The 115,343-nt window shown below is 35.5% G+C and carries 125 protein-coding genes, 1 tRNA gene, 2 pseudogenes and 2 other annotated features (2 of these 130 running past the window's edge); of the genes and pseudogenes, 41 read left to right on the top strand and 87 right to left on the bottom strand.

Going from position 1 to position 115,343, the window contains the following annotated elements:
• Both HNR27_RS06395 and HNR27_RS06390 read right to left on the bottom strand, forming a co-directional pair.
• Positions 1 to 1,535: the 5' portion of a MotA/TolQ/ExbB proton channel family protein gene (locus HNR27_RS06395; RefSeq protein ID WP_429339142.1), read on the bottom strand. The gene continues 295 nt to the left of window position 1, outside the view; only the first 1,535 of its 1,830 coding nucleotides appear in the window; it begins with the start codon at positions 1,533 to 1,535; its stop codon lies off the left edge, out of view.
• Positions 1,536 to 1,708: 173 nt separating this feature from the next.
• Positions 1,709 to 2,917, bottom strand: coding sequence for an alanyl-tRNA editing protein (locus tag HNR27_RS06390; RefSeq protein WP_212919377.1), 1,209 nt, complete (start codon positions 2,915 to 2,917; stop codon positions 1,709 to 1,711).
• 167 nt (positions 2,918 to 3,084) lie between these two features.
• Here HNR27_RS06390 and HNR27_RS06385 point away from each other — a divergent pair, with 167 nt between their 5' ends.
• On the top strand, positions 3,085 to 3,315 hold the full coding sequence (locus HNR27_RS06385) for a heavy-metal-associated domain-containing protein (RefSeq protein ID WP_429339141.1): 231 nt from the start codon (positions 3,085 to 3,087) through the stop codon (positions 3,313 to 3,315).
• A 55-nt stretch (positions 3,316 to 3,370) separates the two neighbouring features.
• Here the strand turns inward: HNR27_RS06385 and HNR27_RS06380 are convergent, their stop codons facing one another.
• A complete protein-coding gene (locus HNR27_RS06380) occupies positions 3,371 to 3,541 on the bottom strand; it encodes a hypothetical protein (protein WP_212919375.1) in 171 nt (56 codons plus the stop codon).
• 136 nt (positions 3,542 to 3,677) lie between these two features.
• On the opposite strand from HNR27_RS06380, the gene HNR27_RS06375 reads away from it, so the two are divergent.
• Entirely contained in the window at positions 3,678 to 4,595 is a 918-nt protein-coding gene (locus HNR27_RS06375; RefSeq protein WP_429339140.1) for an SDR family oxidoreductase, read from the top strand.
• Positions 4,596 to 4,646: 51 nt separating this feature from the next.
• Here HNR27_RS06375 and HNR27_RS06370 read toward each other — a convergent pair whose 3' ends face one another.
• Entirely contained in the window at positions 4,647 to 5,183 is a 537-nt protein-coding gene (locus HNR27_RS06370; RefSeq protein ID WP_429339139.1) for an STM3941 family protein, read from the bottom strand.
• Between the two features lie 250 nt (positions 5,184 to 5,433).
• Between HNR27_RS06370 and HNR27_RS06365 the strand changes: the two genes are divergently transcribed.
• The gene (locus HNR27_RS06365; protein ID WP_429339138.1) at positions 5,434 to 6,471 is read left to right on the top strand and encodes an ArsR/SmtB family transcription factor; all 1,038 of its coding nucleotides are present in this window, start codon (positions 5,434 to 5,436) and stop codon (positions 6,469 to 6,471) included.
• A gap of 10 nt (positions 6,472 to 6,481) precedes the next feature.
• Here HNR27_RS06365 and HNR27_RS06360 read toward each other — a convergent pair whose 3' ends face one another.
• Complete coding sequence (locus HNR27_RS06360; RefSeq protein WP_212919371.1) at positions 6,482 to 6,940, bottom strand: NUDIX hydrolase; 459 nt, start codon at positions 6,938 to 6,940, stop codon at positions 6,482 to 6,484.
• Between the two features lie 32 nt (positions 6,941 to 6,972).
• Positions 6,973 to 7,629, bottom strand: a complete 657-nt coding sequence (locus HNR27_RS06355; protein ID WP_429339137.1) for an RNA polymerase sigma factor — start codon at positions 7,627 to 7,629, stop codon at positions 6,973 to 6,975.
• A 103-nt stretch (positions 7,630 to 7,732) separates the two neighbouring features.
• On the opposite strand from HNR27_RS06355, the gene HNR27_RS06350 reads away from it, so the two are divergent.
• A complete protein-coding gene (locus HNR27_RS06350; RefSeq protein WP_429339136.1) occupies positions 7,733 to 8,140 on the top strand; it encodes a VOC family protein in 408 nt (135 codons plus the stop codon).
• 30 nt (positions 8,141 to 8,170) lie between these two features.
• Here the strand turns inward: HNR27_RS06350 and HNR27_RS06345 are convergent, their stop codons facing one another.
• Positions 8,171 to 8,941, bottom strand: a complete 771-nt coding sequence (locus HNR27_RS06345; protein WP_429339135.1) for a PepSY domain-containing protein — start codon at positions 8,939 to 8,941, stop codon at positions 8,171 to 8,173.
• Between the two features lie 577 nt (positions 8,942 to 9,518).
• On the bottom strand, positions 9,519 to 9,659 hold the full coding sequence (locus tag HNR27_RS06340) for a YpzI family protein (RefSeq protein ID WP_429339134.1): 141 nt from the start codon (positions 9,657 to 9,659) through the stop codon (positions 9,519 to 9,521).
• A 132-nt stretch (positions 9,660 to 9,791) separates the two neighbouring features.
• Here HNR27_RS06340 and HNR27_RS06335 point away from each other — a divergent pair, with 132 nt between their 5' ends.
• From HNR27_RS06335 to HNR27_RS06325, 3 genes are read left to right on the top strand one after another with little or no spacing between them, the layout of a single operon-like run.
• Positions 9,792 to 10,772 (top strand): ABC transporter ATP-binding protein, encoded by a 981-nt coding sequence (locus tag HNR27_RS06335; protein WP_429339133.1) that lies wholly within the window; start codon positions 9,792 to 9,794, stop codon positions 10,770 to 10,772.
• The gene (locus HNR27_RS06330; protein WP_212919366.1) at positions 10,769 to 11,545 is read left to right on the top strand and encodes an ABC transporter permease; all 777 of its coding nucleotides are present in this window, start codon (positions 10,769 to 10,771) and stop codon (positions 11,543 to 11,545) included. Before HNR27_RS06335 ends, HNR27_RS06330 begins: the two co-directional genes overlap by 4 nt.
• A complete protein-coding gene (locus HNR27_RS06325) occupies positions 11,545 to 12,333 on the top strand; it encodes an ABC transporter permease (protein ID WP_212919365.1) in 789 nt (262 codons plus the stop codon). The genes HNR27_RS06330 and HNR27_RS06325 overlap by 1 nt, the downstream gene beginning before the upstream one ends.
• 51 nt (positions 12,334 to 12,384) lie before the next feature.
• Here the strand turns inward: HNR27_RS06325 and HNR27_RS06320 are convergent, their stop codons facing one another.
• From HNR27_RS06320 to HNR27_RS06235, 18 genes are all read right to left on the bottom strand, one after another.
• Positions 12,385 to 13,149 (bottom strand): MerR family transcriptional regulator, encoded by a 765-nt coding sequence (locus HNR27_RS06320; RefSeq protein ID WP_429339132.1) that lies wholly within the window; start codon positions 13,147 to 13,149, stop codon positions 12,385 to 12,387.
• Positions 13,150 to 13,270: 121 nt separating this feature from the next.
• Complete coding sequence (locus tag HNR27_RS06315) at positions 13,271 to 14,506, bottom strand: MFS transporter (RefSeq protein WP_212920027.1); 1,236 nt, start codon at positions 14,504 to 14,506, stop codon at positions 13,271 to 13,273.
• A gap of 162 nt (positions 14,507 to 14,668) precedes the next feature.
• Complete coding sequence (locus HNR27_RS06310) at positions 14,669 to 15,154, bottom strand: RDD family protein (RefSeq protein WP_429339131.1); 486 nt, start codon at positions 15,152 to 15,154, stop codon at positions 14,669 to 14,671.
• Positions 15,155 to 15,314: 160 nt separating this feature from the next.
• On the bottom strand, positions 15,315 to 16,355 hold the full coding sequence (locus tag HNR27_RS06305; protein ID WP_429339130.1) for a hypothetical protein: 1,041 nt from the start codon (positions 16,353 to 16,355) through the stop codon (positions 15,315 to 15,317).
• Between the two features lie 66 nt (positions 16,356 to 16,421).
• A complete protein-coding gene (locus HNR27_RS06300; RefSeq protein ID WP_429339129.1) occupies positions 16,422 to 17,720 on the bottom strand; it encodes a Tle-like phospholipase domain-containing protein in 1,299 nt (432 codons plus the stop codon).
• 202 nt (positions 17,721 to 17,922) lie between these two features.
• Positions 17,923 to 18,639 carry a hypothetical protein gene (locus tag HNR27_RS06295; protein ID WP_244853294.1) on the bottom strand — a complete coding sequence of 239 codons (717 nt, stop codon included), beginning with the start codon at positions 18,637 to 18,639 and terminating at the stop codon, positions 17,923 to 17,925.
• Between the two features lie 32 nt (positions 18,640 to 18,671).
• Complete coding sequence (locus HNR27_RS06290) at positions 18,672 to 19,436, bottom strand: Tad domain-containing protein (protein ID WP_429339128.1); 765 nt, start codon at positions 19,434 to 19,436, stop codon at positions 18,672 to 18,674.
• Positions 19,433 to 19,834 carry a TadE/TadG family type IV pilus assembly protein gene (locus HNR27_RS06285; RefSeq protein ID WP_429339127.1) on the bottom strand — a complete coding sequence of 134 codons (402 nt, stop codon included), beginning with the start codon at positions 19,832 to 19,834 and terminating at the stop codon, positions 19,433 to 19,435. Before HNR27_RS06285 ends, HNR27_RS06290 begins: the two co-directional genes overlap by 4 nt.
• A 46-nt stretch (positions 19,835 to 19,880) precedes the next feature.
• Positions 19,881 to 20,378 carry a hypothetical protein gene (locus HNR27_RS06280; RefSeq protein ID WP_429339126.1) on the bottom strand — a complete coding sequence of 166 codons (498 nt, stop codon included), beginning with the start codon at positions 20,376 to 20,378 and terminating at the stop codon, positions 19,881 to 19,883.
• A 41-nt stretch (positions 20,379 to 20,419) separates the two neighbouring features.
• Positions 20,420 to 21,247 carry a hypothetical protein gene (locus HNR27_RS06275; protein ID WP_429339125.1) on the bottom strand — a complete coding sequence of 276 codons (828 nt, stop codon included), beginning with the start codon at positions 21,245 to 21,247 and terminating at the stop codon, positions 20,420 to 20,422.
• Between the two features lie 70 nt (positions 21,248 to 21,317).
• A complete protein-coding gene (locus HNR27_RS06270) occupies positions 21,318 to 22,805 on the bottom strand; it encodes a hypothetical protein (RefSeq protein WP_429339124.1) in 1,488 nt (495 codons plus the stop codon).
• A 41-nt stretch (positions 22,806 to 22,846) separates the two neighbouring features.
• On the bottom strand, positions 22,847 to 24,259 hold the full coding sequence (locus tag HNR27_RS06265) for a VWA domain-containing protein (protein ID WP_212919355.1): 1,413 nt from the start codon (positions 24,257 to 24,259) through the stop codon (positions 22,847 to 22,849).
• A gap of 65 nt (positions 24,260 to 24,324) precedes the next feature.
• Positions 24,325 to 24,543 carry a hypothetical protein gene (locus HNR27_RS06260; protein WP_212919354.1) on the bottom strand — a complete coding sequence of 73 codons (219 nt, stop codon included), beginning with the start codon at positions 24,541 to 24,543 and terminating at the stop codon, positions 24,325 to 24,327.
• An 18-nt stretch (positions 24,544 to 24,561) separates the two neighbouring features.
• Entirely contained in the window at positions 24,562 to 25,497 is a 936-nt protein-coding gene (locus tag HNR27_RS06255; protein ID WP_429339123.1) for a type II secretion system F family protein, read from the bottom strand.
• Between the two features lie 4 nt (positions 25,498 to 25,501).
• Complete coding sequence (locus tag HNR27_RS06250) at positions 25,502 to 26,431, bottom strand: type II secretion system F family protein (protein WP_212919352.1); 930 nt, start codon at positions 26,429 to 26,431, stop codon at positions 25,502 to 25,504.
• Positions 26,403 to 27,770, bottom strand: coding sequence for a TadA family conjugal transfer-associated ATPase (locus HNR27_RS06245; protein WP_212919351.1), 1,368 nt, complete (start codon positions 27,768 to 27,770; stop codon positions 26,403 to 26,405). The genes HNR27_RS06250 and HNR27_RS06245 overlap by 29 nt, the downstream gene beginning before the upstream one ends.
• Positions 27,771 to 27,819: 49 nt before the next feature.
• The gene (locus tag HNR27_RS06240) at positions 27,820 to 28,956 is read right to left on the bottom strand and encodes a CpaE/TadZ family protein (protein ID WP_429339122.1); all 1,137 of its coding nucleotides are present in this window, start codon (positions 28,954 to 28,956) and stop codon (positions 27,820 to 27,822) included.
• A gap of 43 nt (positions 28,957 to 28,999) precedes the next feature.
• Entirely contained in the window at positions 29,000 to 29,743 is a 744-nt protein-coding gene (locus tag HNR27_RS06235; protein ID WP_212919349.1) for a flagella basal body P-ring formation protein FlgA, read from the bottom strand.
• A gap of 367 nt (positions 29,744 to 30,110) precedes the next feature.
• On the opposite strand from HNR27_RS06235, the gene HNR27_RS06230 reads away from it, so the two are divergent.
• Positions 30,111 to 30,323, top strand: a complete 213-nt coding sequence (locus tag HNR27_RS06230; protein ID WP_212919348.1) for a YjzC family protein — start codon at positions 30,111 to 30,113, stop codon at positions 30,321 to 30,323.
• 219 nt (positions 30,324 to 30,542) lie between these two features.
• Here HNR27_RS06230 and HNR27_RS06225 read toward each other — a convergent pair whose 3' ends face one another.
• Entirely contained in the window at positions 30,543 to 31,016 is a 474-nt protein-coding gene (locus tag HNR27_RS06225) for a DinB family protein (protein WP_429339121.1), read from the bottom strand.
• A 107-nt stretch (positions 31,017 to 31,123) separates the two neighbouring features.
• Between HNR27_RS06225 and HNR27_RS06220 the strand changes: the two genes are divergently transcribed.
• The gene (locus HNR27_RS06220; protein WP_429339120.1) at positions 31,124 to 31,435 is read left to right on the top strand and encodes a hypothetical protein; all 312 of its coding nucleotides are present in this window, start codon (positions 31,124 to 31,126) and stop codon (positions 31,433 to 31,435) included.
• Between the two features lie 36 nt (positions 31,436 to 31,471).
• Here HNR27_RS06220 and HNR27_RS06215 read toward each other — a convergent pair whose 3' ends face one another.
• On the bottom strand, positions 31,472 to 32,320 hold the full coding sequence (locus HNR27_RS06215) for a DegV family protein (RefSeq protein ID WP_429339119.1): 849 nt from the start codon (positions 32,318 to 32,320) through the stop codon (positions 31,472 to 31,474).
• Between the two features lie 176 nt (positions 32,321 to 32,496).
• Between HNR27_RS06215 and HNR27_RS06210 the strand changes: the two genes are divergently transcribed.
• The gene (locus HNR27_RS06210; RefSeq protein WP_429339203.1) at positions 32,497 to 34,053 is read left to right on the top strand and encodes an ABC-F family ATP-binding cassette domain-containing protein; all 1,557 of its coding nucleotides are present in this window, start codon (positions 32,497 to 32,499) and stop codon (positions 34,051 to 34,053) included.
• A 335-nt stretch (positions 34,054 to 34,388) separates the two neighbouring features.
• On the opposite strand, the gene HNR27_RS06205 is transcribed toward HNR27_RS06210, so the two are convergent.
• The 6 genes from HNR27_RS06205 to argS form a co-directional block, all read right to left on the bottom strand.
• Positions 34,389 to 34,709: an MGMT family protein gene (locus HNR27_RS06205; RefSeq protein ID WP_212919344.1), complete on the bottom strand. Its 321-nt coding sequence runs from the start codon at positions 34,707 to 34,709 to the stop codon at positions 34,389 to 34,391.
• Positions 34,710 to 34,781: 72 nt separating this feature from the next.
• Positions 34,782 to 35,393 carry a class I SAM-dependent methyltransferase gene (locus HNR27_RS06200; protein ID WP_429339118.1) on the bottom strand — a complete coding sequence of 204 codons (612 nt, stop codon included), beginning with the start codon at positions 35,391 to 35,393 and terminating at the stop codon, positions 34,782 to 34,784.
• A gap of 214 nt (positions 35,394 to 35,607) precedes the next feature.
• Complete coding sequence (locus HNR27_RS06195; RefSeq protein ID WP_429339117.1) at positions 35,608 to 36,774, bottom strand: anti-sigma factor; 1,167 nt, start codon at positions 36,772 to 36,774, stop codon at positions 35,608 to 35,610.
• Positions 36,764 to 37,261, bottom strand: coding sequence for a sigma-70 family RNA polymerase sigma factor (locus HNR27_RS06190; protein ID WP_212919341.1), 498 nt, complete (start codon positions 37,259 to 37,261; stop codon positions 36,764 to 36,766). The genes HNR27_RS06195 and HNR27_RS06190 overlap by 11 nt, the downstream gene beginning before the upstream one ends.
• A gap of 99 nt (positions 37,262 to 37,360) precedes the next feature.
• Entirely contained in the window at positions 37,361 to 37,999 is a 639-nt protein-coding gene (trhA, locus tag HNR27_RS06185; protein WP_212919340.1) for a PAQR family membrane homeostasis protein TrhA, read from the bottom strand.
• Between the two features lie 99 nt (positions 38,000 to 38,098).
• Entirely contained in the window at positions 38,099 to 39,781 is a 1,683-nt protein-coding gene (argS, locus tag HNR27_RS06180) for an arginine--tRNA ligase (RefSeq protein ID WP_429339116.1), read from the bottom strand.
• Between the two features lie 43 nt (positions 39,782 to 39,824).
• Positions 39,825 to 40,047: a binding site (T-box leader), on the bottom strand.
• A gap of 168 nt (positions 40,048 to 40,215) precedes the next feature.
• On the opposite strand from argS, the gene HNR27_RS06175 reads away from it, so the two are divergent.
• Both HNR27_RS06175 and HNR27_RS06170 read left to right on the top strand, forming a co-directional pair.
• Positions 40,216 to 41,484: an ATP-binding protein gene (locus tag HNR27_RS06175; RefSeq protein ID WP_212919338.1), complete on the top strand. Its 1,269-nt coding sequence runs from the start codon at positions 40,216 to 40,218 to the stop codon at positions 41,482 to 41,484.
• A 92-nt stretch (positions 41,485 to 41,576) separates the two neighbouring features.
• Positions 41,577 to 41,789, top strand: coding sequence for a hypothetical protein (locus tag HNR27_RS06170; RefSeq protein ID WP_212919337.1), 213 nt, complete (start codon positions 41,577 to 41,579; stop codon positions 41,787 to 41,789).
• Here HNR27_RS06170 and HNR27_RS06165 read toward each other — a convergent pair.
• Positions 41,786 to 42,253: a hypothetical protein gene (locus HNR27_RS06165; protein ID WP_212919336.1), complete on the bottom strand. Its 468-nt coding sequence runs from the start codon at positions 42,251 to 42,253 to the stop codon at positions 41,786 to 41,788. The genes HNR27_RS06170 and HNR27_RS06165 overlap by 4 nt on opposite strands.
• A gap of 503 nt (positions 42,254 to 42,756) precedes the next feature.
• Here HNR27_RS06165 and HNR27_RS06160 point away from each other — a divergent pair.
• Positions 42,757 to 43,344, top strand: coding sequence for a cell wall hydrolase (locus HNR27_RS06160; protein WP_244853292.1), 588 nt, complete (start codon positions 42,757 to 42,759; stop codon positions 43,342 to 43,344).
• A gap of 151 nt (positions 43,345 to 43,495) precedes the next feature.
• Here the strand turns inward: HNR27_RS06160 and HNR27_RS06155 are convergent, their stop codons facing one another.
• From HNR27_RS06155 to HNR27_RS06140, 4 genes are all read right to left on the bottom strand, one after another.
• Positions 43,496 to 43,807 carry a DMT family transporter gene (locus tag HNR27_RS06155; RefSeq protein WP_212919335.1) on the bottom strand — a complete coding sequence of 104 codons (312 nt, stop codon included), beginning with the start codon at positions 43,805 to 43,807 and terminating at the stop codon, positions 43,496 to 43,498.
• Positions 43,808 to 43,810: 3 nt separating this feature from the next.
• Positions 43,811 to 44,152, bottom strand: coding sequence for a DMT family transporter (locus tag HNR27_RS06150; RefSeq protein ID WP_212919334.1), 342 nt, complete (start codon positions 44,150 to 44,152; stop codon positions 43,811 to 43,813).
• Positions 44,153 to 44,315: 163 nt separating this feature from the next.
• On the bottom strand, positions 44,316 to 44,897 hold the full coding sequence (locus HNR27_RS06145) for a TetR/AcrR family transcriptional regulator (RefSeq protein WP_212919333.1): 582 nt from the start codon (positions 44,895 to 44,897) through the stop codon (positions 44,316 to 44,318).
• A gap of 272 nt (positions 44,898 to 45,169) precedes the next feature.
• Complete coding sequence (locus tag HNR27_RS06140; RefSeq protein ID WP_212919332.1) at positions 45,170 to 45,595, bottom strand: OsmC family protein; 426 nt, start codon at positions 45,593 to 45,595, stop codon at positions 45,170 to 45,172.
• Between the two features lie 161 nt (positions 45,596 to 45,756).
• On the opposite strand from HNR27_RS06140, the gene HNR27_RS06135 reads away from it, so the two are divergent.
• Together HNR27_RS06135 and helD are read left to right on the top strand one after the other, a co-directional pair.
• Positions 45,757 to 46,140 carry an SLAP domain-containing protein gene (locus HNR27_RS06135; RefSeq protein WP_212919331.1) on the top strand — a complete coding sequence of 128 codons (384 nt, stop codon included), beginning with the start codon at positions 45,757 to 45,759 and terminating at the stop codon, positions 46,138 to 46,140.
• A gap of 189 nt (positions 46,141 to 46,329) precedes the next feature.
• Positions 46,330 to 48,609 (top strand): RNA polymerase recycling motor HelD, encoded by a 2,280-nt coding sequence (gene helD, locus HNR27_RS06130; RefSeq protein ID WP_212919330.1) that lies wholly within the window; start codon positions 46,330 to 46,332, stop codon positions 48,607 to 48,609.
• Positions 48,610 to 48,675: 66 nt separating this feature from the next.
• Here helD and HNR27_RS06125 read toward each other — a convergent pair whose 3' ends face one another.
• From HNR27_RS06125 to HNR27_RS06090, 8 genes are all read right to left on the bottom strand, one after another.
• Positions 48,676 to 49,536 (bottom strand): AraC family transcriptional regulator, encoded by an 861-nt coding sequence (locus HNR27_RS06125; RefSeq protein ID WP_212919329.1) that lies wholly within the window; start codon positions 49,534 to 49,536, stop codon positions 48,676 to 48,678.
• 494 nt (positions 49,537 to 50,030) lie between these two features.
• The gene (locus tag HNR27_RS06120) at positions 50,031 to 50,684 is read right to left on the bottom strand and encodes a reverse transcriptase-like protein (protein ID WP_429339115.1); all 654 of its coding nucleotides are present in this window, start codon (positions 50,682 to 50,684) and stop codon (positions 50,031 to 50,033) included.
• A gap of 155 nt (positions 50,685 to 50,839) precedes the next feature.
• The gene (locus HNR27_RS06115) at positions 50,840 to 52,012 is read right to left on the bottom strand and encodes a hydroxymethylglutaryl-CoA synthase (protein WP_212919327.1); all 1,173 of its coding nucleotides are present in this window, start codon (positions 52,010 to 52,012) and stop codon (positions 50,840 to 50,842) included.
• Between the two features lie 147 nt (positions 52,013 to 52,159).
• Positions 52,160 to 52,333 carry a hypothetical protein gene (locus HNR27_RS06110; RefSeq protein ID WP_212919326.1) on the bottom strand — a complete coding sequence of 58 codons (174 nt, stop codon included), beginning with the start codon at positions 52,331 to 52,333 and terminating at the stop codon, positions 52,160 to 52,162.
• Between the two features lie 56 nt (positions 52,334 to 52,389).
• Positions 52,390 to 52,680, bottom strand: coding sequence for a HesB/YadR/YfhF family protein (locus HNR27_RS06105; RefSeq protein WP_212919325.1), 291 nt, complete (start codon positions 52,678 to 52,680; stop codon positions 52,390 to 52,392).
• A 136-nt stretch (positions 52,681 to 52,816) separates the two neighbouring features.
• Positions 52,817 to 53,221 carry a VOC family protein gene (locus HNR27_RS06100; RefSeq protein WP_212919324.1) on the bottom strand — a complete coding sequence of 135 codons (405 nt, stop codon included), beginning with the start codon at positions 53,219 to 53,221 and terminating at the stop codon, positions 52,817 to 52,819.
• Positions 53,222 to 53,414: 193 nt separating this feature from the next.
• Positions 53,415 to 54,002: a GNAT family N-acetyltransferase gene (locus tag HNR27_RS06095; protein WP_212919323.1), complete on the bottom strand. Its 588-nt coding sequence runs from the start codon at positions 54,000 to 54,002 to the stop codon at positions 53,415 to 53,417.
• A 43-nt stretch (positions 54,003 to 54,045) separates the two neighbouring features.
• The gene (locus HNR27_RS06090) at positions 54,046 to 54,597 is read right to left on the bottom strand and encodes a histidine phosphatase family protein (RefSeq protein ID WP_212920023.1); all 552 of its coding nucleotides are present in this window, start codon (positions 54,595 to 54,597) and stop codon (positions 54,046 to 54,048) included.
• 336 nt (positions 54,598 to 54,933) lie between these two features.
• On the opposite strand from HNR27_RS06090, the gene HNR27_RS06085 reads away from it, so the two are divergent.
• Positions 54,934 to 55,659, top strand: coding sequence for a Crp/Fnr family transcriptional regulator (locus tag HNR27_RS06085; protein WP_429339114.1), 726 nt, complete (start codon positions 54,934 to 54,936; stop codon positions 55,657 to 55,659).
• Between the two features lie 250 nt (positions 55,660 to 55,909).
• Here the strand turns inward: HNR27_RS06085 and HNR27_RS06080 are convergent.
• Positions 55,910 to 56,023: pseudogene (locus HNR27_RS06080) on the bottom strand (radical SAM/SPASM domain-containing protein); the annotation flags it as partial.
• 155 nt (positions 56,024 to 56,178) lie between these two features.
• Here HNR27_RS06080 and HNR27_RS06075 point away from each other — a divergent pair.
• The 3 genes from HNR27_RS06075 to HNR27_RS06065 all read left to right on the top strand — a co-directional run bounded on the left by HNR27_RS06075 (position 56,179) and on the right by HNR27_RS06065 (position 58,307).
• Positions 56,179 to 57,627: a multicopper oxidase family protein gene (locus HNR27_RS06075; RefSeq protein ID WP_429339113.1), complete on the top strand. Its 1,449-nt coding sequence runs from the start codon at positions 56,179 to 56,181 to the stop codon at positions 57,625 to 57,627.
• A 142-nt stretch (positions 57,628 to 57,769) separates the two neighbouring features.
• Positions 57,770 to 58,018, top strand: coding sequence for a hypothetical protein (locus HNR27_RS06070; RefSeq protein WP_212919320.1), 249 nt, complete (start codon positions 57,770 to 57,772; stop codon positions 58,016 to 58,018).
• A gap of 64 nt (positions 58,019 to 58,082) precedes the next feature.
• Entirely contained in the window at positions 58,083 to 58,307 is a 225-nt protein-coding gene (locus HNR27_RS06065; RefSeq protein ID WP_212919319.1) for a YppG family protein, read from the top strand.
• 160 nt (positions 58,308 to 58,467) lie between these two features.
• Here HNR27_RS06065 and HNR27_RS06060 read toward each other — a convergent pair whose 3' ends face one another.
• Together HNR27_RS06060 and HNR27_RS06055 are read right to left on the bottom strand one after the other, a co-directional pair.
• Positions 58,468 to 58,632 carry a hypothetical protein gene (locus tag HNR27_RS06060; RefSeq protein ID WP_212919318.1) on the bottom strand — a complete coding sequence of 55 codons (165 nt, stop codon included), beginning with the start codon at positions 58,630 to 58,632 and terminating at the stop codon, positions 58,468 to 58,470.
• A gap of 54 nt (positions 58,633 to 58,686) precedes the next feature.
• A complete protein-coding gene (locus HNR27_RS06055) occupies positions 58,687 to 58,791 on the bottom strand; it encodes a YjcZ family sporulation protein (RefSeq protein ID WP_212919317.1) in 105 nt (34 codons plus the stop codon).
• Positions 58,792 to 58,976: 185 nt separating this feature from the next.
• Between HNR27_RS06055 and HNR27_RS06050 the strand changes: the two genes are divergently transcribed.
• Positions 58,977 to 59,417, top strand: coding sequence for a GNAT family N-acetyltransferase (locus tag HNR27_RS06050; RefSeq protein WP_212919316.1), 441 nt, complete (start codon positions 58,977 to 58,979; stop codon positions 59,415 to 59,417).
• Between the two features lie 58 nt (positions 59,418 to 59,475).
• Here the strand turns inward: HNR27_RS06050 and HNR27_RS06045 are convergent, their stop codons facing one another.
• On the bottom strand, positions 59,476 to 60,303 hold the full coding sequence (locus HNR27_RS06045; RefSeq protein WP_429339112.1) for an SDR family oxidoreductase: 828 nt from the start codon (positions 60,301 to 60,303) through the stop codon (positions 59,476 to 59,478).
• 305 nt (positions 60,304 to 60,608) lie between these two features.
• Here HNR27_RS06045 and HNR27_RS06040 point away from each other — a divergent pair, with 305 nt between their 5' ends.
• The 3 genes from HNR27_RS06040 to HNR27_RS06030 all read left to right on the top strand — a co-directional run bounded on the left by HNR27_RS06040 (position 60,609) and on the right by HNR27_RS06030 (position 63,837).
• Positions 60,609 to 61,472 (top strand): ABC transporter permease subunit, encoded by an 864-nt coding sequence (locus tag HNR27_RS06040; protein ID WP_429339111.1) that lies wholly within the window; start codon positions 60,609 to 60,611, stop codon positions 61,470 to 61,472.
• Positions 61,465 to 62,391 carry an ABC transporter permease gene (locus tag HNR27_RS06035; RefSeq protein WP_429339110.1) on the top strand — a complete coding sequence of 309 codons (927 nt, stop codon included), beginning with the start codon at positions 61,465 to 61,467 and terminating at the stop codon, positions 62,389 to 62,391. The genes HNR27_RS06040 and HNR27_RS06035 overlap by 8 nt, the downstream gene beginning before the upstream one ends.
• A 618-nt stretch (positions 62,392 to 63,009) precedes the next feature.
• Entirely contained in the window at positions 63,010 to 63,837 is an 828-nt protein-coding gene (locus HNR27_RS06030) for an alpha/beta fold hydrolase (protein ID WP_429339109.1), read from the top strand.
• Positions 63,838 to 63,961: 124 nt separating this feature from the next.
• Here HNR27_RS06030 and HNR27_RS06025 read toward each other — a convergent pair whose 3' ends face one another.
• The 7 genes and pseudogenes from HNR27_RS06025 to HNR27_RS05995 form a co-directional block, all read right to left on the bottom strand.
• Entirely contained in the window at positions 63,962 to 65,176 is a 1,215-nt protein-coding gene (locus HNR27_RS06025) for an MFS transporter (protein WP_429339108.1), read from the bottom strand.
• Between the two features lie 24 nt (positions 65,177 to 65,200).
• Positions 65,201 to 65,782: a TetR/AcrR family transcriptional regulator gene (locus HNR27_RS06020; RefSeq protein WP_212919310.1), complete on the bottom strand. Its 582-nt coding sequence runs from the start codon at positions 65,780 to 65,782 to the stop codon at positions 65,201 to 65,203.
• Positions 65,783 to 66,945: 1,163 nt separating this feature from the next.
• Positions 66,946 to 67,278 (bottom strand): hypothetical protein, encoded by a 333-nt coding sequence (locus tag HNR27_RS06015; protein WP_429339107.1) that lies wholly within the window; start codon positions 67,276 to 67,278, stop codon positions 66,946 to 66,948.
• Between the two features lie 70 nt (positions 67,279 to 67,348).
• On the bottom strand, positions 67,349 to 67,975 hold the full coding sequence (locus tag HNR27_RS06010; protein WP_429339106.1) for a BA5345 family protein: 627 nt from the start codon (positions 67,973 to 67,975) through the stop codon (positions 67,349 to 67,351).
• A gap of 338 nt (positions 67,976 to 68,313) precedes the next feature.
• Positions 68,314 to 68,874 carry a hypothetical protein gene (locus HNR27_RS06005; RefSeq protein ID WP_429339105.1) on the bottom strand — a complete coding sequence of 187 codons (561 nt, stop codon included), beginning with the start codon at positions 68,872 to 68,874 and terminating at the stop codon, positions 68,314 to 68,316.
• 152 nt (positions 68,875 to 69,026) lie between these two features.
• Complete coding sequence (locus HNR27_RS06000; protein WP_429339104.1) at positions 69,027 to 69,824, bottom strand: TIR domain-containing protein; 798 nt, start codon at positions 69,822 to 69,824, stop codon at positions 69,027 to 69,029.
• Positions 69,825 to 70,006: 182 nt separating this feature from the next.
• Positions 70,007 to 70,360 (bottom strand): annotated as a pseudogene (locus HNR27_RS05995) (tyrosine-type recombinase/integrase); the annotation flags it as partial.
• Positions 70,361 to 70,687: 327 nt separating this feature from the next.
• Between HNR27_RS05995 and HNR27_RS05990 the strand changes: the two are divergent.
• Complete coding sequence (locus HNR27_RS05990; protein WP_429339103.1) at positions 70,688 to 71,023, top strand: L,D-transpeptidase; 336 nt, start codon at positions 70,688 to 70,690, stop codon at positions 71,021 to 71,023.
• 582 nt (positions 71,024 to 71,605) lie between these two features.
• On the opposite strand, the gene HNR27_RS05985 is transcribed toward HNR27_RS05990, so the two are convergent.
• Positions 71,606 to 71,678 (bottom strand) — tRNA-Val (locus HNR27_RS05985).
• Between the two features lie 345 nt (positions 71,679 to 72,023).
• Between HNR27_RS05985 and HNR27_RS05980 the strand changes: the two genes are divergently transcribed.
• The 6 genes from HNR27_RS05980 to HNR27_RS05955 all read left to right on the top strand — a co-directional run bounded on the left by HNR27_RS05980 (position 72,024) and on the right by HNR27_RS05955 (position 78,241).
• Positions 72,024 to 73,754, top strand: a complete 1,731-nt coding sequence (locus tag HNR27_RS05980; RefSeq protein ID WP_429339102.1) for an ABC transporter ATP-binding protein — start codon at positions 72,024 to 72,026, stop codon at positions 73,752 to 73,754.
• Positions 73,744 to 75,576: an ABC transporter ATP-binding protein gene (locus HNR27_RS05975; protein ID WP_429339101.1), complete on the top strand. Its 1,833-nt coding sequence runs from the start codon at positions 73,744 to 73,746 to the stop codon at positions 75,574 to 75,576. Before HNR27_RS05980 ends, HNR27_RS05975 begins: the two co-directional genes overlap by 11 nt.
• A gap of 61 nt (positions 75,577 to 75,637) precedes the next feature.
• Positions 75,638 to 76,366, top strand: coding sequence for an alpha/beta hydrolase (locus tag HNR27_RS05970; RefSeq protein ID WP_212919305.1), 729 nt, complete (start codon positions 75,638 to 75,640; stop codon positions 76,364 to 76,366).
• Between the two features lie 108 nt (positions 76,367 to 76,474).
• Positions 76,475 to 76,987, top strand: a complete 513-nt coding sequence (locus HNR27_RS05965; protein ID WP_212919304.1) for a YjcG family protein — start codon at positions 76,475 to 76,477, stop codon at positions 76,985 to 76,987.
• 2 nt (positions 76,988 to 76,989) lie between these two features.
• Positions 76,990 to 77,415: a GNAT family N-acetyltransferase gene (locus HNR27_RS05960; protein WP_212919303.1), complete on the top strand. Its 426-nt coding sequence runs from the start codon at positions 76,990 to 76,992 to the stop codon at positions 77,413 to 77,415.
• 124 nt (positions 77,416 to 77,539) lie between these two features.
• A complete protein-coding gene (locus HNR27_RS05955; RefSeq protein WP_429339100.1) occupies positions 77,540 to 78,241 on the top strand; it encodes a YetF domain-containing protein in 702 nt (233 codons plus the stop codon).
• Between the two features lie 72 nt (positions 78,242 to 78,313).
• Here HNR27_RS05955 and HNR27_RS05950 read toward each other — a convergent pair whose 3' ends face one another.
• The 5 genes from HNR27_RS05950 to HNR27_RS05930 form a co-directional block, all read right to left on the bottom strand.
• Positions 78,314 to 79,042 (bottom strand): DinB family protein, encoded by a 729-nt coding sequence (locus HNR27_RS05950; protein ID WP_429339099.1) that lies wholly within the window; start codon positions 79,040 to 79,042, stop codon positions 78,314 to 78,316.
• Between the two features lie 49 nt (positions 79,043 to 79,091).
• On the bottom strand, positions 79,092 to 79,769 hold the full coding sequence (locus tag HNR27_RS05945) for a nucleoside deaminase (protein ID WP_429339098.1): 678 nt from the start codon (positions 79,767 to 79,769) through the stop codon (positions 79,092 to 79,094).
• A gap of 82 nt (positions 79,770 to 79,851) precedes the next feature.
• A complete protein-coding gene (locus tag HNR27_RS05940) occupies positions 79,852 to 80,124 on the bottom strand; it encodes a hypothetical protein (protein ID WP_212919300.1) in 273 nt (90 codons plus the stop codon).
• 70 nt (positions 80,125 to 80,194) lie between these two features.
• Positions 80,195 to 80,392 (bottom strand): hypothetical protein, encoded by a 198-nt coding sequence (locus HNR27_RS05935; protein WP_212919299.1) that lies wholly within the window; start codon positions 80,390 to 80,392, stop codon positions 80,195 to 80,197.
• An 86-nt stretch (positions 80,393 to 80,478) separates the two neighbouring features.
• Positions 80,479 to 80,691 (bottom strand): hypothetical protein, encoded by a 213-nt coding sequence (locus HNR27_RS05930; protein WP_212920068.1) that lies wholly within the window; start codon positions 80,689 to 80,691, stop codon positions 80,479 to 80,481.
• A gap of 223 nt (positions 80,692 to 80,914) precedes the next feature.
• Here HNR27_RS05930 and HNR27_RS05925 point away from each other — a divergent pair, with 223 nt between their 5' ends.
• The gene (locus HNR27_RS05925; protein ID WP_212919298.1) at positions 80,915 to 81,403 is read left to right on the top strand and encodes a CotY/CotZ family spore coat protein; all 489 of its coding nucleotides are present in this window, start codon (positions 80,915 to 80,917) and stop codon (positions 81,401 to 81,403) included.
• Positions 81,404 to 81,450: 47 nt separating this feature from the next.
• Here HNR27_RS05925 and HNR27_RS05920 read toward each other — a convergent pair whose 3' ends face one another.
• Both HNR27_RS05920 and mgtE read right to left on the bottom strand, forming a co-directional pair.
• Positions 81,451 to 82,035 carry a CotO family spore coat protein gene (locus HNR27_RS05920; RefSeq protein WP_212919297.1) on the bottom strand — a complete coding sequence of 195 codons (585 nt, stop codon included), beginning with the start codon at positions 82,033 to 82,035 and terminating at the stop codon, positions 81,451 to 81,453.
• Positions 82,036 to 82,353: 318 nt separating this feature from the next.
• On the bottom strand, positions 82,354 to 83,715 hold the full coding sequence (mgtE, locus tag HNR27_RS05915) for a magnesium transporter (RefSeq protein ID WP_212919296.1): 1,362 nt from the start codon (positions 83,713 to 83,715) through the stop codon (positions 82,354 to 82,356).
• Positions 83,716 to 83,886: 171 nt separating this feature from the next.
• Here mgtE and HNR27_RS05910 point away from each other — a divergent pair, with 171 nt between their 5' ends.
• Together HNR27_RS05910 and prpE are read left to right on the top strand one after the other, a co-directional pair.
• Positions 83,887 to 85,056 carry an FtsW/RodA/SpoVE family cell cycle protein gene (locus HNR27_RS05910; protein ID WP_212919295.1) on the top strand — a complete coding sequence of 390 codons (1,170 nt, stop codon included), beginning with the start codon at positions 83,887 to 83,889 and terminating at the stop codon, positions 85,054 to 85,056.
• Positions 85,057 to 85,107: 51 nt separating this feature from the next.
• Complete coding sequence (prpE, locus tag HNR27_RS05905) at positions 85,108 to 85,854, top strand: bis(5'-nucleosyl)-tetraphosphatase PrpE (protein WP_212919294.1); 747 nt, start codon at positions 85,108 to 85,110, stop codon at positions 85,852 to 85,854.
• Positions 85,855 to 85,857: 3 nt separating this feature from the next.
• Here prpE and HNR27_RS05900 read toward each other — a convergent pair whose 3' ends face one another.
• Genes HNR27_RS05900 through yjbM form a run of 3 tightly spaced genes read right to left on the bottom strand, consistent with a single transcriptional unit; the run spans position 85,858 to position 88,182 of the window.
• A complete protein-coding gene (locus tag HNR27_RS05900; RefSeq protein ID WP_212919293.1) occupies positions 85,858 to 86,733 on the bottom strand; it encodes an RluA family pseudouridine synthase in 876 nt (291 codons plus the stop codon).
• Between the two features lie 8 nt (positions 86,734 to 86,741).
• Positions 86,742 to 87,542 carry an NAD kinase gene (locus tag HNR27_RS05895; protein WP_212919292.1) on the bottom strand — a complete coding sequence of 267 codons (801 nt, stop codon included), beginning with the start codon at positions 87,540 to 87,542 and terminating at the stop codon, positions 86,742 to 86,744.
• Positions 87,543 to 87,573: 31 nt separating this feature from the next.
• Positions 87,574 to 88,182, bottom strand: a complete 609-nt coding sequence (gene yjbM / locus HNR27_RS05890; protein WP_212919291.1) for a GTP diphosphokinase — start codon at positions 88,180 to 88,182, stop codon at positions 87,574 to 87,576.
• Positions 88,183 to 88,307: 125 nt separating this feature from the next.
• Here yjbM and HNR27_RS05885 point away from each other — a divergent pair, with 125 nt between their 5' ends.
• From HNR27_RS05885 to HNR27_RS18050, 4 genes are all read left to right on the top strand, one after another.
• Complete coding sequence (locus HNR27_RS05885) at positions 88,308 to 88,877, top strand: CYTH domain-containing protein (RefSeq protein WP_212919290.1); 570 nt, start codon at positions 88,308 to 88,310, stop codon at positions 88,875 to 88,877.
• An 81-nt stretch (positions 88,878 to 88,958) separates the two neighbouring features.
• Positions 88,959 to 89,339, top strand: coding sequence for a globin domain-containing protein (locus tag HNR27_RS05880; RefSeq protein WP_212919289.1), 381 nt, complete (start codon positions 88,959 to 88,961; stop codon positions 89,337 to 89,339).
• Between the two features lie 14 nt (positions 89,340 to 89,353).
• Positions 89,354 to 90,262: a ClpXP adapter SpxH family protein gene (locus HNR27_RS05875; protein ID WP_429339097.1), complete on the top strand. Its 909-nt coding sequence runs from the start codon at positions 89,354 to 89,356 to the stop codon at positions 90,260 to 90,262.
• A gap of 336 nt (positions 90,263 to 90,598) precedes the next feature.
• Positions 90,599 to 90,778 carry a hypothetical protein gene (locus HNR27_RS18050; RefSeq protein ID WP_488168369.1) on the top strand — a complete coding sequence of 60 codons (180 nt, stop codon included), beginning with the start codon at positions 90,599 to 90,601 and terminating at the stop codon, positions 90,776 to 90,778.
• 140 nt (positions 90,779 to 90,918) lie between these two features.
• Here the strand turns inward: HNR27_RS18050 and pepF are convergent, their stop codons facing one another.
• The 6 genes from pepF to HNR27_RS05845 all read right to left on the bottom strand — a co-directional run bounded on the left by pepF (position 90,919) and on the right by HNR27_RS05845 (position 97,882).
• Positions 90,919 to 92,733, bottom strand: coding sequence for an oligoendopeptidase F (gene pepF, locus HNR27_RS05870; protein ID WP_429339096.1), 1,815 nt, complete (start codon positions 92,731 to 92,733; stop codon positions 90,919 to 90,921).
• A gap of 172 nt (positions 92,734 to 92,905) precedes the next feature.
• Complete coding sequence (locus tag HNR27_RS05865) at positions 92,906 to 94,090, bottom strand: competence protein CoiA (RefSeq protein WP_212919287.1); 1,185 nt, start codon at positions 94,088 to 94,090, stop codon at positions 92,906 to 92,908.
• A 95-nt stretch (positions 94,091 to 94,185) separates the two neighbouring features.
• Complete coding sequence (gene mecA, locus HNR27_RS05860) at positions 94,186 to 94,869, bottom strand: adaptor protein MecA (protein WP_212919286.1); 684 nt, start codon at positions 94,867 to 94,869, stop codon at positions 94,186 to 94,188.
• A gap of 257 nt (positions 94,870 to 95,126) precedes the next feature.
• Positions 95,127 to 95,522 carry a transcriptional regulator SpxA gene (gene spxA / locus HNR27_RS05855; protein WP_429339095.1) on the bottom strand — a complete coding sequence of 132 codons (396 nt, stop codon included), beginning with the start codon at positions 95,520 to 95,522 and terminating at the stop codon, positions 95,127 to 95,129.
• A gap of 398 nt (positions 95,523 to 95,920) precedes the next feature.
• A complete protein-coding gene (locus tag HNR27_RS05850; RefSeq protein ID WP_212919284.1) occupies positions 95,921 to 96,505 on the bottom strand; it encodes a GNAT family N-acetyltransferase in 585 nt (194 codons plus the stop codon).
• A gap of 147 nt (positions 96,506 to 96,652) precedes the next feature.
• The gene (locus HNR27_RS05845) at positions 96,653 to 97,882 is read right to left on the bottom strand and encodes a putative glycoside hydrolase (protein ID WP_429339094.1); all 1,230 of its coding nucleotides are present in this window, start codon (positions 97,880 to 97,882) and stop codon (positions 96,653 to 96,655) included.
• A gap of 583 nt (positions 97,883 to 98,465) precedes the next feature.
• Here HNR27_RS05845 and HNR27_RS05840 point away from each other — a divergent pair.
• Positions 98,466 to 100,709: a PQQ-dependent dehydrogenase, methanol/ethanol family gene (locus tag HNR27_RS05840; RefSeq protein ID WP_429339093.1), complete on the top strand. Its 2,244-nt coding sequence runs from the start codon at positions 98,466 to 98,468 to the stop codon at positions 100,707 to 100,709.
• 61 nt (positions 100,710 to 100,770) lie between these two features.
• Here HNR27_RS05840 and HNR27_RS05835 read toward each other — a convergent pair whose 3' ends face one another.
• From HNR27_RS05835 to HNR27_RS05805, 7 genes are all read right to left on the bottom strand, one after another.
• Positions 100,771 to 101,928, bottom strand: coding sequence for a PQQ-dependent sugar dehydrogenase (locus HNR27_RS05835; protein WP_429339092.1), 1,158 nt, complete (start codon positions 101,926 to 101,928; stop codon positions 100,771 to 100,773).
• Between the two features lie 405 nt (positions 101,929 to 102,333).
• A complete protein-coding gene (locus HNR27_RS05830; RefSeq protein ID WP_429339091.1) occupies positions 102,334 to 102,561 on the bottom strand; it encodes a hypothetical protein in 228 nt (75 codons plus the stop codon).
• Positions 102,561 to 103,754, bottom strand: a complete 1,194-nt coding sequence (locus HNR27_RS05825; RefSeq protein WP_429339090.1) for a Ger(x)C family spore germination protein — start codon at positions 103,752 to 103,754, stop codon at positions 102,561 to 102,563. The genes HNR27_RS05830 and HNR27_RS05825 overlap by 1 nt, the downstream gene beginning before the upstream one ends.
• 7 nt (positions 103,755 to 103,761) lie before the next feature.
• Positions 103,762 to 104,874 carry a GerAB/ArcD/ProY family transporter gene (locus tag HNR27_RS05820; RefSeq protein ID WP_429339089.1) on the bottom strand — a complete coding sequence of 371 codons (1,113 nt, stop codon included), beginning with the start codon at positions 104,872 to 104,874 and terminating at the stop codon, positions 103,762 to 103,764.
• A gap of 38 nt (positions 104,875 to 104,912) precedes the next feature.
• Positions 104,913 to 106,544 carry a spore germination protein gene (locus HNR27_RS05815; RefSeq protein ID WP_429339088.1) on the bottom strand — a complete coding sequence of 544 codons (1,632 nt, stop codon included), beginning with the start codon at positions 106,542 to 106,544 and terminating at the stop codon, positions 104,913 to 104,915.
• A 258-nt stretch (positions 106,545 to 106,802) separates the two neighbouring features.
• A complete protein-coding gene (locus HNR27_RS05810) occupies positions 106,803 to 107,804 on the bottom strand; it encodes an inorganic phosphate transporter (RefSeq protein WP_429339087.1) in 1,002 nt (333 codons plus the stop codon).
• A gap of 13 nt (positions 107,805 to 107,817) precedes the next feature.
• Positions 107,818 to 108,435: a DUF47 domain-containing protein gene (locus HNR27_RS05805; RefSeq protein ID WP_429339202.1), complete on the bottom strand. Its 618-nt coding sequence runs from the start codon at positions 108,433 to 108,435 to the stop codon at positions 107,818 to 107,820.
• Positions 108,436 to 108,626: 191 nt separating this feature from the next.
• On the opposite strand from HNR27_RS05805, the gene HNR27_RS05800 reads away from it, so the two are divergent.
• Positions 108,627 to 109,337, top strand: a complete 711-nt coding sequence (locus HNR27_RS05800; protein ID WP_429339086.1) for a class I SAM-dependent methyltransferase — start codon at positions 108,627 to 108,629, stop codon at positions 109,335 to 109,337.
• Positions 109,338 to 109,588: 251 nt separating this feature from the next.
• On the opposite strand, the gene HNR27_RS05795 is transcribed toward HNR27_RS05800, so the two are convergent.
• Positions 109,589 to 110,569, bottom strand: a complete 981-nt coding sequence (locus HNR27_RS05795; RefSeq protein ID WP_212919275.1) for an NAD(P)H-quinone oxidoreductase — start codon at positions 110,567 to 110,569, stop codon at positions 109,589 to 109,591.
• A 193-nt stretch (positions 110,570 to 110,762) separates the two neighbouring features.
• Between HNR27_RS05795 and HNR27_RS05790 the strand changes: the two genes are divergently transcribed.
• Positions 110,763 to 110,876, top strand: a complete 114-nt coding sequence (locus HNR27_RS05790) for a YjcZ family sporulation protein (RefSeq protein ID WP_212919274.1) — start codon at positions 110,763 to 110,765, stop codon at positions 110,874 to 110,876.
• Positions 110,877 to 110,978: 102 nt separating this feature from the next.
• Here the strand turns inward: HNR27_RS05790 and HNR27_RS05785 are convergent, their stop codons facing one another.
• Positions 110,979 to 111,785 (bottom strand): MBL fold metallo-hydrolase, encoded by an 807-nt coding sequence (locus tag HNR27_RS05785; RefSeq protein ID WP_429339201.1) that lies wholly within the window; start codon positions 111,783 to 111,785, stop codon positions 110,979 to 110,981.
• Between the two features lie 111 nt (positions 111,786 to 111,896).
• Positions 111,897 to 112,073 (top strand) — a binding site (T-box leader).
• A gap of 55 nt (positions 112,074 to 112,128) precedes the next feature.
• On the opposite strand from HNR27_RS05785, the gene trpS reads away from it, so the two are divergent.
• Positions 112,129 to 113,118, top strand: coding sequence for a tryptophan--tRNA ligase (gene trpS / locus HNR27_RS05780; RefSeq protein ID WP_212919272.1), 990 nt, complete (start codon positions 112,129 to 112,131; stop codon positions 113,116 to 113,118).
• Between the two features lie 258 nt (positions 113,119 to 113,376).
• Here the strand turns inward: trpS and HNR27_RS05775 are convergent, their stop codons facing one another.
• From HNR27_RS05775 to fabF, 3 genes are all read right to left on the bottom strand, one after another.
• On the bottom strand, positions 113,377 to 114,150 hold the full coding sequence (locus HNR27_RS05775; RefSeq protein WP_429339085.1) for a YjbA family protein: 774 nt from the start codon (positions 114,148 to 114,150) through the stop codon (positions 113,377 to 113,379).
• A 142-nt stretch (positions 114,151 to 114,292) separates the two neighbouring features.
• Positions 114,293 to 114,496: a YuzI family membrane protein gene (locus HNR27_RS05770; RefSeq protein ID WP_212919270.1), complete on the bottom strand. Its 204-nt coding sequence runs from the start codon at positions 114,494 to 114,496 to the stop codon at positions 114,293 to 114,295.
• Positions 114,497 to 114,777: 281 nt separating this feature from the next.
• Positions 114,778 to 115,343 carry the 3' portion of a beta-ketoacyl-ACP synthase II gene (fabF, locus tag HNR27_RS05765; protein ID WP_429339084.1) on the bottom strand. It continues 670 nt past the right edge of the window, so 566 of the gene's 1,236 nt are visible here — the last part of the coding sequence; its start codon lies beyond the right edge, outside the window — the gene reads right to left on this strand; the stop codon is at positions 114,778 to 114,780.

Genomic DNA, 115,343 nt, shown 5'->3' with positions numbered 1-115,343 from the left:
TTTAAGGCGTTGATACTACTTTCTAATTGGCTCTCACGTTGATTAAAGACCTGGTTCAAACGAGATATTTTCGTATCAATTTCTTGAATGAGTTGATTATTTTTAATTCCTACCTGCTCATACGTTTTTGTTGCTTCCCGTAAGTGTCTTTCAAATGCTAAAGAATCTGTTGTATGATCTTTTAAGTGATTACTAAATGTTCGATTGAAATGCTTGAGCTCCTCAAAACGATCTGCAAGTAGATGCCTATATTCTGATTGAGTATTGTTAATAACCTGTAGTGCCTCTGGTAGGCCAGCTAAAGATTCTCCAAAGCGATTGAAATCCTGAGCCAATTCTCCAAGGTATGTCGTAATTCCGGCAAGCCTTGAAGATAAATCACTTCCGAAAATTTGTTTGAATTCTTTGTTATGAAGATCCATTTTTTGCACAAGCTGGTCACTTTGTTGGTTCATTTTCGTAAAGGATTCCTGTATTCCCTTCTGTACGTGTAGTACTGAAGAAGTAAATTGTTTTAAATCCGAAACAACAGTTTCTATTTGGTGTAGACTATTTAGCTGGGTATCCGAAACGTCTTTCATTTTTTCATAAGTACCTTCAACAGTTTGCACCATTTTTTCATGCTTTTCTTCTGCGCGTTGAAAATAAGTAAATAGCGAAGCAAAATTCTCATTCAATCGTGCTGTCCCTTCCCCAAATCCTTCCGTAACTTCTTTCATCTGAGTGAATAGCGTATTAAATTCTGTTAAATTCTTCGATAATCCATCATTAAATAGAGCTAAATCCTTTGCTGATTTTTGTAAGCCTGTTGTATATTCTTTAAATCCAGTAAAGGCTCGTTCAACATTACCAAGTGATTTCTCATTCGTTTCTTTCAGGCTTAGAATGGATTCATTGATCATTTCTGACACATGAATAAGTCGGACTAAATTGCTATCACTTTTACCTTCTAAAGTAGTTTCTACTTTTAGCATAATATCAGTCAGCATATGCTCTGTATTCAATATCTTTAATAAGACAGTCATGATTAAGGAGAAGCCCATCCCAGCAATACTAGTATAGAAGGCAACATCAATTCCAGTTAGTACTGCTGCAATATTCTCGATTAATTGGTCTCCTGTAGTGCTAATGCTTCCTAACGAGATTGTGAGACCAATAAAGGTCCCGAGTACACCAATTAATATGAATACCGAAACTGTCATCTGAATTAGTTTAATTAAACTAATCACAGGTATCCCAAATACCCTCCAGCTTGAAAATCTCTCTTGAACAAATGTTTCAGCTGCCACTGAATCCTCCTGCTGAATCATTTCATATTGTTTCTGAAAAGAAGCCAGTGGTTCCATATCTAAACGATTCGTCTCCACTATGTAATTACGCAGTCTCCTTAATTTACTGAATAGAGTTAGATGTACAAAAAAAGTGATTAGAAAGCCAAAAATAAGTACTAAAAAGATAAGCTCGATTAATGGGCTTGATAAGATAGCCGTCGCTTTCTCTTCCGTTGTAAAAAATTCCAAAATAAATTGCACCACAATAACCTCTCCTAACCAATTTCATTTTCCTACTTCATCCTATTCCTAACTTGGCCTATTCATGCTCATAAGGTCATTGGGCTTTATAGGATACTGTTATTAGCAATCATTAATGGAATAGTCATTTAAAAAAAGGCTACCAGTTTGTGTGGTAACCTGCTTTTGCTATAAAATTACTTTTTGTGAAGGACCGCTTCTGTTAGCATGTCCAACAATTTTTCAGCTGGAATTAGGCTTTCACCTCCGCCCTGTGCGACTGAATCGTTTCCACCACCTCTCCCATTAATTTTTGGTAATACCTGCTTTAAGAGCTGGTTCATACTAATGGAAACATTTCCCCCTCGCGCGCACACGATTTGAACTTTTTCGCTTGTTCCATTAACGAATAAGGCTACGACTTCATCTGACTTTGCAGCAATCGTTTTTGCCAAATGCTGAAGCTCAAGTATGGTTCGATTCGTAAAGCTAGCTCTGATAAGCTGATAGGTTTCTGTCTTCTCGCAATTATTTAAAAGTTCATCTGCTTCATATTCAATAAGCTTTCCTTTCATTTCAGCAATTGTTTTTTCTAATTCCTTTGTATGTTGTAACGCACGACTAGCTGCTTCCACTAATTGTTCTTGTGGAACACTTAACAGGGAGGTTAGGTTTTGAAGAACCTGATGTTTTTCATGAAGCTGTTTTCGAACTCGATCCCCACAAACAAAGTAAACACGAGTATTTTTCTTTTGTTTCTCCCAATGCAAGATTTCAATAGAACCGACTTCTCCAGTTGATTTGGGATGTGTACCCCCACAGCCGTTATAATCAAAATCAGGAATAATGACAAGGCGAATATGATCCTTTACAGCTAGTTTTTTTCTTAGCTTGAATTGGTGAACTTCCTCTTCTTGTACCCACTTCGTTTCAATCGAACGATTTTCGAGGATGATGATATTCGCGATTCTTTCTGCCTCTTTTGCTTCCTTTTCTGTTATCTCATCTACTTCTAAATCAATGGAACATAGCTCTTTTCCTAAGTGAAAGCTAACTGTTTTATAACCAAACTCTTCTTCAAAGGCTGCTGTTATGATATGTTGACCTGCATGCTGTTGCATATGGTCCATTCTTCTTTCCCAATTAATTTCTCCGACACATTCTTGATTCGATTCAATCGGTTCTGATATATAATGGCGAATCTCCCCATCCACTTCTTCTACGTCGTATACTTCTTTATCATTTATCGTTCCCGTATCATGTGGCTGTCCACCACCTGTTGGATAAAATGCAGTTTGATCTAATACGACATAATATCGTCCGTTCACATCTTGAGCTGATTCTTGTACATTCGCTGTAAACCGTCCTAAGTATTGGTCCTGATAAAATAATTTTTCCGTAGGCATGCTTCTTGGTCCACCTTTCCTTGTAGCTTCAACGTATTTCTACCATTAAATATAACTCGAACTTTCCTCGAAGGAAAGTGTCCCTCCAATTAAATACTATACATATATCCTAATGAAAATCCGTATGATGGATTGAAGACAATAAATTTGGAAAGGAGCATATATAAATGGAACAAACTATTTCTTTAGAAATTAAGGGCATGCACTGTCCGAACTGTCCAGCAAAAATTGAACGATCGCTTACGAAGCTAGATGGTGTATCTAAAGTGGAAGTCTATTATGAAGAAGAAAACGGATTTGTAACCTTTAACCCTAGTAAATTAGATGTTGTACATATTATTAATCGTATTAGTAAATTAGGATTTGACGCGACTACCAAGGTCACCAATCAAGCATAGTTAAAAATGATTAAGATGCCTGCACCACGAATAATAGCGGTGGCAAGCATCTTTTTTATAGTTTAGTATAATAAGGCTGATAGATTGGATTCGTATAAAATGGTGGTCTTGGTCCAATTAATGGTAGCTTAAATCGATTCTGGCTTGCTGTATATGTGACAGTAACCTTCTGATCAGATTGTGGAATAAGTAATAGTCTTACCTCTGGATTATAGTAATACCGCACTTCAATCCCTCCCTTTACTATATCCTATTCGTTGCTAATTAAAATGGGTCTGTACAATGCCTTCTTTAACTAGGCACATTATTCACCTAGTAAGAATAGGGTATCAAAGGAACATATGAAGAGGAGGCTATATGACATGTCTACAGAAAATCCTTATCAAGAAAATTATCCCCAATACCCTAACTACGGTAAGATAACTAAATTTGAAGAAGTGCCGATAACCGTACCTGAGCAGCGCCAATTTGAACAACCGGGGATAGAGAGCGTAATGGTACCACGACCTATCATAGAGAATCCAAATTATAATGGTAGTGGTAAGCTTAAAGGAAAAGTAGCTTTGATTACTGGTGGAGACAGTGGTATGGGAGCAGCAGCCGCAATTGCCTTTGCTAAAGAAGGTGCTGATGTTGCAATAGCTTATTTAAATGAACATGAGGATGCAAATCGTACGAAAGGAAGAATTGAACAAATTGGTAGACAATGTCTTCTTTTACCTGGTGATTTACGAGATAAGAATCAATGCATAGCTATCGTGATAAAAACCGTTGAGAATTTCGGAAAACTGGATATCCTTTGCAATCATGTTGGGATCCAGTTTCAACAATTGAGTTTACTAGATATTTCGGATGAACAATTTGATGATACATTTAAAGTTAATATCTATTCCCATTTCTACACAACTCGTGAAGCCTTAAAACACTTAAAAGCAGGGAGCTCCATTATAAACACTTCATCTGTTGTAACGTTTAAAGGATATGATCAATTGATAGATTATACAGCAACAAAAGGAGCAGTTATTGGATTTACTCGAGCTCTAGCCAGGAATCTCGCGGATAAAGGGATCCGAGTTAACGCAATTGCTCCGGGAAGAATTTGGACACCATTAATCCCTTCTAGCTTCTCTGCAGATCAAGTGACACAGGTAGAAAACCTTATGGACCGTCAAGGCCAACCGTTCGAGGTTGCACCGACCTTTGTCTACTTAGCGTCTAATGATTCCAGATTTGTAACTGGTCAAGTACTTCATGTCAATGGTGGAGAGATATTTGGCTAAGGCAAAAAAGTGCCAGTCCTATGAATTATAGAGAGCTGGCACAAACCTAGTTTATTCGTTTTCATTTATTTCTTGCACGTCATCATTAAAATAATAATTAATTGTTTCTATTAGCTCTTCCATAGAGCAATCAAGAATTTTCACTGGGATATTCACTTGCGTATCCAATAATCCTTTATTCATTTTATTTAGCATACTTTTAAACGAACTTGAACGATTAATGATTAAATCTGGATCATGTGTATAAATACCTAAGAATGTTTGTCCACTTAATTCCACAAAATCGATATCTGAAATCTCTTCCCATTTGATTAATCCTGCAGCAATATATGTAGACTGATCAAGGATCCCTTCTGCCGAAACAATGAGTGCAGGCTTCCGTTGAATAATACTTTTAACCCAATAAACCATGATTAAGCCGAAAAATAGGACACAAATAATTCCTATCACCCTAAACTTGAATGCATCACTGCCAGTCTCTGAAAAGCTAACAGCCGTTAAAAATATACCGATTGCAATAAAAATTAAACATAGGATTCCATAGAAAAACATTTTTCCTTTTTTTGCATAAATAATTAATTCTTTCACAAAATATTCTCCTTTCTTCCCTTCCATTAGTATATCCTTTGCACTAGTATGGACAAGGGCATAAAGTCCCTCATTAAAACAGGTCTAAAGTCCATCATGTAACCTATCATTTAGCTGTTCCTAGAACGAGTTTTTTCAATTGGTTATTGCGATAAAAATTGTCAGGTCCAGTAAATCGATATAAAATGAATAGTATTGCTAATAAGATAGCTATCTTATATGATTAAATAAATAATAAAGGAGGTAAATTATGGCCACAGAAAAAGAAGAAAATCAATACACGCCATCCGTGGTAGTAGAGCACATTTACTCTCCTGTAGTAGAAGCAATATCGCTGTTATCTTCATTTGTAAATCCAACACGACATGAGTTCGCCAAAGCAAGCCATCAAGAACTTTCCCTTGAAATATCGAAGGATTCAAAGAACTTTATCGAGGAGTGGAAAAAGGTTACTGAGTGGGATTTTATGGAGCTACTAAATTTCATTTTACCGTGCCCATATTTTAATGACATGAAGCAATTCTTACATAAGGTCTCAACATTATCTAATGGCGAATATATTTATCATCTTTTATCAGAATTCATTCCAATGGAACAAATTAATCAGCTACTAGATAATCCTTCTTCGATTAACGATTTGGATGCCAACATATTGTGGGAAACGACTAAGAAACGAAATTTTATGATAAGCCTATTCTCCAATATAGAGCGAATTCGTACTAAAACATCTATGCTTCTACTTGAGATTGCAGAATCGAATACATTAAGAAAAGCAGAATCGGAGCATATGCAAATCATCGAAGAGTCAATGATAGAAGTAAAAACATTAAAAATGCAGCCACTTAACCTAGCACAATACGTCATGGGGAAAACATTTAGACGAACAAGCTTATACAAAATGTACATATTTATCCCGTCTTATTATTTCACACCCCACCGAATGCGTATTTTCAATTCCGATATTTGTATTGTTGTTTATGGCTGTGCAACTCCACTTTCGGATTCAAGGGAAACAGGAAAAGAATTAGAAATTAAGCTAAAAGCACTTTCTGATCAAAATCGATTATTAATCCTTAACCTGCTTTCAGGAAAAAAAGAATACGGTGCAAAGTTGGCGGAATACCTAGGAATTACAACTGCAACCGTATCCCATCACTTAGAGATTTTAAAAAAAACAGGCTTTGTAACTGAGGAAAAGGTTGGAAACATAAAATACTTTAGCTGCAATAAAACCTTTACGGAAGATTTTTTTCATAGTCTTCAGCATTTTATTTATGTTAAAGACTAAGGGGAGGCCTTTACTTAGACCTCCCCTTTAAATATTCCTGCAAAATAGTGAAGTGACTCCCTACCATATTTTCAGGAAAATCATGTGGATAAAAAAACTCAAAATTAATCGACTCTGTTTGATCGACCTTTAATATACCACTGTATTCATTCGTATAATAAGCGACTGTTACTACATAAAATTCATCACCGTTCTCCGCTTTAATAAAGTGATCCTTTCCTGAATACACGTTGATAAGATGGAGTTCACCAGCAATTAAACCTGTTTCCTCCAGTAGTTCTCTCCTAGCTACTTCCTCTGTCGATTCACCTAATTCCATTAGTCCTCCAGGAATACCCCATTTCCCATTTGGAAATTTACGCTGTTGTAAGAGTATTCTTCCATTATTATCCTCTATAACTAGAACAGCACCGACAAATATCAGTGGTCGATGCCCTACCAATTTTCTCAGGTCTTCTACATAGCCCAAAATTATTCCACCTTCTCTATTCGTGTTTCAAATTACGTATTTATTTGAAGAATATTCCCATCAGGGTCTGATAAGAAAATGAAATGTAAATCCTTCACTCTACTTCCCTTGACAGTATAGTTCCTTGTCTCTAATAATCGATAATAATAGAAGATTTTATGTGCATCTTCCTTTTTGATAGCTTGGGTTATTTTTTGAATCATATAACTAGAATTAGATTCTTGTTTAGAAACAGATTCATGATCTTCCCTTAACTTTTTCCGAGCACGATGGAGTGCTGTTTTTACCGATTCATTACTGGTTCTAAGCATTTGTGATATTTCTTCGGAGGTATAGTGAAAAACATCCTTTAATGTTATTAACATCGCCTGCCTTAAAGGAAGCTGACTATATAATATCTCAAGTAAGCTGTCCCATTCTGTAGAATCCATTCCACTTCCCAATAATCCATCGAATTCACTTAGGAGGAGTGGTTCTCTTCGTTTCTCATCCATGAATAGGTTTCTAGCAATAGTATAAAGAAAAGTAAGATTCATATCTCGGTTTGGTTCCTTTTGCTTTAATAGAAGTACCTTTATAAGGGTTTCCTGTACTAGGTCTTCTGCATGCCATTTAGATGTGGTTAAAGTTAAACAATAGTGGTAGAGCTTATTTATGATAGACTCTATCCTTAATTCATTAATATTCATTTCATCACCAAAAAAAATATTTTTAAAAAATATTATTAAATATGTAACTTTTCATACATTATAATCGTTTATAACTGAAAACAAAAGTGAGGAGTGAAGTAATATGTTTAAGATAGGTGGGATATTTATTCCTGTAACGAATCTAGAACAATCTAAAAAATGGTATGAGGAAAATCTTGGAGTAGTCAAGATTGATGAATGGCAAGAAGATGGAGAGGATCATGGGGTTGATTACTTATTTCCTAAGGATACAAAGGGGCTAACATTAATTAAGGTTGAAAGTCCACAGCCCACTGAATTTACCATTAAAGGGAAACGGAAAAATGTCTATTACAATTTTGTAGTTGATCAAATCGAAGTTGCCTTTCAGCAGCTTCGTGCGAAAGGAATCGAAACAACCGAAATAATGGATTACGGTGTCATGAAGGGGTTCGATTTCTTTGATCCAGATGGGAATTCTTTTAGTGTCGTAAGTGAAGAAGAGAGTTCCGTCCACTTTTCACGGGGATAAGAAAAAAGCGCCATATCGGCGCTTTTTTCATTATATTTTCCCATTAAATACTAACCCACCATTGATTTCGATTAGTTTAAGATGGTTAGTAGATTTAATAAAAATCGTTTTATATTTCTCACGGCCATTAGCATCTAGGAATAAAATAATACGTTTACTAGAATTATCTGTTACTAACTGAACCTTTAAATCATCTACATTAATCAGTTTTGATATCTTTTGAAACTCAGTAAATGATTTAGTTTCGCTAGACTGTACAATTTTTTTCTCTTTTACTTCCTTCCGTAGTACTTCACCGGTAATAGCATCTATCTCTATTTCCACCTGGCCATTATCCGTTTTCAATTCCATTTCATAAACATATTGACCATTTGACTTATCTAATTCCATCTCTGTCACGGTTCCATCCATAACACTTTCCGCAATGTCAATTGCCTGCAACTCCGAAATAAGATTAGAAGCAATCGCTTGATTCATTTCAACATCCTCCGAATCGTCCTCGATATCTTCATTCATATGAACAATATCACCAGTATATGCATCTATGTAGATTTCATATTCCTTATCTTTTTGTTCTACTTCTATTTCATAGAATGGGTTTCCATTTTCATCATCAAGCTCTATTGATTTTATTTTTCCATTAACTTTTTTTAGGGCAATTTTTTCTGCATCTTTTATGGATATTAAGGCGTTTTCAGCCATGTCTTCCTTTACCTTATCTGTACCCGCTGTAGCTACTGTCACTCCTGTTGCAATTAATCCAAATGTAAGTGCACCAATTAATAATTTCTTCTTTATCATCATGTGTCCTCCTTCTTTGTATATCTACACTATACCCATTGATTCTGATAGGACAATAATAAGAAGATTAGAATTTGATGAGAAAAAGCAAATAAAATTAATTGCATCTTTCTATTCTTCAATTTGCCGAGAATTATTTTATAAAATGATGTTTAGAGCCACTCTATACTTCATTTCAATCTCACTTATTCTCCGAAATGACGTTTAGAGCCCCTCTATACTTCTCTTCAATCTCATTTATTCTCCGAAATGATGTTTAGAGACCGTCTATACTTCTTTTCAATCTCATTTATTCTCCGAAATGACGTTTAGATCCCTTCTATGCTTCTTTTCAATCTCATTGTTTTTCCGAAATGATGTTTAGAGATCGTCTATGCTTCATTTTAATCTCAGTCATTATCCGAAATGATGTTTACCGCCCTCTACTATTCTTTTCTGTTCAATTTTCTTCCTAAATGACGTTGAGAAAATTCATTTTTGAACTAAATTCTAACTAATAGCTATAACTAAATGACTTGGAAAGATAGGAATGCACACAAAAATCCCTCCATTAATACTGAAGGGATCACGATAACAATTATTTCTTTCCATCATTCAATTCCATAGCCTCTTCTGGACTGGACATAATGGTGGAATTTTTATATTTCAATCCTACATCTCGATCAGATTCGATACGTCTGCTCTTCTTTAGCTTTTTTTCTTGGCGATCTTTGCCCATCTGCACACCTCCTAATACTAAGATGGTTTATTTACGATGAATTATTCCATTCAAAAATTATCTTGACAAATTCAATCGTTATAATACAATCATCTTATAAGATAGTCATCTAATATTATTGAGGTGAATGGAATGAATAATACCATAATTGACGTTTCACATGTAAAAAGATCCTATAAAACAGAAGAAGGTATTATTAAGAAAAAACAAAAAGTAGTAGAAGCATTAAAGGGAATATCTTTCTCTGTTCAAGAGGGGGAAATCTTTGGATTACTTGGACCGAATGGCGCTGGGAAGACAACGATGATTAAAATGTTAACAACCATGCTGACGCCAACATCTGGCGAAATTTCAGTTCTAGGCTTTAATCCAGTCACAGAAACGAAACAGCTGAGACCGCATATTAACTTTATTCTTGGAGGAGAACGCAATCTATATTGGCGTTTGTCTGCTTATGATAACTTAGCATATTTCTCTGATCTATATAGGATTCCTAGAGCAGTACAAAAAGCAAAAATCAATGAATTATTAGAGTTGGTTAACTTGCAAGATGTAGCTCATCAACGCGTAGAAACCTTTTCAAAAGGGATGAAACAAAGACTACAGATAGCTAGAGGTTTAGTTAATAATCCTAAAATACTGTTTTTAGATGAACCTTCTATTGGGCTTGATCCTGTCAGTGCCCGAAAGCTGAGGGAGATTATCCGAGAATTAAATAATAGAGGAACTACGATATTATTAACGACACATTATATGTATGAGGCAGATGAACTTTGTGACCGAATAGCATTTATCGACAAGGGAAACTTGGTAGCAATTGACACGCCACAAAATTTCAAGCTAAAAGCGGATAATGTTTCGATCATTGCATTCACTACGTTGGGGACTTCTGAAAAAAACATCCATAGGCTCTCCGATTTGCCAATTATTCACCATGTTCAAGCTGAAAATCGGGGTTATCTAACAAATATTAAACTACATACACATGACCCACAGACAGTTGTTCCTTTTATTTACGAAACTTTGAATGGTGCTGCTATTCAAGATTTAACCATTACAAAGCCAAGCTTAGAGGATGTCTATGTAGAATTAATTGGGGGAAAAGTGTCATGATGCGTGCCTTGTTACGAACGATACGTGTACATATGGGGTTGTCGATGGCACGACCGATGTTTCAATTTATTATATGGGCTTCCCCTTTGTTTTTAGCTACTATCGCTATATTTATTTACAGTTCTCGTTCGCCAGAGGATATTTTTCACTATGTTATTTTAGGATCGGGTTTTATGGCATTATGGTCCTCAATCGTCTTTTCGTCAGCTAGCGATATCAATCGTGAACGCTATTACGGGACATTAGAGATCATCTTTGTCTCACCTGTCCCCTTTTTTATCGTATTGATAGGAAAAATTATAGGTAATACAATTTGGGGATTTTTATCGATGGTAATATCGTTTATTTATTTGGTATTCCTATTTGGTGTTCATATAACCATTCCGAATCCAATGGTTTTCTTCTTGTGCACTCTCTTTGTTTTGTTAGCGTTAACGGTATTTTCATTTTTTCTTTCTCTAGCATTTACACTTTCGAGACAAGCGGAAGCATTGATGAATTTCATTGAATATCCAATATATTTAATTTGTGGATTCATGTTTCCGGTTTCTATTCTACCTATATGGGTGCAACCAATTTCTTATCTATTACCACCTACTTGGGCAATTGAATTACTCCGTGCGGTTTCAACAAATGAATTTTCAATAAATATGATTGAAAAATCGCTAATCGGTCTAGTCGTAGTAACGATGATTTACATGGTACTAGGTATTTTCTGTTATCGTGCAGTTGAAAAGAAGGCAAGAATTTCTGGTAAGTTAGGGGTGTATTAATGGAGGCTACATTAAGATTTTTTAGGCACAGCTTATTATCCTATCGGGCATTATTCGGATGGTTAAATCCCAAGGTCTATATTCTTGTAATGGTGTTAAACCCATTAAGTCAATTGTTATTTTTTGCTGTACTAGTTAATTATGTATATGACGGAAAAGGGCTTGTCGGCTATATTGGTGCTAATGCACTCATACTCTGTGTCATGAGCTCTGTGTTTGGAATTATGACTATTATTACATCTGATAGGTATATGGGTACCCTACAACTCGTCATGGCCTCCCCTGCAAATAAAATTGGATTATTTCTATCACGTTCTATTGCTCACATACTGAATGGTTTGTTCACATCAATGATAGGTTTGATCTTCGGCATACTAATTTTTCAAATAAAGATTCCTATCGAAGCAATACTGCCTTTACTAAGTGTATGGCTCGTTTCCATTTTCTCTGCTTGTGGTTTAGGTTTAATCATTGGTTGCTTTTGCCTTTGGACTCCATCGATGAATTTGATTGCAAATTTACTTGCAAGTAGTTTATTGCTATTAAGTGGTGCTAATTATCCACAATCGATTATGCCAACATGGCTAACATATGTTGCAGACTTCATTCCACTAACTAGAGGAGTGGAATTAACGAAACAAATACTAAACGAAAGAAACTACGAAAATGTTGTACCAATACTCGGGCAGGAATTTTTACTGGGGGTGACCTTTTTTATCATCAGTTTACTCTTTATTAAATATGCAGAATACTTATCTAGAATAAAAGGGACAATGGATCTTGATTAAGGATTCAGGCACCCCCGAGTTTTTAAAAAATCTCTGAGGGTGCCTGGCTATTTATTCTTCTAATCCAAGATATATTCTGATGGCATCTCGTAGAAACTTTGTTCCGCCTTTCACCGCTTTATCATAATAGGCAGTGAAACGCTCATCTGCTACATACATATCAGCTAGTCCAGCATGTGCTTCCTTCGAGTAAGTTGACCAAGAATACATGAGCCATTCCTTATGCTTTTCAGCAACTAACTGTGCCTCAGCTGATGCTGGATCACCTGTATGATAGGCCTTTTCCAATAACACCATAATTTCTTCCCCAAGCTTTGTCATCGCATCATAATCTTCCTGTGACATACCACGTAACTTCGCATTACTTGCTTCAACCGTATCATCACCATATTTTTCTCGAATTTCTTTACCATATTTCTGTTCATTTTCCTCAATGAGTTTTTCCTTAAACCCTTCGAACTTTTCTATATCTTGCATTGGTGTTCCTCCTTCCATGCTAGCAATTGTTTTCTCAACTGTAGCCATAATTTTGTCTAGGCGGGCTCGTTTTTGTTTCAGATGTTCATAGTGATTTTTCAGTGCTTTACTCCTGTCAAAATTCGGTTGATTGATAATCTCCATGATATCCTCAAGACTAACTTCTAATTCTCGATAAAATAGAATTTGCTGTAATAAATCAACCTCTTGTTGCCCGTATATACGATAACCGGACGAATTTATTCTTGCCGGCTTTAGTAGCCCGATTTGATCGTAATATCGGAGTGTACGGCCGCTTACTCCTGACATACTGGCAAGCTTATTGACGGTATATTCCATTAACTTCGCCCCCTGACAATTATTAGCATAAACCTTTACGCAACGTAAAGGTCAATAGAAAAAATAAAAAAGTTTTAAAGATGTACAGAAGCATATATCTTTAAAACTTTTTCTTTATTCATTAGGCATTTCCATCAGTCACAGCTATTGGTTTTGGCTGACCAGCTTCTACCAATGTCTTACTTCCGATTAAGAAAAACCCAGCGATAAACATGAAAATGCCAGTGCCTATTAATAGCCACTCAATCGCAATTACATCTGCAATTGGACCAAAAATCAACATACCAAGTGGCATCATCGACGTTGAAATCATTGCCACTACACCAAAGACTCTTCCCAAATAATCTGGTTCTATTTTTTCTTGTAGGAGTGTCGTTGAAGGTGTACTAAAAATTGGCATCGTAATTCCTGTTATTCCCATTACGACTAGATAGATAACAAAATTAGGAATGACCCCAAGACCAACTGTTAAGACACCGAACATCAAGCTCGCTAATGTCATCGTATGGATTTTATTTTTAAATCCACCCCAGGTTGCAATAGAGACTCCGCCGATCATCATTCCAATAGAAAATGCCACTTCTATAGCTGTTAATCGCCACACATCATCCCCAAAACTACGTGCTACTTGTAATGGAGTAAGAAAAGATGGAACAGATGCTAAAATAAAGAATAAGGCAAAGAAAAGGAAAAACTTCTTTAGAAATGCATGTTGGCTAATATAAGTAAATCCTTTCTTCAGGTCATCAAAATAACTGATAGGTTCTTTCTCTTTTGCCTTTTTATGGGCAGGGATCTTTAAGAAAACTATGAAAATGAAAATTGCAATGGCAGCTGTGACCACATCAATAAAGAAGATTATTTCTATCGTCGCCAACCCTAACAATGCACCACTTGCCATTGGGGCAAGTAACATCACCAATGCCTGAATACTACCGTTAAACCCGTTTACCTTAGTTAGTTTATCCTCAGGGACAAACTGTGGAAGGATCGCACCAACAGATGGGGTTTGCACACCAGTCCCCACTGCACGAATGGCAGCTACCAAGAACATAAGCCAAAGGGAATTATATCCTAACATAAAAACAATCGCTAAAATTAGTGTTACAAAGGCAATAGAACCATCTGAAATAATAATTAGTTTCTTCCGATCATATCTGTCTGCCCACACCCCAGCAAATGGGGACAATATAAAGGTTGGAATAAAACCACATAAAATATAAATGGTCATCATAACGCCAGACTGGGTATTCAACACCACATACCACATAATCGCATACTGCACTAAAGATGAGCCAAACATAGAAATCAGTTGGCTACTAAGGAAAAGAACACTATTCCGCTTCCAGTTATCCATAATCGAATTACTATCTATTCCCACCAATTCACATCCATTCCATTATTATCTAAATAATTTATACACTAAAACCACCACTAATACAACTGGAGTACATACCTTTAGAGAAAAAAAGATGAGGGTATAAATCCTCATCTTTTTTAGCAAGGCTATTGTTAAAATTTACCTTTTAATAACTACACACTTCGAAAGCACATCGTATAACGTCTGCTTATTTTTGAAAAATAAAGCAAGCAGATGTCCAATTCCAAGTAAACATAGGGATACTAATTGTAAAAAAAACCGACCTGATGCATTAGCAAATGATATTTTCTCTTCCTCTTCATTTACCACCTTTATTCCAGCGATCATTTTCCCTATTGTTCCTTGTGTTGATAGACTTTCCATCAATGCAAAATACAACCAGAATACTACCACAACTATAGCAATTTGAATGACCCAATAATTAATATAATATTCATCAACTGGTCTGCTATAAAATAATAGAGATGTTATAGCATTTACTCCATTCGGAATGAGCTTTATAAAGAATATAGAGAAAAAAACGATTACTATATCAATCAACCAAGCAACAAACCTATTCCAAATGCTTGAATAGTTAAGTACTTCTTTATCTCCTGAAAATTGATAATCCTTTTCTACAATCACTGCGTATCCTCCACTTTTCAGAATGGTAAATTTATTATGATTACAAAAGTTAATGAGATACTTCTCCTCTATATCTGATGTTTATGAATTTTTACTAGTTTTCTCTAAACTAGTTCAAAAATAGGATTGTACTTTTTCTAAAACCTTTATTCTTTTTAAATTACTCCAAAGTTATCATGTGTTCTTCCAGATCTTTAATCGAATTAATTTGATTGATTTTATCCTTATTCAGTGAAATAAAATGTGTGGCATATTCGTTATATTTGTAACCAGGCTCTATGTCACTTCCTTCTTTTTCTAGCAACGTTTCATCATAATATTTTACATCAAAACTAGCAACTTGAATTTCCGCATTTTTAAAATAAGTAATAATTTCATATAATTTTTCTAATTCTTGTTCTGGATTATCGTAGTCTTGAAAGACTAATAGTTCTACCCAATAATAATAATCTTGCGGGTATTTACTTCTTCCTTCATTGAAACCGATTATTTGCTTATTTTCACTTAGGATTTTCTCTTTTGACCCGGCTTTGATTGCGACTTCTACATGATTCATCCAAACATCCTCATATAACTTCTCAATGATAGGAGATACCTCATTTCTCGCCTCTTCTCCCCATAAAGTATCAATGTATGAATCATTAATCTTATCATTCCAATCCTGATATACTCCGAAAACCAAATTAGAATTGGTTTTTGGAGATGCATCTACTAAATAATGACCATAATTTGAATTAAATGTTGCATCACCCAGGGAAAACTCTTCACCATACGTCTCCACTAAATAATCCTCATATATCTTTTTTTCTTCCTGCAACTGTTCGGCAGAGCCTCCCTCGGCATCTGTCATTTGTGTTACTGCTAAATAGTAAGAAATATGAGGAAGAAGAGATGGTAATAAAGCGATTGGTAAAATAATAAGATTTGCCAATCCTACAACTAAAACTGCCCGCCATCCTTTTAGGACGTGTAATTCTTTTTTCCCTTTATAGACTAAATAAGCAATGACTGAAGCATCAATAATACTAATCAACCAAATTACACGGTAAATCATCACAACCCATACTACAGGGGCGGCAAAATATATAAGACAAAGTTCTATAACGATAAAAGAAGTCCCTTTGATCCATTGTCGATTAAATAGCTGACCTATTCCTGGAAAAACTAATGAGAAAAAACCTGCCAGTACCATACGTATCATACTTCTCACCCTTTTCAGTATAAGACCCGTTTTTTTGTCAATATCATGCAACTTTTAGTAATAACGTTAACATGGAACCATCATATCAAAAAATTTATTCATTCCATGGTTTGGTAAATCATTTTTAAAATCATTCCACATCTCAGGTATCTTTTTGGTAGGTAAATCTCTTTTATGTTTCTCTTTACTATAATCATCACGACATGTTACTGTTCCGTCGCTAGAATATGAATAAGTAGTCCCTACATGAATTTGATAGCTCCCAATTGCATCATCTTCCATGATATGATTCTCAACTAAGTTATGTAGTAGTCCATTTTCGTTTAAGAATTTCTCTACAGCTACCATGTTTCCATCACCAAAAAATATTTTCAATGGATTTTCAAAAAAACCATAGTCCCGAGTATCTATCCCTGGAGCATTGTAGGTAATTGCTGGTATTCCCTTATTAATAGCCACATATTGCGCCAAAGCTCCACCAAGTGAATGTCCAGTGATCACGATTTCTTTATCAGGATGTTCCAGCATCATATCATTTACAAATTTAAGTGCCTCTTCAAATTGGTCATCACTGTATCCTAAGGCAAGACGGCCATCTGTTAACAGGTCCTTCATATCATCTGTTTCCGTTCCACCAAATGAAACTACGATTTTACCTTCATCATCATTTTTATATAAACGTGCATGGAAACCAGAATCATATTCTACACTTTCATATTCCTTCCAACCATAAGTTAATAATTTATTATCCTTGTCCTGCTTACCGTCTTTTCCCAAATGGTTTTCAGTATATCCTGATTGTGCAAGTGTTGCCAACACATTATCTGGAATATCAACATCTTGCACAGTTCCATGTGGTCTTTCTATTAATCTAGTAAATTCCGCTTTTAGTTTTTGCTTTAGTCTTTCCACTTCTTTTTCATATGCTTTTTTTGACATAAATAGAGGCTTTTTGACATTATTATCTTTTAGAAATTGCTCTATTGCTTTATCCATCTCTTCCTCAATTGATAAATCAATCTTTTTCCCATTAGTTCCATCGCAACCACCTTCACCAGGTAAACATAGCTTTTCCTGATTACTTTCGGAGGATTCATTCGTTTCGTTTCCCTCTGTTGAATTGTCATCAGAACCATCTTTATTCATTTCATTACCATTATGGTTTCCATTTATAGGGTTACCGTCCCAAGGTACACCTTCCCATTGCAATTCTCCCGCACCCCATGGCGTTCCTTTCCAAGGGTTTCCCTTCCAGGGTTTACCAGACCATGGAGTAACTGCATTTACCGTTGGAGTTAAAACAGTAAAATAAATTAATATAATGCCAGCAAAAATCGTAAGGACTTTCCCACAGTACCTTTTCAAAATAAATCTCTCCCTATTACATTTTATATTTGGGAATTTTATTTATTAAAATGACTTTAACGAGGAATTAAATTGCTTTATCAATGTGGAGTAAATTGCTTAGTATTTGAAAGAAACTGTAAATTGATATAGGGAAGTGCAATTAATTGAACAAAAGCAAACGCATTGTGTTTTCAATGCGTCAACTTTCAATAAATCCTAGTCATGCAACTTCCGTTTCATCACGTGTTTCTAATACTTTCTGTTCCTCACGCCATTTAATCATACAGGAGCTTAGTAGCATGACAATGAATGGATAGTAGATTAAATTCAATACGATTTGTGTAATTATTTGTGCAGCAAAGGAATTAGTAATATTAAAAATTTGTGATGTAATCAAAACGCCCGCAATCATTTCAAGTAAACCCGTTACTAATATCAATAAAAAGATTTTCCAAAAGTGCTTCTTTCCAATTCGTATCCCTTCTTTATATGACCTCCATACTGATTTCTTATCAAATACACTTACATATGGTACTGGTAGGGTAAGAGCTAATATAATAAAACCAGGAATTATAAATAGCGAAAAACCAATGATTGATAAGATTGAAACAATCGTTGCAAATATAAAAACCGTAAAACCTAATACGATGAATTGGAAAATTGCATCTTGAAAACTTCGCTCCATATCATTGTATTCGTTATAGACAAACCGAACATATGGTACTTGTGCAAAAATATATAATAATATGGTTATTAGTCCATAATAAATGTCTGCAAATGAATATAATGGGTCCATACTAGGAGTGATAGCATAGATATAATTTGTAGCAAATGAATGAACTATTAATAATGGTAGTGTTGTAAATAACATTAATAGCAATACTCTCTCAAATCTTCCAGTATATATCTCCCATGTATTTCGAAAAGGACTTTTCATAATTATCTCCTCTTAATGTTCAAGAATTAACCTCATTCATATTCTAAATAAACTGGTAGTGTCTTTGTCCATATCAAGTTAATAAAATCAATCTTTGGACCAGATGACTCTTGGTAAAGCTTTTCTGTTACACTTTCTACAAAGCCGTCGTAGGCAGTTGATGTAGCTTCAGTAGCTGCTCTAATTTCGATTCGATTTTCCCTAATATCTAATGTAGCTTCCTCTAAAATTCCACCATTCTTTTCAATAGTCAGAATTCCCATAGTAATTGCTGCTTGTTGAATGCTATTATTCCCTACTAACAGACCTTCTACTATCTCTTGAAGCAGACGACCATTAGTTAAGGCGCCATTAATTACTACATCAAAAGCTTGTAATTCTAATTCTTTGTCAGACCAGTCACGATATTCCAAACCAGTAAGACCCGCTTTAGCTGAAGCAACATAATTATCAAATAATGTAAAGAACTTATAGACTTCTAGCTTTTCTTCATATTCTCTTAATGCTTCACGATATGCCTCCCAGGCAGATGAATCTGCTTCAGGATCAGGTTCGGTAGGAGGAATTGGTTCTGGGTAAGAGAAACCGGTAATAACTCTTCTAACTTCTTCATAAAAGGCACTTGTGGCTGCCAAACTAGCTTGTGAGACAGTCGTTTCCGATTGCTGCTTAGTAGCTAGAGCAGAACTAAGATTAACTACTAATATAAATAAGACCATCATAATACCTAACATACCTATTACAAACAAAACAACATTACCTTGCTCATTCCGATAATATGATATTATGTTCTTCACTCTATCACCCTACCGTATGCCGTTGCACTATATGGTATGCTTGGTACGGAACCTCTAAACAATTCAGGAATAAAAACTAACTTAATATTAACAGCAAGCTCAGCTGTAAATTCTTTATCATATTCCCCAGGTTCTGTAGTAAAACTATCGAATACTAAATAATCTCCAGTTGCATCAATAATAGTTTTTGCTGCATCCCGAGCGTCATTCAAATCCTTTGTTACAGAATAAACCTCTGCATATTCGTTCACCGCAGACTTAGCCACTACTACAGCATTGACTCCAACAATAAACTGCCATATTATCATTAAAAAAATTAAAGCTAATGGGACAATACCAAGAAATTCAATAGTGGCACTTCCGTTTTCACTTTTTCTAATTTTATTCAGCCATTTCATAAGGCAATCCTCCATAAACAGCTCTTTTAATTGTTATCCCTAACCCTTAATTTATAGTAACGTCATGTTCCTCAGCCAGTTTAACTAATTTGTTATCAGCCTGCTGCCCTAACTCTGCAGCCTCTAACAGTTTTTGGTCTGATTCCTTTAATAATTTGCTTACCTCCTCTTCCGATTCTTCCGCTACCGTTTTCTCTAATGCTTGATATTGTAATTTAAATGCTTCTTCCCAAGCAGAAAGCTGTTTCAATCGCATCTCATGAAGTTCTTTCACTTCTCCTGATTCAGGTTGCATATCTTCAATATATTTCTTAATTTCATCAATTAAAGGTAAAACATTTTCAGTTTGTAAATCATAAGTTTCCTGAGGGCTTTCTGTAGCAAATGACTTCTGTATTTGCTCATCTACCTGTGAGGCTAGTGAATTTACATTCTCTACATAATCGTTGTGATATTTTGCGATTTCTTCTGCTTCTGGTGATGTACTACATGAAGTTAAAATAAGTAAACTTAAGAAACTAATAAACCAGATTGTTTTTTTCATCTAATATACTCCTTTATTAATCAGTGTGCCCTAACCTATTTCTAGAGATTTCGGATAATTTTCCTAAGTTGTATATATCGATCGGATAAACCTTTTTCAAACTTTTTAGTCCAATAATTAAAGTAGTCTTCTTTACTGAAGTTACTCATATCCTGCTTATCAGTTACGATATCAAGTGATTTTTTTAATTGTTCTTCAGCGATACCACTAGTCATGTTAAACAGGGTTTTGGGATCTCTAAACTTGAAAAATGGTATTAACTCCGGATTATTTTCATTTTTATAAATAACATCAAAATCATTCCTATAACGATAACTATCATAGAACTGTTGATATTGTATCCACCCCGGTGCAGGAAATAATGAAAGCACCTCGTCAATATCACTATCAATGAAATACCCTCTATCAAGAATATCTTGGGCAAACTTATTCACTCTACTTCTAAGTTCTAACATCTCATCTTGTAATCTAAGCGTTTTATCTACTACTTTATAAGAACGATCATAAATATCTATGAATTCCGGTTGCAATACACCTGAATTCAATATATTTCTTAAATAATTTCGAATTTCTCCATAGATTTCAAAATTTAATTCTGCTCTTGTTTTTGTATTGTTCTCTACCTTATCAAATGTAATAGTAAAATAGACCAATTGTTTCAATGCATCTAACGCTTCATCTTTATTAGATGAATCAGGTGATAATATGGCAATACTTTTTATCTCTCGAGAAAACCTTCCTAAATAGTACGCTAAATAATAGCGATGGTTATTAATGGCATATGGGAATAGTTCAATTGTTACATCCTCATTCCACTTTTTATGCCTCTTTCCAAGCTTCAGTAGCTCATTTGCAGTAATTTGTTGCATGTATGTCACCTAATTTTTTAGGTAACAGAATAGAGTAAATCTCTATTCTGTTACCTGTATTTTAAAATGTTTATGAGAACCAACCTTTGATCATGCTACCTACCTTTTTAGCTCCCTTGGCTATGGATTTACCGGCATTTTTAATACCGTTACCAACACTTTTCCCAAAGTCAGTGATTTTATCCCAGTTATCTGCTACTAATTTAGTAGCTTTCGAGACTACAAATAATCCACCGCCTACTATTACTAAGCCTGCCCCCAAAGCCTGACCACCTGGGATTGCCGTTGCCACACCACCGACACTCATTAATGTTTCCCCGAGGTTTGCTCCAATATCGGCTATTGCAGAGGTTCGGGCAGAACCATCTTTCGTATTCTGCCAAGTGTCTATGGCATTTCCAATACTAACACCAGTTTTATAGGCTGATAGACCAGCATTTACACCGGAAGCTACAAAGTTTAACTTTGATAAAGCACCCATTGAGCTCCATGTGCTTGATAAATTTCCGAATTCAGTTTTAGTTAGAAAAACATCTGCCGAATCCTTGATTAAATTACCGTATTGAGCAAATCTGGAAGCAGTTGAAATTTGGTAAGCGTTATTGGTCATGCTTGCAGCATTTGCAGCAAACGTAGCCTGCCTTATTGCTTCTAGATCCTTATAACCACTATACATGTTGTATGCAGTATCACCTATGTCATAAAGATCAACTGCAATATGATCACCAAGCTGTAATTTAATGGTATCAACCATAAATCCTTTAAAGAAATCTGGACTCAGACCATTAGGACCTAGACCATGAAGACCATTTGGATAATTAGTCTCTATATCTATTGCAGCATTCATCATATTATCCCAAACATATTTTGCTGCATTAAACTCATCAGTATCATAGAATTGTTCTGGGGCTGAAGGATTATAAGGACCCGGTGGGTTTATTGTTGTGCCAGAACCTGGTTGACCAGCAAATGGTCCAGCACCACCTCCGCCACCGCTGGACCATGGATTACCCTGATGGCCATTTCCATTCCAGCCTGAATTAGACCAAGGATTTAGAGGTCCATTACCGTTTCCATCCCACCCTGAGTTAGACCATGGATTTCCAGAATAACCATTCCCTAACCAACCGGTATTTGACCACGGGTTTCCTGTAAATCCATACATACTCCACCCAGAGCTTGACCATGGATTTCCTTGGAATTGATTACCATCCCAGCCTGTATTGGTCCACGAATTCCCTTGAAATGCTGATCCATCCCAGCCTTGTTGGGTCCAAGAATTACCTTTAAATCCAGATAAATTCCAACCATTTTGGCTCCATGATTGATTCGTCCAACTGTTCCCATTCCAGGAATTACCATTCCAACTATTTCCATTCCAGGAATCCCCAGACCATTGCAGGTTACTACCGTCCCAAGACTTTCCATTCCATGGACTACCTTGCCATGGATCACCCGACCAGGAGGAAACTGCGTGGACAGTTGGTGTCATTACAGGTAAGAAGGTGAGAAATACAATTCCTATTAAAGCAAATATTCTCTTATAGAATGTTTTCAAAGGATATCACCTCCAATCGTACAAAATATAAATCGGTAAATTTATTCTTCAGTTCCCTTATCATATTTTTCATTAATTGACTTTTTAAGTTCGTCTAACTTATCAGTACTAATATCTTTTAATTCCTTTACGACTTCGTCTTGACCATCACGAATAATAACACGAATTTCATCACGTAGACTGCGTAAATAATTCATTTGTTCACGTGTAATAATTCCTTCATTTCTAAACAAAGTCGCTAATCTCGCAATGTTATTCGACTGTTTAGTTTCTTTTGTTCCCCACTCTACTTTTATACTCAAAATGTCAAAGTTATTATCAAGTCTTATCGCGTCAACATTTCTTAAAGCATCTTTCTTCCAGCGCTCCCAGGATTTTAATACTTCTTCAGCTCGCTTGAATTCTTCCTCTAATTCACTTTGATCATTAGCTGTGGAGAAAATCCCTCCGGAAACATCTGCCATGGCTTTTAACTGCGCCTGTGCTTCATTGTCTACTTTAAATCCAATGATGTTAATAATAGGTTTAGCATTAGAATTTGAAAGTGACTTAGCAACAGCTACCGGATCACCATCACAAGTCTCTACGCCATCACTCACCACATAAATTAAGTTAGTATTATTTTCTGTGTCATACTTAGCCAATGATTCCTCTGCTTGCTTAAGCGCATCTGCAAGTGGTGTCCAACCAGCAGGTTGAATCTTATCCAGTTCTTTTTGAAACGCCGTCTCATCATACGGAGCATATCCATAAAGTTGCTCAATTGTACTACAAGAAAGATTTTTATCACTATTTGATCCGGTACCCTTGTGACCATAAACTCGTAAAGATACATTTGCTTCTTTGGGAACTTGTTTCATGAAATTATTAATTGCTTCCTTAGCTATCTGCATCATCGTTTTATTCCCAATATATGCGCCCATACTACCACTTCCATCAAGAAGAACTTCAACATTATAATTCTCTTTAAAGTGGAATCGAGAATCAGGTAAGTCTGGATCTCCAAATGAACCAAATTCCCATTTTTTAATAGTATCTTTTGGATCTGGATAGTCCTCTGCTACTAATGAATATAAATACTTAAAATAAGCATTTAGTTGTTCTTCCGTAGCATCCTCAGGAAGTGGCTCCAATTTTCTAACATCTTCAAGTACTTGGTCAATGACACTATCGTCATTTACATCGATACCAGAATAAGGACCTGCCTTTTGCTGAATAACGTCAGCAATGCTACTGGGTGGCTCGGCAATATCTTCAAGAAAACTGAGGTTACTAGATTCTTCTTCCTTATCTTTGTTATCTGGCTCATCTAAGTTCGAAACCTCTTCAGTTTTCGTTTCTGTATGTTTGTCTGGTTTTGCATTATCTGTATCATCTGACTTATCCTTTTTACACCCTGCTAAAGCAATAACAAATATGAGCAAAATAGTAATTATCAATGTATAGCGCTTCATAAAAGAACTCTCCTAAACTTATAAATTGCAAAATTTACTTCTCTGATAAACTACTACAGTTTTTATTACTTTCCACCAATCGTATCTACAAAATCAGAGAACTTCTGTTTTACAGTATCCCCGATACTATTATCATTACTAAAGACTGTAGAAATAATACCAACAACAATTACAACTACAGCAGCGATACCTAACCACTCCAGTGTTTGTGATCCAGTTTCCTCCTTTTTCCAAGAATTTAGCTTGTTCATTACCCTTACATAGTAACCATTGATCTTTTTCATTATTCTTCCTCCTATTTTTTAAAATATTGAAAATAAGCTATTGTCACCCAGTAACATATTCATGATCATCAAGCCTGCAATCATCAATATAGATACAGGGGCAATTAAAAAGGTTGTTACAAGTGTTACTTTTGGAGAAGCCTTTGCTGCTAACTCCTTCACTTTCTCCTCACGTATTTGTCGCATATCTTCTGCCTGAATTTTAAAGGTAGTGGCAATTGGAACTCCTAAATTCATCCCTTGAATGAGCGCTTTAATTAGAGATTGGAACTCGGGGTTATCATTACGTCTTAGCAACTCTCGATAAGCCCTTTCTCGCGGCACCCCTAAATCAATTTCATTGTTAAAACGTGAAAATTCTTCTCGGATAGGACCATCAAAGTGTCGAATCACCTCCCGTAAAGCGTGATCAAGACTTACCCCTGCTTGAACACTTGTACTTACTGTGTCCAAGAAGTCTGGTAATTCCTTTCGAATAAGCTCCTGACGTTTCTTAGCCTCCCTTTTAATTAAGAGAATGGGAAGAAAGTAGCCCAAAATAGGAGCAAACGCTAAAATATATTGAGAAAAAGGAAATCCGATGATTAGTACTAATATTCCGATAAATAATCCTATAAAAAATAATAGAATCTTAAGACCTTGAAATCGTTGTACAGTTAATTTAAGAGGATTTCCTGATTTCCTTAACCATTCTTCAACATCATGATTTTCACTAAAGAAATTAATGCGCTGTCCTAAATCCGAAAAATCATCTGCATATTTCGTCATTTGTTCAAACACAGCTGCCCTTTTGTTTTTCTTTTTCTCCTTTTTTTCAAAAGGATCAATATTTGTTACTTCTGAGACATATTCTAGTCGCTTCTTTTTTTCCTGTAAGAAAGTCCACATATGCTTTAAAAATAGTAAAATACATAACCAGAAACCTATGATTGTTATAATTATTAATGCATCCATAACCCTACACCTTTATATCTGTGATCTTTCGAATAATTAAAAACGATAGAACAATAGCACCAATAAATAAAATTAAAATTATGACTCCGAAACCAGAAAAGAGTGGATCAATAAAACCTTCGATAACATTATTCATTACTAGTAATAGAAAAATAGGCATAACTGGAACAATAAACGAAATATACTTCTGTTCAGCTGTCATTGTTTTAATGGTCTGTGCTAAAACCTTACGATCCTCAAATGTATTTGCCATCGTCTCAAGTGTGACAGCTAAATTTCCACCTGTCTTTTTTTGGATAAGTAACGTTGCAATAAACAAATTGAAATCCCTAGATTTATTCCTTTTTTGAACGGAACGGAAGGCAGACTCTAATGGAACACCAAGTTTCAATTCGTTCGAGATTCTTTTAAACTCATCCCCTGCTGGACCAGTTACCTCTCTTGAAACAATCTCAATTCCTTGTGTAATCGTAAGACCAGAACGCGCAGCATTGGCTAGTAATCTACAAACCTCTGACAATTGTTCATTAAAACGGGCTTCATAATTATTTTTACGAATGTAAAATAATAAGAAATGTGATGCAATCATAATCCCAATAGAAAGCAGTAAACTTAATCGCAATGGCATGTTGAAAATAAAATTAAACAGTACAAATAATATAAGCGAACCAACTAATAGGATTCCTATGTATTCCGATGGTAATAGCTTAAGATTGGCGTTTAGTAATTTGCTTTTAAGCTTTTTTGCACTTTCTTTATTGTCATAGCGTTCGCCTAATTTACTAATAAAGCTTTTTCTTTCTTCCTCTGGAAACCATTTTTTAACCTTATAAGTCCATTCTTTTTTTTTGTCGCGGTAGCCAAGGAAGAAATATATACCAATCAATAAAAATAGCACTGCGAAACTATAGAGTATAGACACGGTGATATTCATCGGAAATCTCTCCTTTCGGCTCAAAAAATGTTTGTTCGAAATGATACCCAAAAATATCAAGGTGGCTTAAGCATTTTGGAATAGTACCAGTTGGCGTATAAAACCCTAATATTTCTCCCTTTTCATTTATTCCTGTACGTTTAAAGTAAAAAATATCCTTAACTTCAATTTTGTTTTCTTTATTCACAGACACCTCTGCTATATTTAGGATTTTCCTTGTCCCATCAGTTAGACGCTGCACTTGAACTATATAATCTATTGCCCCGACGATATACTCACGAATAATATGAGTAGGTAAATCCATTCCAGCCATTACGACCATCCCTTCAACCCTGTTTATTGCGTCGGCAGGGGTATTAGAATGGACCGTAGTTAATGACCCTTCGTGACCGGTATTCATAGCTTGTAGCATATCAAATGCCTCAGCACCACGGACCTCTCCTACAATAATACGATCTGGCCGCATCCGGAGAGCATTCTTTACCAATTGACGGATGGATATTTCCCCTTTTCCCTCTACGTTCGGTGGCCGTGCCTCGAGTCCAACTGCGTTATTTCGATCCAATCTTAATTCAGCAGAATCCTCAATGGTTATTAAACGTTCACCAAGTGGAATTTCTTTTGCTAAAGCATTCAGAAGTGTTGTTTTCCCACTTCCAGTACCACCTGAAATCAATATGTTTTGCTTGGTTTTAACTAGTGCTTGTAGAAATTCTTCCATGTCCTTCGTAAAGGTTCCGTTTCGTCTAAGGTCCTTCATTTCAAAAGGAGTTCTTCTAAATTTGCGGATAGAAATTATAGTTCCTCCTAGGCTTACCGGTGAAATTACTGCGTTCACACGGCTTCCGTCAGGTAATCTAGCATCAACCATAGGAGAACTCTCATCTATTCTTCTGCCTAGCGGTGCTACTACACGATCAACAATATGCCTTACATGGGATTCATCCTTAAATGAAATATCTACTTGTTCCAACTTTCCTTTTTTCTCGATATATATTTCTTTAGGTCCGTTAACTAGTATTTCAGTGATATCGTCATCCTGAAGTAAAGGCTCTAAAGGTCCGAACCCGACACTTTCATCAATCAATTTAGAGAGAAGTGCTTCTTTATCATGCCTCGGAATCACTACTTTTTCCTCGGTCATAAATTGATTGATATAGCGTTCGATTTTTAACTTTTTCTCTCGTTCATCTAATGTGGTAATCTGATCAAGATTTATCTCAGTAAGTAATCTTGTCTTGTAATGCTCGACCAACTCATCTATGTAGGTACTATTTACATTAAAGTCCGGTTGTAGGTTACCCTTTTTTTCTTTACTAACTTTTTGAAAAAGAGCCATTTACACACCACCTTTTCTCTGTCTGCCAACGTTACGTGAAAGAAGTTTACTACTTTAACATGGAACGAACCCATTTTTGAACGTCTCTTGCTACTGGAGGTAATTTTTTATCCTTTTGTTCTTTTCTCAAAGGAACTCCTTGATTGACAAATGATTGGACTCCCTTCAAATCCCTTCTAACTCTAGCCGCAATTGGATAACCAATGAATCGTTCTAAATCCTTCTGATTCAGTTCATTGTCTTTTCCACTATAGTTAATAATTAGTTCCATCTTCTCATTCATCACTATTCCAAGCTGTTGAAATAATTCTTCCACACTCTTTAGTACACGTATTGCAATAGTGTCATAACTCATAACATAGTAAATTTTTTCTGATTCCTCTAATGTGGTATAAACTCTTTCATCCATCCAAGTGGGAACATCAATAATAATGAAATCATAGCTACGTTTACTTGCTCTAATTAGTCTTAGAATAAATTCTTCATCAATTCGCTCGGCTAATTCTGCATCCCTAGGACTTACTAGTATATCTAGACCCGAATGAGGCTCTCTTTCTGCTACATTGCGAATATGATGCTCGTTTAATTCTTGTATAACTGGATATAAATCAATAATTGTCCTATTACTATCAATACCTAGAAAAGTTTCGGCACTGCCATATTGTAAATTAAGGTCAATAAACAACACCTTAGCAGTAGATTCCACTTTTAGTGTTTGTGCAAATGCAGTACTTAATAGTGATTTACCTGCCCCACCTTTACCACTATAAAATGTAAAAACCTTTCCTCCGCCACGTTTAAAACCTTCCACAGTTGAAGACTGTTCGTGATTAGCAAGCTTCAACTCTGCAATCTCACGAATTCTATCTCCTAATAACCAATCCTCATCTGGCAGAACCAAATATTCCATAATACCCATACGATTTAAATCCCGTAACAACTCGAAATTCGGTATATCACTGATATAAATTAGGTGTGCTTTAGGATATAAGGATAAAACAGTCTGTGCAGTATCTAGCGGAGACATTTCATCCGTTCTCAGCATCAAGACAATTTGAACAGAGAATTTTTTAATTTCATCTATTTCTAGCATTTGAAGTTTATATTCCTGACTAAGTTGTGATTGAATCGAAGAGAGTAAATCCTCGTTATTCCCAATTACATAGATTTCATTTATTCTTTTCATGCAGATCCCCCATTACGATTTGCTTCAATGTAGACTAATAGATTTACTCCTTAGAATCAGTAGTAGTTTCTTTCTCTACATCTTCTTTAGTCGTATCTTTCTTTTCAGAACCTTCTAAGTTGCTATCTTCATTTTCTGGATCCTCAACAGAAGGATTACCTTGATTTGGCATTTGACCAACATTTGCTCGAATTACTCTTACTGTTTCTGCGTAATTTAACATATGGATCAAATCAGTAACTTCATCAAATGGAACTTCAACTTGAACTCCATTAAATTCCTTAGTTTCATTATTTGTCGCAATTCGAGCTACTTTTAAGTCTTTCATAAATACTTCAGTAACTTTCTTCCCCTCTACTTCATGAGAAACGATAATATCGACACGATCCATGTCATATAATCGTTCATCAAAAAAGACATTAGCTGTTTGCAAGATTGTAATTAAACGATTGTTTTCTTCTGTAACAGTTGAGGCTTGTTTTAGCATATTCTGCGTAATAATTTGTCCTTTTGATAGAGGTACAATCGATACAGTATTTTGAAAATCATTCACATTCGTAATATACTCATCTCGTATGTATTTAGCTGGAATTTCTGTAGTAGTAACATCATCAGGAGTAATTAAAGCTCTCGAATAGATCTCTCTATCAGCAACATAAATCTTCACCATAGTTCCAAGATTATCATTAAGATCTTTTACCTTTTGTAAAACAAAATAACCAGATAAAGCTGCTAATAAAATCGCTATAATAAAAAATATAATGGCTCTTCGCTTCGACTCTAACAACTTCTAGACCTCATTTCTTAATTATGTGAATTTTTCCATTTGGTTAGATATACATAAATAATTACATAAAGGTTTCAAAAGTCAATTCCATAAATTACCATGAAAATGCAAGATTAGGACTTTTATAACGGGAGACTTTTTAACTATATCCTTAATTCAATTTCACGTATATTTCACAAAAAGGAATCAAGTCCTACTAATATGGAAAAAAATTACTATTACATTGTCACTATTTGTCAAACTTAGGTAATTATAATCATTTTGAAATTTCTTAAGACAAATACAAATTGTTTACATAAATATTACGTATATAAAAATTAGTTAATTACTCATACTACAAACAGATTATAAAAAGGAGTGACACTAAATGGGTGAGATGACACAATTTCGTCCTGGCGATAAAGCACCAAATAATGGGGTTTATATCGAAATAGGGGAAACAGGTAGTAGTGTGAAGGATCCACAACAGATTGAATTAAATGCTGGAGAAACATTTCCTGACACAACGAATCAAAATCGGGTTTGGAAAAACAAACGTAAGAGTAACCAAGGTACACAAGGAAGAAATGGAGCACGATAGTCTATTAATCCATATTAAAAAGGAGCTAGGTCTCCAGCTAATGGATCCTCTTGCTCCTTTCACCTATTCCTTTTTCAATTCCTCTAATGCTTTTCTAACTTTGCCAGAAGCTCGTAGAACCCCTAATATAGTTGCTAATTTAGTATTTCTATCCAGTTCTTCAGCAGCATCTTCGGCACAAAAAAGAAGGCTAATCTAATAAATTAGCCTTCTTTACACCTACATTTGTTCCTCTCTCGTTGGCCCCATAACACTGGGAACCTTTAAGCCTGCCTGTCTTAGTAAAACTGTCATTTGGCCACGATGATGGGTCTGGTGATCAATCATCTTACGTAATAGTGTTCCCCTTGGGATTTGCCCCCCAAAGCTTTGAACTGTCTCCTCTAATTGACCATCTGTAAAAGTCCGAACCTCTTGGATAACATCTTCGGAAATCTTCTTATATGCTTGCACAATTTCCTCAGCATTATTCGGTACATCCTTTGGACCACCTGCTGGCGTAACTGTTAATCCTACTTCACCACAGAAAAATGCTGGTGCAGTCGCCAAATGCCATCCAAGCCACCCTAACGTGTTATGCCCATCCACAATGGATTGATTAAGTTTTTCATCAGTCATTGCCTTAAGTACACGTAGGGTCCCTTCCATTTCGTGATTCCAGTCCTGTAAAAAATCTTCAACTTTTCGATACATACTTTTCTCCCCTTTCCAACTCATTCATCACCATTTTAACCAATTTATCAATTATTTACATGGGACATGCATATATATTAGTAAAAAAATATGAAAGGAGTAGAGATATGAAAACTAGAATTTCCATGCTTGGAGCATTATTAGTGCTTATATTAACATGTCTTAATGACGATCCTGCCGGTAAAATAGAGAATTCATGGTATTATCAATTCGCAAATGAGGACACGGTAGATGCAGACGCACAGATCGATAAAAAATCTGTCGCAACCACCTATGAATTTATCCTTGAGGATATGAAGGAAGAAGAAGATTATATTATAGAAACATATCGAGAATATGAAATTCATAAAGACAAAGAAGATAATGTTATTATTCGGATTCCTACATCTAATTATAATTACTTACGCTATGAAAAATAACTACAAACGACATAGGCATTCACCTATGTCGTCTACTTATATATTCCAAAAAACAGCAATTGCCCCTTCTCCTGCATGAACCGCTAACGAAGAGCTTACTTCACCTATTCTAATATCAACATTGGGCATCTCGCTTTGTAGCATTTCTTTTAACGCTACCGCTTTCTCTATTGCATTAGCATTGGCAATATTTATTCTTCTAACAGAATATTTTTCAGCTGACGCTTTCAATAATTCTATAATTCTACGAGTTGCCTTTTTCTCCGATCTAATTCGTTCTTTTAGCCCTAGTTCACCATCAGGCCCAATCGATAAAATAGGCTTTATCTTTAGCAGGTTGCCTAATACAAATTGGGTACTTGACATTCTACCACCTTTGAATAGCTGTTCCAGTGTGCTTAGTAATATTAAATTCCTTTGTCTATTTGTCATATGACGAAGCTCATTTGCAATTTCTTTGGCATCTTTACCTTCTTCGGAAAGCTCCAGTCCCCTTTCTAGTAAACTAGTTATCGCAAAAGAAAGAGAAAAAGAATCTACTACTTCCACTTCAAATCCAGCTGCATCCTTACCTGCCATAGAACTAGAGATTGTTCCACTTAATTTAGATGAAACATGTATGGCAATTACTTGATCATATTCTTCCTTTAATTGTTCATAAAGCGTTTTAAATTTACCAATGTTTGGCTGTGAGGTTTTGGGAACCTCTTTTTCTGTACGAATGATTTCATATAACTTTTCTGAGGTTAAATTGATACCATCTTCATATTCTTCTCCATTTGAAATAATGACAATCGGGACTACATAAATATCTGGATGGGCTTTCAGCTCATCGGTCAAAAATACAGTACTATCTGTAACAAAAGCAATCTTCTTTGTTGGCATACATGTCCCCCATTCTAACTCATTAGATAATTTTTAAGCTACAATTATAGAATATTATACCAAGTATTAGTATCTGGTAACAACACCTATTGAACATTAAAATTTTCTTCCTTTCCCCGAGCTTGAACCGTATAATAAGAGAGAATGTATTGAAAAAAAGAAAAGGTGTTATCATTATGAGCTTATTAACAGTAAAAGATTTAAGTCACGGATTTGGTGACCGTGCAATATTTGAGAATGTTTCCTTTCGATTATTACAAGGTGAGCATATTGGTCTTATCGGGGCAAACGGTGAGGGTAAATCCACTTTTATGAATATTATTACTGGAAAATTAGAACCAGATGCTGGTAACGTAACTTGGGCAAAACATATCCGTGTTGGTTACTTAGATCAACACGCAGTCTTAAAACAAGGAATGTCAATCCGAGATGTGTTACGAACTGCTTTTCAATATTTATATGATATGGAAGCAGAGATGAATCAGCTATTTGCCAAAATGGGAGAGGCTTCACCAGAGGAATTGGAAAAACTTCTAGAAGATACAGGTAGAATGCAGGATACCTTAACGAACAACGATTTTTATACAATCGATGCAAAGGTCGAGGAAGTAGCCAATGGACTCGGGTTAAATGATTTCGGACTTGACCGGGATGTACATGATTTAAGTGGTGGTCAGCGTACCAAAGTACTGTTAGCTAAATTACTATTAGAAAAGCCCGAGATATTACTTCTTGATGAGCCAACCAACTATTTAGACTTCGAGCATATCGAATGGCTAAAAAGCTATTTACAAAACTATGATCATGCTTTTATTTTAGTGTCACACGATATTCCATTTTTAAATAGTGTCGTCAATCTGATTTATCATGTGGAGAATCAAGAACTAACTAGATATCCTGGCGACTACAATGAATTCTTACGCTTATATGAGCTTAAAAAACAGCAGCAAGTTGCAGCCTATAAAAAACAACAAAAAGAAATCGCCAACTTAAAAGACTTTGTTGCTCGAAATAAGGCCAATGCAGCTACTGCAAGGATGGCTATGTCCCGTCAGAAGAAGCTCGACAAAATGGACGTAATTGAACTGGATGTAGAGAAGCCAAAGCCAGAATTTAATTTTAAACTAGCCCGTACACCAGGAAAATACTTGTTTGAGACAAAGGACCTTGTGATTGGATATGGTGAACCTTTATCTCGCCCGTTAAATTTATCGATGGAGCGTGGTCAAAAAATTGCTCTCTACGGGGCAAATGGAATTGGTAAAACGACCCTTCTTAAAAGCATTTTAGGAGAAATTACTCCTGTTTCCGGTAGTGTTCAATTAGGTGAAAACCTTCATATCGGTTATTTTGAACAGGAGATTAAGTCCGAAAATAACAATACTTGTATACAAGAAATATGGGATGAATTTCCCCATTTCACACAATATGAGGTACGTGCAGCTCTTGCAAAGTGTGGTCTAACTACGAAGCATATTGAAAGTAAGATCCAAGTGCTCAGTGGTGGGGAAAAAGCCAAAGTTCGTCTATGTAAATTAATTAACCGTGAAACAAATTTACTTGTACTCGATGAACCGACAAACCACTTAGACCCAGATGCAAAAGAAGAATTAAAGCGAGCACTAAAAGAATATAAAGGTAGTGTTCTTCTCATCTCCCATGAGCCCGACTTTTATGATGGGGTAGTAACGGATATGTGGAATTGTGAGGATTGGACTACAAAGGTATTTTAAGCTAATACGCTTATGGATTTGATGGGGTTAAATAATGCCCTTTCAAACTCATAAGCGTTTCATATTCAATGCTTTAATAAGCAATTTTTCAGGTTATGTATTTTATTGTACCATGCTATGTATTTTATAAAACGAGTATATATTTGCTGAGAAAGATTCAAAAATAGATATCATAAAAGCCACTCGTAACTATTTTATTTATCTCGAATCTCTTCTAATATAGAAATCAATTCTTTATTCTGTTTGATAATAGATGCGTTTTGCTGTCTCATTGTCGACAAGTGATACAACAATAAAATCCATGCGATGACGAGAAAAATCCACATGATACCCCCCTAACATCTATCTTTGTCAGTCTTCCATTGAAATATTTCTAAATCGATCCAATCATGTTGTCCAAATGCTATCCCTTCCGCCTCAAGTCTCATCAGCTGCTCATAATAAGATTGTTCATCTTTCAACCCAATTTTCCCTTGCGCATTGATTACTCGATGCCAAGGAAGCTGATACTTCTTACTCATCGAATGAAGGATTCGTACTACTTGCCGTGCAGCTCTTGGCGACCCTGCCAAGCTTGCAATCTGACCATATGTTGCTACTTTACCTTCTGGGATGTTTTGAATTAGTTGGATGACTCTCTCAGTAAACGGTGTCATTGTTGTTCCTCCAATGGTTGTCTTCTCATAAATTAAGCAGTCTTAGTCTTAATCGTCTTTTTCGACAGAGGTTCATTCACGTGGCCTTGCCCATATTAAACAAATAATTCCAGACCAATATCTTTCTACACGCTCAATTTGCAGTCTAGATTTCTCCACTAGCTTAATCATATTTCGGTTACAATGGCAACCAGAAACTTTATTGAAAAGTGGATCCACTATCTTTTGTGTGACTGAAAGAAATGGATTCGTACTTAATCCATGCTCCATCAACAATACTTTACCATCTTTCCTGCACCAATCATTTATTTTGTTCAACGTATCAACAGGATTCGGATAGCCGCATAAGGTCAAAGTTGAAACAATGGAGTCGAACGAATTGGATTCGAAATGTACATGACGAATATCTTTATTTATAAAACTGGTCTTTATATGATGCTTGGATGCTTCTCTTTCAGCACCTCTAATCATCTCTTTACTAAAGTCTACCCCTAATAGCTCTTTGACCTTTTCCCTTTCGTAATAGGCGAAATTCGCACCTACTCCAATCCCAATTTCCAATACGCTACCATAAGCGTCTGGTATAATTCTACTTCTCCATTTTACAAGTGTTGGGTTATCCCGATTAGTTTCATAAGCCGATACTTGTTTATCATATTTCCGAATTAGCTTCTCCCGTTTCATGGCTGGCTCTCCCTTATTATAAGGTGGGCATAACGTATTCCTCCTCTACTTTAGCACAAAACAAATCGTACCACTAAAGAGATAATCGAAAATTATAAAAATTTTGCTTTAGAATAATAAAAGGAGTTAAAAGCAGAGGCTCTTAACTCCAATTTCATCAAAATAATCATTTATCATCAGTTCCGTTTAGAATCATTCCCAAATGAATGATCTTTTATTCTATCTCCTCGCGCCAGCTTCCCCAATTCCAGAATCCTACCTCATCTACCACTAAATTGCTTATCCATTTTTCATCTTTTAAGGTGAGTATTTCTTTAGTTGGGCCTGTAATCACGACTCCATAATGATGAATACCGTTTTTTTCTAAATAGGCTATTCGGTCCTTTAGCCTTAATTTTCCAAAGATTATTTTGTCTGCTTTCTTTTCATGCTCTTGTAAAAAATTTAAGGTTTTATAAAACTGTTGATGTAATAAGGAAGCATTCCCTTCCTCATACTCAGGAGATGAATAGCTCTCAGATACTGTACCACCAATGAACCCCTTCGATTCCTCCCTAGATTCTAATATCATATCATCCTCATGCCATATAGGAAAATTGGGAAAACCAATGGGGTCATGAATGATGCCCTCATTAAATTTATCATTTTCTTCGAAGCCGGTATCAACTGCAAACCAAATTAACTCCATATTTTTTTGACTGAATAACTGAAACACTTTCTCTGTATCCAAAAGATTAGAAAAAGAAACATAGGCAGAAACAACTGTTCCTTCTGGAAGCTTTTCTAATTGGTCCCAATCTGAAGAGCCTGCTTCCCCTACACCTGGAAAAATAAAAGCCGGGCCTTCCTGTGATAGCCTGCCATAATATTCATTCTCTGGATATCCCATTAACGAAAATATATAATTAACCTTCATCTCACCTACGACAACATTTTCATCTCCAATAACCTTCTTGAAATCACGATTAGCCTCTAAACCAAAGAAAGGCTTTACATTAATATCTGTACTACCGTAATACCCATATGGATTTGTTACCGTTAATGTATAATCGATGATATTTCTGAATACCTCTGACCGATCCGGTTTCCCCCAGTCATAATAAACAGAAGTAAGCACCGAGGATACAATTGTAAGTAGTATAAGAATACCTAGTGCGGTAAATGCTGTTTGAAATCTTGCTTTCCATTTACTTAATCGTAAAATTTTCCGTTGTTTTTGTTCATTCATACGATAATCAGTTGATTCTTCAGATGTGTTCTCTTCTAAATATTCTTGATATGTTTCTAGTTTCTCTAATTCCTTCTCTATTTCATCCATTTCGCTTTCTGATAATACACCTTTTTCATAGTCTTCTAGTTTTCGTTTAAAATCATCCGTCATGCTTTGCCCTCCTCTGCCTTATTGTCTGTCGACCTCTAAATAATAAGACCTTAAAATAAGATTGCTTTACATTCATTACGTTAGCTGCTTCATACTGAGAAAAGCCGTGAATATCATGCAAAAGAACTGCCAGCCTATGCTTCTCAGGTAAATTTCCTACTAGACGAATAACCTCATTAATTTCCTCTTGTACGATGATTTCTTCATCTGTTCCTATCTTCTTATCAGATATAAAGGAAAAATAACGTTCATCCTTTATAATCATCTTTTTATGTTTACGGTAATAGTCGATAAACACATGATGTGCTATTGTAAATAGCCATGACTTAATATTTTCTCCTTTATATGTTTCAATATAAAGATGTGCACGGATAAAGGTTTCCTGTACGAGATCCTCTGCTGTATGGTAATTCTGACTTAAAGAAAGGAGAAAATGAAATATATCGTTAAAGTATGCTTGATAAATTTTATTAATAGTATGCTTCATTAGCTCCTCCCCTCAACAATTAAACGCATGAAAATCAAAATGGTAACAAGAAAAAAACACCCTTTCGAAAAATAATAATTCTAAAGGGTGCTCAAAAGGTTAAACTAAATATAAAAGTACACTGAAGAAATGGCAGATAGTGCCGGCTAAAACAAATATATGCCATACCAAGTGGTGAAACTTAAAACCACGCCACATATAGAATATTGTTCCAACTGTATAACATAGACCACCAGCTACAAGTAATGCAACTCCTCCATATGGAACATTATCCAAAATGCGATTCCAGCCAATAACAACCATCCAGCCCATCAATAAATAGAGGATGGTGGAGGTGACGAGAAACTTCTTCACAAAAAATGCCTTAAAGATAATCCCTGCAATAGCTAACCCCCAAACAATACCAAACATTGTCCAGCCAAGCGTACCTTTAATAACGAGTAAAGTGAACGGCGTATACGTACCTGCAATAAATAAATAGATCGAAGAGTGATCAAAAATTTCGAATAAATCTTTTGCCTTCCCCTTTGGAAGTGCGTGTACTAAAGTTGATGAAGTGTATAAAATCACCATACTAGAGCCGAAGATTGTAAAACTAACTACATGTAAAGCTGTACCATTCATAACTGAAAACACAATGAGCAAAACTAAGCCTGCTATACTAAGCAATACACCTATCCCATGTGTTATCGCGTTAGCAACCTCTTCACCGGTTGTAAATGTGTGAGTTTCTGCCAAACCTATCATCCCTTACTTCAAAAATAGTTGTTTATATCTTTTTTATTACCTTATTATAACAACTTTAATCGTCCCTATCACTATTGTTTGTATCTTTAGTCACATCTGTTCTGGAGCTTGTATTCCTAATAGACGTAGCCCTTCCTTTAAGACAGTTTTCACAGCAAATACCAATGACAATCGATCTTGTTTATGAGATTCCTCTAAGATTTTTACTGAAGCATAGTATTTATTAAACGCCTTCGATAAATCAAGTAAGCACTTTGCAATTTGAGATGGATCAAGGCCTAACATAGCTCTCTCAATCGCCTCTGGAAATGAAAGTAATTCCTTTATAATTTGCCATGCTTCCTCATCATGTAACTCTATTTTATAATCAGTTTCTCGTACATAATTTCCCTTTCTTAATAAAGCAGCAGCGCGGGCATGTGTATATTGTACATAAGGACCAGTTTCTCCTTCAAAACGAAGCATGTCTTCTAATGAAAATTCAATATCATTCATGCGACCATTTTTTAAATCATGGAAGATGATTGCTCCTACACCGACTTGCTTAGCAATCTCCTCTTTATCAATTAAATTAGGATTCTTTTCTTCAATATTAGCTAAGGCTAACTGTATTGCTTCCTTAATCACATTCTCCAGTAAAACTACCTTGCCTTTACGAGTGGACATTTTTTTACCATCTTTTAAAATCATCCCAAATGGCACATGGGTCATCCCTTTTTGCCAACTGAAGCCTAATTTTTCAAGTACTGCAAATAGCTGTTTAAAATGTAAGGTTTGTTCATTGCCAACCACATAAATTGACTTGTCAAAATGATAATTGTCTTGACGATAAATCGCTGCAGCTAAGTCTCTCGTTGCGTATAATGTAGTTCCATCTCGCTTTTTAATTAAGCATGGTGGAAAATTTTCAAGTTGCACAACATTTGCACCATCCGATTCCACCAGTAGCCCTTTCTCTGTCAGCAGGTCTACAACTTGCTCCATTTTATCATTATAAAACGCCTCTCCATGATAGGAATCAAAGGTTATCCCTAGTAGATCATATATTTTCATAAATTCCTTTAATGACTCATCCCGGAACCATTCCCACAGATCCATGGCTTCCTTATCACCATTTTCAAGCAATTTGAATGCCTCTCGTCCAAGATCATTCAATATAGGATCTTTTTCCGCTTCTTCATGAAATTTAACGTATAAGGCCAATAATTCTTTTATAGGGCTTCTTTTTACTTTTTCCTCATCACCCCATTTTTTGTAAGCGACGATTAGCTTGCCAAATTGTGTTCCCCAATCCCCTAGATGATTTATTCGGATAACGTGATATCCATGCTTTTCTGCTATCAAGGATAAAGAATTTCCAATAACAGTAGAACGAAGATGGCCCATAGAAAAAGGCTTTGCGATATTAGGAGATGAATAATCAATGGTTATCGTTTTACCACATCCAACATGGAAAGATCCATATCGCTCTTTCTCCGAAAAAATTAATTCGAGGGTCTGCTTTGTTACATACTTCTTGTTAAGAAAAACATTCACATATCCTCCTGTTGCTTCCACTTTTTCAAACAGGGGTACGTTCACTTTTTGCGTAATTTCCTCGGAAATAGTTTTAGGGGATTGACGATATATTTTCGCTAGTTGAAAGCATGGAAAAGCGGAATCACCCATGTGGTTAAACTTTGGTTTTTCAATCATGCTTAAAATTTCCTCTAGCGATAGTACACCATCCAATATTTGTTCCAATGCATTTGCGAATTCTTGTTTGTAATTCATTATTATTCTCCTCCATTTAAAAAAGCCCCCACCTCTTCATTGTTAAAGAGGCGAGAGCTATAATAATCCCGCGGTACCACTCTAATTGTTTTATAACATATAAAAACCACTCTAAATTGATAACGAGGTCTCTCCCCGTCTTTCCCTACTAAGGTTCAGGAAAGCATCTCCAAAGTCCGGTTCATTATTTGATCATGCACTAGGCTTCCACCATCCCCAGCTCGCTTCGCTTTTCAAATAATTACTCTCTTCCTCAACGATTTTAGTTGTAAAAGTTTTTACCATTATACCAATAAAAAGATTACTTGTCATCATCTTCTCGGCAAGGGAGTGTTTCTTTTCCATTTAGAGTGTTGCACCTTCAGTAGCTTGAATTGTAGTTATTTGTTATAATTTTCTTTATCATTACTATATTTTGTAGAAAGGTTTTGTTCATGAGAAAAGTAGAGACATTAATTAAATACGAGAACCCTGATAGTCGTAAGCTACACTATTATTATCAGTACACGTTTGCAATAAACAAAGTTATTGAATTCTTAAATGAAAAATATGGTTTTTCTTTCCAGCTATATAATACCGAGAGAAGAAATGCTGGTGATTTTAACGAAATAATTAGCGATATACTGCAAAATAAACCCGAAGAGCTTGAGTTAGTTGCTAGTGTATACGATTCGTTTGGTCATGCAGATATTTTACCGAAAGATAATGGCAAACACGAGATTAAGCCATCTAGTACGAATAACATTTATTATTTTTCAGTATTTGATATTGCAATAGTTACCCTGCCGGTATATAGTTATGGACACCCGTTTACGGAAAGCTATTTATTTGGAAAAAATGACGGACAAGTCCTCGACTTCCTACAGTATATCGATGATTTAGAGCGTCAGTTTATGCTAGATGGAATTACAGTTTTTACAGATACTGATGAAGGACTTACTAGGTCAAAAGAAAAAATCACTCAGCAGATCGCACGGGAGGACGTATTACTGGAGGATAGGATAAAGACAGATATTTTTCGCTCCATTGATGAATTTTTCCTACATAGCGGGACTTTCTTTAAGACGTACCATATTCCTTATAAACGAGGGATATTATTATATGGCAGTCCAGGTAATGGAAAAACTACGTTAGTTAAATCTATTGCAGGAAGTGTTGCTGCTCCAATTGTTTACTGGCAAATCACAGAATTCACTTCTAGTTACTCAATAAGTGAAATTTTTTCAAAAGTAGTACGTTTAGCCCCGATGGTTCTAGTGATAGAAGATATCGACTCCATGCCTGAAGAATCTAGATCCGTATTTCTTAATACTCTAGATGGAGCAACATCTAAAGAGGGTATTTTTCTAATTGGAACAACAAACTACCCAGAAAAAATCGATCCCGCCTTAATTAATCGTGCAGGACGCTTCGATCGTGCTTATGAAATTAAACAGCCATCTGATATTCTAAGAAAAAATTATTTATTAAAGAAGGGTATCAGCCAATTTATAGAAGAAAATCAACTGGAGAAGTTAATCAGTAAAACAAAAGGGCTATCCATTGCACAGTTAAATGAAGTATATATGTCCATAGCACTTGATTGGCATTATGAGAAACAGGTCGATATAGATAAAATCGTAAATGATTTACAAGTAAATCAAAAGAAAGTACAGAAGCAGGATTGGGTAACGGATGATATAAGTGGTAGAGTAGGATTTTAAATTTTATTAATACATTGACATGTGCTACCTTTAGTTCATAATAAATTAAAAGCTGCTAAAGGTAGCCAAATTATATATAGGAGAGTAGGAAAATGAGTAAATCAAAAGCATTAAAGCACCGAAAAAAACTTGTACGCGAGGGCAGACTAAATCCAGAAATAAATCGCAGCCCCTATGCTCAGTTAAATCTAAGAACAAGAAAAACGAAAACAAAAAAAGATCATGTGTATCGAATGAAACATAAGAATCGTAATCCAAAGCAATGGGAAAACGGTTCTTTTTATTATCTTTTAAAAACAGCTTAGAGAAGCATGTGGATAAGAATTAAAAAGAATAAGGTCATACCGGTATAGAGGTGAACATATCTAAGTTTTATAGTAGGTTTGTATAGTCTCAGCCATCCAGTTAGCACTTGGAATGCTAAGGCAAGTAGTGCCAGTACTCCTACAAGCATTTTCACATTATATATTGTAAATCCATACCGGTAAATAACAAGCGTTCCGTGCAACATAATAGCTAAAAATGCAATATTCCCTGTCCATCGATGAATGGTCACTACCTTCTTTGAAAAGCGTGCAAGTCTTACTTTTGTCCTCCGATTAGGTACATTACGAATTGTTTCAAAAACAGCATTCCTCATCCAGTTATATAAAAACAATAATGCGCCCAAAAGTCCTATCCATACATGTATCTGTATATTTGGATGGTGAACCACATTCCAAACGATGATACCAAGTAATAAAAAATTTAATAGAAACCATTTACTCATGCTTGTCTCCTTTTCCCCAAACGATAAATTACCTTGCATTCTTTCCTTCAAAAACAGCAAAAAGTAAAAAAGGTCTGTTTTACTTCTGTGAATAGCCTAGTTTGCATTTAACTTTGAACCCAGTCCTTTTATTAGAAGTTGGCTTTAGGTATTAGCCTCATTCTTAATGACCTTCATTCAACAGGATACCATGTTACCATCCGGCTAAGCATCTTTTTTTAACAGCAATTCCATTCATCCTAGGATTCTTACGACATATTCCATTAATAAGGTAACATTTTTGAAATAATTGTTAGAATAAAGGATTTTTCTGGAGTTAATTCCGCTTTGTGGAGATTTTTTCAGACTGGAATAACATTCCAATCAATTGCTTATCCAAGTGGTAACCTAGCATCTTTCGTATCTTCTGATGGACTACCATATTTTCCTACTGATAAGTTATGTTACATCTAGTAATCTCTAGTTGTAGCCCAAAACTAGCAAATAACTAGGAGGTTAACAACTTGAATAAACTTAAAAAATTATTAGTTACCGCGACAATGTCATTATCTATTTTGACTTTACCATCTATTGCTGGTGCAGCACCTTATACGGTTCAAAAGGGTGACACTTTCTCGTCTATTGCCAAGAAAAATGGTACTACTATAGATAATTTACAAATTGCTAATAATCGATCTGGAAGTACTTTATTAGCTGGAGAAACTATTAAAATACCAGACTATGTTTCTATCGCTGACAAAGAATTAATGGCAAAGCTAGTACATGCTGAAGCAAAAGGAGAGCCCTATGCAGGGAAAGTTGCCGTAGCAACTGTCGTTCTTAATCGTGTTGATCACAAGGATTTCCCGAACACTATTAAAGGGGTAATCTATGAACGTTCAAATGGACACTACGCATTTACACCAGTAGAAAACGGAGAAATCAACGGTGGATATAAAGCTGAGGATATGAAGGCTGTGAAAGAAGCTATTGCATTTAGAGGACAAGGTAGTGGTTCTATCTACTTCTATAATCCTAAAACTGCAAAGAGCAACTGGATTAAATCACGACAACTAACTTTAACTATCGGTAATCACCGTTTTGCGAAGTAATTTAGAATAAACATAAGATGTGAAAGTATGTCCCGTACCAGCAATTTTACGAATTAAAAATCTTGCCTTTAGAGCAACCTATGATTATCAAAAAAGATGCCTGTCACATCCCATATTCATTAAAACGTGGAACATGACAGGCATCCTTTTATTATACAATCTTTAAACCAGTAACTCCGATAATTATTGCTAGCAGGCTGACCATGCGAAATAGACTTTTCGATTCACCAAAGAATAGCATGTTCATGAGAACAACTCCGCCTGTCCCTACACCGGTCCAGGTTGCATAAGCGATGCTTGTTGGCAAATAATCAAATGAAGCATAAATAAACATAAAGGATAAGGCAAGACCACCGACATAAACTAGTGCATTCGTTACATTTTTTCTTTCATTAAATTTATTCAAGCCCCAAACACCAATTAATTCGTTTACCGCGGCCAACACTACATAGAACCAACCCATTGGTTAAGCAACTCCTTTCTTTTTATTTGGTTTATCATCTGACAACTTAAGCCCAATCACTCCAGCTATTATTAGCAAAATGAAAAACACTTTTCCCGTACTGATATGTTCATGAAAAATAAATGTATCCATTAAAAATGTTCCAACCGTACCAAATCCTGCAAATATTGCATATACCGTTCCAGTAGGTAAACCCTCACACGCTTTTGCTAAAAAGTGTAAATCCATTAGTATAAAAGCTACAATGATTGCCCAATGCCACCAGGTAGATGCCGTATTAAAACCATAAATCCAAACTAATTCTGACAAACTGGTTAACACAACATAAATCCATGATTTATTCATCCTAGCACTCTCCATCATTCGTGACTGACATTCAGTCATTCACCTATTAAAAGAAATTTCCTTTAATCATTAAAGGAAATTATCTATTTCAAATAACTACTCCTATAAAACCTAGCATCTTTTATTACTTAACCTTATGGGATTCGTAACTTTTTCTACTGTCCTATGATTGTTTTACACCTAAGCCGTACATGGAAAACTCTAAAACCTCTTTTTTCTTGATTGCTTCCATATCTTTATCACCATGAGAATATAAAAAAGTTTGTTCTGCGGCTGATTCGATAAGATCAATCAATAGTACTGCAGTTTGATCAGGGTCTAAATCCTCACGAAGAATTCCGTTTTCCTTTGCATTTCCTAGGAACCTACTCATCCAGGAGTAATACTGTGAATATAGCGTTTCCCAGTCCTGTAGGTATTCAGTTGCTGCTAATCCTGCATACACTAAAGCAAAAATTTCACGAAATTCCTTTGTGACAGAGAAAACGACATCGATAACGCCCTCCATTTGCTGTTTGAAAGGATCCTTTATATTTACAGTACGCATAATTTCATGAAGTGTCTTTTCCACCATCACTTCTGCAATAGAAGGGATGACTGATAGCTTTGAAGAAAAATAAATATAAAAAGTTCCTTGAGCGATACCCGCTTTCTTTACGATATCCGATACTTTTGTCTTTTCTAGTCCTTTTTCTGTAAAAACATCCATTGCTGCATGAATTATTCGCTCTTTTTTATTGTCCATTTACTTCCTCCACAGTGACTGATTGTCATTCATTATACACTGATATACTGAAAAGTCAATAGATATAACCCTTTTTAGGCTAAAAAACAACCGACATTCTCTGTCGATTTATAGCTCTTCTTCTTGATTTTACACTTTATCGTTCTAACGTTTTCATGAATACGTACTTTCATTGATTATTTACCATTATTTTTGGATGATAACCAGCAATTTTTCCTTTACCCACTATTTGTTCATGAACTTGAACAGAGTTGATTAAATAAAAGAAAAGCTTATAGGCTTCTCTCTCCATTAATACCATTTATTGAATAGCTAACTGTAATTTCTGCACTTAGTGAATGTGCTACAGTGCAATACTTATTCTTAGATAAATCGATTGCTCGTATCACTTTATCTTCCGGAAGTTCACCTTCTAGCGCATAATGAATATTCACCTTTGTGAACTTCTTTGGATGTTCATCTGCTCGGTCCCCAGATACCTTCATATCAAATGAAGTTGGACTTAACCGCATTTTATTAAGAATCGAAATAATATCAATACCTGTGCACCCTGCCACTGCGCTTAATAGTAGCTCAGTTGGTCTGGCACCAGAATTCTCTCCCCCATCATCCTGTGATGCATCCATTTTTAATTCATGACCAGATGGTGTTAATCCTGTAAAAGCCATTTTCCCATTCCATTTAACAGTCATTTCCATTCTCTTTCCTCCTAAATAAGTTTTCGTTCTACTTACTAGTTTGCCTAGAATTATCCTACTTAACAAGAAAAAAGCTTCATACGTTTAATACATCCGATCACTAATTTGATATAGTATAGATATATTTTTTATAAAAATAGAATATAGAGGAGAGAATTTTAATGCAAAGACTAATATACGAGGATGCTTGGGCAAGGACTATCTCCGAAAAGGATCGAATTATTATAGAGAATAGCTTTAAGAATGCATTACCTAAAGGAAATTCCATTGAAATCACATTAGTTCGATGGGATATGAATTATAAAAATGAATTGCTCTTAATTGCTCTTATCCATAATTATACGAAGCATGACTTTCCTTTTATCAAAAGAAATTTACAGTATGTCCATAATGGAAGAATATTCGCAGAAAATACATTTACTTACCCTAACCTTGTCGTTCAAGCAAGGACAAGCATGCCTTGGACTTTTATTTTTCCAAAAGGAAGCTACAAAGAAAACGAAGAATTTGATAATGGGAGTATAGAAATCGTGGACAGGGCTTGACGCATAGGATAAAGAAGGAAGAAAACACAAAAAACGTTTCCAAAGAAAACGTTGCATGATTCCCCTATTTATGTTACTATAGGCAAGTGATTGCCGATTTCACGATGATGTGATAATAATTATCCTATTTTATTATATCACTTCTATTCGGAGGAGTCAACTAAAAAGAAAAAGATTGGAGTTGATGGAATGGACAATGACGTTAACATTCGTATGGAGCAGAAACGAGTTAATGATGTCATTCAAGAAATCAACATCAAAGAGAAGAAGCTCAATTCGAAAGCAGGAGGATTAAAAGAAAGTATTATTGGTCTCCGCAAAAATTTTTGGGAAGATGTTACAGTTAATCTTGAAGAGCTTGATGATGTTATTGAAACACAGGCTAGTATTAAACAGCAAGCAGAATTACTTTCGGAACGAGAACGATCTCATGGAGAGATTGATAAACAACTTAAAACATTAGAACGCTTAAAGGACTCTCCTTATTTTGGCCGAGTTGATTTTAAGGATGAGACTGATGAGGAATTTGAACAGCTTTACATTGGGATTGCTTCCTTAATGGATCAAAATGAAGAAAATTTTTTAATATACGATTGGCGTGCTCCAATTTCTAGCCTTTACTATGACTTTTCACCAGGTCCAGCTCACTTTCATACTGTCCAAGATACAATACATGGAGAAATCTCTCTTAAACGCCAATATATCATCCGCCAAGGAAAAATTAAAGGTATGTTTGATACAGGTGTTACAATTGGAGATGCATTACTACAAGCGGCACTTGGTCATAATGCAAGTACCTCCATGAAGAGTATCGTAGCAACTATTCAAAAGGAACAAAATAAAATTATTCGCAATGAACGAAGTAATATGCTAATCGTTCAAGGAGTTGCAGGCAGTGGAAAAACCTCCGCTGTACTTCAAAGAATAGCTTATTTATTATATCGTTTTCGAGGAAATCTAACTTCTGATAACCTTTTACTTTTCTCACCAAACCCTTTATTCTCAAGCTATATTTCCAATGTTTTACCTGAACTTGGTGAAACAAATATTAAACAAACAACATTTATAGACTTTCTTCGTGAGGGAATTGAGAAGAATATTTCAGTTGAATCTCCATTTGAACAAATGGAATTTACATTAACATGTAAGAATCCAACCGTATTTGAAACACGAAAACAAAATATTAGGCTAAAATCTAGTCTTTACTTTAAGGATCTTGTAGATAAATATGTCTCTACTCTCCAAACCCAAGGCATTCAGTTTCGAAATATCACATTTCGAGATGCAATACTAATTTCAAAGGAACAAATTTCGGATTATTTTTATGAACTCGAAGAAAATGTCTCCTTACCAAATCGTATGGAAATTGTTTCAAAGTGGTTGTTAAAGGAATTACGTCTAATTCAGAATAGGGAAAAGGACAAGGATTGGGTCATGGAGCAAGTAGAGCTGTTAGATAAAGAATCCTATCTACAAGCCTACTACGAAAACCAACGAATCGATGAAGACGATTTTGGTCTGGAAGAGGATATCCTCCGAAATGAGGTAGTAAAAAAACAGTTTGCAAACGTTCGAAGCCAAGTGCGTAAATTTGCGTTCGTGAATGTTTTAGAAACATATTTTAAGCTTTTTACTGATTGGAATGTAAGTCCGCTCCCCGAAAATTGGGATGCGATACGTACGTTTACGAAGGAAAATCTTCTGAATAGATTTCTCACTTGGGAAGATGCTACTGCCTACCGTTATTTTAGAGGAAAGTTACTTGGGGATCAGAAAAGTCGCTCCGTTCGCCATCTATTTATTGATGAGGCGCAGGATTATACCGCTTTTCAGTATGCATTTATTAAGGAAATATTTCCATATACACGGATGACTTTATTAGGTGACATTAATCAAGCGATATACACATATGGTTCGAGTCTAAACCCACTAATCCCTGAATTTGTAGGAGAAAATCATGAAAGGATTGTACTTACGAAAAGCTATCGTTCAACGAAAGAAATCGTTAACTTCACAAAAAGATTTGCTCCTGGTGGCGAATTAATTGAGCCTTTTGATCGACATGGAGAACCACCAGAAATTATCACACTGGAGGAGGAATCTTCTCTAGTCGATGTATTAACAGAAACCATCCATAATCTACAGGATAAAAAACATGAAACGATAGCAATTATATGTAAGACTTTCCACGAAAGCAATGAGATTTTTAAGCTACTAAAAAGCAAAGTAGCTGTAAAGCAAATAAATGAAGAAACCTATTCATTTGAAAAAGGAATTTTAGTGCTTCCTGTATACTTGGCAAAGGGGATTGAATTTGATGCAGTAATTGTTCCAAATGCATCAAACAATCACTATCACCAAGAATCAGACAGAACGCTATTCTATACAGCTTGCACAAGAGCTATGCATTCCCTAACCATAGTCACAACACATACACCATGTAAATTTCTACAGGAGGCTACTTCTTAGGTATTAGCAGAAAATAGACTTTTAAAAGAAACCGTGCACATGAACTGAAGTCATGTGCACTGTTCTTTATTTCTTAATTGGAATCCATATCTCACTATAATAATCTTCTGATGATGGGTCTTCATCACTCAAATATACTTCCATTTCTGGGCCACCTGAATGTTCATAGCCAGTAGCTGGAAACCATTCTGAGAAGATTCTGTTCCATACTTTTGGCATTGCATCAGGCATAGCACCATGAACTGGAAAAACAGCCCAGGTAGAGGCAGGGATTTCCCTTTCTTCCCAACCAGAAGGTAATTGATCGATATTCTTTTCAGCTCCAATGAAATAGGTTAAATGCTCCTGTGTTGAATCAAAATCTAAACAAATACCTAATAATCCAAGCGGGCCACAGTTCTTTGCAAGCTCGGACGATAACCCGTTTGTATTGGATTCGTTCCAGAATGCTGCAATTTCTCGATGATTTTCTCCATTAACAGTACGAGTCCTAATGCTTTTACCAACTACTAAAAATCTTTCCTTTTCGACAATTTTGTAATCCATTTCCACATCACCCTTTATTTGAATTTGAAAGGAAAGCTTTGGATATGCCTTCAAGGACTGACTACTCTTCTTGGCCATTGAAGGACTTACATTATGAATTTTTCGAAAGGCTTTCGTAAACGCTTCAGGGCTTTCATAGCCATACTTAATAGCAATATCGATAACCTTTGCATCAGAATATACCAACTCCTGAGCTGCTTTAGTAATTCTACGGTTTCGGATATACTCGCTCAAGGTAAATCCCGTTAACATGGAAAACATTCGTTGATAGTGAAACTTGGACATGCATGCTACTTTAGCGATATCCTCAATTAATAATTCACCATCTAAATTATCTTCAATGAACTCAATACTAGCAACCATATACTGAAGTCTCTCCATTTTCTCTCCCCTTTCTAAATTCAGATTATCAAAGTATTTATCGAAAAACCTGCTTTTCCTTGCTCACTTATGACAGGTTCATAGACTAACTTTTTGCATAATCCTGAAACCAATTAATTAAATATAGGTGATCTGGATATTGAATAAAGACAACCTGCGAGAGTTCCTTGAAACTTGCAAGTAATTTAGTTTCTATTGTAGCATCGCCCTCTTACCAACGTGCTATAATTTGATATAACCTTCCCTCATCGATTCATACTTTTTCGATAACTGATTACAATTTGCTTCAACTTCTTCTATAGTTAAATATTGATTTATCATTCATCTTCACCCTACTAGAATTTGCTTTTATCTATGTTAAGAGGATTACTCCTATTTTAACGTTATAAGGCGTCACTTTATTGTTTACTATTTAGTTACTATTGTAAATAAAAATTAGATCTAATGGGGATTATATTACAAAAAAAGAGACCAATACGAATTGGACTCTAATATCATATTTCACTTTTACTATATATCTCTACACCCATTAACGCCTGGGTTGCTAAATGATCAGCTTCACCATTTTTCTTCCTAGATATTAATTGAAATTCTGGATTAATTTCTAGCTTTTCAACATCCCCTTCAATTCTATCAATCCATAGCAGCAATTCAGCATCATAGCATGGCCATTCATCATTCAATTGATTAATAACCCCTTGAGAATCACCAATAAATATAACTGGCATATGTTGAACACCTAGAAATTCCAGCTCCTTTACTGCTAAATGTAATGCTGCGTACTCCGCTTCACCATTTGTATTTAACTCCTCAACAAGAGCATTTTTTCGAATGCGATATTGTTTTCCTCCCTGTTCAAAATAAATAGCACATCCTAATCCTGACTTCTTCGTGTTCCCATCGAAACCACCATCAAAAAATACAGTAATATCATGTGGAACAGCTTCTACCTTTGTCACATACTTCTTAAGTTCCTTTATGGTCCATGTTGTATCGTATTGATCATATAAAGTTAATTGCCTTACTCGCCCAGTTTTAACTATGTCTTCCGCTAATAATAAGGCTTTTTCCGGAGTTATTTCTTCTGATTTGAATCCTATCTCTGTGCCCGTTGGAGTTTTATATTTCCATTCGATGAACAGCTTCATCCCTATCCTCCCATCCTATCTATTATCTCTTATCTCTTATTTTCTACCTGACATCCTTTAACCATTCACAATTTTATATGCTAGGTATAAACTATTACACCTACACATTATTACCTTTTAAAAAAAGCCCTAGGAAAAATTCCTAGAGCTTTATGTTAGCGCAATTTATTTACATATTGACGCTTATTATCGATTGTCCCACTTAAACAAATCGCTGCTGGATCCTTCGTTATGTCTAGTTCAATATCTGATCCATCCTTTGGAAGGGTTTCTTCAAATATTACCTCATATTCTTCTACAGACACTTCTTTTCGTCTAGCAAATAGTTGTTGGTGAGCTTCTACAAAAAGGTGCTTCTTAAAGCCAGGCTGTAAGATTCCTGAGAAAAACTCTCCAACTGCTCCAGATCCATAGCTATACATGCCGATTCTAGCTCCGTCTTGTAATTCTTCTTTATTCTCAAGTAGAGATAGTAAGCTTAAATAAAGAGAACCGGTATAAATATTCCCTACATTTCGGTTGTATGTTGTACTAGCTTGATAATTATACAGTAAACGATTTTGAACATCCTCAGAAGCTTCATCTAAAACCGTTCTGAGAGCTTTAAGACCCATTTTTGTATACGGAAGATGGAAGCAGATTGCCTCCATATCACTTAATTGAAGTCCTGCTTTTTCCTTATATGCTTCCCATACCTTATTAAAGAATAAAATATATTGTTCATTGGAAAACTTTCCATCTACAAAAGCCATGTCCGAATATATTGGACGCCAAAAATCCATGATATCATTTGTCAGATAAACATTATGCTCTTCTAATTCCATGATTCTTGGATTCGCGCTAATAATCATTGCCACTGCACCGGCGCCTTGCGTAGACTCTCCAGAAGTTTTTAGACCATATCTTGCAATATCAGAACCTAATACAAGCACTTTACTATCAGGATTAAGAGCGATATGTCCTTTTGCCATTTGAATTCCAGCAGTAGCTCCATAGCAAGCTTGTTTTACTTCAATTGCTCTTGCATGAGGATTTAATCCCAAAAGCTGATGCACATAAACAGCACCCGATTTAGAGTGATCGATACCAGATTCAGAACCAAATATGACAAAGTCAATCTTTTCTCTGTCCTCATCATCGATAATTTCTAATGCTGCATTTGCTGCTAAAGAAACCGAATCCTGTGTAACAGGGGCAACAGCCATTTGACTTTGTCCAATACCTATAGTAAATTTCTCTGGTTCTACGTTTCTTGCAACAGCTAGCTTATTCATATCCACATAAATATGTGGGGCATAAAATCCTATTTTATCAATACCAATTTTCATGTTGACTTCCCCTCCTGACCAATTCCCTTTCATTATATCCATTTGTGAAAAAACACACAAATGATTTATAGATTATATATCAAAATGAAAATTCATCGAAACGAAAAAAGTAAGCCCGTCCAGAATTATTGGACAGGCAGATAACCATTACCCATTATCACGCTTCCGTTTGTTTTTCTTTCCATTAACATTTAAAAACTCCGTATCACTTGCTATCTCGACATCTTGTTTGTCGTTTTTCTTAGGTTCTGTATTATATTTAATTCCATGGTTCTTTTGTTTACCTGTATCACGATTTTGATTCTTATTCTGTTCAGACATAATAATCTCCTCCTTGAACTTCATATCAAGGATTATTATATCCAGAGATTCATTTCTTATTTTTTTGTAAATTGATACTCTACTTCGTCTTTCCCCATTACTACTTTCATATCATATTCATCCAAGAACCAAGCATCCTTTTCATTAAAGTAAAAAGTAATTCCTTCTATTTGTTGATTTACACCGATTTCTCCATCAAGGCCTACAGATATTCCTAAAAAATAATTTGGATGCTCTGTTTGAATCCCACCATATATCTTCAAGAAAAATTGAACATAGTCCCCTTTTTCCAAACCCATCTCATCCATATACCACTTCGCTGCCTCTTCTGTAATTTGTAAACTCATCGGTACACCCCACTCATTAATTTTCACTATCTATTCTATTATAGATTAACTCAAAAAGCAGACTATATGACCTCACATTTCTTAAAAATTCCTGTCATATTTGATACATAAGAAAAAGGAGGACCCCCCTCCTACCTCAACCTTTATTAAAATTTGGGCTTAATTGACTCCATACATCAAAGATATTGCCATCTAAATCATAAAACACAAAGTTGTAGCCAGGATGTCCACGGTCTTCGATTTCTCCTAATATTACTTCTTTTGTTTGAAGAAAGGCATGAAATTCTTCTAATTGTTTCAATCCATCTACTTCAAACGTTAAAGAAAAGTGTATTCTCCCATTGGCATCCTTAAATCCTATATGTTCCGTTGGCATCGCCTTGACCAAGAAAAAGCTTTGATTAGCAAAATCTAAAATTGCTTTCATTTCATCCCGGTAATTTTCTATCGCTCCGAGTATTTCCTGATACCACAAGGACGCCTTTTCTGGATCTTTAACAGGCAAATAAGTTGTTCCAACACGTTTAATATAATTAACCACTCAACATCTCCCTTTCTAGAATTATCTATAACATCTTATAATCGTATAACCATTACTCTATTTAATAATTGCTTCGATATTATCCTTTGGATAAATCTCTCCATCTGTCGCTCCATTAGCTTCTGTAAAAACCATCATAATTCCATCAACATGGGTTGTTGTATTTGCTTATTGTAACCTCCAAAAAATGATACTAGACAAGCACCTTCTCATAACAAACACATTCATGAACGCGGTTAAACTTTTTCATTATCTGTTCTTTATTCTCACCCACATAATGTGCAAATGTTACGACTGGAAATAGCTCGGGAACCGTGTATTTTATATGTCCACTTAGCTCTTCATTTCCCTCCAAATATACATGCAAATAAGAATCAACCTTATTAAATCCGCTCTTCTTATACCAAGCGTTGACCCAATCATCATCTCGTGTCCATGCTTCCAAGCGGTTAAGCTGCTTTTCTTTTGCAATTTCTTCCCCTTTCTTTAGAAGCTCTGAAGCAATGCCTTTACGACGATAATCGGGATGCACAGCAATATGCCATATCATACCACCAAGACCCGATCCTCTTGAACAAATTGTGCGCTCTTCCTTCTCATACTCTATATCTAATAATCCAACGATTTGATTATCCTCTACTGCAACAAGTTCAATTGCGGAATGATCATACGCTTCCTTTTGTTTCAAAACATTATCAAAATATGCAGTATCTAAAAATGCCAATACTCTGCAGCGCACCCATCCCTTTTCATCATCTGGTTGATATGTCCTTATCTGCATAATTACTGTCCCCTTTATTTCGTATAATTTCAAAATACGTAAACTACTTCCATATGCGTTGAACATCGATTAAACTAAAATTTTTAAAAACAAGCTTATAAATATCTGGCATCTCTAGCGTTCTCCAAAACTGATATCCATACGTTTTGTCAAAATAGCTCATCATTAGTACCATAATATTGCCATGAGTACCTATTACAATGTTTTTTCTCTCATTTTCGGCAAGTATGTTTTTTAATGCTTTACATCCTCTTTTTTGAGCGTCTCGATTGGATTCGCCACCCGGAAAGGAGAAGGAATCATCGTGCCAAACCCTTTCGATAGCTGCTTGAAAGTCTTCCACAGGATCTACCGATAGTCTTCGTTCCTTAAAATTATCTTCCAATATAATATGTTTACTAATATGCTGAGCAATTCCATGAACTGTTTGAATTGCTCGCTTATAGGGACTTGAATATACAAGGTCAATATCTTTTTCTCTTAGAAGTTCTGTTATGTGCTTTGCATCTTTTAATCCCTTAGCGGACAGTGGTCTACCCAGTTCGTCGGGGGTATATATGGAATGAGCATGTCTTACGAAATAAATAGTGGTCATCATTTCGTCCCCTTACCTATGTTATATGGAAAATTTTAGCATAATTCAGATTACTAGAAAACAAATCTTTTTTATTTAGCTTTACTCTAGCTTAAATAAGAATTTAATAGAGACTACTAGCAGCTCTTCATTACATTAACCTATTAATACTCTGGACTTGGAATTCCCCTTCAATCGAATTTTCCTATTCACTCTTTAACCTTTTAAATTCAGTATTATCTAGCATGAACATATTTCACAATATCGTAACGAGCAGGACAAAAGTAATCTCTCTTCCCGTGCTAAACTAAGAATAAAGAAAGCGAAGGTAATCACAAGAGAAAGGAGATGTTTACGATGCTGTCTGGTCTCATGTTAGGATCTCGTAACAGTACACATCAGAAAATTTCTACTGAATTAAGAGATCTTTTAACCTCAATAGGTACAATAAGAAAAATATATAAAGGTAACTATCTTTTCCATGAAGGTTTAGGTGCCAACGAGATTTATATGGTTAATTCTGGACTTGTTCAAGTCTCAAAGTTAACTACCGATGGAAAAGAGTTAATCCTCCGAATATGTAGCCACGATGATTTAGTTGGCGAACTTTCCTTATTTAGTGATGATCCTAACTATTTATTAAGTGCAAAAGTACTCTCTCCTGGTGAGGTCTTTGTCATTAATAAAGATGAGCTTGAAGAAAGTCTACTTTCAAATCCAGTGTTAACCTTTGAATATATGAGGTGGACCAGTATCCATATGCGTAAGTCCCATTCAAAGATAAGAGATTTACTACTAAACGGAAAAAAAGGTGCACTATATTCAACCTTAATCCGTTTAGCAAATAGCTATGGTCTTGAACAGGATGAAGGCACATTGATTGATGTAGCCCTTACTAATCAGGAATTAGCTAATTTCTGTGCAGCTACCCGGGAAAGCGTTAATCGTATGCTTGTCGATTTAAGAAAGTTAGATGTTATTTCTATTGATAAAACGGGTAAAATTTTAGTTAGAGACATCGATTATCTTAAAAGTGAAATCGGCTGTGAAGGATGTCCTATAGAGATCTGTAACATTAACTAAATAGTAAAATACAGGAATTGTAAAAGTAAAACTAGTAATCGTTAACTATTATTCTTTCCAATACTATAGATGCCAGGTATCCACGTAATCTATCAATTATCCCGTGTCACCTGGCGTCTATTTTATTGGTGTACTCCCCAACTCTATCAACAAATAAATTCTGAATAAAAAAATCAGTACTTCAACAGTTTAAAAACAAAGGTATCGATCCGAGTGTCTTCTGCTCTGCCAATTATTGATACACTTAAAACTTCCTAGTCGCATCTTCAACTATATCGAAGACTTCTCGGCGCTCAATTGGATCCCCACCAGTAAATACAAGCATTTGATTACCCATCTCATAAATATCAATTTGTAGAGCTTTCTATCACAGTAGGTGTGATATTTTTCACAAGGAATAGCCATAGATTGTCAAAAAACGTTTAGAAAATGTCCATCAAATTTATAAATTTCAACGTAAAATAGAAGATAAGTGTTTGGTAGAGTCACTTATTTCGTTTAGATTGGAGATTGTTATTGATGAAAAAGCTTTTCCTCTTTGGTGGAACCATAGTACTGGTAGTAATCGGTGCTTTTTTTCTTTTTAAATTTATCTTTTTAAATGATACAGCATCCGAAAAAACAACGGATATTTCTGAATTAGCAGCACGGAAAGCCTTACCTCTTCCTCCACTACTAGAGGATTTAAATCCAGACCCAAATCAAGCTGAATTCCATTTGACAGCACAAAAAGGAAAGCTTGAAATCTTGGACGGAGTGGAATCACAAACACTAGGCTATAATGGAAACTATCTTGGCCCAGTGCTTCGAGTTCGAGAAGGTGAAAAGGTTAAAGTCAAAATGAAAAATGGTCTTGACGAAGCCACCACACTTCATCTGCATGGGCTTCGAGTAGACGGCGAAATGGACGGTGGTCCACATTCTGGAATTAAACCAGGTGAACGATGGGAGCCGGAATTTACAATTAATCAACCAGCTGCTACACTTTGGTACCATCCGCATATGATGGAAAAGACCGCTAAGCAGGTTTATGAAGGTTTAGCTGGACTTATATATATTGAAGATGAAAATTCAGACCAGCTTGCCATACCTAAGGAATATGGCGTGAACGATTTCCCGATAATTATTCAAGATAGACAACTAGATGCTTTTGGAAGCATGGAATATGATCCTGGGATGAATGATGTTATGATGGGACTTTACGGAGACACCTATTTGGTAAACGGTGCGATTAAACCATATCTTGAAGTTCCAAAAGGAATTGTTCGACTTCGACTTCTAAACGGTTCTAATGGTAGAACCTATCATTTTGAGCTAAGTAATCGAAGTGAATTTTATCAAATAGCTAGTGATGGAGGATTATTGGAAGAGCCGGTGGAAATGACTACTCTTCGTCAAAGCCCTGCAGAGCGAGCTGAAGTACTTGTAGACTTTTCCAAATTTAAAACCGGAGATACGGTAAGTCTTGTTGATGTGTCAACCGATGCCAAAATCGAATTAATGGAATTTGTTGTGACGAATAAAGAGTCGGGAGTTAACGAGATTCCAACTCAATTAGCAAAGATTTCTCACTATGATCCAAATAATGCTGTAAAGACAAGACAATTTGTAATGTCAGGTGTTGGGGCAACTCTTACCATTAATGATAAAACAATGGATATGACCCGTATTGATGAAGAAGTAAAATGGAATGATACGGAAATATGGGAAGTTACTAATCAACGAACTGGTATCAAAGGCGGTATGGCCCACCCCTTTCATTTACATGGTGTCCAATTTCAAGTAATTGATCGAGACGGAGAAAAACCACCAGAAAATGAGACTGGTTGGAAGGATACTATACTTATACAGCCGGGCGAAACCGTACGCATCATTACTAGTTTTAAGAATAAAGGAATTTTTATGTATCACTGTCATATTCTCGAACACGAGGATGCTGGCATGATGGGGCAATATGAGGTCAAATAATAGGCGTCTGGGCACTACTAGGAATAGTCACTTTTATTGACTAGCACCATTTTCATATTCCACTATTACCCTAATACATTTGTCCATTTCCATTTTTAACTAGCTTCATATGATGAAGTAAAGTTTAATGGAGGTGTATCATTTGTCTGTAGAATATTATCATGGTCTCTGTAATCGTTATAGAGGAAGAGCTGTCAAAATTGTAACCCGTGATGGTAGGGTTCATCGCGGAATCATTCATCGTGTTGATGGAAGAAGGGTATATTTACGTCCTATAGATGGTGCTAGAAATTTAGGTGGCTATGGATATGGATTTTTTGGTGGATTTGGTTATGGGCTAGCCTTAGGTGCTATAACTTCTATAGCATTACTTCCTTTCTTCTTCTGGTAATCGTTAAGCATTCTAGTACGAAAAACTCTCCTAATGAAACATTATGAAATAGGAGGTGTTCAGCATGCTTCCAATAGTCCCAGGAAGGCGACCGATGCCACCTAGTCGTCCAAGATTTGTACCGCGAAATGAACAAAGAAGACAACCGAACACGACGAGCAATGTACTTGCTATGTTTCGGGATAACGATGGGAACCTTGACTTAACAAAGGTTCATACTACTGTCAAACAAATTAATGATATTTATTCCCAAATTAGCCCTATGGTTTCTCGTTTTATAAAAAGATAATAGACTTCCTCCTCATTGTCAGATCCAAATCTTTTTGGATCTATTTTTTCCCATAAAGCTGATAAAACTAAGAAGAGTAACCTAGTAGGCTACTCTTCCTTTATGATTAGAGAGGAATTTAAAGGTAATAGATGAAATTATGGTAGAGAAAACCATGCTTTTAATCCAAAATCTCTAATAATTGATAATGCATCTTATTCAAAGCGCCACTGACAAAAAATAGAAGGATAAAAATAACACTACTCTTCGTGCAAAACCTCAGACCAGCTCCAAATCCTAAACCACGGCTACCAAATACTCTATCCATACCAACCGTATTCACCATAGGGTCCTTCTCTGAATATGAAAGGTATTCCCTAAGCTACAATATTAATTGCTATTAATACACACCTCCAACATAAGCAGTACCAACAATAATTAACAGAATGAATAAAACTACTACTAACGCAAATCCTTCTCCGTATCCAACTCCACCGCCACTCATTTTATTACACCTCCTTAACTGATTACACAATACTATATGTCTTTAATTAGAATGCTGATAAGGATAGAATCCTATGTTTTATGTATTTAGGCATGAAAGAACTATTTAGGACTTCTGACATAGAATAGTAAAAGGTTAATAGACTAGACGGATAGAATTACTAAATAATCGAAAGGAGCTATATCATGTATATTCGCAGAGCTTCTAAAAAAGAAACGAATGAAATACTGAAACATGCACATCAGGTTTTTATAGAGTCAACCAATGGACTATTCGATACAAATTTAGAAAAGGCTAAACAAATTAACTCACTTTTTCTCTCAAATGGTGGATATTATCTAATATGGTATGAGAATGATACGATTCTAGGTTGGATTGGAGTAGGGATAACATTTGATCCTTTTACAGATGAGGAAATCGGAATTATTCCAGAATTATATGTCCTTCCTCCACATCGTAATAAGGGAATAGCGAAGAAACTATGTCATGCAGCAATGAATAACTTTAGAAAACAAAAATGTAAACGAGTGCAGCTTAATGTATTCGAAAATAATTTGGCAAAAAATCTTTATCGTATACTAGGATTTCGTGATATTTATACAACAATGGAAAAAGTACTTGATTAATTTTATACGATAATCTCTCCCAATTTAACAAAGTCGCAGGATCTAACTGCGACTTTGTTTATTGTAATTTTTTCAATACAAACCTTTCTATAACATGCCATGGTAAAAATTTTTTAACGAACCATAAGGACTTAGCACCCTTCCCTATAGGATAGCGTAGTCTTGGGTGCTTTGTTTCGCATATTTTTCGAGCAAGTCGCGCAACCTCTTCAGGATGGTCACTAGCATTTTGATAAGCCTGTTGTGCAAGCGTAAATACTTTTTTCTTTATCGTATCCTCATCCTTTATGTATGCCCCTATGGCAAGACCCTTTTCCCATATCCCTGTTTTGTAAGAGGCAGGCTCCACCAATGAAAGGTAAATATTTTCAGGAAGCAGCTCAAGCCTTAGACTTTCACTGAATCCTTCAACAGCAAATTTTGACGAACAATAAGGCCCCATACCTGGAAATCCAAAATAACCACTGACACTACTAAGATTAATTATTTTCCCATTTGGAGATTTTCTCAACAAGGGTAAAAAGTATTTCGTAGTTTGAACCAAACCAACAAGATTCGTTTCATATTGGTTTTTCCATTCTTCCATAGGTAAATCAGTGATAAAACCACCTTGCGAATAACCAGCATTGTTTATTAAAACATCTAATTTTGAGTATTTTTGACTTACTAGCTCAGAAACTGATGTGATTTGTGCTTCATTTGTCACATCCATATCTACTAACTCTAGCCGTTCTCCCCGTTCGAGCAGATTAATCTTCTCCTCTAGCTCCCTGCCATTTTCCTTATTCCTCATTGTCGCGATAACATGATACCCTGCACGAATCAGCTCAATCGTAATTAATTTCCCAAACCCGCCATTTGCACCCGTAATCAATGCAACTTTCAAGAAAACTCCCCCCAATCTTTATCCAGTTTCTCAACGCTTACAAGCATTGCTAAGAATATATACATTATAGTATATAAGACTTTCTTGCGTATAAGAAATCCACATTGAGCTTAATAAAGACCTAACTTCCTAAAATTTGACCATACTAATGAAGGGTTTCTTTAAAAAGCTATAACGAAAACTAATAGAAAGATAAAATTCCAAATAAATGCATATATTTTTTAACAATTACGACTTGACCAAATTTTTCGTTAGTGATAATTTTTATTTAGTCTATAAAAATAATTCAACGAGGAAGATTGATTATGCGTACTACATTATCCATTGCTGGCGTAGCGGCATTTATTTTCCTATTAGCTACCATCCCATTTTCTATCACTATTACAGAAGGAAATCTAGGAATTGATTTCCAGGTAATACTCTTTTACGTCAAAGATTATTTCGCCAGTATAGGGAACGGAGAAATCTTTCATTATCAGGTTGGAAAAAGCGGAACATACAATCTTCTTGCCGATTTACCTCCTTATTTTCTAACTTCACTACAATATCTTACCCTTTCTGGCTTTATTACTATTTGTATGAGTATGCTAGTTTCAGCGTGGTCCAGTAAATCGAAAAGGGAGTGGGTGAAGGACATCATCGGTTTCCTTGGTACCTTACCTGACTTTATTTTAATCTTATTTTTACAGCTTGGAGTTGTATTTATCTATCAGTCAACTGGATTTAAGATAGCTAAAGTTGCCTCCCGCTCCGCAGATGAAAATGCCTTTTTACTGCCATTAATAACACTAACATTGATACCTACGATTTACTTAATTCGCACATTATCAGAGCGGACGTACGATGTGCTTGCTGAAGATTATATTTTATCTGCAAAAGCTAAAGGGTTAAAAAAGCGGCACATCTATATGCACCATGTCATTCGTAATGTCTTACCTTACTTAAAGGCAGATTTACATAAAGTTATCGCTATAATGATGAGCAATCTATTTATTGTGGAGTATCTGTTTAATGTAAGAGGACTTACTACATTGTTATTTGGTGGGACAATGTATCAATATAATCTTGTTGTAAATACATTATTTTCACTTGTTCTGCTTTATTTACTAATCTATTGGTTGCTTAGGCTACTCATTTTGATCATGGAGAGGGTGTTTGCACATGGGTAATTGGCGGTTATGGCTAGGAATCACTGCATGCAGCTTCCTCATACTCATAGCCATTTTCGGACCATTTTTTGCCCCATATGAAAAGGACTATGTAGAGCCTACAGGATATTATTATAACAGCTCCGATGATTTCGGCTTTTACACCTCCCCCTATCCTCCCTCGAAGAAGCACCTTCTTGGGACTGATCAATGGGGATATGACATCCTGACCTTACTACTATATGGAGCGAAATATACCTTGTTTGTAGGGATTGGGGTTGCATTTTTACGAATCTTAATTGGTGGTTCTTTCGGAATATGGCTTGGGCTGTCTAACAAAGAGAAGAAAAAAACAAAGCAGTCAATATTCGGGCTACTTGGTAGTATCCCTGCTTTTTTAATTGTTTATTTTTTACTTGTTGGTATAACTATTAATTCCTCATTATCTGTAATGGAGTTAGTATTATTACAGTCATTTTTAATGGTTATTATAGGATTCCCTGGGGTATATGCTGCTACGTATAGTAAAACAAGCGAGCTAAGAAAAGAGCAATTTATAATAGCGACTAAAGCACTTGGCGCAGGTAAATTACGTATTCTATGGAAGCATATTTTACCACATTTAAGAGGAACACTACTTGTCATGTTTGTAAAAGAAATCATTTTGGTTCTTACCTTAATAGGGCAGTTGGGCATTTTTAATCTTTTCCTTGGGGGTACCATATTTCGCTTAGGTGGAGGTGACCCACCAGTATATATTTCCATCAGTAGGGATTGGGCAGGTCTAATCGGGCAATGGCGATCCTTTGTGTATGATTCTCAGTGGATTTTATACTTCCCTTTACTTGCCTTTATTTTCCTCTTATTTTCTTTTTATATGTTATCAAGGGGAATCGAACTAAAACACAAATCTACCTTACAGAAGTTTCCACATATCTAAATAAGAACCCGAAATGAACCGCATCCTTAACGAACATACTGTGTATTATAAATGGGGTGCGGTTTAAAAATATCATCAAGCTGAGGTTCTCTTCGATTTAATAGATTCATTTATTATTGTTCTCAGATAATCGTTTTATACGGGAAGAATTCTCCTCCATTACCTTAAGACTCTTTTTCAGATCCATAATCTCTTTGTAGGTTACGTATAAAATACTATAGCGTACTTTCTGATAACCCTCAGTATCCATCTTTTTCCCCAACCGAATTAGCCACTCTTCTATTGTTTCTGACTTTCTCCTCCCCCTTTTATTTTCCCTTGCAATTATAGGGTTTTTCCGGAGCATATTTAACCAATCCCTATTAATTGAATATCAGTACAAATAAACCAGATTGAAAGAAAAGAAATTAATACAACACTGGTTCAAAAAGAATCACCCGAAAAAAGGATAGCAAGTGGACATTTCCACCTGTGTAGATTTTTAGAAATATTCTCTTGTTGAAGAGGTATGGAAGGTTTTTGTATTAGGTAAGCATTTTTTCGATTGTTTTTGCTTACATATAGTAGTAGGACTGTTAATAAACATATTGTAATATGATCAATATTGGAGAGGTTGCTATGTCTACAGCTCAATATAAAAGGATAAATGGACAAAAAATCTTTGTTCAGATGATTGGAGAAGGAGAAGCTATAGTCTTCCTACATGGAGGACCAGGTAGTGAGCATCGTTTTTTCCTACCGTATATATTGCCCTTATCCAAAAAATTTAGGCTAGTTTTATATGATCAGAGGGGGTGTGGTAGATCTGAAAGAGACCCCAACAATCAATATACGATGCGTGAAGAAGTGGAAACATTAGAAGAATTACGCAAGGAACTAAATCTAAAAAAAATGAACCTATTTGGAGAATCTTGGGGAAGTATTTTAGCATTGCTTTATGCAACTACCTATCCAGAAAAGGTGAAGAAGCTTTTTCTTACTGCTACTATCGGAATAAATGCTGCTGGACTTAAATCCTTTGAAAGAGAATTATTGAAAAAAATCTCCATAAAAGACAAAGTTAAACTAGTCCATGTAGAAAGAAAAATGAACAAAGGAACTGCTTCGGTTGAGGATGTTTTACAAATTTTAGATCCATATTATGTATTTGCAAAAAGTTCCATAGAAAATAAAGGTCAGACTATGATGAACCAGACGGTTAACCATTTCATTGGTGAGGATATTAGCAATAATTACGATCTTACGACAGAACTAGATAAACTTAAAGAAATACCGATATTTATCGCGCAAGGAAGTCACGATATCCTTCCACCAAGGAAAATAAAAAAACTACTAACAAACTTCCTATCCCATGTTGAATTACATGAGGTACATAATTGTGGCCATTGGACCTTTATGGAGAAACCTGATGAAATTAATCGTTTAGTAGAGGATTTTTTTAACTAATCTAGTTAATATGCTGATTACCTTAATAAGATATACTGCCCCCAATTGTTATTGATAAACTAAATTAACAATTGGGGGCAGTATAGGATGGATTAACAATTTTTCACACGTCAAAAATAATAGTTCAGCCTATCTTAATTGTGTCTGCATCCACTTCAGCTAATGATACTTTCCAAATAAATGTTAATCCAAAGCCTAAAAACATAATAACTGCGGCAAACAAATATGGATAGTGAATGTTCACATCAAATAGCATGCCACCTAGGGCTGGACCCACGATATTACCTAAGCTCGTATAGGTTGAGTTCATACCTGCAACAAATCCCTGTTCTTTACCTGCTGCCCTTGATAAATAAGTGGTTAAAGCAGGTCGTAATAAATCAAATGCTAAGAAGATGATCGATGCAACGATTAGTACCATTAAGAAGCTTGATACTACTGCCGAAGCAACTGCTAAAATTGTTCCGACTACTAAGCAAATTTGGATCAATTTCTTTTCACCGAGTGTATCTACCATTTTTCCAAACAGGAAAAGTTGTACAAGTACTCCAAAGATGGAGCTAATTGTAATAATCACAGCAATGTCTTTTGGAGTGAAACCGAATTTATGATCAGAAAACAGACTAAATACTGTTTCATATGCTGACAATCCAAAAGCAAGAACAAAAACAATAACAAATGCGATAAAGTATGATGGATGAAGGGACTTTTTTAAATCTCTTAAAATATTGCTTCGTTTTGAATTCGCAGAGATTTCAGCAAGCTGTTCCTTTGTAAGTGGCTCCTTTAGGATAAATATCGAAATAATACAAGCTAGAAAAGCGATCGCTGCTGCAAAGTAAAACGGCATTCGGATACCGTACTCCGCTATAAATCCTCCAATCCCTGGTCCAATTATAAAACCAGTGCTAATGGCTGCAGACATATATCCCATAGCTTTAGAACGTTCCTTAATGGAAGTAACATCAGCTATATAAGCAGTTACTCCTGGCATAATTAAGGCTGCGCAAACTCCTCCGAGCATTCGTGAAACATAAAGCACTGACACATGTGTTCCTAACCCAAAGATGAGCTCCGATACTCCAAAAAGGAATAGCCCGATAATGATCATTTTCTTTCTACCAAATTGATCAACAAAACGTCCAGCAATTGGTGAAACAAGTAATTGTGTAACAGCAAAAACCGCCACAAGATAACCCATTGTTTGTCCTGATAAGTCCATGATATTTATAAATGAAGGCATTACCGGAATAATAAGTCCGATACCAAGAAATGGGATAAATATATTGCTAAGTAATATAATGATAATCATTTTTTGTTCTTTTATAGGTTTTTGCATATAATTTTCCTCTCTTTTGCTAATTCAACGCTGTGAGATACCTTTCCAATAAATTTTCCATGATGCCTCTAGTTTTTCTTCTAGTCTTTTTTCATCATTTCCGTATACTAGTTCCAGATAGATGGAATCCACTACTCCTAAAAAGGCAAGCGTCAGTGTTCTTGCCGAAAATCCTACAAGTAAGGATGCATCAAGCCAGGTCTGGAATTTATTCTCAAGAAGCTCGTGTACTACCTCATCAATATCAACAGCTTCTGCCTCTATTTCCTTTGCAAGATGAGCCGGAGGAAAAAAAGACATTCTTAGCCAAAACTTTAACTGCTCACTTTTTTGAAATAGATTAATGACAAACCTTAGAAATCCATATAAATCTTCTTTAGGATTATACGAATTAAGTGAATTAAAATATTGTCGTGTAGCAGATAATTCATTTTCCTTTGCATCATGTAATACTTGTAAAAATAAATCGTCCTTCCCTTTAAAATGTGCATAAATCGATTGTTTCTTCATGCCAACCTCTTCTGCAATCTGGGATAAAGACGCACCTTCATATCCATGTATCGTAAAGTATTTTAAAGCGACTGTTTTTATTTGATCACTCTTCATTAATATACCCCTAACTAACGAACGGTCGTAAGGTACATAGTAGCAAAATGTTATAACTATGGCAAGGAAGAATGACTGAGAGCTTATTGATTGGGTTACTCATACAATCTATCCTTTAACAGATAATTCTTATAATAAGTTATTTAATGTTTGTACAGTCCTTGCTAATTCTACAACAAGAGGGTTATTTGTAAGTTTGGATGCCTCTGCTTTGTTGGTGTAATAATTTATCAAATCCTGTTTTGAAATTTCTTTTTTAGCTTTCGTTAAAAGCTATGTATCTCTATATGGAGTTGAATTAACTCTTCATCTGACTCTTTATAATTGTCATCAAGATAATCTCTCAACTTATCTGCAGTTGGTACGGATATAATAAAAAACTCCCTTCTAAAAATACAATTTTTGCGGTACCCCCTTTCATGAAAATTCTTCCGCGGTGAAAAGGATGGAGGCCTCCCGGGGATTCTTCCTGCCACTTTGAAAGGGAGGGGTATGCGTGTTTTATTTAAAAAATCTCTGGATTCTGTGTTTGGATTAATTTAATTCGTTTGTTTATCTTTTTTGGCTTCTTTCTCCACTTTTCTGGATGAAGTTTGTTGTGGCATAAAGCATAAACACTTATGAGATTGTCTGGATCAAAACGTAATTCCCAAAAATCTCGAAGATGTTTAATGTGCTGGTACAAGTCCTACGGTAGGTAGGCAGATTTGACACAGTCCTAAGTCTCTTGCAATAATCGTTTCTCGACAATTTCTCCAAGCATCACTATTATAAAAAAGCTTGGACTGTTCTATTGAAAATCGTTTACACATTACCTATCAAGTTACTTTTCAAATTTCTCATTCTAATATTCAATTCTTCTTGTAACTGAAGGACTTCATGTACTGGGTACTTATCAGATGGTAATCACTTTAGCCGTCCTATCTTTTTCTGCAGGTCTCTTACTTTTTTATCAGTAACAAAACTGGTGTAATGTTTATTACACTCCTGACAATTAAAGTAGGTCTCTTTAATTGATTTAGGCAGATATCGTTTTTTGAATACTACCTTTGTTATTTGATAGCAGTTATCACATGTGACTGTTAATAGATTAGTCATAATTCCCCCACAATCTAGGCAAGTATTAGACTCTTTTATTTCTGTGCCTTCAATGTTTTTTAATATTACTGATTCTTGCACTTTGCCGCCGCACTTAGGACAGTGCAATGCATTTCATCAAAGACAACGCTATTAGGACTATAGCCATTAGCCGATTGAATTGATTTGCTTATAGCCACACCGTCTAAAGTATCTGGTGTCGTTTCTGCTAACTCTTTCAATGCAGCAGTAGCTTTCTTTGCCTCACGTTGCACTGCTTTTAATCCTTTGATTGCATCTGATACATTTAGTATTACAGTGAAATCCCTACCTGTTGCAAAATCAACACCCATATGCGGTTTCTGATGTTTCTCTTTACTTAAAAACTTTATGCATTCGCTCGACTTATTGTCAGCCATGATCAACAAGCTCCTTTTAATTTTTTTTGGATATAAAAAAACACCTCGAAAGGTGCATATTTTAATATCCCTAGTTATTTAGATTGTTTTTTGAAGACAGCAAATCTTTTAATACTTCTGCCATAAAATAATCAAGGTTTCTTGAATAATAGTAAAAACTTCTAATTACTGTAAATAAAATAAAAAGATTTAAGAAACAGTAACCAACTGTATAAAGGCTAAAAGCATCTGTAATCATTGCAAAACTAACAGGTAAACAGATAATTAAACTAATCATAATTGAACCGAGGTCATGCTTCTTATTTAGTAAGTGTCTATATCTCTCCGCTAAGTAGTTCATTTTATATTCATCCATTTTTATTATATTAGAATGCCATAAATACTCAGTATAATAGTATTTTTTTAGTTTATTAGAGGGTAATTTTATATCAATTTTTTCTAGGACGTTAATAGTGTATTTAATATTATTCGCTCCATTATTAAGCCAAGATAAAGAAAAATAAATTTGGTAAATAATAAAACCTACAATTAAACCAATAACTGTAAAGATTAAAACATTGCTCAGGATGTTAGTTAATTGTAAATCAATATCGGTGAGTTTAATTCTTCCATCAATAATAAACTTTGTATAAACCCATAATAAAAACAACCATCCTGGCATACCCCATCTTATTAAATATCTGCTATCAAAATTCATTACCATTCCTCCCTATTGACTTAATTCGACAAAAGGAAGGAAATTCCTTCAATTAATTTCTTCTAATCGCTCCACCTTTACCGTGCTTATACGTATCTCGATTCATTCCCATAATCTCATGCCAATCGATTTGTTCCTTATTGTTCTCTATACGCTTATCCTTTTTGATTCACTTTAATTTCTCATGTTGTTCTTTACTTAGATGATTTGCTAGTTTCATAATATCACCTCAGTGGAAAAAGGCACCTCACCCTAAAATAGTGAGATGCCTTTATTAAACTTTCCTACAATACAACCATAAATTATTTATTTGTAAATGCTCTGCTTTTTTTCTGCCATTAAATTTCATTTAATAACTTAGTAGCAACTTCTTTTAACATGTCTAATACCTTTTTATCAATATTAAATACTTTCGCTCCTATATCATGAGCAATATATTCTCTATCGGTTAATACTTTACTCCAACATGTTTTAGGAGGCTGAATTCCCTTTCTAACACCAGAAATCAAATGTGAATCAGTCCGTCCTCCGAAATCGTCACAAGTTAAATCTATTATTTCCCCATATTCAGTCACCAACCAAGCATGGAATTCCCTCATTTTTGCTTCAGGTTTAAATTGAAAAAAGTTAGGATAGTATTTCCATTTAGAAGAACCAGCCACTACGTAACTTCTTATTTCAAATATCTCTAGTAGATATTTAGTTAAGTAGGATGAATATAAACAAAGTTCACCTCTTGGAAATCGACACAATCTAAATGACTCCTTAACTACACTTGTAATTAATTCTCTAAGGTGGTCCGGAGTTTCTCCCTCTTTAGGGTGCTTACAACATTCATCAAAGAAACTTCTTGAACCACAAGGGCAAACTCTTTTATGTCTCTTCTTTTTGTTCCGCACTTGTTAACACATCCCACATTAATTAATTTATCCCTTTGCATATATTAAAATTACCCATTTTTTATAGTTCGTTCAATTTATTACTACTTTAAAATTCTTTCTATTAAATTATGCACTTCTTTTTATCTCCCATTTGTCTGCCTTATACTTTTTTATAAATTATCAGCACTTACATTATATCCACATGCTTTTAAGCGCTTTACTAACTTTAACTTCCAACCATCAGAATTATCAAATTGAGTATAAAGTAAACCTGCAATATCTGACGGAATTTCTAATTGTCCTGAAGGATCATCTTTAACTATAGCAATAACATTTTTTCTACTTAATTTACCAATAAAATAACCAAGTTCAAGAATCACATTTTGTCTAGCTCTGTAAGCTCCTTTTTCAGGACTGTCTGACCTTTTATAACCAATGTCATCGGGAGAAAGTAAAACAATAGCAAATCTACAGTCGCTTGCATGTCCCTCGAATTTTTCTATAACTGTTTTTCCATCATCGTCTTGTTCACTTAGAATAATTGAATTCAATCCTATTTGATCAACTGTCCTAGCAACTGTTTGCTTTAAAGCTTCATCATGTCCGTGAACTATAAATACATTCTTTTCATTATGATTTACATTCATTTCTTCTTCTACAATAACTTCCTCGTCTTGATCACCAAATAATTCTAATTCCCTTTTCATTGCTTTAAAAGTACTAATATACCCTCTTTTCCCGTTTTCCCAAATAGTTCTGTCAAATTCAGGAGAAGAAGGATAAGCTAGACTATAAAACAAAGTTGAATTCATAGACCTTAAATAATCATTATTATGTTTAAAAACGTTTCTAATAATCATTTTTGCTTCTTCTGTAATTTCTTTTAAACCTTCCTCGTCATTAAACATAAGTGATTCAGTTCTTTGCAATAGTTCCTCTACTAATTCAATTGATTTTTTAGTGTTCATATAATCCCCCTTTTTATTAGTTACCCATATCTTATATTTTGTTGAATTCAACTAAAGGCTGAAAGCCTTGTCATTCTTAATTCTATCGTAATCTACTAAAATGAGTTACACAATACCTTTTTATGGTTAATTAATAGGGTTAAAGAACAAAAAATAAAGCTTACCCGTTTTCGTATAAGCTTCTAAATCCTAAATTCTTTCATTGCCTTGTCAATACTGTCTTGGTTAATTCCAATGTAGCGTAATGTAATATCTGGGCTAGAGTGATTAAATATCTCCTGTAGCATAGCTACGTCTTTTGTTTGCTTATAGAAATGATAACCAAACGTCTTGCGTAATGTATGTGTACCAATCTCTTCTAAACTAACATACTCTGCAGCTTCCCTTAGTATCTTGTATGCCATACTACGACCAATTGGCTTGTTTATGCCCTCTCTACTTTTAAAAAGAAACTCATGATCCTCTTTACCCTCAATATACTCTTTCAGTTCCCTCTTTAGCGCTGGAGTCATATCAATACGTTTATGCTTGCCTGTCTACATCTTCAAGTGGAATGAAATACATTACTTGATGCAGAAGCAACTAATTTAAATTTGCGAAGTAATTTTTGGTTCATTCTCTTCCGGATCCATAAGTAAAAACATTTTATATTTTTCTAACTCTCTCAACTGCATCCCTTGTAGCATCTTTATCAATAGTAGGTAGTCTAAATGACAACTGCTGCATAATTCTCCACTCCTTTACTTCGCATTTCCCTCTTCTGTTTAGTAAATCTATGTTTCCGAAGAATTGAATCATCTCCTATCGATTAACAAATTAGTAAAGTTCCTCATACAATATTTTTAAAATTGGAGTTGATTATCATGGTGAAATGGATTAATGTTTCAATGTCAAAACATCAATTAAAACTTTTTGATGGAAGCACCCTTATAAAAACCTATCCTATTGCTGTTGGAAAAATAGTGTCGCCTACTCCTTATGGATCTTATAAAATAATTAATAAACAACCTAATCCAGGTGGACCATATGGTGTATTTTGGATGGGCCTGTCAAAACCTCATTACGGTATACATGGGACAAATAACCCATCTTCAATTGGTAAGAATGTTTCTCATGGATGTATTAGAATGTATAACCGAGATGTTTTGGATTTAGCATCTAGAGTCCCAATTGGTACTGATGTTGTTATTCGTAAATAACGAAAAGGGTTGTGCCCCATGCTGTAAATTTATTACTCACCCCAAAACCAATGTACCTCCAATTGTCAGTAACATTAATAACAAACAACGCAACCACACGCACCTATATCATGAGAATCTATTGTTCAATTCTATTTCATCCAGTTCTTCACGTAGTTGTATAATTTTAAGTTCTGCCTTATACCATTCTTTGTTCTTCTGAGGCTAAATACGTCTTTTCCTAAAAACCCTCTCAATTCTTGGTCTTTTTCTTTATGATATAAAGGTCTGGATTATCCTTTTTGCATACCTACTTTTATGTTAGACAAGCAGTTTAACGTAACAAGAAAAGATATTATGAATGTATTTCATGTACAATTCATTCAACTTTACATTCATGCGATTTGAAAAGCATTAAAGCAAAATAATTTATGAGAAAGGGATTATTAATATGGACAAGTGCTTTTAATCGATTCCAATCTTATAATTACAGTAGAAAAGTGAAATACTCTGATGGCAAAGTGTAGGCAAAATAAGGATTATAACATAATAAAGCGATTCCTATACTTCTAAGGAATCGCTTTATATCAATGTTTATGCTGATGATTCCGATTGGGCTCGAACCAACGACCTCCACCCTGTCAAGGTGGCGCTCTCCCTGCTGAGCTACGGAATCATGTTATTATACATGTTTAGTATCTATTATTATATGGAAAGGATCAAAACCTGTCAATCTAGAAAAGTTCATTAATAGGACATGCATTGACCTCCATCTGTCCTTGGTGGAATTCATCGTTAAAATCATGTAATTACCTAGTATTAGCATTTTAATCCGCAGTATTACTTTCTATATATTCTATTCCTTTATATTAATTGTTATTTTTTCTAACCTATTGACTCCCATTTTATTCGACACTCGAAATATATCCTTGGAACAATATCGATTTATCCGATATAATTATAATCATCTAATATATTACGATAAAAAGTTTCATTATTTCGACAACGGGGGTTTACTTTTGTGAAAACGGTCTTTTCTTTTTTAAAGCCATATAAAATTGGTGCAATTGTCGCATTCAGTCTGATGCTTATTGAACTTGCCGTGGAACTACTACTTCCTTTCTTTCTTGGCAAAATGATTGATGATGGCGTACTAAATAAAGATTTAGGTAACATCGTTATGTGGGGAAGTATTATGATTGGGCTTGCACTTTTCTCATTTATTTCTGGATTGACTAATTCCTTTTTTTCATCCCACGTAAGCTGGGGGTTTGCACATGATATTCGGGAAAGGCTGTTCCGAAAAATCCAGGAATTTTCCTTTGCAAATTTGAATCACTATCAAACATCCCATCTTATGACACTCTTCACCAATGATGTACGCCAGGTTCAGAACACTATTTTCATGGGGCTGCGAATCATGGCCAAGGCACCATTACTAGCAATAGGTGGCGTGATTATGGCATTTGTCGTCAATCCAAGATTAGCGATTATTTTCCTAATAACCGTTCCACTTTTAATAGGATTCCTATTATGGGTATTAAAGTTTGCCTCTAAAATGTTTAACCATGTGCAAAAAAGCATCGACAATGTGAATCAAGTAATGCAGGAGAACCTTGCAGGAATGCGGTTAATCAAAGCTTTCTTCAGACGCGACTTTGAGGAAGAACGCTTCCAGGATGCGAATACAAATCTTCGTGATGTTACGAGAAGAACTTTTCGCTTTATAGAGGCATCTATGCCTGTTCTTCTTTTTGTCATGAACTTAAGTATTATTGTGATTCTCTGGATTGGGAATAATCAGTCCCTAGCTGGTACTACAGAAGTTGGAGATGTGGTAGCTACTGTGAACTATGCGATGCGTGTAGCAATGGCAATTTCAATGTTTTCATTCATTATTATGGCGATTTCACGTACGAAGGCATCTTCTGAACGAATTAGCGAGGTACTGTTAGAGGAGGTTGATCTATTAGATCATAACGATGCAGACATGAACCAGATAGTAACAGAAGGAAAAATTGATTTTCGGGATGTATCATTTCAGTACCCTACTTCTGATTCACCTGTATTATTCAACGTAAGCTTTACCGTATATCCCGGGGAAAAGCTAGCAATTATTGGTGCAACTGGATCAGGTAAGTCATCCTTATTTCAACTGATTCCAAGACTATATGATGTATTAGACGGTGAAATTCTTATTGATGATAAACCAATCACTTCCTATCGATTGGATACATTACGCAGGAGCATTGGCTATGTTCCACAGAGTCCGATCTTATTTAGTGGTCCGATCAAAGACAATATCTCTTGGGGAAAAGACAATGCAACAGAGGATGAAATAATAAAAGCAGCAAAAAATGCGCAAATACATGATACCATTATGGAATTACCTAAACAGTACGAAACACAAATTGGTCAAAAAGGGGTAAATTTATCTGGTGGTCAAAAGCAGCGAATTTCTATTGCTCGAGCATTAATTCGGAAACCTAAAATCTTAATGCTAGATGACAGTACTAGTGCACTGGATTTAGCGACTGAAGCCCGATTATTAGATGCTATTCAGGACGACTTGAATACTCTATTGATTATTACACAAAAGGTTTCAACCGCCATGAACGCAGATCGAATTTTGTTATTAGATGAAGGAAAAATTTTATCAATCGGTACACATGAAGAATTAATGCATGAGTCCGAATTTTATCAGAGGATTGTTGAATCCCAATTTGGAAAGGAGCTTCCACATGTCCATTAAACAAGCGCTTAAACATCCTTTTCAATATAAAAAAATACCAATCAAATCGATATCGGAAGAAGTCACTAAAAAACGAGCAAATGATGCGGTCGGTACCATAAAGCGAGTTTGGTCTTATTTAGCTAGAGAAAAAGCAAAATTATGGCTCGTTATTTTAATGGTTCTCATCAGCTCTGCTATGAGCTTACTCGGTCCATTTATGGTTGGTAAGGCAATTGATAGCTTCATTGTTACGAAGGAAGTATCCGGACTTGGTTTATTAGTGATTGGTTTGATTACCGTCTATATATGTCACTCCCTTTCTGTCTTTCTTCAAAGCTTTTGGATGATCGGAATTGCCCAAAATACCGTGTACGATTTGCGTTCTGATTTATTCCGTAAATTCCACCGTTTACCAATCGCATACTTTGATAAAAGACAGCACGGTGAATTAATGAGCCGTGTAACCAATGATATTGATAACGTCAATAATACGTTGAATCAATCTGTTATCCAAGTGTTTTCTAGTATCATTACTCTAATTGGAACTATCGCAGTTATGCTCTATTTAAGCCCACTTCTAACCATCGTAACCATGTCCATTGTTCCAGTCATGTTTGCTGCTACCCGTTGGATTACTAGACGTACTGGTCCATTGTACAAACTTCAGCAAAAGCGCCTTGGAGAGCTCAATGGTTATGTGGAAGAAACCATTTCCGGACAGCATGTTATCAAAACATATTCCCAAGAGGAGCGTGTTATTAACGAATTTGAGAAAAGGAATAAAGATCTAAATCATTCTGGGTTCTGGTCATTAACGATATCTGGCTTTATTCCAAAGGTAATGAACATGCTTAACTTTTTAAGCTTTGGTATGATTGCGCTGGTTGGTGGAGTTCTTGCATTAAATACAGAATTAGTAACTGTTGGGGTAATTGTTATCTTCACCGAGTACGCGAGACAGTTCACCCGACCATTAAACGAGCTCTCTAACCAATTTAATTTACTTCTTTCTGCAGTAGCTGGTGCGGAGCGCGTATTCCATGTAATGGATGAGGTAGAAGAAGAACTAGATGAAGATGGAGCAATAGAGCTAACTCATACAAATGGGCATTTTTCCTTTGAAAATGTGTCATTTGGGTATGAAGAGCACGCTACATTATCTAATGTGACCTTTGAGGCGATTCCAGGTCAATCAGTTGCCTTCGTCGGACATACTGGAGCTGGTAAAACTACCATGATCAATCTGATTTCCCGTTTTTATAATTATGACAGTGGTAGAATTACATTAGATGGAATTGAGTTAAAGAATATGAAACGTTCTAGTCTTCGGTCTCATATGGCTTTCGTTTTACAGGACTCCTTCCTCTTCCATGCTACGATTCGTGAAAATATTCGCTACGGCCGTTTAGATGCGACAGATGAAGAGGTCGAAAATGCAGCTAAGAAAGCCAATGCACATGATTTTATTGAACAATTACCAGAAGGCTATGATACCGTTCTAGACCAGGACGGTAGTGGAATCAGTCAGGGGCAAAAACAATTATTAACAATAGCAAGGGCCTTTGTTGCAGAGCCTTCTATATTAATATTAGATGAAGCTACTAGCAATATTGATACAATAACCGAACTAAAAATACAAGAAGCTTTAAAGGAATTGATGAAAGGGAGAACGAGCTTCATCATTGCCCACCGCTTAAATACCATACAGGAAGCAGACCAAATCATTATGCTAGAGCATGGGCACATTTTAGAAAAAGGAAGTCATGAAGAACTACTGAACAAGAAAGGACATTACTACAACCTATATAAAAGCCAGCTTCGTGAAGTTGTTGGTAGTTAACATTACAACTCCCCTATTTTCATGGTAAACTATGGTTATGAAGCTAATGAGGTGAGTTAAAATGGGCAGAAAAGGAAAAATGCTTGAAAGAGAAATTACTAGTAATTATTTACATGAAACAATTACACTAAAAATCTATTTGCCAGAATCTTTTTCACCTTTGTATAAATACCATATCTGTATCATGCAGGATGGCAATGATTATTATCAGCTCGGTAGGGTTGCTACATTTAGCGACCGATTACATGAGGAAGCTGAAATTGAAAATACAGTTTTTGTTGGAATTCATTATAAGGATCGGTACGATCGATTAAAAAAGTATCATCCAAAGGGTGAACAATATGAAGCATATACGAAGTTTTTAATTAAGGAGGTTATTCCATTATTAGATGACTTCCTTCCTACCTATCATATGGGGGGAACTCGTGCTTTAATGGGAGATTCACTAGCAGGTACTCTCGCTTTACTAACGGCAATCCGATATCCAAATACATTTGGAAAAGTCATTATGCAGTCTCCGCTTGTGGATGACATCGTACTAGAAGCTGTTCAAAATGCAAATAAGATACAGGCTTTGGATATTTATCATACAATAGGTACAGCTGAAACGAATGTAGAGACAACTGAAAAGCCAAATGTTGATTTCATAACACCTAACAGAAAGCTGAAAGAGCTTTTAGATGAAAAAGGGCTCACATACTTCTACAAAGAGATACCTGATGGCAAACATACTTGGAAGTATTGGCAAGCAGATATGACAAATGCCTTGACATCCATTTTCGGAAATTAATTACAATATTGTTTAAATAGGTAAAAAAACACTTTTCTTAGCTTATTTTTTATTATAAATTAAGAGAAATCATAAACAATAATTAAAATAAACTGTAGGAGGTATAACATGAAATACGGTATTGCAATTTTCCCTTCCAAAAAAATTCAAGATGAGGCAAACTCATATCGTAAACGTTATGACCCGCACTACCCATTAATTCCACCACATATTACAATTAAAGAGGCATTTGAAGCAGATGATGCATTAATCGACGAGCTAGTACCGGAAATGAAGCGCATTGCTAATGAAACAGAACCGATTACAATTCGTATCAATAAGGTTAGCTCCTTCGTTCCAGTAACGAATACCATTTACTTGAAAGTCGAACCAAATCAACAGCTTGATGGTCTTTATGAGAAGCTACACTCTGGAAAATTCCCACAAAATACGAAATATACATTTGTACCGCATATTACGATTGGGCAAAAATTACTTGACGATGAATACTCTGATGTTTTTGGTCGTTTGAAAATGAGAAACTTTCAATTTGAAGAAATAATAGATCGTTTCCAACTTCTATATCAGCTCGAGAATGGTTCATGGACAGTATATGAATCTTTTGTATTTGGAAAGGAATAAGTATGGACATAAAAATAACACAAAATGCTAAAGAAAAAGAACATGCATTTCGTATACGTACCCTTGTATTTGTGGAAGAACAAAAGGTACCAGTCGAAGAAGAAATAGATGAATATGACAAAACTGCAATTCATTTTGTAGGCTATGAGGATAATAAGCCTATTGCTGCAAGTAGATTGCGTTTTGTTGAAGAATACGGTAAATTAGAGCGTATCTGTGTATTGAATGAATTTCGTGGAAAATCATATGGTAAGGAAATTATAGCTGCAATGGAACAGATTATAAAAGAAAATGGCTACAAAAGAGCCAAGCTAAATGCCCAAACACATGCAGAAGGCTTTTATCAAAAACTAGGCTACAAGACAGTTTCCGATAAGTTTCTGGATGCTGGTATTCCTCATGTGACGATGATAAAGGAATCCTTATAGTTTTATAGTACTGCCCCTTCTTTACTTTCCGAAGTAGAGAAGGGGCAATATTTTTATCGCCAATTTGAAATGTATGTTTTACCATATTCCGGTCATCCTATAAGGTGAAAGGGGACGCTGTGAAGTGCTTTCATATTGGCAAATGTTTATAGAGTCAGTCTTTGGATTTTTTATCCTGTACTTTCTAACAAAAGTACTTGGAAAAACGCAAATATCGCAACTTACTCCGTTCGATTTTATTTCCGCCATTATATTAGGTGAACTAGTAGGAAGTGCTCTATTTGAGGAAAAAGCAGGTGTTCTTCACATCGGCTTTGTCATATTGATATGGGGTGGGTTAATTTATTTCGTTGAAATGATCACCCAAAAGTTTAAAAGAACACGTTTTTTATTAGAGGGGTCTCCAGAGATTATTATCCGTAAAGGTAAGCTCATTCGCAATGTAATGGCAAAAAACAAGCTTGATATTAATCAACTACAACATCTTCTTAGAGAAAAGGATGTATTTTCGTTAAAAGAAGTTGAGTATGCAATACTAGAAACAAATGGTGCTATCTCCGTATTAAAAAAATCTGATTATCAAACTCCGAACAGAAAGGATATGAAGCTTGCCCCTCAACCAGTACAGCTCTCCACTACATTAATAAATGATGGTGAAATAATTTATGATAATTTAGAGGAAAAAAATCTAACAGAGCAATGGCTAATAGAACAACTGAAAGAACAAGGTTATGATGATGTTAACGATGTCTTTTATGCAGAATATATGAAGGATGAAGATTTGCTAGTATTACCTTTCGTCAATCGGAAAAACAGGAATAAATAAAACTCCCCCTAAGGTAAAAACAATTTTTTTTCTATCTTCCTTAGGGGAAGCATATCGATATTCGCTGTTATATCATCTAGTTATTCGAGTACCTCGAACCTTCCTTTGTAAGCTTTCCTTAATTCGGATGGCCTTATTTAAGTGTAAAAAGTTATGCCTAGTCCCCGGCATTAACAGAAGGCCAGCAATTGATTTCTTACCCCAATATTCAGCAATACCGCTCGCCTCAGGTAATAGCGCACCTTCCTGATACAAGCGATTTACATGACTAGGTTCAACTGCCCTATTTAAATCTTCTGGTGTTAGTGCTGAAATAATGCGACGCGTTTGTAATCCTACCCTATCTCTGTAGACTAATAATTCATCTAGGTCAATGGTGGAGCTTAATCGTGCTATATCCTTGTCAACCATTTCATTCCCGCTATGATACACATGAATATTCAATTTAGATGGCCAATCTTCTAGCGTGTATACCTGTTCTTTATCAGCTACTAAAATATTCATTGTCATATCCTCTACTCTCGTTATGTGCCAAAGATGCCATGCGATGGAATTTTTAGTATCTGGGTTAGAAACCGGGAACCTTCGAAATGTTTCCACGTCTAAACCATTTAACAGATTGTCTTGTAAGGTCGAATAATTCCAGTCTAATTGATTTATTTTTGATGAATGTAACCAACTATGCTGATAATGAAACAACTGAATAGCCTCTAAATGATATTCAGATTTTTTAAGAAGTTCTCTTAATCGTTTATGATTGTTATTCCAGTCTTTACGTTGTAATTTATCGATGGCTAGCACCCCTTATTACTCTATTTTTCTAATAAGCATTAACTAACATTCAATTCTTTTATTTTCCCAAGGTATAACCTTCCCTTGCACGCTTAATATCAAAAGAAAACTCATTAAACAGTTCTCCAAAAGGAATTGTTTCTTTCTTTGCTACTTGTAGTCGATTATTACGATGATAGTGTCTTCCTAAGGCTACGCCAATTGGATAATCCTTCTCATGTGCCGCAATTAATGGATCAGCATATTCAGAATCGAATATTCTTAATAAAAAATCTGTACGTAAGATGATTTGAATTTCCCCTAAGTGAGAAAATGGACCAGCTATATTCAGATTTCTTGATTTGATAAACCCATGCCTGTCCTCTAAAGTAGTAGCTCCTGCAAGCTTATCATCAATAGCAGCAAAGGAAATATTTTTTATCCGTGATAAAATAATTGCACCAAAGCATTGAATACATGGTTCCATCGTCGAATAAATCGTTGCACCAGACAGTTTTTCATAATCACTTGTTTTGACTTGAACTAATACATTCATTTCTGCATGAGCGATTCGACAATCACATAACTGTCCTTCTGGTGCAGTCAGTTCATGTACCCTATTCCTACCCTCTAGAAAAATTTCTCCTTCTGAATCAACAAGAACCGCACCAATTGGTATAGAACCATGACAATATGCTTTCCACGCTTGTAAGAAGCACCTTTTCCAGGGTTCACTTAATTCGTTCCAATTCTCCATAATATCCCCCATTATTTATTTATTTTAAATCATCTTAACATAAAGAAATAAAAAAAGGACTATCATTTTTTAGACAGTCCAGTTATAACTTTTCATTGAAAAATTGCCCAATCCCAGTAATATCGGAATAAACCCTATCCATATTTGGATAGGAGAGAATAGCCTGTTCTTCTTTAGTAGAAGGAATATGGTTTTGTTGACTCCTTTTTTCTTCCTCACTTCGAAGCTCTTCATAAGTAGATTGCAAAATGGCACGATATGATTTTTTTACAGAAGATACTGTTCTCTTTCGCGTAACCATTCGTCTTTGATAATCCGCATATTCATGTTGTTGAATTGGTAAAATATATCCCATATCCATACCTCCTCAACCTTTATTTAAAATATTCGTATTTCTCCTACAGTTTATGACTGTCCAAATAAAATTACCCTTCCATCTTCTTTTCTAATTCTCTTATCCAATACTCTATATCTCCAATTGTCTTTAGATAACGTCTATTCCATTCATCCATATCTTTTTCAAAAGCAAGCATTTTCTTTTCTGGCTGTTGAAACCATTTTTCATTCCGTTCAAGGTGCTTCTCGATAATGCCAAGATTTTTAATTAGTTTATTACGATCCATGGGGTGTTGTCCCTCCTCGCTTTAAAAAAATGCAGCTATATAAGCTGCTATGGGTATGGGATATGGTAAGTTTGTTGCTTCATATGTTAAATCCAGGAGAAAGGTCTTCTGTCGCGTTCGTCGTCTCCATCGCGTTCGACACTCACTGACTCTCTAATGCTTGACTCTAAGCGCTCCTCTTCCCTCTCACGTCTAAAGCCCCCAAAAAAAGGATCATGTCGTCTTTTCGTCTCAATAATGACATTTTCCGCTTCAATTACTAGGTCTTTAACACGAATAACCTTCTTATTTTCAGACATCTATGGTCACTCCTTCATAAGAATTTGCTCGCTATTAGTCTATGAAAACTACCCAAATGGGTATAGTCAACTGCCCTATATTTTCACTATTTTTTTCTGTAAATACGTTTTTTTTACATTAGTCGAGAATAGAATATTGTACATGTGCCCACACAATATGCCTTTATACACATATTCTATTAAAGACAATAAGTCAATAAAGTAATGAAAGGAGAAATGTTTCATGGGTTGTGGCCATGGTAGAGTAGAAGGAAGAGAAAATGATTCCTGCGTATGTGAGATTCTTCGCGATATTGTCGATGCTCAAAACGATGTATTTGAAAACTGCTGCGAAACTAGCTGCGAACAATCAATCAATGATTTATTAGGCGAAACAAATCCTGGAAACGGATTGGATACAGTTCCTGTAATCCTATATTGTGCAGGTGACTGTAAGCCGTTTAAAGGATTTGGGGCGAAACGTGGTAACGGGTTAGGTACAATTGGCGACATAAAAGCAAGCTTCATTTTCCGTGTGAAGAGTGTAACAGAAGAATGCTGTGCGGTTCTAGAATTATTGCTTGATCCAGATGACCAATGTGATTGCGAGCACTTAAAAGATCCTTGCGATCAAGAAACTGATAATCTACAAAACACTGGCATTTGTATCACGGTAGACCTAGATTGCTTCTGTCATGTAACTTGCTTACCAGCTATTAGTGTATTTGATTGATTAGATTATACACCATGGAAAGCTCGACTTTCCATGGTGTCATTTTTTTAAAAGCCTATAAGCTGAATTCCCTTAACATCCTTAATACTAATACTAGTAGTCGGCATCCTACGACCTACCTGCATTATAATATGGTCTTCTTGAAAATCCTTGATAATCCCTCGATATTTCTTTTCCTCTGTAATAACTTCACATCGCATTCTTGGTAAATGATTTGGTGTATTGATGAAATACATCACCTTTTCCAGAATTGACATGTCTCTAAATTTCTTTTTTTCATTATTATCTTTATTATCCTGTGGTTCTATCGGTATAGGTGATTCTGATGGTTCTGCTGGTGTACTATTTCCAGTTAAATCCTTGTTACTTGTATTCTGTGCTGAGTTAGCAAGATCATTTGCATTTGGGGGAGCTTCTTTTAAGTCATGTACAATATCCTTTGATATAGCACTTATATTCGTTCGTTGTTTCGTTGGCTTCGGATATTTTTTTACCGGTTTCTGGACAGACTCTATCTTGTCTTCCTTTTTAGGTGTTCTATACGTATGTTGCATAGGGGCACTTGGTCTAATAACAGTTGGTTGATGAATATACATTAATGGCTCATTCGCAAACTTACTACGTTTTGTCACGATATACTTTCTCCTCTCTAGAACATTGATCAACATAGTATATGAACGAGGAAAATGAATTGTGTTATTTGCCTATTAGATCATTTTAGATGCTGAGAGAATAATTTTATGTAAATAGCAGCCATCTTGTTTTTTCTATTTTAGCTTAGAGATATCCTCAAGCCTTTCTCCCGTATTTTTTTACGTTTTTAACTACAGATGATTTTTTCCGGCTTCATGAATATCATTCTCTGGATTAGATCTTTATCTAAAGAAATACAAAAAAGCCCCTCATCACTTTGAAGGACTTTCCTTTTTCATATACAAAATAGTTACTAACTACAATAACAAATTCATAAAGGTAGTTGCTAAACCAAAATATATTAATACAGAAATAATATCATTAATTGTTGTAATGAATGGTCCTGATGCTACTGCTGGATCAATTTTCATCCGATACATAACAAGTGGAATTAAGGAACCAGCTAAGGTCGCGATAACTAAGGTAGTCATAATAGATAGGCCAACTAGTAAGCCTAGGTACAGGTTATGTTGCCAGAGGAAAATCACGATAGCGATAATAATGCCACAAACTGTTCCTGTAATTAAGCCGGTACCTGCTTCACGAAGAATTAACTTTAATTTACCATCTTCCTCATACTCCCCTGTCGCAAGACCTCTTACAGCTACCGCTAATGCTTGGGTTCCTGTATTTCCTGCCATTCCGCCTATCAATGGAATAAAAATGGAAAGAATTGTCACCTTACTTAGAGTTTCTTCAAATTGCCCTATCAAACTTGCGGTCAACATTCCTAGAAATAATAATATAATTAACCATGGCAACCGCTTCTTTGCAGCGATGAATGGGTTTGTATCAGGCCGATCCACATCAGAGATACCTGCCAATTTAGAATAATCCTCACTTGCTTCTTCATCAATGACATCTAAAATATCGTCTACGGTAATAATTCCTATTAGATGACGCTGAAAATCTACAACGGGTACCGCTAGAAAGTCGTAGTCACGCATCATCTTTGCTACATCTTCTTGATTTTCTGCAACCGACACATTGAATACATTCTCATTCATGATGGATTCTATATTCGTTTCATCATCTGATATAATTAAGTCACGTAAAGACAGTACACCGACTAATTTTTTGTCATCGTCTATGACATATAAATAATAAATTGTTTCTGCATCTGGCCCATCTTTTTTTAATTGAGCCATTGTATCTTTTACCGTTTGAGTTTTATAAACGGAGATATACTCCGTTGTCATAATACTACCCGCTGTTTTTTCTTCGTAATGGAGTAAATCCTTAATCTCATCTGCTTCTTCTACGTCCATAATCGTTAAGAAGCTTACCACCTTGTCTTTCTCCATCTCATTCAAAATATCTACGGCATCATCTGTGGCCATTTCAGCAAAAATCATCGATGCAAATCGTGGATCCATTTCAGAAAAGAAGATTTGTGCGTCTTCTAATTCGATATGCTCCATAATCCCAGCAACTTCTTCAGGTGAAAGATAGCTATAAATACGCATTCGATGGGTTGCTTCTACTTCCATGAAAAATTTTGCCTGATCATAGGGGTGTAAATCCAAAAAGTATTCTCTAAATCCTTCTAGATTTTCATCGGTGAGAAATTGTTTGATTTTTACTATGTTTTCAACTTTTAGCTCTTCCATATTTTCCATGGCGCAACCTCCTTCATATTTACTATAATAGTTATACCATACCCCAACAAATTGTTCAGCTAACATTTGAATTAAATGGTATAATAATATAATGCTTTTAAAACTTAAAAAAAAGCAGGAAATCGTGTAAACTTATATATGATAAGAATAAATAGAAAGTAATGATACAAAATGAATACTAATAAAAATAACATTGATTATACATTAATTTCAATTATATTGCTTTTAGGCGTTGTTAGTGTTTTTACAATTGCTACAGTAGAGCCCACACTTCCCGCGAAATTAGCAGAGCAGCATTTTCTTTTAAAACAAATCATTTGGTATATTGGTGGGGGCATTATTATTGCCCTCATTATGTTAATCGATTACGATCGTTTCCGCCAGTTAACTTGGATATTCTACGGAATTGGAATGATTATGCTACTCATGCTCTTTTTTCGGTTTCCAGGAAGTATTATTATTGAAGCCAATAATGCTGTGAGCTGGATTGCTTTCCCTTTGCTTGGTACAATCCAACCTGCAGAATTTATGAAGGTTATATTAGTATTAGCCTTTGCGCACGTTATGTACAGCCATAATAATAAGGTTGTGGAACAAACGGCTAAGAGTGATCTTTGGTTACTTGCTAAAATGGTTCTATTGGCTCTACCTCCTATGGCATTAATTGCAGTACAACCAGATTTAGGTGGTTTCCTTGTTCTATGTGCTATAGCTGGAGCAATGATTCTAGTCTCAGGTATACGTTGGCGTCTAATATTTTTCATTCTATTAGTTGGGCTTGGAGTAATGGGAATTATCATTGCTGCTTACTTTATTTTTCCAGATACTGTTGCTGTCTTTCTGAATGAATCCGTCTTTAAACACGTAACCAGCAGATTTTATGGGTGGATTTATCCCGAACAATATTCAGATTCTGGATTCCAGCTACTTCGTGCAAAAATGGCCATCGGTTCGGGGCAACTTTTTGGTAAAGGCATTGAAGGAATGCAAGTTTCTGTTCCCGAACGTCAAACTGACATGATTTTCACCGCTATAGCTGAACAATTCGGTTTTATCGGCTCTAGTATAGTTGTTACCTTATTTTTCTTGTTAATTTATCGACTAATCCATATTGCCATCCAAAGTAACGATAGCTATGGAAGCTATATTGTTACTGGAATCGTCGGCATGTTTTCCTATCAAATCTTCCAAAATATCGGAATGTCTATTCAGCTTTTACCAATCACTGGACTTCCACTACCTTTCTTAAGCTATGGGGGAAGTTCGACATTAACGTATCTTATTGCAATTGGTTTAGTACTCAATATCCATTCTAGAACGAAGAAATATATGTTTGAATAAGCGAGAATAGCACATACTATTCTCGCTTTTCATATAGAGGAGGCTACTGGAATGAAAATTGATGTTATAGGTGATGTGCATGGTTGTTATGAAGAACTTTGTATGCTCTTTGAAAAATTAGGCTATCGTAAAGAACAAAGAATTTATTTACATCCAGATGGAAGAATTCCTGTATTTGTTGGAGATATAACTGACAGAGGCCCTGCTTCACTACAAGTTATCCAGCTCGTTTATGAAATGGTTGTAACTCAGAGGGTTGCTAAATATGTACCAGGAAATCACTGTAATAAGCTTTATCGATTCTTTTTAGGTAATAAAGTAAAACAACAGCATGGACTTGAAACAACCGTAGCAGAATTTGAGCAACTTAATCCGAAAGCGAAGTCCAATATACGGCAACAGTTCATCCAGCTATATGAAGAGGCCCCACTTTATTTACAATTGAAAGAAGTAAATGCTGTTGTTGCACATGCAGGAATAAAAAAGCGTTATATAGGACGTTACGATAACAAGGTTAAGACCTTTGTTCTATATGGGGATATAACTGGTGAATTTGATGCAAAAGGTAAGCCTATCCGTCGTGATTGGGCACAGAAATATGATGGAGATACATGGATTGTATATGGCCATACTCCTGTTCTAAAGCCAAGAATCGTACGGAAAACGATTAATATTGATACAGGATGTGTATTCGGTAATATGCTTACCGCTTTTCGGCTACCTGAAGAAACTACTGTCTCTGTTCCATCGAATCAACCGTTTGTCGAGGAAAAATTTAAATCCTTTCCAATTAATTAATTTTTAACTGGAAAGGATTTTCTTCATATCGTCAGGTATTTCACTAGTAAATGCTAGCCATTCTTTTGTTTCAGGATGTTCAAATTGAAGCTCACAACTATGTAATGCTTGACGATTGATTTTATCCAAGCTTCCACCGTATAGGTCATCGCCAGCTAGTGGATATCCTATATACGAGAAGTGCACCCGAATCTGATGTGTTCTCCCAGTTTCTAGTTGAATAGCAACTAAGGCATATTGTCCGTCATCTTTAACAACTTCATAATTGGTAATAGCGCTCTGTCCATCCTCGCGTACTGTTCTTTCGATTATGGAATCAGCTTTCCGCCCAATATTTGCATGAATAACACCTTTAGTCGGTTTTGGAACTCCTTCCACAATTGCAATATATTTTCGTTTTACCCGACCTTGTTTTTGTCCAATCGATAATTTAGAGTGACTATAGCGATGCTTAGCAATTAGTAATAAACCAGAAGTGTCTCGATCCAATCTGGTAACAACATGTACCGTATAGGGTAGTCCCTGCTTTGCATAATGAAATAATACCGCATTTGCAATGGTTCCTGTTTGATGATGTAATGACGGAATCGTTGCCATTCCTGCTGGTTTGTCTAGTACAAGTACAAAGTCATCCTCATATACAATTTGAATGGGAATATCATCTGGGAGCATATGATTCCCTTTCTTTTCATCAGGAAACTTAACTGTTATCCTATCACCATGTTTAAGCTTGTATCGTAACGTAGCAGATTTACCATTAACCAATATCTCTCCACCATCGGATATAATGCTTTTTAGAATTCGTCTAGAGAAGCCCTGTTCTTCACGTAAAAAGTCACGTAAAATCATTACATTTTCTTTTTCAAAGGTCCATTTCATGAATACGCTCACCTTTTGTCCTGAATAAATGAGTCGCGCACTCGATTCCAAAAAGGAAACGGTCTAAATCTCGCAAAACGAATTTTTTCCTTTGCTACCCGACATTGAATAGACTTTACATTGGTGTAGTTGTGTGTAATATGGTCTATCGTAATCAGAAAACTCCGATCCACCAAAGGCTTTAATAGGCATGTATGATGCTTTGGTAGAATAAGTGGTGATCCAATCGTTCTGAACACTCGATTATTGATGGATGCCATTTCTGTTAATTGAATTGCTTCAAGAGAAGGGTGTATAATCCCCCCACCAAGTGACTTATTATAGGCAGTGCTCCCAGATGGGGTAGAGATACATAAGCCGTCACCTCTAAAGGTCTCAAACCGTTCTCCTTTTATATCGACATCGAATACAACAGATCCCTCCGTTGTTTTTATCGTTGCTTCATTTAATGCTAGAAAGGAATCCACTTGACTACCAGTTTTAGAACGAATGATTACCTCTAGTAAAGGGTACTCTACGATTTGGTAAGGAGTTTTAGCTATTTCAATTACTAACTTTTCTAGCTCCTCTGGTACATAATCAGCGTAAAAGCCTAAGTGTCCTGTATGAATACCAATAAAAGCAGTCTGGTTCAATCGATTTTGATACCGATGAAATGCTTCAAGAAATGTTCCATCTCCCCCAACTGAAATAACTAAATCTGGTTCCTCTTTATTATAATTTAGATTAAAATCAATTAAATGCTGCTTCATTTTTAACTTAATTTGATTCGATCTGTCGTCACCTTTAGAAACTATTTTAAAATTCATATTCTACCCCACCCTATTACTGCAATGTTTTCTATTTCCGATAAAAGATACGCTGTGCTTCCTGGATTTCAGTCTTAATTTTTGACATTTCCTCATCTAGCATAAAGGCTGCTTCTGCAGCAAGATGTAGCCTAGCTTTAATCTCAGCTGGAATCCTACCCTTATATTTGTAATTTAGTGAATGTTCATTCGTTGCCCAGAAATTCATAGCTAATGTTCGAATCTGGATTTCCGCAAGTACAACCTTATTTCCGTGTATCGTTTCGACGGGATACTCAATAATCATATGATAAGATCTGTACCCACTCTCTTTTTCGTTAGCTATATAGTCCTTCTCCTCAATAATGGTAAAGTCTTGTCTTGATCTAAGCATATCAACCACTGTATAAATATCATCTACAAATTGACAAACAACACGAACACCAGCTATGTCCTGGATATCCGTCTCAATTCGATCAAGTGGAATCTGTCTCTTTTCTGCTTTCTCTAGAATACTTTTTACAGGCTTAACACGTGCCGTAATAAATTCAATTGGCGAATGTCTAGCTTCATATTCAAACTGGGCTCTCATTCCCTTTAATTTTACCTTTAATTCTTCTACTACCTGTGTGTATGGCGCAAGTATTGCTTCCCAATTCATCAAAACACCACCTAGTTAAATACATGATTCGTCCTTATTCTACCATAATTATAATGGATATTCTTTGCATATTTCCAATTCATTGGCCATAATCAATATAATTACCGATTTTGTCGGAGGTTACCATGACACAGGAAATAGAAATTGAATTTAAAAACCTTTTAACCAAACAAGAGTATTTAAAATTGTTGAACCACCTTCCGTTTCCAAAGGATGGGCAAAAACAAATTAATCATTATTTTGAAACGATTGACTTTAAATTAAGGGAACAAAATTCAGCACTGCGGATACGAGAAAAAAATGGAACTTACCAGCTTACATTAAAGGAGCCACATCAGGATGGTTTATTAGAAACACACGATGACTTAACCCAAATGGAAGCAATGCAGTGGATGAACGGGAATCCTATTGCTAAATTGTCCACAAGTAAACGGCTATTGGAATTAGGAATAAGAGTTGAAGAATTGAAACCATTTGGTAATTTGACAACCATTCGGAGAGAGTATAAAGAAGATGGGATTATCTTTGTCTTAGATCAGAGTTTCTATCATAATCAAGAAGACTATGAATTAGAAATTGAAGCAAATAATCACAACTCTGGTTTACAGGCAATAAATAAAGTATTAAACGATTGGAATATTACTAAAAAAGATACACCCAATAAGATTGCTCGCTTTTTCATGAGTCTCCCGTAGCCTGCTCATCCAATCAGATAATTTGCTCATGTATATTTAATGTTGCTAAAATGTAAACAAATATTAAAGGAGTAAATTACGATGACACCAGGAACAATATATGAAGCAATTGGTGGACTTGAAACAATAGATAAATTAGTTACAGCTTTTTATAAACGTGTTGCAAAACATCCCTTACTGATCCCGATTTTCCCAGAGGATTTAACAGAGACAGCAAGAAAACAAAGTCTGTTCCTAACCCAATTTTTTGGTGGACCAAGACTTTATTCAGAGGAACGGGGACATCCAATGATGCGTCGTCGACATTTACCATTTGAAATTACACCATCAAGAAGAGATGCCTGGTTAGAATGTATGGCCGAAGCTTTGACAGAAGCTCAAATCGAAGAACCTTATCTTACAGCTATATTTGAAAAATTGACCATGACGGCTAATCATATGATGAATACACCTGAACCATAGAAAGGAGAATCAATGTGAGTTGGGAACGCACTGTGCTAATGAACTCACAGAAAGAAAACACATCGCCCGAATATAGTTGTTTTACAGCAAAAAAACCGATAGAAATATACGTATTTATTGATCCTATGTGTCCTGAATGCTGGTCACTTGAACCATATTTAAAAAAGCTTTCTATAGAGTATGGCAGGTTATTTACACTACGCCCCATTATTTCCGGCTCATCCAAACCGCTAAATCATGGAAATTTTGATCGACCAAAGAAGTTAAAAGAGATTTGGGAAAGAACTGCTTCCAGAACAGGTATGAGCTGTGATGGTGATTTGTGGATAGAAAATCCCATTCACTCTCCAATTACTGCTTATTTAGCGATAAAAGCAGCGGAATTGCAAGGGCTTCGTTATGGCAAAGCTTTTTTACGAAAGGTACAAGAGTATTTATTTCTAAAAAAGAAAAATATTTCGGATAAGTCGGTGCTGATGGAGTGCGCTAAAGCAGTAAAGCTTGATTTACAAGAGTTTAAAGCTGATTTATACGCTGTCTCAGCAAAAAAAGCACTACAATGTGACATTAAACTAGCCCATGAAATGGAAATAGATTATATGCCTACGATGGTTTTCTTTCATAAAAATATTGAGGAGCAAGGAATCAAAATATCTGGACTCTATCCTTATGATATTTATGTACGTGTATTAAGTGAAATGTTAGATCACACACCAATCCCATCTCAACATCCGCCACTTGAAAGCTTCGTTCGACATTATGAGGTTGTTGCTTCCAAGGAAATATCTGTTGTTTATAATTGGTCTATTGAAAAAGCCGAAAGAGAAATGAAGAAGCTTCAATTAAAACAACTAGTTGAAAAAATACCAGCTAAACATGGTACCTTTTGGCAGTATGTTGGGGAAAAAAATAGCCATCATTAGTATGTTATTGTAGAGCCAAGGGAGTCTCCCATTGGTTCTTTATTATTTTAAGCACGATTAAAAACTAAAAACAAATAAAAAAAACAGGATATACGGGGCAGCGTATATCCTTATTTTCTCTTTTCTTTGTATATAAACAAAGGGGGATGGGAGAAAGTTTCATGATCAAACAAAGGGGTTTTGTTTGTGATTCATCTCACATATATAATATATCAAGCTAAAAGGAATTTTTCAATGACTTTGCTCATCAGTTCATAAATCTGTCACTTCTAATCCATATTCCTGTAACATATACATTTAAAAGACTACTATGCTTTAAAGAAGGAGGCTCGACCCATGCGTGAGTTATTACCCTATCTATTTATTATCATAACGTTTTTTGCTTTTCTATTAAATTTATTCGGGCTAATGAAGCTCATTCCCCTCTACTTTACACTACCAATATTATTCTTCTGTATTTACTTTACTATCTTCTTGTTCGCGCATCGAAATAAATATCGTGGGAGAATGCGGTAGAGTTTATTTGGATAAATTTAAATAAATCTATTGGGAATCTCAGAAATAGGGGGATATTCCAAATTTCCAGCTAGCCCACAATTTCTGAAATTATCAATTACCTAAATTGAAAAAGGATGACACGTAGTCATCCTTTTCTATTATTTATGCAATAATAACTGTTCCATTTCATTCAGCTTTTCTTCAAACACATCTAATGCATCCAAGATAGGTTGTTTTGAAGTCATATCGACACCAGCTTTTTTCAATACTTCAATTGGATAGTCACTGCTTCCTGCTTTTAGGAAGTTTAAGTAACGATCAACTGCTCCTTCTTCACCAGATAGGATTTTACTAGCCAAAGCTGTTGCTGCTGAGTATCCAGTTGCATATTGGTAGACATAGTAGTTGTAATAAAAATGAGGAATTCTTGCCCACTCTAGTCCGATTTCTTCATCTGATACAACATCTTCTCCAAAATACTTTTTATTTAAATCATAGTAAATGCTTGTTAAATAATCAGCAGTTAATGCTTCCCCTTCCTGTGCACGCTTATGAATTTCATGTTCAAATTCAGCAAACATTGTTTGACGGAATAAGGTCGCACGGAATCCTTCTAAGAAATGGTTTAGTAAATATAGCTTTTGTTTTTCGTCTTCTATTGTTTTTAACATATAATCATTTAATAATGCTTCATTGGTAGTGGAAGCAACTTCAGCAACAAAAATAGAATAGTTTCCATAACGGTATGGTTGGAATTTTCTTGTAAAATAACTGTGAACAGAATGGCCAAGCTCATGAACGAGAGTAAATAGATCATTAACTCGATCCTGCCAGTTTAATAAGATGTACGGATTTGTGCCATATGCTCCTGAAGAATAAGCACCACTACGTTTTCCTTTATTTTCTTCTACATCAATCCAACGATTAGAAAAGCTCTCTTTTAGAACTTCATCATACTCCTCGCCAAGAACCTTTAAGCTATCAAACACATATTGCTGAGCTTCATCATAAGGGATTTCCATATCGACATCTTGAACTAAAGGTGCATACATATCATACATATGAACCTCATCAATACCTAGTACCTCTTTACGAAGCTTAGCGTAGCGATGTAATAATGGTAAGCGCTCATTTACAGCCTCAACAAGATTATCATAAACCGTCTCCGGGATATTGTTACTATCCAAAGCAGCCTGTCTTGCTGAATCATAATGATGCACTTTAGCATCAAAATTATGTGCTTTAACCGTTCCACCTAAAGTGGAAGCAAACGTATTTTTAAATTGACCATATGTTGTATACATTGCTTCAAATGCATCTTTTCTTACACGACGGTCCTTTGATTCTAAAAATGTTCCATAGCGACCATGTGTTAAATCAACTTCTTCTCCCTTTTCATTCTTTATACTAGGGAATTTCAAATCAGCATTGTTTAACATACTAAAGGTCTGTGAACCAGTTGATAATGCCTCAGAGGCTTCTGCTAATAGTGCTTCCTCTGTTTCACTTAACACATGCTTTCGCTGTCTCAATATTTCATTCAATACATGCTCATAGAGTCTTAGTTCTTCCTTTTCTGCTAAAAAACCTTTTATTTCAGCTTCATTTGCTTTTAATATCTCTGGGACTAAAAAACTCATCGAACTTTGTGCTAGTGTAAGAATACTTTCTGCTTTAGCATTCACTGCTTGATAAAAGGAATTAGTAGTATCTTGATCATAGCGCATATGCGCATATGTATAAAGTTTTCCTAGTCTTTCCGATAGCTCATCTTGAAGCTTTAATACACTGTAAAGTGAATCAGCAGTATCCGCTACCTTCCCCTGATATTCTGTAATTTTAGGAATTTCTCCTTTTAAGCTATTAAGCTCTTCCTCCCACTCTGTGTCCGTAGCGAAGATATCCTCTAATCTCCATGTACGTTCAACAGGTACTTCATTTCTTGATTGAAGTTCTTTCGCCTGCTTTGCCAAATTTGTTCCTCCTTTATCATTCTTTCTATAAATAGTAATTCGGTTAGAAAACAATTGTATTCCAATAGAAGAATACTATTTCCCTTATTCACAAAGAATTATTATATCCTCTTCTATGTCCTAAAGGAAAAGTTCTTACTGAATAACTATATTATTTAGTATAACGAAACAATTAGGAATCATGCTCGTATTTTGCACTCAAAATTTTGCAAATCTTGTCGATAATTTTAGCATCACCTAAAATTGCTTTTTCTATGTGGTCAAAATGCTTTATTTCAGCAATTTTTACATAGGCTTTATTTGGTAGTTCTTTTAAAATATGGAGAAGTACTAACAGTTGAAGAAATTCTTCTATAGGATTTAACGAGGCATTTATTAATGGGAGCTTTTGATAGGGAGGTAGTTTTGTTTCACAGGCTTCTAAAGAAAATCTTCCTCCTATAGGGATTGGGGCTATAATCTCCAGGCAGATTCTACTTTGCCAATCCCAGGGCTCTGTTTTCATTAGAAATTGAGACGCCACCGGAAGATATACGAGAGGTGTAATGTGCTCTCGGTGCATTCTTTTTTCATATAGCCACCGCTGCCAGACAAGTTCGCTACCATAAGGTCTGGTTGGCTGGCTTATTCTAAAGCGATATTTTGCTTTTTTCCATTCATGAAATAACAATTTCAAATTTATATCACTTGCTTTAAACAAATCAACAAACCGTAATTGATGAAGTTTCTTCATGGTAATATTTATGACTGCCTGCTTGTTTCGGGTTAGATAGGGATTTTTTGTGATGATGAAATGGGAGGTTTGAGAATCAAAGAAGTACCAAGTAGGTGAAAATTTGGCATTAAACTGATGAAGAAATTGAAGCGTGAATAAATTTATCTTTATGGTGTTTCTTCCAATCCGTTTGAATTGGTTTGCTCCTAATATCCAGATGGGAGTTATTCCCATAGATTGATAACCTTTTGTCCGTGAATGTATTTCCTGTGGAGTAGTAGTAGCACATTGATATTCGATAGCTACTTTTTTCCTATTTAGGCATATAAGCAAATCGGGTCGCTGTTTTATTTCTGGAATATATTCTTCTAATCTCACCGAAATACCTTGTCTGCGGAGCCACTCGAATAGTAGTAACTTACCCGTCTCATGATAAGCGCCTTCCCCCTTGTCATATGACAGACAGTGTGTCCTAGCTACATGGGAAAAATGTGGGATAGTCTTATTACCAGCTTTGACAATAACCCTTTCATTACAGGTAGGGCAGAAAAAGTTTTCCTTTACTCGAAGTATTGCTATTTCATCCCTAGTTAAGTGAAATAATGTGACTAATTTTCCTGTTTTCAATTTTGCTTGAAGCAAAAAAATCACCTCCAACTTCTATAATTCGATAAAGGTGACAAATTTCCTTCTACATTTTATAACAAAAAAAGAGATACCAATTTAGGTATCTCTAATTATGCTGAGAAATAGGATCGTACTTCTTCAAATGTATTGGTATCAAATATTTTCTTACCATATTCATCAAGTACGTGGATGGTCATATCAGAGTCTTCTCCATATTCAAATACGCGTGATATAATATCCTCTTGTGCATGATCATCGAGAACATCCTGTGAAAACTCCATATAAAGATAATATTTACCATTATAATAATATAGTGTTTCTTCCTCACTATTCGTATCTTCTTGGAAATGATGGCTTAACTGAATTACATCCTCAAAGTCATCAAAGCTTGCAATAATCCAAAGGTTTTCTTCGATAAAGTCCTCATCGAGGTCTTCGTTTTCACTTTTACCGAATTTTTCCTCCAAATATGTTTCAACTTTTTCATCAATTGGAATATCTATTGTCGAGCCTTCATCATCCAACGGGAATTCCAAATTATCACCGTTCTTAGATAGCTGAGCCTTCGTTACTACTATCTCTAATCCTTTTTCCAGCGCATGGACTTGAATCCACAAAGGGCCTTCTACATGAAAGTCCTCCTTGTAGTTTACTTCATCCATCATTTGCCAGAATAATTGTTCACTACGTTCGCGATTGTACCAAATTTCTTCTCGCTGAAACCCTCGATCTTCAATATCTACATAGGAGATAAAGAATTTTACCGTATTCTCATTAATTCTTTCGATTTCCATGTAATTCTCTCCCTTCTTTTGAAATTCTTGAGAAGAGCTTATTCGCATTATCTATATCAATGGATTTTTGTCTCTTTCCTATATTGTATGTTAGCATATTGCATTTTGAAAATTAATATGCCTATATCTAATTATTTAAAGTATTATTTTAACGTAATATTATCTATTTGTCATTAATTATTTGCCTATAATTAGTGATGAAAAACGCAGACCGTCTATTTCGATCTGCGATAATTACTTTTTATATCATTGTATCCTTAATTTACCATGCGAATGGCATCACGTAATTGGAATGTGCGTACCGTCCTTGGCAAAAATCTGCGAATCTCATCTTCGTTATAACCTACCTGAAGTCTCTTCTCATCCAAAATAATAGGTCGTCTTAATAAACCTGGATTTTGTTGAATTAACGTAAATAAATCCTTTAACGGAAGCTGCTCAATATTTACATTTAATTCTTGAAAAGCTTTAGAACGTGTAGAAATTATTTCGTCTGTACCGTCTTCGGTCATACGAAGAATTTCCTTAATTTCATCTAGTGATAAGCCTTCCGAGAATATATTCCTTTCTTGATAAGGAATATTATTATTCTCAAGCCAAACTTTTGCTTTTCTACATGATGTACAGCTTGGTGAGGTATAGAGTGTTACCATCTTACTTCACTCCTTAAGGTATGTCTACGTTTATTATTAAATTATAATAAGTTTAAATAACTTATATCTCTAAGTATACTATACTTGTCAAGTAAACGATAGGTGCATACTGCTACTTTCTCAATGTTCATAAAAAGTTCTTATTTTGGTTTTCTTCCCATATTTCATTTTAAAAAAACTTCATTTCTACTTTGACCTTTTGTTAAAAATCCCTTTACTTATTTGATATGAAGTAACAGTAACACACTAGTTACAAGAGAAGATTCAAATACATGAAATTTCTGGAATAATAAAAAAAACAGCAGGGATCAATAAAATTCTTCCAAAGATAGTATTCACAACTACCTTTGGCGAGTTAAATCCCTGCCATCTTTTAATTTTTGTATTTCAAGTGCATATTACTTTTTATCCAATCTAGCTAGAATATCTTCTGCTTCACGGTCTTCATCATAAATTAACACTTCTTCTACTGGTTGATATGCTTTACCATATATTTCTTCGTCCTTATAGGTATGAATAGATTCGTACATTTTGCACATCTTTTTAAAAATTACTTCCTCTGATTCATTATTTGGAGACCAATATAGAATTTCCATTGGACTTTCTTTATTAGTCGCTAACGATCGTCGATTATAGCCTATCGATTGTGCATGGGTAAAACCTTCTCGCTTATAGAAAGACAATCTCTTTTCGGTATCACTGTCATCATAATCAATTGGTTCAACTTCTAAAATAATCGGTTTGTTATGTTCTTTTAGTTTTTCTATAAGCTTATGGCCGATTCCTTGTCCCCTTGATTTTGCAGATACCCATAAATAATCAATAAAAATAAAGGTATCGAATTCAGCATACATGAGTACATGATGGGATCCCTCATCTTTATGATAAACATCACCCTTTTCCTTTAATAAAAGCTCCATATGCTCTTTAGACTTCATTTCTTCAATAGGAAAGTACTTACTTAGCTTTTCATACCAATCCATGGATCTACTCCCTCTTCTTTTGTCCTTGTTAGTATAACGAAAGCAAAGAAAAATGTTAAATCAGCTTTCATGCTGTATAGGTTAAGTATGTGCAGGAATATGAAAAAAAGCGAAACTTTTACTAAAAGTTTCGCTTTTTTTCATTAATTATGGTGTATAATCAACGTTTTGTGTATATGAGTTACCAGCATTCCAAATTAAGAACTCATGTATACCATTATCTTGAAGAGCTTTTATTTGTGCCTCTACCTCAGCTTTACCATATTGTGTAACTGGTATACCAGTACCATTATAAATCCACGGAGCCTCAAAGTCCTGTATCCACGGTCTGGAGACCGGTGGATTTGCTAATTTACCAAGGACCTCATTCTCAACCTTTGCATATTCATCCGTTAAACGGTAAGGTTCTCTATCAGGTAGTGGAATTCCGAAATAGTTGTTAGACCAGTGACTTGGATAAATCATAGACGAAATAACATCAACATTTTCAGAAATTTTTGAGAAGTTCTGCCCAATTCCGGGTGCCTCTGGAATCGTTGCTGAATATCCAAATATATCAACTGCAACATCCACATCATATGCTTCTAATTCCTTTTTAGCATATGCAACAAAATCTGTTACAGCTTGAACTCGTTTTTGAACATTATCAATATCGTCATCGGCATATTCACCTTCCGAATAGCCTAGCTCTTTATCACGACGCTCGAAGCCTTCTGGAAATCGTACATAATCAAATTGAATTTCTTGGAATCCCATTTCTGCTGCAATTTTTGCAATTGCTACATTATGATCCCAAACTTCCTTCAAAAACGGATTAACAAAGGATTCTCCACGTCCATTCTTCCAAACAGTCCCATCGTTTTCTGTAAAAGATAATTCTGGATTAGAGTTAGCAAGCACACTATCCTTGAAAACAACAATCCTAGCAATTGGATAGATATTATTTTCTTCTAATGTTTGCATCATTTTAACTGGATCCTTAATATAATTTTGCCCTAACTCCGCAAATGGGGACCCCTTTTCTGGTGTAAATGTTAAATTTCCAAAATCATCCTTAATATCAATTACCATCGCATTCAAGTCTGTTGTATTGACGAGTTTTATCAAGGAATCAAATCGACTACCACCTGCTGAATGCCCAGTTACGTATATACCACGTACAGCATCAGGATATTCGAAATGATAACCAGAATCAAATACAAAACGTTTGAAATTCGTATTTTGATCTAAGGGCTGAATTACTGTTTTTCTCTGTGTATGATCAGATGCAGTTAACTCCTCTTCCCCACTACTCTTAAATGGTATCGCAAATGGAAGTGCAATGACTAGTAGGAGAACTAGCGGAATAGTAAACCTCTTAAGCTGTAAATTTTTCATTCTATCAATCTCCTAGATAAAAAATTAAGCTTGCTCCCGCCAAGTTGCGATACAACTCATCGTTTGCAACACTTTAAATCTATTATAAAACAGAATGATCTTATTTTGAATGACAAAAATAGATTTTTGTCAGATTCCGAGAATGATTGTCGAATAACGTTCAGCATGACAGCTTCCCCTTAACCATTATATTCATCCATTCGAAAAAATGGACATTTTACGGAAATTCACCTAAATATTTCCTAATTAATTATTATTGTACTGAACTACTTGAAACTAGCATCCTAATAGCAAAGCTAGCAGTTCATGCAACACTTTGGTCTGTATGACGTTCTTCACCATTTACGTACTTGTTGTTTGTTCCTCCTATCTTATCTGCTCTCATAGCAAAGACCTTACAAATTATGAAAAGATCATAAAAATAAATCACTAAGATTTTTCAAGTCGAAAAGGGTAATTTACAAATATAAGGGCAAATTATATGTGAATTTCGCCTTCATAATTAGTACTTGAAGGCAAATGCTTTACTTAGTTAGACCAGATAAACCACTGATTTTCATTCAGTAAGAAAGGAGATAAGAAGATGAACAGACAAACTTGGATTGTCATTGCCGCAATCGTCATTATAGTTGTAGTAGGTTTTTTAGTTTATCAAAATGTAGGGCAGGAGAAAGGCACTGAGCCATCGGTTGAAGAAAACAAAACAGGAAATAAGCAACCAGATAAAAATAAAAATGAAGAATCCGATGCAAATGAAAAGGAGGATCATACAACTGTTCAGCATAAGGATTATACCGGAAAAGTAGCACCAGACTTTTCAGCTAAAGATTTAACAACTCCACCAACTACTAATTGGATTACCCATGGCGGAGATTTGTTTAATAGAAGATATTCTCCTTTAGACAAGGTGAATGCATCGAATGTTAAAGGATTAAAGCTAGAATGGGCGACTAGCTTAGGCTCTGGACTTGAGTTTAAATACTCCGGCGAGCAAACCCCATTAGTATACGACGGAATCATGTTTAGCATTACCGGAGCGAATGTCGTACAAGCGTTGGATGCTAAGACTGGCGAAATCATTTGGGAGTATGTTCCCCAACTTGCCGACGGATTAGATACTCCTTGCTGCGGGTGGATAAGCCGTGGTGTTGCTATTGGTGATGGAAAAGTTTATGTAAGCTTACTTGATGCGAGGCTAGTTGCACTTGATCAAAAAACCGGAAAACTCCTTTGGGAAACTACAGTCGCCGACTGGGAAAAAGGATACACCGTTACCTCTGCACCACTATATTACGATGGAAAAATTTATACTGGGGTTGCAGGTGGAGAGTACGGTATTCGTGGATATCTAGCAGCGTACGATGCTAAAATGGGAAGAGAGATATGGCGTACGTATACAGTCCCTGGACCAGGTGAAGTTGGTCATGAAACATGGCCAAAGGATAACGATAGCTGGCTAAAGGGTGGTGCCCCAATATGGCAAACACCAGCAATTGACCCTGACTTAAACATGGTATATTTATCAACTGGTAATGCATCTCCAGATTTTGATGGGAGTAATCGTGAGGGAGATAACCTTTTCTCAGCATCCATCTTAGCGTTGGATGCTACTACAGGAGAATATAAGTGGCATTTTCAGGAAGTAAAACATGATATTTGGGATTTAGATGCGCCTAACCCTGTCATTCTATTTGATGCCACAATAGATGGAAAAATGAGAAAGGGACTTGGCCAAGCAGGAAAAACTGGATGGGTATACTTACTTGATCGAACAAATGGCAAACCATTAATAGGTATAGAGGATCGACCAGTACCACAAGAAAAACGACAAAAGACAGCCGCTACCCAGCCATATCCAATCGGCGATAACTTCGTACCTCAGTCGATTACAGATGAAATGAAGAATAAAGATTTGGGTAAAGACTTTGATTACAAGATTGGAGAATTATTTACACCTTTTTGGGATGAGCCGGTGACCATTACACCATCTCCACAGGGGGGAGCAAACTGGCCACCTTCAGCTTACAATCCGGAGACAGAATTATTTTATGTGTTAGGAAACTGGACCTACTTTGCTTATGCCCATCATGAAGGTGATGAGGCAAATGAGTATAAGCAAGGACAGAATTGGATAGGTAGTGTTATGCAGCCAATCGAAAACGCTCCTAACCGAGGAACTGTAACTGCAATTGATGTAAAAACGAATAAAATTGCATGGCAGCATGAATGGGATGCTCTTGCATATAGTGGCGTATTAACAACAAAGGGTAACCTTGTGTTTGTTGGACATAATGATGGGCGGATTATCGCTTATAATGCGAAGGACGGTAAACAGTTATGGGAATTTAAAACAGATGCTGGAGCAAATGCACCTCCTATAACTTATGAAATAGATGGAAAGCAATACATCACCATTTTCTCAGGCGGAAACTCCTTAGCTGGAACTACGCATGGGGATAAGATTTTTACATTCTCGTTGGAAGGACAATATGCATCCTTAGATGATGTACCAAAGGACAAGATTAATACATCACCGTTCTTTAAGGATACCGATAATGATAAAAGTCAGGGCATGACTGCATCCGATGGAGATGAGAGTACAACAAAAGGATTAAAGGTATATGAGAACAATTGCTTAGCTTGTCATGGAGCTGAGGGAGTCGGTGGACATAACGGACCGAAATTAATTAATTCGAAGAAAACACGAGATGAGCTAATTGCACAGGTAAAGAATGGAAGTGGTAATATGCCACCATTTGGAGATAGCTTATCAGAAGAAGAAATCAATGCTGTTGTTGATTATCTTCAATCCATCATTAAAAAGTAACTAAGAATAAAAGGTAATGGTCAATATTAATGGCCATTACCTTTCTATTATTATCTACAAATTAATTGGAAGTTGTCTTTTCAGCTAAAGGTATATGAATTAATCGATCATCCTTCGCAGTGGGTTTACCACGATTATCATGGTTGCTTGTAATGACAAATAATGCATCTTCTTCAATAAACACATCTCGTAGCCTTCCAGCCTCGTCATAGAAGTCAGTTAATGCCTCCGTTGTAACATCGTATGTGAAAATTTTCTTTCCTGCAAGGGATGCAACATATAATTTCCCATCCCTAAATGCAACTCCAGAAGGCGCCCATGTACTGTCCCCAGAATGTACTAAAGGAGTTTCCATGCCATCTGCTTCTTCATCTCCTTGAATGACTGGCCAACCGTAGTTTTTACCAGCTTCAATTAAATTTATTTCATCATGACCATCTTCCCCATGTTCTGAATTGTACATATGCCCTTGATCATCCCAAGTGATTCCTTGGGAATTTCGGTGACCATAGGAGAACACATATGAATCTTCAAATGGATTATCCTTTGGAATTTCACCATTTAACTCTAGACGTAATATTTTACCTGCTAGACTATCTAAATCTTGTGCTAAATCATTTTTTCCAATATCACCCGTTGTAGCATATAGCTTACCATCAGGACCTATAGCAATTCTCCCACCAGTATCTTTTTCTCCACCGGGAATATGATCTAATAGGACATTTTCTTCTTTCCAGGTTGAGCCTTCTAGTACTATGGAGATAATTCGATTAGTAATTTTTCCACCCTTATCATACGTATAGTAAGCAAAAGCTCTCTTAGTATCCTTAAAATCTGGTGCAAGTGTGAAGCCTAAAAAACCAGCTTCGCCTTTATGAAAAATCTCCTCTTTTAAATCAACTCCTTGTACATCTACTAATCCGAATTCACCATCAATTGCTACAATTGTTCCATCTCGCTGACTAAGATAAAAGGTGCTACCATCCTTATTAATAGTCCAAGGAATGAATAATTTATTTGCATTAATATTTCCATCATCAGATGCAATCACCTCAATGGATTCCTCAAATACTTGTATTGCTTCAGGATCATCATTCCTCTGAACTTGTTTAGCTTCCTTCTTACCTGTATCTTTCTTTTCTTCACCATTGGTTAATAAGAATATTAAACTAGCAATAACAAGTATTCCTATTAATCCCAGTAAACCATATTTCTTCATATCTTCACCTCTTCATATATTCTTTCTTCGTACCTGCATACGAAGCTCGTATAGAAGTAATTATTTCCAATATTTTGTAGTTTAAACATTTTCATAGAAAAGAATAGTATTTTCACAGATTTTAAAGAAAGTAAAAGAAATGTACTTGCCATAAATGGAGAAATAATAAAAAGAAGCTGGGATTAACATGATGGAATCAAAAAACAAAGTAGAATAACGAAATAGGTACGACACCACGGAAATATACTCTGCTTTCACTTTCAGTACAGAAATGACATCTGCTAGAAATAGAATGGCGAAGAAAAAGTGGTTTCCATTTCAAAGGCACCCAAATTTCACCCACAAAGCAGTAAATTATTCCGCTTCTATATTGATTCATGTAGTTATATCCCAGCCCTATCAGATTTATAATTTAAATAACCTACCAAACGGACTAAACACCTTATGAACCAGGTCTGATGGTCCAAGTAATTCAGGAAAATATGCCAAAGCAATTGAAAGGATGATTGACATTGTTAAAAAAATGATCATTACAATTTTCTCTTTTTTTAAACTCTTATTTATCCTTTTCCTTTCAATCACGAGAACTATAATTGCTACTACGATAATTCCGATAATATAATGAGCTTTCATTATTCTATCACCTTGTCCTTTGGAACACCTTGTGGAGTTGTTGATCTACCTGGCCGAGAAATGGAAATCTTCGTATTAACCTCTACATCAACTTCGGAAAATGTATCCGCCCAATTATCCTTTACCGTAGCCCATTCCTTAGGATAATGACTATGAAAAGCTTCATCAAAACCAAGTACATCTGTTTTAAAGTCCTTTTGAATTACCTCCAATGTGTCATATATTTGATGACGAATAGTTTCCCCTAGTTGGCCTTCTAGTTTTTTTAAAATAGCTGGACTCATTACATCTAAATAGGTATTATTTTCAACAATATCATCATCAGCTTGAATATCTATCGTCATCTTCCATTTTCCGTTGTTTATCGTTGGTTTCATTTTTGTTTTAGCATTGATAATCGAAAACGATATATAACCTGCTGCCGCTTCAGGCTCAATAGTAACGGAAGCTTGGTCTACCTTATTTATTAACCAGAGAAGACCTCGATTTATTTCATCATCCAATTCTCCTATCAATTTCCCGTTACTAAAAATGGCAGAGCCATTGACTTTTAGCCCAACCTTACCCGGTAATTCCTTATCAACCAATAGGTATGGCAAAGCAGCCCCTCGAGTATCTTCTGCAAGCATTTGTAATAAATCCTTTAACGTAACATCTAACCCAAATTTTTGATCAGCCAGCTCTCTAGCCGCTTCAGCTGTACTTCTTTCTAAATCTGGGTTTACTTGCAATAATTCAATTGGTTTATCCTTCGTAACAAATACATATGCCTTGATTCGGGGAAATGGGTGTCTAGCGAAAAAATCTACATGTTGCTTTATCCCCTGTTTAGCCAATCTTTCTCCAATTAAAATAACTCTATTATGCCCAAGAAATAGACTACGTGGCACTTTTTCTTGGAGTTTGGAACGAGCATCATAAATTGTTTTACCAGTTGCCTTCTCTAATGACACCATAGTCCCGACACTGCCACTTCCTCCCAATTGACCTCCGCCACTACCGCTACCACCTAGTCCTTGAGGATTTACAATTTGCACGGATAATTCAACTTCTCCTTCATCTGTCAAATCAATACCTGTTGCAACAATAATTGCCATATCATTTATTTCTATTCGGTCCCAGCATCCACTTAGTAGAAAAGGAAAGGTGCAAATGAGCAATAATAAACGTCTATGTTTAAAATAGTTACGCATTACTTTTTCACCTTTCTTTAATCCTTCTATTCTTAGTAGCTCCTTTTTTCCGTACTTTTGCGATTACCAATAGAAGCATAGGAATGATAATTAAAACAAAAAAATCATAGAATGGAAAGCTAGTAATTAGAATTTGTTCGAGCTCCTGTAAACTAGAACTTGTCCAAAAGCTCAAGACCGTTAAAAATAGCCCAATAGGCAACACAATGGGACGAAAATCCGATATATGTAAGACTTGGGATGTTCCAATGACAACGACATAATAAAATAATGATACCTTAATGAAGGTTCCTGCTACCCATATGGCCATTACGACAGATTCTAAATGCTGTAAAAAATCAGCAACACTTATAAACCGCGCTGCTTCCATCACTGGATAGGTAAATGATGTTGTGATAACACCAAATAAAAGCAAAGTTACTAAGTTAGTAATTACTAGGGTAATCATAACAGTAATCACGGTTAGAATGCCTGCCTTTCCAATTTTCTCACCCTTTTTAAGGACTGGTAGGATAAAGGCGATGATAAATAATTGTAAAAACCAGCTTGCTGGAATAATTGCCCCTTTTAGTGAGGGTTTTAGTCCATATTCCATTACTGGGAATAAGTTATCCAGATTCAATTCGGGAGTTAACAAAATCATTATTAATGTAAAAAAAAGAATCACAAATGGCACAAGCACTTGGGCAGTTCTAGCCATAACTTCTATACCGCCTCTAACTGCCAGTCCACAAACTAAAACCATACTTCCAATAACAATTAATAATGGCGTACGTGGAAGAAAACTTCCAATAACAAAGTTCCCATACTCTAAAAGGATAATTCCTGTAGCGTGAAAATAGTATAGAACGATTAATACCCCAATTAATTTTCCAATAAGTTTTCCCGTGATTGTTCCACTATATTGAATAATTGTTTGTTTTGGAAATCTCTGTTCTAATTTTACTGCCAAAAATATAACGAAGAGCCCCGCTAGTGAAGCCCAAATCGGCGATAACCACATATCTTTTTTAGCGTATTCTCCAGTAATTGCCGGGACGAGTAGAATTGCAGTTGCAATAATAGTTGGATAAAGGAGAGTTGCCATCTGTAAAGCACTAATTCTTCCTTTTTCTATCAAGTCTATTCACCTCACTACGTACAGTTGGTTTAGTAACTTTATCCATCTCCTCCCTTTGAAGGATTCGGCTTTTGATTAGGTGCTTGACGATATTCATTATAGTCACCAGTAAAATGCGGACGTTTATTTAATTTCCATAAAGGAGCACGTATTAACACATCCTTCATTTCATTTGCCTGCATTGGAGCCATTGGACTTAAGTAAGGAACTCCAAATGAGCGTAGGGATGCTAAATGAACAATAATCAGGATAATCCCTAGCATTACCCCAAGAAGTCCTAGAATCCCAGCTAGTATTACAATGGGGAATCGAAGCATCCGTAGAGCAATTGCAGCTGAATAACGAGGGATTGTAAACGAAGCAACTCCTGTTATCGCCACAACAATTACCATTGGTGGTGAAACAATCCCTGCTGAAACTGCTGCATCTCCAATTACTAGAGCCCCAACGATACTAACAGCAGACCCTACCTGTTTTGGTAATCGTAACCCTGCCTCCCTTAATGCCTCGAAGGTTATTTCCATTATTAATACCTCTACAATTGCTGGAAATGGCACCTGCTCTCTAGAGCCTATAATACTTATCACTAATGAAGTAGGTATCATTTCCTGATGAAAGGTTAGAACTGCTACATATAAAGAAGGTAGTAAAAGTGATATGACTAGAAAGATATATCGTAACCAGCGAAGTGCTGTTCCGATTAGAAATCGACCATAGTAATCTTCACTTGCTTGTAATAGGGAGTAAAAGGTTATAGGGGCAATTAATGAAAACGGTGAGCCTTCCACTAAAATAGCTACTCTACCTTCTAACAAATTAGCTGTAACTACATCTGGACGCTCTGTGGCCAAGGTTTGTGGAAAAGGAGAATAGGGATGATCTTCAATAAACTCCTCTACTGTTCCACTATCAAGAATTCCATCGATATTAATTCGTTTTACCCGTCTTTTAACCTCTTCAATTAAGTCCTCACTCGCAAGTCCGTCTATATATGCGATTACTACACTAGTTTCGGAGTATTTTCCTACTGAATAATGAACAAGCTTTAGTTTGGGACTACGAATTCTTCTCCGCAATAAGGAGGTATTCACTGTTATATCTTCAATAAACCCTTCTCGTGGTCCCCTTACTACGCTTTCAGACTCAGGTTGCTCTATTGCCCGCTTCTCCCATTTTGTTAAACTGACGGAAAATGCTGAAGAATTTTGACTAACAAAAATCATCGTCTTCCCAACAGAGAGTTCATTAACACAGTCTATATACGTACTTACTTCTTTTATATTGGGAGCACTGACCGTTTTCATCATTAATGATTGAATCTCTGTTTCCATATTCCTCTCATTCATTAATGGAGAAAGGACACTTTCTTCAATTTCTTGTTCATTAGATAAACCTTCAATATAAATTAATAAAGCTTTTGTCTTGTTACCTATATAAAACGTACGATAAATTACATCGGAGCAATTTTTATAAATGGAGCGAATTTTTTCTTCATTTTTCGATAGGTCATTTGAGATTATATCCCCATTTTCTTTCTTTTTATTTGAGGAATTTGCATTTACTGTATTGTCAGCATGAACTTCATTATTCTCTTTTTCTTGTTGATTCGGATTTAAAGTTTCTTTTAGCTTCACTTTACTAATTAACGGTTTAGGTCTTCTAATTTTCACCCCAATCATCCCCTCAAAAAAATAACAATGCTTCATTATAGATTGCATTTATACTAGGAAATTTATACATCCACATCCTCTAACTGGAACATGTTCCATAAATGAATTCAACCAGCCGATAGACGAAGCTCTGATAAATCGACAGAAGGATTAAACTCCTTATAAAATGATAAAACCGTATGCAATCAGGTGAAATACTTGATTGCATACGGTTTAAATCTAAATTATATTCGGTTGTTTAAAGTGAGTATTCCCTTTTTATATCATAAAAAATGATAGGATTACATACGCCAAGCCTGCGATTGTTGCAGAAATTGGTAAAGTGATTACCCACGTAATAACCATACTCTTAGCTGTTCCCCAGTTTACTGCTTTTACGCGATGGGCAGTACCAACTCCCATAATCGAAGAAGAGATTACATGAGTTGTACTAACTGGAAGATGGATTAGTGTTGCTCCAAAGATAACAGTAGCTCCAGTTAAATCGGCTGCAACTCCGTTTACTGGGCGGATTTTCATGATTTTTCCCCCAACAGTTTTAATAATCCTCCAACCGCCTACTGAGGTTCCAAGTGCCATTGCAGTAGCACAAGAAAGCTGTACCCAAAACGGAACCTCATTGACAGATAAATATCCATTTGTTAATAATGCTAATGTTATGATTCCCATTGACTTCTGCGCATCATTTGTACCATGTGCATAGGATTGTACAGCCGCAGTAAGCACTTGTACCATCCGGAACCTACGATTTGTCTTGGCAAGGTTCGCATTCTCGAAAATAACCTTGATAATAGAGTAAATAACGTATCCCATACCAAATGCTAGAAGCGGAGATATAATTAGTGCAGCAATTATCCCTAAAAAGCCACTCCACTGAATATGAGATATACCAGCAGCAGCGATTGCTGCACCTGCAATTGAACCAATAAGTGCATGTGAGGAGCTACTTGGAATTCCAAAATACCATGTTATTAAATTCCAAGCAATTGCAGCTATTAATGCAGCTAGAATAACAATAGATCCATTGGGTAATGTAAATGGATCAACAATACCTTTTGTAATGGTTTTTGCCACTCCAGTAAAGGTCAAGGCTCCTATAAAATTCATAGTCGCTGCCAAAATAATGGCATGACGAGGTTTTAATGCTTTTGTTGACACGGATGTAGCAATTGCATTCGCTGTATCATGAAATCCATTAATAAAATCAAAGACTAATGCAAAAATAATTATTAAAACTGTAATGACAAATAAACTTCCCATTTGTTAGCACCCTTTACGCATTTTTCATGAGGATTGTTTCTAGCGTGTTTGCAACCGCTTCACACGCGTCCGCAATCTCCTCAAAGCTCTGGTAAATTTCCTTATATTGAATAATGCGAATTGGATCCTTTTCTGTCAAAAATAAATTTTTAATGGATTCTCTTTCGATTACATCACATTTTGACTCGACCGCATTAATTTTAATAACTTTCTCCCGAATGTTTTTATATTTCTTTGTTGTTAATAGCTCAACAGATTCCAAAATTTCATAGGAGCATATTTTTATTTCTTCTACAAACTGTAACATGTATTGATTTATATCTGTTATAGCATACATTTCAAATAATGCAGCACATTGTTCCAGCCCATCTAAAACATCATCCATACTATTAGCAAGTAATAAAATATCCTCACGATCAATAGGCGTAATAAATGTATTGTTTAATTCTTTGATGATGTCGTGAACAATCTCATCACCCTTATGTTCATATTCCGTCATTTTATTTGCAAAAATCGCTAGGTCTTTTTCCGTTTTCACCTTATAATCCGAAAAGAAATCGGTAGACTCTTTTAGATTTGTTGCCATATTAGTTAAATATGTAGAAAACTTGTTCTTCTTCGCCATTAAAATCCCCCTAATATCTTACTGTTTATTAGCTTAAACCAAACTACAAATCCTATCCGTTATCCATTATAAATTTATCATTCGCATTTGTCACATATTGTCGAGTTAAATAGAAATTCGAAACAAAAGAATTTATATCAAAAGATACCAACTAACATAAACTGTTACGAAGTATTATTCATAAAGGTGGGAAGAAATTGAAATACTCTTATCTTGATGCATTAGCAATATTAGGGGTTGGAGGTGCACATCCGGGGGGACTTGAGTTAACGAAAAAAATTTTTTCTACTATGGATATAAAGAATGATACTACCATCTTAGACTCTGGGTGTGGAACAGGTCAAACTTCTGCATTTTTAGCACAAAAATATGGTTGTAAAATTACATCTATTGATAATAATGAGCTGATGATTGAGAAAGCAAAAAAGAGATTTGAAGTACTTAACTTACCTGTTCAAGTTATGGTAGCGAATACAGAAAGTCTGCCATTCGCCAATCAATCCTTTACTATTGTACTATCTGAATCTGTTATTGCATTTACAGACCTGGCTAAGACCCTGCGAGAATTCAAACGAGTTCTAAAGCCTTCTGGAAGTTTAATCGCTGTAGAAATGGTACTGGAGAGGCCACTCGTAGCAGAAGAAATCGAAAAAGTAAAACACTTTTACCAACTATCAAGAATTTTGACTATTGAAGAATGGTTGGAGGAATTCAAGCAAGCTGGATTTCAACATGTCACAATAGAAAAAGATTATCCTAGTTCCACAATTCCATCTCCGGAAAACACTCCTGATTTTACTCTTTCAGATGGTATAGAGGAAGATGTTTTTATGGTAATGGAATACCACAAACAAATGCATCTGAAATTCCAAAGCTATTTAGGTTACCGAATTTTTAGGTGTAGTTAATTAAAGTACTATTATTCGGATATTTCTTGGAGATTAGCTGATACAACAATTTTAAATGGTAATAGTATATACGTATTATACAACAAATGATTTTCTAAACTTTGAAAAATACAAGCATAATAGTGATAAGAAATATAATGAAAAAGTAACCACCAAATGTTAATTAAAGAAACTCGTCTCCAATGATTACCTTTGGAGACAAGTTTCTTTAATTATTGTTTTTACTCACCTGAGCAACTCTACTCATGAGGTTAATCACTTATTTGTAGGATTATTTTTCCGACATTTTGATTTTTTTCCATATATTCATGTGCTTTAGCTACTTCTTTTAATGCAAAAACAGTATCCACAACTGGTCTTATTTGTCCTCTATCCAAATATGGAATTACAACCTCTGCAAATTCTTTTGTTAGGTCCTCTTTATATTGATCACTTCTTGGAGTCAATAACGTTCCATATAACTGGACATATTTAGTCATCAAGTCCATTATATTAAGCTCTTCAATCCTATTACCGCCTAACACACCTATTAATACCCATCTCCCCCCCTTTTTAATACTCGTTAAGTTTTTCTCCCAGTAACTTGCACCGATAAAATCTAAGATGATATCAACACCTTCACCGTCCGTAATCTTTATTACTTCCTCTTCAAATGCTTGTTCTTTATAATTAATTAAATAGTCTGCACCTAGTTGCTTGCAGAATTCTAGTTTCTTCACAGAACCAGCTGTTACAATAATTTTTGCATTCGAGATTTGCTTTGCCAACTGGATAGCAGCAGTCCCAACTCCACTTGCTCCTGCATGGATTAATACTGTTTCGTTTTGTTTAAGATTCCCTATCCAATATAACGTTTGATAGGCAGTTAAAAATACCTCTGGTATAGCCGCAGCCTCATTAAAGGTATAGCTATCCGGAATTCTTATGGCACGATTGGTAGGAATAACTGCATATTCAGCATACCCACCTCCATTAACTAATCCCATTACTCGATCACCAATTTGATAAGGACCACTACCCGATATTTTTTCAACTGTACCAGCTACTTCCACACCTAGAATGGGATTATTAGCATATGTAGCTCTACCCTCTCTTGTCATAATATCTGTACGATTTACAGCAGCTGCATGTACTTTAACAAGTAATTCACCTTCCTTAATATCTGGTACTACTAAGTCAGCTATTTGTAATTGTTCTGGTCCACCTGGTTTTCTAACAATAATTCCTTTCATTTTCCTTTACTCCTTTACATATTTCTTAGAATCTTATTTTTATATTTCATGCTTTTGTATTGTATCATCCTAACTCACAACCTATGCACAATATATTATCCATAAAAATAGGTTGTTATATTAATATACGTGTCCACAACTTCTTTTCTATTTTAAGTATAATATATTACCCCTAGTAAAGGAGGTGCTGAAGATGAGTGGTGGCGGATACGGCGGATACGGATCTGGAGCTGGATTTGCTTTAATTGTCGTGTTGTTCATTCTACTAATCATCGTCGGTGTAAGTTATACCGGTGGTGGCTATTAATGACGAGGGGAAGAGCAGAATATTATTACTCTGCTCTTCCTTTATTATTATCTCCAATTCATTTGTCTTTATGGGTAACTATTCTTTCTCAGCAACAAGATTCTAAGATTTTATAATCGATCGGATAATATGAATTGAATCCCACTCTCCAAATGAAAAGAAAGTTATTGGATATTTCTTCTTAAAGAGCTTCCTTTGAATCTCTTTCTCATGATAGCCCTGTTTGTGTAGTTCTAAAATAGATGCTTCTAATTCTTTTAAATTCTGGAGCTTACGAATCAATGCTTGTCTACCTTCTTTCACATAACCTGCATGGCAGCAAAATAGTTCACCAAAATCATAGGTTAATACATGAGTAATAGATTCCATGATAGTCGGAATACTTTCTTCTCGTAGAATAACATTCGTTCTAGGCTGAACAAATAAATCTCCAGAAAAAAGCTGTCCTATCTCTCGATTTAGGAAGGAAAGGTGATCGATTGCATGTCCAGGAGTTTCTATTACGTCCCAAATTGCATTCCTTGAAGTAAACGTTTTACCAAGTTCTTGTGCTTCAAATGGCTTTCTGCTACCCCAAAACATTTTTCGGTAAAATGGATAATTCGCTTTTCTTGAACACTCCTCGATCATCATTCGATTCATATAAATTGGTAAACCATGTTCATTTTGCAAATAGGCAGCTCCCCCAATATGATCCTCATGAGAATGCGAAATGACAACCTGATCAATATCCACATCTATAAAGAACTTTTTAAATTCCTTTAACAGTCTTGGTGCCCCAGTATCAATTAGGACACCATCTATATTAAAACTGTATACATTTAGCTTTACACTAGAAAACATAATTGTACCGTTAATAAAACCAACATTGCTCTTTTCTCTTATCCATGCTTTTGTTTGAAATATTATACGCGCCACCCCCTGACACTCATTTTTTTAGAATACCATAAAATGGCTGCTCATTAGATATTTTCTCTTGCATTTCCGAATAAGACTATATATAATATAAAAAACTTAATATATATAGCAATGAAAAAGGCGTAGTACTATTTACCCGCTGATTTTAAGAGAGCTTGTGGTTGGTGGAAACAAGCATCAAGGTAAACAGGAATTGGACTTTGGAGCGATTATTAAATAAAGTGATCTTAATATTTTTTAAGATAATTAGGGTGGCAACGCGGTTCATTCGTCCCTTCTTTAGGGAATGAATGGGCTTTTTTTAATGCAAAAAAATAAGGAGTGAGTGAATATCATGAAAACTATTTTTTCAGGAATCCAACCAAGTGGTTCATTAACCATTGGAAATTATGTTGGTGCTATTCGCCAGTTTGTGGAGCTTCAGGAAACCCACAACTGTTATTTCTGTATTGTTGATGAACATGCAATTACCGTACCACAGGATCGTTTAAAGCTTCGCCAGAATATCCGATCATTAGCAGCGATCTATCTAGCTTCTGGAATCGATCCAAAAAAAGCGACACTATTTATCCAATCTGAAGTCCCTGCTCATACTCAGCTAGGTTGGATGATGCAATCCATTAACTACATGGGTGAACTAGAACGCATGACACAATTCAAAGATAAATCAGAAGGAAAAGATGCGGTTTCTGCTGCTCTATTTACCTATCCATCGTTAATGGCAGCCGATATTCTTCTTTATAATGCGGATTTAGTGCCTGTTGGCGATGACCAAAAGCAGCATTTAGAGCTAACTCGTGACTTAGCCCAACGCTTTAACAATCGCTTCCTAGAAGTGTTTAATATCCCAGAAATTAGCATCCCAAAAGTCGGTGCACGCATCATGTCATTACAAGAGCCAACGAAAAAAATGAGTAAATCAGACGAAAATCTTAAAGCCTCCATATTTATGTTAGATGAGCCAAAGCAAATTGAGAAGAAAATCAAAAGTTCTGTTACTGACTCTGAGGGAGTCGTTAAATACGATAAAGAAAACAAACCTGGCGTATCCAATTTATTAGATATACATTCTGCATTCTCTGGTGAAACTATTGCAGAATTAGAAGCCAAATATGCAGGAAAAGGATATGGGGATTTCAAACAAGGGGTAGTAGACGCTGTCATCTCCGTACTAGAACCAATCCAAAAGCGCTATTATGAAATTCTAGAATCTGATTTGTTGGACGATATCCTAGATCAAGGTGCAGAAAAAGCCTCACTTGTTGCGAATAAAACAATTCAAAAAGCAAAGAAGGCAATGGGATTAGGACGAGTTAGAAAATAATCATAAAGAAAATACCTAAAAGCTTGGAGTATAATGATATGCTTCCTCTAAGGAAAATAGATTTCTTAATCTGTCTACATTGAAAGGAGCATATCATTGCCTCTAGGCATTTTTCTTTGTATATCTATGTTAACTAATAATTTATCTAAGGAATAAGCTCTATCTTCAGTGCATCCCACAGCTAATCTTAATACTAATTTGTCGATTGCCATATTAACTTCGAGCTATAAAGCATAAAAATCAGCGAGAAAAATTTCCTCACTGATTTTTTGACTTTTGCTTCGATATACCCTCGGCGTATTGATTTTCAAGTTCCCACATTTTTTCAAGAAATGGTTGCCCTTTTATTAATTTTTCACAAAGTTCCTCATGGGCTATGCTCCATCCAAGTTTTACTCCATCGTACAAGGCTTGCCATACCTCATCTTCATCCATAAAGCGAATAAAAGGATATTTTTTTGGATTCCACTCGGTTAACCAGTATCGTAATTCTTCTAAATTATTAGATGTACGTAACTGATCTAAACCCATCATTAATAATTGCTTCAGCTGTCTCTCTCTTCTCGTTAAACCAAATACTAAGTCAGGAGACATGGATAACATATGATACTCCTTTTCATAATTCGTACCATCAAATCCAAAGCTCTGTGGTTTAGATTTTTCAATCATTTCATAAACAAGCTGTTCTTGCCTTGGGATTAAGCGACTCTTACGGATTGGAATACGATAGCCAATAGTATCAAATACCAATATATCATTTCCATCCGTTACTATGCAGGCATAGTCAACAACAGAACGATCCTGCCCCTTTCTTGTATATGCACGCTTATAAATAGCATCCAGTAAACCTTGTGGTAAATCATGCATATCATTTTCAATGTACTGATATAGGGATTCTGTTATGTATAACAAAGGGACTTGGTCAAGTAGTTCTATTCCATCATCTTTTCGCCATTCATGAAAATAACATACATTATACCCGTTTTCTTCTCCTTCAAACCAGTTCACCCAAACATCATGTAAGTATAACATACAACACCCCTCACTCTGAATGAATCCTTTCCTGAGGCTGTTCAAAATTACCAACTATACCAGTATTTTTGAACATACACTTTAGAATACATTATGACCATCATTTAAAAATTTATTCGAGAGAGTGCAAATTATCAGGTCATCATTTATTCGGAAATGAATATATGGCTACTGTCATTATGAAAAGACCAATTGGCAAGAAATAGCATTCTATCCTTCCCCCGACAAATAAAAAATACTCTAACCACGATACTCCTGCTGGTAAAAAGTTCATATATGCAATTAACGTTACTCCACCAGTAACAGCTAGCCCAAAGCCTATTAAAAAGAAAACAACATGTCCCATATAATAACCACCCATGGCTTGTCCTACGTTTTTATTAAATTATATGCAAGGAAGTTAGGAATAATGAAAATCAGAAGGATATTTTCAATGCGTCAGTCCATCTTGCATATAAGGAAAATTATGTACATGCTCTTGCATTGGGAGCATATTTTGGGCACGTGCTTCTTTATAGTTTATAGGATTAACATTGCACTCATGCTTGTGAAATCGGATATAAACAAAAAAATAACTGACTTTAAGGATGCACCCTTTAAGTCAGTTATTTTAACAATAAATTTCGATTAATATTTTTTAAATATGAGAGCTACGTTATGTCCACCAAAGCCAAGTGAATTACTTACAACAACATTAACATCTTGGTTTCTAGCTTTATTTGGAACATAATCCAGATCACAGTCCGGGTCTGGTGTTTCATAATTAACGGTTGGTGGTATGATACCATCTTCTATTGCTTTCACGGCAATGACAGCCTCAACACCGCCAGCTGCACCTAATAAATGACCGGTCATAGACTTCGTTGACGAAACTGCCAGCTTGTATGCATGATCACCGAAGATAGTTTTAATCGCTTCGGTTTCAAATTTATCATTCAAATCCGTGCTTGTACCGTGGGCATTAATATAGTCAACATCCTCTGGCTTTAGACCAGCGTCACGTAAGGCATGCTGCATTGCACGCGCTGCACCTTCTCCATGTTCAGCAGGAGCTGTTATATGGTACGCATCTCCAGTTGCACCATAGCCAACAATTTCTGCATAAATATGGGCTCCACGTTCTAAAGCAGTTTCCAATGACTCTAAAATAAGTATTCCTGCTCCTTCTCCCATTACAAAACCATCACGGTTTT

Source organism: Ornithinibacillus bavariensis (genome assembly GCF_050433565.1).
Taxonomy (GTDB): Bacteria; Bacillota; Bacilli; order Bacillales; family Amphibacillaceae; genus Ornithinibacillus; species Ornithinibacillus bavariensis.
Note: the sequence above shows the minus strand (reverse complement) of the source record. Positions and strands in the feature narration are given on the sequence as shown.

Excerpts from the sequence above, each read along its gene's own strand:
- HNR27_RS06390 (WP_212919377.1), bottom strand. The coding sequence starts at position 2,917 with ATGCCTACGGAAAAATTATTTTATCAGGACCAATACTTAGGACGGTTT.
- HNR27_RS06280 (WP_429339126.1), bottom strand. The coding sequence starts at position 20,378 with ATGAAAAAAACAATCTGGTTTATTAGTTTCTTAAGTTTACTTATTTTA.
- HNR27_RS05830 (WP_429339091.1), bottom strand. The coding sequence starts at position 102,561 with ATGAAAGCTCATTATATTATCGGAATTATCGTAGTAGCAATTATAGTT.
- HNR27_RS05930 (WP_212920068.1), bottom strand. The coding sequence starts at position 80,691 with ATGTCTGAAAATAAGAAGGTTATTCGTGTTAAAGACCTAGTAATTGAA.
- HNR27_RS06115 (WP_212919327.1), bottom strand. The coding sequence starts at position 52,012 with ATGAAAATTGGTATTGATAAAATAGGATTTTATGCCCCACATATTTAT.
- HNR27_RS06050 (WP_212919316.1), top strand. The coding sequence starts at position 58,977 with ATGTATATTCGCAGAGCTTCTAAAAAAGAAACGAATGAAATACTGAAA.
- HNR27_RS05810 (WP_429339087.1), bottom strand. The coding sequence starts at position 107,804 with ATGGGAAGTTTATTTGTCATTACAGTTTTAATAATTATTTTTGCATTA.
- HNR27_RS05900 (WP_212919293.1), bottom strand. The coding sequence starts at position 86,733 with ATGAAATGGACCTTTGAAAAAGAAAATGTAATGATTTTACGTGACTTT.
- HNR27_RS05975 (WP_429339101.1), top strand. The coding sequence starts at position 73,744 with ATGTCCATTAAACAAGCGCTTAAACATCCTTTTCAATATAAAAAAATA.
- HNR27_RS06220 (WP_429339120.1), top strand. The coding sequence starts at position 31,124 with ATGAAAACTAGAATTTCCATGCTTGGAGCATTATTAGTGCTTATATTA.
- helD (WP_212919330.1), top strand. The coding sequence starts at position 46,330 with ATGGACAATGACGTTAACATTCGTATGGAGCAGAAACGAGTTAATGAT.
- HNR27_RS05940 (WP_212919300.1), bottom strand. The coding sequence starts at position 80,124 with ATGGGATATATTTTACCAATTCAACAACATGAATATGCGGATTATCAA.
- HNR27_RS06205 (WP_212919344.1), bottom strand. The coding sequence starts at position 34,709 with ATGACACCGTTTACTGAGAGAGTCATCCAACTAATTCAAAACATCCCA.
- HNR27_RS06055 (WP_212919317.1), bottom strand. The coding sequence starts at position 58,791 with ATGAGTGGCGGTGGAGTTGGATACGGAGAAGGATTTGCGTTAGTAGTA.
- HNR27_RS06225 (WP_429339121.1), bottom strand. The coding sequence starts at position 31,016 with ATGTATCGAAAAGTTGAAGATTTTTTACAGGACTGGAATCACGAAATG.
- HNR27_RS06350 (WP_429339136.1), top strand. The coding sequence starts at position 7,733 with ATGTTTAAGATAGGTGGGATATTTATTCCTGTAACGAATCTAGAACAA.
- HNR27_RS05925 (WP_212919298.1), top strand. The coding sequence starts at position 80,915 with ATGGGTTGTGGCCATGGTAGAGTAGAAGGAAGAGAAAATGATTCCTGC.
- argS (WP_429339116.1), bottom strand. The coding sequence starts at position 39,781 with ATGAATTACAAACAAGAATTCGCAAATGCATTGGAACAAATATTGGAT.
- HNR27_RS06020 (WP_212919310.1), bottom strand. The coding sequence starts at position 65,782 with ATGAAGAGTGATCAAATAAAAACAGTCGCTTTAAAATACTTTACGATA.
- HNR27_RS06305 (WP_429339130.1), bottom strand. The coding sequence starts at position 16,355 with ATGATACGTATGGTACTGGCAGGTTTTTTCTCATTAGTTTTTCCAGGA.
- HNR27_RS06025 (WP_429339108.1), bottom strand. The coding sequence starts at position 65,176 with ATGCAAAAACCTATAAAAGAACAAAAAATGATTATCATTATATTACTT.
- spxA (WP_429339095.1), bottom strand. The coding sequence starts at position 95,522 with ATGGTAACACTCTATACCTCACCAAGCTGTACATCATGTAGAAAAGCA.
- HNR27_RS06200 (WP_429339118.1), bottom strand. The coding sequence starts at position 35,393 with ATGAAACGGGAGAAGCTAATTCGGAAATATGATAAACAAGTATCGGCT.
- HNR27_RS06105 (WP_212919325.1), bottom strand. The coding sequence starts at position 52,680 with ATGAGTTTACAAATTACAGAAGAGGCAGCGAAGTGGTATATGGATGAG.
- HNR27_RS06030 (WP_429339109.1), top strand. The coding sequence starts at position 63,010 with ATGTCTACAGCTCAATATAAAAGGATAAATGGACAAAAAATCTTTGTT.
- HNR27_RS06375 (WP_429339140.1), top strand. The coding sequence starts at position 3,678 with ATGTCTACAGAAAATCCTTATCAAGAAAATTATCCCCAATACCCTAAC.
- yjbM (WP_212919291.1), bottom strand. The coding sequence starts at position 88,182 with ATGAATTGGGAAGCAATACTTGCGCCATACACACAGGTAGTAGAAGAA.
- HNR27_RS06060 (WP_212919318.1), bottom strand. The coding sequence starts at position 58,632 with ATGGTGAATACGGTTGGTATGGATAGAGTATTTGGTAGCCGTGGTTTA.
- HNR27_RS06015 (WP_429339107.1), bottom strand. The coding sequence starts at position 67,278 with ATGGCTGACAATAAGTCGAGCGAATGCATAAAGTTTTTAAGTAAAGAG.
- HNR27_RS05895 (WP_212919292.1), bottom strand. The coding sequence starts at position 87,542 with ATGAATTTTAAAATAGTTTCTAAAGGTGACGACAGATCGAATCAAATT.
- HNR27_RS06125 (WP_212919329.1), bottom strand. The coding sequence starts at position 49,536 with ATGGAGAGACTTCAGTATATGGTTGCTAGTATTGAGTTCATTGAAGAT.
- HNR27_RS05885 (WP_212919290.1), top strand. The coding sequence starts at position 88,308 with ATGACACAGGAAATAGAAATTGAATTTAAAAACCTTTTAACCAAACAA.
- HNR27_RS06315 (WP_212920027.1), bottom strand. The coding sequence starts at position 14,506 with ATGGATAACTGGAAGCGGAATAGTGTTCTTTTCCTTAGTAGCCAACTG.
- HNR27_RS05850 (WP_212919284.1), bottom strand. The coding sequence starts at position 96,505 with ATGGATTGGTATGAAAAGCTAAGTAAGTACTTTCCTATTGAAGAAATG.
- HNR27_RS06165 (WP_212919336.1), bottom strand. The coding sequence starts at position 42,253 with ATGAGTAAATGGTTTCTATTAAATTTTTTATTACTTGGTATCATCGTT.
- HNR27_RS06320 (WP_429339132.1), bottom strand. The coding sequence starts at position 13,149 with ATGGAATATACCGTCAATAAGCTTGCCAGTATGTCAGGAGTAAGCGGC.
- HNR27_RS06110 (WP_212919326.1), bottom strand. The coding sequence starts at position 52,333 with ATGTCTGAACAGAATAAGAATCAAAATCGTGATACAGGTAAACAAAAG.
- HNR27_RS05990 (WP_429339103.1), top strand. The coding sequence starts at position 70,688 with ATGGTGAAATGGATTAATGTTTCAATGTCAAAACATCAATTAAAACTT.
- HNR27_RS06010 (WP_429339106.1), bottom strand. The coding sequence starts at position 67,975 with ATGAATTTTGATAGCAGATATTTAATAAGATGGGGTATGCCAGGATGG.
- HNR27_RS05775 (WP_429339085.1), bottom strand. The coding sequence starts at position 114,150 with ATGTTATACTTACATGATGTTTGGGTGAACTGGTTTGAAGGAGAAGAA.
- HNR27_RS06140 (WP_212919332.1), bottom strand. The coding sequence starts at position 45,595 with ATGGAAATGACTGTTAAATGGAATGGGAAAATGGCTTTTACAGGATTA.
- mecA (WP_212919286.1), bottom strand. The coding sequence starts at position 94,869 with ATGGAAATCGAAAGAATTAATGAGAATACGGTAAAATTCTTTATCTCC.
- HNR27_RS05770 (WP_212919270.1), bottom strand. The coding sequence starts at position 114,496 with ATGGGACATGTTGTTTTCTTTTTAATAGGCTTTGGGCTAGCTGTTACT.
- HNR27_RS06325 (WP_212919365.1), top strand. The coding sequence starts at position 11,545 with ATGGAGGCTACATTAAGATTTTTTAGGCACAGCTTATTATCCTATCGG.
- HNR27_RS06095 (WP_212919323.1), bottom strand. The coding sequence starts at position 54,002 with ATGCAGATAAGGACATATCAACCAGATGATGAAAAGGGATGGGTGCGC.
- HNR27_RS06035 (WP_429339110.1), top strand. The coding sequence starts at position 61,465 with ATGGGTAATTGGCGGTTATGGCTAGGAATCACTGCATGCAGCTTCCTC.
- HNR27_RS05840 (WP_429339093.1), top strand. The coding sequence starts at position 98,466 with ATGAACAGACAAACTTGGATTGTCATTGCCGCAATCGTCATTATAGTT.
- HNR27_RS06245 (WP_212919351.1), bottom strand. The coding sequence starts at position 27,770 with ATGGCTCTTTTTCAAAAAGTTAGTAAAGAAAAAAAGGGTAACCTACAA.
- HNR27_RS18050 (WP_488168369.1), top strand. The coding sequence starts at position 90,599 with ATGCGTGAGTTATTACCCTATCTATTTATTATCATAACGTTTTTTGCT.
- HNR27_RS06190 (WP_212919341.1), bottom strand. The coding sequence starts at position 37,261 with ATGAAGCATACTATTAATAAAATTTATCAAGCATACTTTAACGATATA.
- HNR27_RS05790 (WP_212919274.1), top strand. The coding sequence starts at position 110,763 with ATGAGTGGTGGCGGATACGGCGGATACGGATCTGGAGCTGGATTTGCT.
- HNR27_RS06275 (WP_429339125.1), bottom strand. The coding sequence starts at position 21,247 with ATGCAACAAATTACTGCAAATGAGCTACTGAAGCTTGGAAAGAGGCAT.
- HNR27_RS06000 (WP_429339104.1), bottom strand. The coding sequence starts at position 69,824 with ATGAACACTAAAAAATCAATTGAATTAGTAGAGGAACTATTGCAAAGA.
- HNR27_RS06145 (WP_212919333.1), bottom strand. The coding sequence starts at position 44,897 with ATGGACAATAAAAAAGAGCGAATAATTCATGCAGCAATGGATGTTTTT.
- HNR27_RS06285 (WP_429339127.1), bottom strand. The coding sequence starts at position 19,834 with ATGAAATGGCTGAATAAAATTAGAAAAAGTGAAAACGGAAGTGCCACT.
- HNR27_RS05965 (WP_212919304.1), top strand. The coding sequence starts at position 76,475 with ATGAAATACGGTATTGCAATTTTCCCTTCCAAAAAAATTCAAGATGAG.
- HNR27_RS06195 (WP_429339117.1), bottom strand. The coding sequence starts at position 36,774 with ATGACGGATGATTTTAAACGAAAACTAGAAGACTATGAAAAAGGTGTA.
- HNR27_RS06075 (WP_429339113.1), top strand. The coding sequence starts at position 56,179 with ATGAAAAAGCTTTTCCTCTTTGGTGGAACCATAGTACTGGTAGTAATC.
- HNR27_RS06255 (WP_429339123.1), bottom strand. The coding sequence starts at position 25,497 with ATGGATGCATTAATAATTATAACAATCATAGGTTTCTGGTTATGTATT.
- HNR27_RS05795 (WP_212919275.1), bottom strand. The coding sequence starts at position 110,569 with ATGAAAGGAATTATTGTTAGAAAACCAGGTGGACCAGAACAATTACAA.
- HNR27_RS06385 (WP_429339141.1), top strand. The coding sequence starts at position 3,085 with ATGGAACAAACTATTTCTTTAGAAATTAAGGGCATGCACTGTCCGAAC.
- HNR27_RS06210 (WP_429339203.1), top strand. The coding sequence starts at position 32,497 with ATGAGCTTATTAACAGTAAAAGATTTAAGTCACGGATTTGGTGACCGT.
- HNR27_RS06085 (WP_429339114.1), top strand. The coding sequence starts at position 54,934 with ATGCTGTCTGGTCTCATGTTAGGATCTCGTAACAGTACACATCAGAAA.
- HNR27_RS06250 (WP_212919352.1), bottom strand. The coding sequence starts at position 26,431 with ATGAATATCACCGTGTCTATACTCTATAGTTTCGCAGTGCTATTTTTA.
- HNR27_RS06365 (WP_429339138.1), top strand. The coding sequence starts at position 5,434 with ATGGCCACAGAAAAAGAAGAAAATCAATACACGCCATCCGTGGTAGTA.
- HNR27_RS05880 (WP_212919289.1), top strand. The coding sequence starts at position 88,959 with ATGACACCAGGAACAATATATGAAGCAATTGGTGGACTTGAAACAATA.
- HNR27_RS05835 (WP_429339092.1), bottom strand. The coding sequence starts at position 101,928 with ATGAAGAAATATGGTTTACTGGGATTAATAGGAATACTTGTTATTGCT.
- HNR27_RS06355 (WP_429339137.1), bottom strand. The coding sequence starts at position 7,629 with ATGAATATTAATGAATTAAGGATAGAGTCTATCATAAATAAGCTCTAC.
- HNR27_RS06040 (WP_429339111.1), top strand. The coding sequence starts at position 60,609 with ATGCGTACTACATTATCCATTGCTGGCGTAGCGGCATTTATTTTCCTA.
- HNR27_RS06230 (WP_212919348.1), top strand. The coding sequence starts at position 30,111 with ATGGGTGAGATGACACAATTTCGTCCTGGCGATAAAGCACCAAATAAT.
- HNR27_RS06065 (WP_212919319.1), top strand. The coding sequence starts at position 58,083 with ATGCTTCCAATAGTCCCAGGAAGGCGACCGATGCCACCTAGTCGTCCA.
- HNR27_RS06240 (WP_429339122.1), bottom strand. The coding sequence starts at position 28,956 with ATGAAAAGAATAAATGAAATCTATGTAATTGGGAATAACGAGGATTTA.
- HNR27_RS06335 (WP_429339133.1), top strand. The coding sequence starts at position 9,792 with ATGAATAATACCATAATTGACGTTTCACATGTAAAAAGATCCTATAAA.
- HNR27_RS05825 (WP_429339090.1), bottom strand. The coding sequence starts at position 103,754 with ATGCGTAACTATTTTAAACATAGACGTTTATTATTGCTCATTTGCACC.
- HNR27_RS06265 (WP_212919355.1), bottom strand. The coding sequence starts at position 24,259 with ATGAAGCGCTATACATTGATAATTACTATTTTGCTCATATTTGTTATT.
- HNR27_RS05935 (WP_212919299.1), bottom strand. The coding sequence starts at position 80,392 with ATGGATCGTAATAAACTAATTAAAAATCTTGGCATTATCGAGAAGCAC.
- HNR27_RS06175 (WP_212919338.1), top strand. The coding sequence starts at position 40,216 with ATGAGAAAAGTAGAGACATTAATTAAATACGAGAACCCTGATAGTCGT.
- HNR27_RS05945 (WP_429339098.1), bottom strand. The coding sequence starts at position 79,769 with ATGGAGAATTGGAACGAATTAAGTGAACCCTGGAAAAGGTGCTTCTTA.
- HNR27_RS06155 (WP_212919335.1), bottom strand. The coding sequence starts at position 43,807 with ATGGGTTGGTTCTATGTAGTGTTGGCCGCGGTAAACGAATTAATTGGT.
- prpE (WP_212919294.1), top strand. The coding sequence starts at position 85,108 with ATGAAAATTGATGTTATAGGTGATGTGCATGGTTGTTATGAAGAACTT.
- trpS (WP_212919272.1), top strand. The coding sequence starts at position 112,129 with ATGAAAACTATTTTTTCAGGAATCCAACCAAGTGGTTCATTAACCATT.
- HNR27_RS06150 (WP_212919334.1), bottom strand. The coding sequence starts at position 44,152 with ATGAATAAATCATGGATTTATGTTGTGTTAACCAGTTTGTCAGAATTA.
- HNR27_RS06135 (WP_212919331.1), top strand. The coding sequence starts at position 45,757 with ATGCAAAGACTAATATACGAGGATGCTTGGGCAAGGACTATCTCCGAA.
- HNR27_RS06120 (WP_429339115.1), bottom strand. The coding sequence starts at position 50,684 with ATGAAGCTGTTCATCGAATGGAAATATAAAACTCCAACGGGCACAGAG.
- HNR27_RS06215 (WP_429339119.1), bottom strand. The coding sequence starts at position 32,320 with ATGCCAACAAAGAAGATTGCTTTTGTTACAGATAGTACTGTATTTTTG.
- HNR27_RS06170 (WP_212919337.1), top strand. The coding sequence starts at position 41,577 with ATGAGTAAATCAAAAGCATTAAAGCACCGAAAAAAACTTGTACGCGAG.
- HNR27_RS05910 (WP_212919295.1), top strand. The coding sequence starts at position 83,887 with ATGAATACTAATAAAAATAACATTGATTATACATTAATTTCAATTATA.
- HNR27_RS06330 (WP_212919366.1), top strand. The coding sequence starts at position 10,769 with ATGATGCGTGCCTTGTTACGAACGATACGTGTACATATGGGGTTGTCG.
- mgtE (WP_212919296.1), bottom strand. The coding sequence starts at position 83,715 with ATGGAAAATATGGAAGAGCTAAAAGTTGAAAACATAGTAAAAATCAAA.
- HNR27_RS06340 (WP_429339134.1), bottom strand. The coding sequence starts at position 9,659 with ATGGGCAAAGATCGCCAAGAAAAAAAGCTAAAGAAGAGCAGACGTATC.
- HNR27_RS06260 (WP_212919354.1), bottom strand. The coding sequence starts at position 24,543 with ATGAAAAAGATCAATGGTTACTATGTAAGGGTAATGAACAAGCTAAAT.
- HNR27_RS06090 (WP_212920023.1), bottom strand. The coding sequence starts at position 54,597 with ATGACCACTATTTATTTCGTAAGACATGCTCATTCCATATATACCCCC.
- HNR27_RS06295 (WP_244853294.1), bottom strand. The coding sequence starts at position 18,639 with ATGAAAAGTCCTTTTCGAAATACATGGGAGATATATACTGGAAGATTT.
- HNR27_RS06345 (WP_429339135.1), bottom strand. The coding sequence starts at position 8,941 with ATGATAAAGAAGAAATTATTAATTGGTGCACTTACATTTGGATTAATT.
- HNR27_RS05970 (WP_212919305.1), top strand. The coding sequence starts at position 75,638 with ATGGGCAGAAAAGGAAAAATGCTTGAAAGAGAAATTACTAGTAATTAT.
- HNR27_RS05845 (WP_429339094.1), bottom strand. The coding sequence starts at position 97,882 with ATGAAAAATTTACAGCTTAAGAGGTTTACTATTCCGCTAGTTCTCCTA.
- HNR27_RS05960 (WP_212919303.1), top strand. The coding sequence starts at position 76,990 with ATGGACATAAAAATAACACAAAATGCTAAAGAAAAAGAACATGCATTT.